Source organism: Reichenbachiella sp. (genome assembly GCF_039944555.1).
GTDB lineage: Bacteria > Bacteroidota > Bacteroidia > Cytophagales > Cyclobacteriaceae > Reichenbachiella.
Genome location: NZ_JBDUYN010000012.1, coordinates 519,045 through 634,387, shown reverse-complemented (window position 1 = coordinate 634,387; position 115,343 = coordinate 519,045). Strand labels below are relative to the sequence as shown.

Annotated in this window: 87 protein-coding genes (2 of these 87 cut by a window edge); 23 read left to right on the top strand and 64 right to left on the bottom strand. The window is 41.8% G+C overall.

The genetic code is table 11. The annotated features are described in order from the left end of the window. From gldM to ABJD64_RS20235, 8 genes are all read right to left on the bottom strand, one after another. Positions 1-971, bottom strand: partial view of a gliding motility protein GldM gene (gene gldM, locus ABJD64_RS20270; protein WP_348180424.1) — the 5' portion only. 622 nt of this gene lie to the left of the window's left edge; 971 of the gene's 1,593 nt are visible here — the first part of the coding sequence; the start codon lies at positions 969-971; its stop codon lies beyond the left edge, outside the window. Between the two features lie 35 nt (positions 972-1,006). Further along, positions 1,007-1,840 (bottom strand): gliding motility protein GldL, encoded by an 834-nt coding sequence (gene gldL / locus ABJD64_RS20265; protein WP_348180425.1) that lies wholly within the window; start codon positions 1,838-1,840, stop codon positions 1,007-1,009. Positions 1,841-1,880: 40 nt separating this feature from the next. Then, positions 1,881-2,936 (bottom strand): SUMF1/EgtB/PvdO family nonheme iron enzyme, encoded by a 1,056-nt coding sequence (locus tag ABJD64_RS20260; RefSeq protein WP_348180426.1) that lies wholly within the window; start codon positions 2,934-2,936, stop codon positions 1,881-1,883. Positions 2,937-3,122: 186 nt separating this feature from the next. Then, positions 3,123-4,088, bottom strand: a complete 966-nt coding sequence (locus ABJD64_RS20255) for a type IX secretion system membrane protein PorP/SprF (protein ID WP_348180427.1) — start codon at positions 4,086-4,088, stop codon at positions 3,123-3,125. Positions 4,089-4,206: 118 nt separating this feature from the next. After that, the gene (locus tag ABJD64_RS20250) at positions 4,207-4,992 is read right to left on the bottom strand and encodes a uroporphyrinogen-III synthase (RefSeq protein ID WP_348180428.1); all 786 of its coding nucleotides are present in this window, start codon (positions 4,990-4,992) and stop codon (positions 4,207-4,209) included. A 32-nt stretch (positions 4,993-5,024) separates the two neighbouring features. After that, positions 5,025-6,158, bottom strand: a complete 1,134-nt coding sequence (locus tag ABJD64_RS20245) for a DUF4271 domain-containing protein (RefSeq protein WP_348180429.1) — start codon at positions 6,156-6,158, stop codon at positions 5,025-5,027. Continuing rightward, on the bottom strand, positions 6,151-7,176 hold the full coding sequence (locus tag ABJD64_RS20240; protein WP_348180430.1) for an MraY family glycosyltransferase: 1,026 nt from the start codon (positions 7,174-7,176) through the stop codon (positions 6,151-6,153). Before ABJD64_RS20240 ends, ABJD64_RS20245 begins: the two co-directional genes overlap by 8 nt. Before the next feature lie 46 nt (positions 7,177-7,222). Further along, positions 7,223-8,836 carry a BamA/TamA family outer membrane protein gene (locus ABJD64_RS20235; protein ID WP_348195342.1) on the bottom strand — a complete coding sequence of 538 codons (1,614 nt, stop codon included), beginning with the start codon at positions 8,834-8,836 and terminating at the stop codon, positions 7,223-7,225. A 104-nt stretch (positions 8,837-8,940) separates the two neighbouring features. Here ABJD64_RS20235 and hemW point away from each other — a divergent pair, with 104 nt between their 5' ends. Continuing rightward, complete coding sequence (gene hemW / locus ABJD64_RS20230; RefSeq protein WP_348180432.1) at positions 8,941-10,065, top strand: radical SAM family heme chaperone HemW; 1,125 nt, start codon at positions 8,941-8,943, stop codon at positions 10,063-10,065. Positions 10,066-10,171: 106 nt separating this feature from the next. After that, positions 10,172-10,540 (top strand): hypothetical protein, encoded by a 369-nt coding sequence (locus ABJD64_RS20225; protein WP_348203487.1) that lies wholly within the window; start codon positions 10,172-10,174, stop codon positions 10,538-10,540. Here the strand turns inward: ABJD64_RS20225 and ABJD64_RS20220 are convergent. From ABJD64_RS20220 to ABJD64_RS20180, 9 genes are all read right to left on the bottom strand, one after another. After that, positions 10,537-11,256 carry a LytTR family transcriptional regulator DNA-binding domain-containing protein gene (locus ABJD64_RS20220; protein WP_348180434.1) on the bottom strand — a complete coding sequence of 240 codons (720 nt, stop codon included), beginning with the start codon at positions 11,254-11,256 and terminating at the stop codon, positions 10,537-10,539. The genes ABJD64_RS20225 and ABJD64_RS20220 overlap by 4 nt on opposite strands. 2 nt (positions 11,257-11,258) lie before the next feature. Then, entirely contained in the window at positions 11,259-12,296 is a 1,038-nt protein-coding gene (locus tag ABJD64_RS20215) for a histidine kinase (protein WP_348180435.1), read from the bottom strand. A gap of 154 nt (positions 12,297-12,450) precedes the next feature. Beyond that, complete coding sequence (locus ABJD64_RS20210; RefSeq protein WP_348180436.1) at positions 12,451-13,287, bottom strand: hypothetical protein; 837 nt, start codon at positions 13,285-13,287, stop codon at positions 12,451-12,453. 301 nt (positions 13,288-13,588) lie between these two features. Beyond that, positions 13,589-14,932, bottom strand: a complete 1,344-nt coding sequence (locus ABJD64_RS20205; RefSeq protein ID WP_348180437.1) for an NAD(P)/FAD-dependent oxidoreductase — start codon at positions 14,930-14,932, stop codon at positions 13,589-13,591. A 95-nt stretch (positions 14,933-15,027) separates the two neighbouring features. Beyond that, positions 15,028-15,774 carry a hypothetical protein gene (locus ABJD64_RS20200; protein WP_348180438.1) on the bottom strand — a complete coding sequence of 249 codons (747 nt, stop codon included), beginning with the start codon at positions 15,772-15,774 and terminating at the stop codon, positions 15,028-15,030. Positions 15,775-15,813: 39 nt separating this feature from the next. Beyond that, positions 15,814-18,669 carry an excinuclease ABC subunit UvrA gene (gene uvrA / locus ABJD64_RS20195; protein WP_348180952.1) on the bottom strand — a complete coding sequence of 952 codons (2,856 nt, stop codon included), beginning with the start codon at positions 18,667-18,669 and terminating at the stop codon, positions 15,814-15,816. Between the two features lie 17 nt (positions 18,670-18,686). Continuing rightward, the gene (locus ABJD64_RS20190) at positions 18,687-19,613 is read right to left on the bottom strand and encodes a lytic transglycosylase domain-containing protein (protein WP_348180439.1); all 927 of its coding nucleotides are present in this window, start codon (positions 19,611-19,613) and stop codon (positions 18,687-18,689) included. Positions 19,614-19,620: 7 nt separating this feature from the next. Continuing rightward, a complete protein-coding gene (locus tag ABJD64_RS20185) occupies positions 19,621-20,346 on the bottom strand; it encodes a TIGR00730 family Rossman fold protein (RefSeq protein WP_348180440.1) in 726 nt (241 codons plus the stop codon). An 84-nt stretch (positions 20,347-20,430) separates the two neighbouring features. Further along, a complete protein-coding gene (locus ABJD64_RS20180; RefSeq protein WP_348180441.1) occupies positions 20,431-21,345 on the bottom strand; it encodes a TIGR01777 family oxidoreductase in 915 nt (304 codons plus the stop codon). A 93-nt stretch (positions 21,346-21,438) separates the two neighbouring features. Here ABJD64_RS20180 and ABJD64_RS20175 point away from each other — a divergent pair, with 93 nt between their 5' ends. Further along, the gene (locus tag ABJD64_RS20175; protein WP_348180442.1) at positions 21,439-23,370 is read left to right on the top strand and encodes a cation:proton antiporter; all 1,932 of its coding nucleotides are present in this window, start codon (positions 21,439-21,441) and stop codon (positions 23,368-23,370) included. A gap of 58 nt (positions 23,371-23,428) precedes the next feature. On the opposite strand, the gene cysS is transcribed toward ABJD64_RS20175, so the two are convergent. Next, complete coding sequence (gene cysS, locus ABJD64_RS20170) at positions 23,429-24,919, bottom strand: cysteine--tRNA ligase (RefSeq protein WP_348180443.1); 1,491 nt, start codon at positions 24,917-24,919, stop codon at positions 23,429-23,431. A 53-nt stretch (positions 24,920-24,972) separates the two neighbouring features. Beyond that, positions 24,973-25,380: an OsmC family protein gene (locus ABJD64_RS20165; protein WP_348180444.1), complete on the bottom strand. Its 408-nt coding sequence runs from the start codon at positions 25,378-25,380 to the stop codon at positions 24,973-24,975. A gap of 130 nt (positions 25,381-25,510) precedes the next feature. Here ABJD64_RS20165 and ABJD64_RS20160 point away from each other — a divergent pair, with 130 nt between their 5' ends. After that, positions 25,511-26,251 carry a hypothetical protein gene (locus tag ABJD64_RS20160; protein WP_348180445.1) on the top strand — a complete coding sequence of 247 codons (741 nt, stop codon included), beginning with the start codon at positions 25,511-25,513 and terminating at the stop codon, positions 26,249-26,251. An 89-nt stretch (positions 26,252-26,340) separates the two neighbouring features. After that, entirely contained in the window at positions 26,341-27,228 is an 888-nt protein-coding gene (gene lipA / locus ABJD64_RS20155; RefSeq protein WP_348180446.1) for a lipoyl synthase, read from the top strand. 79 nt (positions 27,229-27,307) lie between these two features. Here lipA and ABJD64_RS20150 read toward each other — a convergent pair whose 3' ends face one another. From ABJD64_RS20150 to ABJD64_RS20140, 3 genes are all read right to left on the bottom strand, one after another. Beyond that, positions 27,308-28,042, bottom strand: coding sequence for a DUF6503 family protein (locus tag ABJD64_RS20150; RefSeq protein ID WP_348180447.1), 735 nt, complete (start codon positions 28,040-28,042; stop codon positions 27,308-27,310). Positions 28,043-28,122: 80 nt separating this feature from the next. Beyond that, entirely contained in the window at positions 28,123-28,830 is a 708-nt protein-coding gene (locus tag ABJD64_RS20145; protein WP_348180448.1) for a response regulator transcription factor, read from the bottom strand. Position 28,831: 1 nt separating this feature from the next. Next, positions 28,832-29,917, bottom strand: coding sequence for a histidine kinase (locus ABJD64_RS20140; protein WP_348180449.1), 1,086 nt, complete (start codon positions 29,915-29,917; stop codon positions 28,832-28,834). A 241-nt stretch (positions 29,918-30,158) separates the two neighbouring features. On the opposite strand from ABJD64_RS20140, the gene ABJD64_RS20135 reads away from it, so the two are divergent. Further along, a complete protein-coding gene (locus ABJD64_RS20135; protein ID WP_348180450.1) occupies positions 30,159-30,539 on the top strand; it encodes a hypothetical protein in 381 nt (126 codons plus the stop codon). Positions 30,540-30,645: 106 nt separating this feature from the next. Here ABJD64_RS20135 and ABJD64_RS20130 read toward each other — a convergent pair whose 3' ends face one another. Continuing rightward, positions 30,646-32,535, bottom strand: coding sequence for a tetratricopeptide repeat protein (locus ABJD64_RS20130; RefSeq protein WP_348180451.1), 1,890 nt, complete (start codon positions 32,533-32,535; stop codon positions 30,646-30,648). A 165-nt stretch (positions 32,536-32,700) separates the two neighbouring features. Between ABJD64_RS20130 and ABJD64_RS20125 the strand changes: the two genes are divergently transcribed. Further along, positions 32,701-33,060, top strand: a complete 360-nt coding sequence (locus tag ABJD64_RS20125; protein ID WP_348180452.1) for a VOC family protein — start codon at positions 32,701-32,703, stop codon at positions 33,058-33,060. A 6-nt stretch (positions 33,061-33,066) separates the two neighbouring features. On the opposite strand, the gene ABJD64_RS20120 is transcribed toward ABJD64_RS20125, so the two are convergent. Beyond that, positions 33,067-33,492, bottom strand: a complete 426-nt coding sequence (locus ABJD64_RS20120; protein WP_348180453.1) for a lipocalin family protein — start codon at positions 33,490-33,492, stop codon at positions 33,067-33,069. Between the two features lie 67 nt (positions 33,493-33,559). On the opposite strand from ABJD64_RS20120, the gene ABJD64_RS20115 reads away from it, so the two are divergent. Continuing rightward, a complete protein-coding gene (locus ABJD64_RS20115) occupies positions 33,560-34,348 on the top strand; it encodes a class I SAM-dependent methyltransferase (protein ID WP_348180454.1) in 789 nt (262 codons plus the stop codon). A 60-nt stretch (positions 34,349-34,408) separates the two neighbouring features. On the opposite strand, the gene ABJD64_RS20110 is transcribed toward ABJD64_RS20115, so the two are convergent. Genes ABJD64_RS20110 through ABJD64_RS20095 form a run of 4 tightly spaced genes read right to left on the bottom strand, consistent with a single transcriptional unit; the run spans position 34,409 to position 36,364 of the window. Then, positions 34,409-34,813: a DUF1761 domain-containing protein gene (locus ABJD64_RS20110; protein ID WP_348180455.1), complete on the bottom strand. Its 405-nt coding sequence runs from the start codon at positions 34,811-34,813 to the stop codon at positions 34,409-34,411. A 3-nt stretch (positions 34,814-34,816) separates the two neighbouring features. Beyond that, positions 34,817-35,389, bottom strand: coding sequence for a DUF5655 domain-containing protein (locus tag ABJD64_RS20105; protein WP_348180456.1), 573 nt, complete (start codon positions 35,387-35,389; stop codon positions 34,817-34,819). 6 nt (positions 35,390-35,395) lie between these two features. Next, a complete protein-coding gene (locus ABJD64_RS20100; RefSeq protein ID WP_348180457.1) occupies positions 35,396-35,905 on the bottom strand; it encodes a hypothetical protein in 510 nt (169 codons plus the stop codon). Between the two features lie 21 nt (positions 35,906-35,926). Further along, the gene (locus ABJD64_RS20095) at positions 35,927-36,364 is read right to left on the bottom strand and encodes a DUF1761 domain-containing protein (protein ID WP_348180458.1); all 438 of its coding nucleotides are present in this window, start codon (positions 36,362-36,364) and stop codon (positions 35,927-35,929) included. A 167-nt stretch (positions 36,365-36,531) separates the two neighbouring features. On the opposite strand from ABJD64_RS20095, the gene ABJD64_RS20090 reads away from it, so the two are divergent. The 3 genes from ABJD64_RS20090 to ABJD64_RS20080 are packed head-to-tail and all read left to right on the top strand — an operon-like array spanning position 36,532 to position 38,767. Next, positions 36,532-37,569, top strand: a complete 1,038-nt coding sequence (locus ABJD64_RS20090) for a histidine kinase (RefSeq protein WP_348180459.1) — start codon at positions 36,532-36,534, stop codon at positions 37,567-37,569. Positions 37,570-37,572: 3 nt separating this feature from the next. Then, the gene (locus ABJD64_RS20085) at positions 37,573-38,319 is read left to right on the top strand and encodes a LytTR family DNA-binding domain-containing protein (RefSeq protein ID WP_348180460.1); all 747 of its coding nucleotides are present in this window, start codon (positions 37,573-37,575) and stop codon (positions 38,317-38,319) included. Between the two features lie 43 nt (positions 38,320-38,362). Next, positions 38,363-38,767, top strand: a complete 405-nt coding sequence (locus tag ABJD64_RS20080) for a hypothetical protein (protein WP_348180461.1) — start codon at positions 38,363-38,365, stop codon at positions 38,765-38,767. A gap of 26 nt (positions 38,768-38,793) precedes the next feature. Here the strand turns inward: ABJD64_RS20080 and ABJD64_RS20075 are convergent, their stop codons facing one another. Then, a complete protein-coding gene (locus ABJD64_RS20075; protein ID WP_348180462.1) occupies positions 38,794-39,345 on the bottom strand; it encodes a hypothetical protein in 552 nt (183 codons plus the stop codon). Positions 39,346-39,456: 111 nt separating this feature from the next. Here ABJD64_RS20075 and ABJD64_RS20070 point away from each other — a divergent pair, with 111 nt between their 5' ends. Together ABJD64_RS20070 and ABJD64_RS20065 are read left to right on the top strand one after the other, a co-directional pair. Further along, a complete protein-coding gene (locus ABJD64_RS20070) occupies positions 39,457-40,125 on the top strand; it encodes a hypothetical protein (RefSeq protein WP_348180463.1) in 669 nt (222 codons plus the stop codon). Positions 40,126-40,133: 8 nt separating this feature from the next. Beyond that, on the top strand, positions 40,134-40,592 hold the full coding sequence (locus ABJD64_RS20065) for a nuclear transport factor 2 family protein (protein WP_348180464.1): 459 nt from the start codon (positions 40,134-40,136) through the stop codon (positions 40,590-40,592). A gap of 66 nt (positions 40,593-40,658) precedes the next feature. On the opposite strand, the gene ABJD64_RS20060 is transcribed toward ABJD64_RS20065, so the two are convergent. The 19 genes from ABJD64_RS20060 to ABJD64_RS19970 form a co-directional block, all read right to left on the bottom strand. Then, positions 40,659-41,024: a group 1 truncated hemoglobin gene (locus ABJD64_RS20060; RefSeq protein WP_348180465.1), complete on the bottom strand. Its 366-nt coding sequence runs from the start codon at positions 41,022-41,024 to the stop codon at positions 40,659-40,661. A gap of 48 nt (positions 41,025-41,072) precedes the next feature. After that, positions 41,073-44,012: a G8 domain-containing protein gene (locus ABJD64_RS20055; protein ID WP_348180466.1), complete on the bottom strand. Its 2,940-nt coding sequence runs from the start codon at positions 44,010-44,012 to the stop codon at positions 41,073-41,075. Then, positions 44,009-44,371 (bottom strand): T9SS type A sorting domain-containing protein, encoded by a 363-nt coding sequence (locus tag ABJD64_RS20050; protein WP_348180467.1) that lies wholly within the window; start codon positions 44,369-44,371, stop codon positions 44,009-44,011. Before ABJD64_RS20050 ends, ABJD64_RS20055 begins: the two co-directional genes overlap by 4 nt. 126 nt (positions 44,372-44,497) lie before the next feature. Further along, entirely contained in the window at positions 44,498-46,330 is a 1,833-nt protein-coding gene (locus ABJD64_RS20045; RefSeq protein WP_348180468.1) for a tetratricopeptide repeat protein, read from the bottom strand. Between the two features lie 187 nt (positions 46,331-46,517). After that, complete coding sequence (locus ABJD64_RS20040; protein WP_348180469.1) at positions 46,518-48,794, bottom strand: GH92 family glycosyl hydrolase; 2,277 nt, start codon at positions 48,792-48,794, stop codon at positions 46,518-46,520. A gap of 13 nt (positions 48,795-48,807) precedes the next feature. Next, positions 48,808-51,036, bottom strand: coding sequence for a DUF4838 domain-containing protein (locus ABJD64_RS20035; protein ID WP_348180470.1), 2,229 nt, complete (start codon positions 51,034-51,036; stop codon positions 48,808-48,810). Next, a complete protein-coding gene (locus tag ABJD64_RS20030; RefSeq protein WP_348180471.1) occupies positions 51,029-53,482 on the bottom strand; it encodes an ABC transporter permease in 2,454 nt (817 codons plus the stop codon). Before ABJD64_RS20030 ends, ABJD64_RS20035 begins: the two co-directional genes overlap by 8 nt. Positions 53,483-53,641: 159 nt before the next feature. Next, a complete protein-coding gene (locus ABJD64_RS20025) occupies positions 53,642-54,892 on the bottom strand; it encodes a PNGase F N-terminal domain-containing protein (RefSeq protein ID WP_348180472.1) in 1,251 nt (416 codons plus the stop codon). Beyond that, complete coding sequence (locus tag ABJD64_RS20020; RefSeq protein ID WP_348180953.1) at positions 54,889-56,259, bottom strand: glycoside hydrolase family 125 protein; 1,371 nt, start codon at positions 56,257-56,259, stop codon at positions 54,889-54,891. Before ABJD64_RS20020 ends, ABJD64_RS20025 begins: the two co-directional genes overlap by 4 nt. A gap of 60 nt (positions 56,260-56,319) precedes the next feature. Further along, on the bottom strand, positions 56,320-58,629 hold the full coding sequence (locus ABJD64_RS20015; protein ID WP_348180473.1) for a GH92 family glycosyl hydrolase: 2,310 nt from the start codon (positions 58,627-58,629) through the stop codon (positions 56,320-56,322). Positions 58,630-58,686: 57 nt separating this feature from the next. Further along, a complete protein-coding gene (locus ABJD64_RS20010) occupies positions 58,687-61,002 on the bottom strand; it encodes a family 20 glycosylhydrolase (RefSeq protein WP_348180474.1) in 2,316 nt (771 codons plus the stop codon). A gap of 26 nt (positions 61,003-61,028) precedes the next feature. After that, positions 61,029-62,819, bottom strand: a complete 1,791-nt coding sequence (locus tag ABJD64_RS20005) for a sodium:solute symporter family protein (protein WP_348180475.1) — start codon at positions 62,817-62,819, stop codon at positions 61,029-61,031. Then, positions 62,816-65,374: a glycoside hydrolase family 2 protein gene (locus ABJD64_RS20000; protein ID WP_348180476.1), complete on the bottom strand. Its 2,559-nt coding sequence runs from the start codon at positions 65,372-65,374 to the stop codon at positions 62,816-62,818. The genes ABJD64_RS20005 and ABJD64_RS20000 overlap by 4 nt, the downstream gene beginning before the upstream one ends. Before the next feature lie 8 nt (positions 65,375-65,382). Further along, positions 65,383-66,393, bottom strand: a complete 1,011-nt coding sequence (locus tag ABJD64_RS19995) for a N(4)-(beta-N-acetylglucosaminyl)-L-asparaginase (RefSeq protein ID WP_348180477.1) — start codon at positions 66,391-66,393, stop codon at positions 65,383-65,385. A gap of 25 nt (positions 66,394-66,418) precedes the next feature. Then, positions 66,419-68,647 carry a GH92 family glycosyl hydrolase gene (locus ABJD64_RS19990; RefSeq protein WP_348180478.1) on the bottom strand — a complete coding sequence of 743 codons (2,229 nt, stop codon included), beginning with the start codon at positions 68,645-68,647 and terminating at the stop codon, positions 66,419-66,421. After that, on the bottom strand, positions 68,644-70,104 hold the full coding sequence (locus tag ABJD64_RS19985; RefSeq protein WP_348180479.1) for a sugar MFS transporter: 1,461 nt from the start codon (positions 70,102-70,104) through the stop codon (positions 68,644-68,646). The genes ABJD64_RS19990 and ABJD64_RS19985 overlap by 4 nt, the downstream gene beginning before the upstream one ends. A gap of 428 nt (positions 70,105-70,532) precedes the next feature. Next, positions 70,533-73,880, bottom strand: a complete 3,348-nt coding sequence (locus ABJD64_RS19980) for a VCBS repeat-containing protein (RefSeq protein WP_348180480.1) — start codon at positions 73,878-73,880, stop codon at positions 70,533-70,535. Between the two features lie 143 nt (positions 73,881-74,023). Beyond that, positions 74,024-75,637: a SusD/RagB family nutrient-binding outer membrane lipoprotein gene (locus ABJD64_RS19975; protein WP_348180481.1), complete on the bottom strand. Its 1,614-nt coding sequence runs from the start codon at positions 75,635-75,637 to the stop codon at positions 74,024-74,026. A 26-nt stretch (positions 75,638-75,663) separates the two neighbouring features. Continuing rightward, complete coding sequence (locus tag ABJD64_RS19970; RefSeq protein ID WP_348180482.1) at positions 75,664-78,774, bottom strand: SusC/RagA family TonB-linked outer membrane protein; 3,111 nt, start codon at positions 78,772-78,774, stop codon at positions 75,664-75,666. A 297-nt stretch (positions 78,775-79,071) separates the two neighbouring features. Here ABJD64_RS19970 and ABJD64_RS19965 point away from each other — a divergent pair, with 297 nt between their 5' ends. From ABJD64_RS19965 to ABJD64_RS19935, 7 genes are all read left to right on the top strand, one after another. Next, positions 79,072-79,821: a DeoR/GlpR family DNA-binding transcription regulator gene (locus ABJD64_RS19965; RefSeq protein WP_348180483.1), complete on the top strand. Its 750-nt coding sequence runs from the start codon at positions 79,072-79,074 to the stop codon at positions 79,819-79,821. After that, complete coding sequence (locus ABJD64_RS19960; protein ID WP_348180484.1) at positions 79,822-82,086, top strand: GH92 family glycosyl hydrolase; 2,265 nt, start codon at positions 79,822-79,824, stop codon at positions 82,084-82,086. Between the two features lie 10 nt (positions 82,087-82,096). Continuing rightward, positions 82,097-83,158 carry a carbohydrate-binding family 9-like protein gene (locus ABJD64_RS19955; protein ID WP_348180485.1) on the top strand — a complete coding sequence of 354 codons (1,062 nt, stop codon included), beginning with the start codon at positions 82,097-82,099 and terminating at the stop codon, positions 83,156-83,158. Positions 83,159-83,164: 6 nt separating this feature from the next. Further along, positions 83,165-84,592 (top strand): sulfatase, encoded by a 1,428-nt coding sequence (locus ABJD64_RS19950; protein ID WP_348180486.1) that lies wholly within the window; start codon positions 83,165-83,167, stop codon positions 84,590-84,592. Positions 84,593-84,600: 8 nt separating this feature from the next. Further along, a complete protein-coding gene (locus ABJD64_RS19945) occupies positions 84,601-85,497 on the top strand; it encodes an endonuclease/exonuclease/phosphatase family protein (protein ID WP_348180487.1) in 897 nt (298 codons plus the stop codon). A gap of 69 nt (positions 85,498-85,566) precedes the next feature. Next, the gene (locus ABJD64_RS19940) at positions 85,567-87,222 is read left to right on the top strand and encodes a hypothetical protein (RefSeq protein ID WP_348180488.1); all 1,656 of its coding nucleotides are present in this window, start codon (positions 85,567-85,569) and stop codon (positions 87,220-87,222) included. 80 nt (positions 87,223-87,302) lie between these two features. Continuing rightward, positions 87,303-88,328, top strand: coding sequence for a glycosyltransferase family 2 protein (locus ABJD64_RS19935; RefSeq protein ID WP_348180489.1), 1,026 nt, complete (start codon positions 87,303-87,305; stop codon positions 88,326-88,328). Positions 88,329-88,333: 5 nt separating this feature from the next. On the opposite strand, the gene ABJD64_RS19930 is transcribed toward ABJD64_RS19935, so the two are convergent. From ABJD64_RS19930 to ABJD64_RS19870, 13 genes are all read right to left on the bottom strand, one after another. After that, a complete protein-coding gene (locus ABJD64_RS19930) occupies positions 88,334-89,191 on the bottom strand; it encodes a bestrophin family protein (protein ID WP_348180490.1) in 858 nt (285 codons plus the stop codon). Between the two features lie 102 nt (positions 89,192-89,293). Further along, entirely contained in the window at positions 89,294-89,881 is a 588-nt protein-coding gene (locus ABJD64_RS19925) for a hypothetical protein (RefSeq protein ID WP_348180491.1), read from the bottom strand. A gap of 99 nt (positions 89,882-89,980) precedes the next feature. Next, positions 89,981-91,462, bottom strand: a complete 1,482-nt coding sequence (locus ABJD64_RS19920; RefSeq protein WP_348180492.1) for a sulfatase — start codon at positions 91,460-91,462, stop codon at positions 89,981-89,983. A gap of 5 nt (positions 91,463-91,467) precedes the next feature. Then, complete coding sequence (locus ABJD64_RS19915) at positions 91,468-94,074, bottom strand: glycoside hydrolase family 2 TIM barrel-domain containing protein (protein WP_348180493.1); 2,607 nt, start codon at positions 94,072-94,074, stop codon at positions 91,468-91,470. 5 nt (positions 94,075-94,079) lie between these two features. Next, positions 94,080-96,311 (bottom strand): beta-glucosidase BglX, encoded by a 2,232-nt coding sequence (gene bglX / locus ABJD64_RS19910; RefSeq protein ID WP_348180494.1) that lies wholly within the window; start codon positions 96,309-96,311, stop codon positions 94,080-94,082. Between the two features lie 3 nt (positions 96,312-96,314). Further along, complete coding sequence (locus ABJD64_RS19905; protein ID WP_348180495.1) at positions 96,315-97,697, bottom strand: glucoamylase family protein; 1,383 nt, start codon at positions 97,695-97,697, stop codon at positions 96,315-96,317. A 110-nt stretch (positions 97,698-97,807) separates the two neighbouring features. Next, positions 97,808-99,796 (bottom strand): glucoamylase family protein, encoded by a 1,989-nt coding sequence (locus ABJD64_RS19900; RefSeq protein ID WP_348180496.1) that lies wholly within the window; start codon positions 99,794-99,796, stop codon positions 97,808-97,810. Positions 99,797-99,878: 82 nt separating this feature from the next. After that, on the bottom strand, positions 99,879-101,234 hold the full coding sequence (locus ABJD64_RS19895; RefSeq protein WP_348180497.1) for an Ig-like domain-containing protein: 1,356 nt from the start codon (positions 101,232-101,234) through the stop codon (positions 99,879-99,881). 43 nt (positions 101,235-101,277) lie between these two features. Then, the gene (locus ABJD64_RS19890; RefSeq protein WP_348180498.1) at positions 101,278-102,768 is read right to left on the bottom strand and encodes a RagB/SusD family nutrient uptake outer membrane protein; all 1,491 of its coding nucleotides are present in this window, start codon (positions 102,766-102,768) and stop codon (positions 101,278-101,280) included. A gap of 5 nt (positions 102,769-102,773) precedes the next feature. Then, positions 102,774-105,725 (bottom strand): TonB-dependent receptor, encoded by a 2,952-nt coding sequence (locus tag ABJD64_RS19885; RefSeq protein ID WP_348180499.1) that lies wholly within the window; start codon positions 105,723-105,725, stop codon positions 102,774-102,776. A 268-nt stretch (positions 105,726-105,993) separates the two neighbouring features. Continuing rightward, positions 105,994-107,730, bottom strand: coding sequence for a 7TM diverse intracellular signaling domain-containing protein (locus ABJD64_RS19880; protein WP_348180500.1), 1,737 nt, complete (start codon positions 107,728-107,730; stop codon positions 105,994-105,996). A gap of 227 nt (positions 107,731-107,957) precedes the next feature. Then, positions 107,958-110,075 carry a glycoside hydrolase family 97 protein gene (locus ABJD64_RS19875; protein WP_348180501.1) on the bottom strand — a complete coding sequence of 706 codons (2,118 nt, stop codon included), beginning with the start codon at positions 110,073-110,075 and terminating at the stop codon, positions 107,958-107,960. Positions 110,076-110,457: 382 nt separating this feature from the next. Continuing rightward, the gene (locus tag ABJD64_RS19870) at positions 110,458-111,297 is read right to left on the bottom strand and encodes an endonuclease/exonuclease/phosphatase family protein (RefSeq protein WP_348180502.1); all 840 of its coding nucleotides are present in this window, start codon (positions 111,295-111,297) and stop codon (positions 110,458-110,460) included. Between the two features lie 579 nt (positions 111,298-111,876). On the opposite strand from ABJD64_RS19870, the gene ABJD64_RS19865 reads away from it, so the two are divergent. Continuing rightward, the gene (locus ABJD64_RS19865) at positions 111,877-112,764 is read left to right on the top strand and encodes a HEPN domain-containing protein (protein WP_348180503.1); all 888 of its coding nucleotides are present in this window, start codon (positions 111,877-111,879) and stop codon (positions 112,762-112,764) included. A 23-nt stretch (positions 112,765-112,787) separates the two neighbouring features. Here ABJD64_RS19865 and ABJD64_RS19860 read toward each other — a convergent pair whose 3' ends face one another. Then, on the bottom strand, positions 112,788-113,087 hold the full coding sequence (locus ABJD64_RS19860; protein ID WP_348180504.1) for a type II toxin-antitoxin system RelE/ParE family toxin: 300 nt from the start codon (positions 113,085-113,087) through the stop codon (positions 112,788-112,790). Continuing rightward, a complete protein-coding gene (locus tag ABJD64_RS19855) occupies positions 113,084-113,314 on the bottom strand; it encodes an addiction module protein (RefSeq protein WP_348180505.1) in 231 nt (76 codons plus the stop codon). Before ABJD64_RS19855 ends, ABJD64_RS19860 begins: the two co-directional genes overlap by 4 nt. 522 nt (positions 113,315-113,836) lie before the next feature. Between ABJD64_RS19855 and ABJD64_RS19850 the strand changes: the two genes are divergently transcribed. Continuing rightward, positions 113,837-114,289, top strand: a complete 453-nt coding sequence (locus ABJD64_RS19850) for a hypothetical protein (RefSeq protein WP_348180506.1) — start codon at positions 113,837-113,839, stop codon at positions 114,287-114,289. Between the two features lie 44 nt (positions 114,290-114,333). Here the strand turns inward: ABJD64_RS19850 and ABJD64_RS19845 are convergent, their stop codons facing one another. Continuing rightward, positions 114,334-114,618, bottom strand: a complete 285-nt coding sequence (locus tag ABJD64_RS19845) for a hypothetical protein (protein WP_348180507.1) — start codon at positions 114,616-114,618, stop codon at positions 114,334-114,336. Between the two features lie 291 nt (positions 114,619-114,909). Between ABJD64_RS19845 and ABJD64_RS19840 the strand changes: the two genes are divergently transcribed. Continuing rightward, positions 114,910-115,343, top strand: the start of a protein-coding gene (locus ABJD64_RS19840) for a tyrosine-type recombinase/integrase (protein WP_348195344.1). The gene runs 907 nt beyond the window's last position; 434 of the gene's 1,341 nt are visible here — the first part of the coding sequence; it begins with the start codon at positions 114,910-114,912; the stop codon falls past the right edge of the window.

The window sequence follows — 115,343 nt, the reverse complement described above, 5'->3', positions numbered from 1 at the left end:
ATGTATTCAATGGTGTCTACAAATGTGGTATCCCTTCCTCCAGGCATTCTCACGCTAATCGCTCCTATAAAGGATTGCTTTGAATTGCCTGATTTGTCGTAAGTACCTGGTCGTGCTGTAAAGGCTACTTTACCCATACCTCCAACAACCTCTATCTCTTCGCCATTTATTGTCATAGTAGGAGAAACAGAAGATGATGACGCTGCGATAAACATATCAGCTTCATACTTCGTTCCAGCTGCAACCACTTTTGAATGAGGCTTTACCATTGGTACAATTTGGTCGAATTTCAAGTCTTCTGCACCAACCTGACGCGCCAAATCTTCGAGCGCTTTTGTTTCTTCCGTAATTACATCAGATTGAAATTGACTTAAAGAAGCAAGAGCTCCAACCATCGGGGTATTATGACCAAAGTTCAAGTCTGCAAATCCCTTATCTCTTTGGTTCGGGTCTTCCGCAAAAACCTTAATGTCTTTTGCATCTTTAGCAATATCTAATATTGTTTTGTCTCCTGTCGTCTCTCTCAAGAATTGAGAATAGGCATTCAATTTCTCTTTGAGTTCTTCACCCAATCCTTCATTAACGAACATGTTGGGAGCCGTATCAATATCCTTCTGTCCTAAATATACACCAGTTTCAGGGTCTCTACCACCAGATCTGGAAACAAGCTCCTCCTTATACTCATCCACTTTTTTCAAAATTTCAGCAGTAGCAGCTCTAACTTCCTGAGCTTTTGTCATGACAGCAACATCCTTTTCTCGATTACCAGCATCAGCCACTGTTTTCTGAATGCTTTCTAATTTTTTAGAGTTATCATCTACTTTATCATCATTGGTAGCCTCAAATGCTTGATTAATAAAAATAAATTTCTCTAATACGCTATTACTTACTTGCAGAGCCAAAAGGGCGGTCAGTACTAAGTACATCATGCCGATCATCTTATCTCTTGCGGATTGTTTACCTCCAGCCATAATTTTCGCTTTTTAAGGTTAAAAAATTATTTAACTTATTTAGCTGATGAAGTATCTCCCCCACCTCTCATAGCTGCCAACATGCTTCCATAAATCTTGTTCAAAGAAGTGATGTTGGTATTCAAACTTGTCATTCCTGATCTGAATTTCTCAGTATCCTTAGCTGCCTCAGCCATACCTTCCATAGCGGAAGTGACATTAGAATAGAACTTGTTCATTGCTTTCACGTGACTGTTAGCATCCTGAAGTTCCATTTCATAAACTGCATTAAGTGCTCCAAGGTTCTTGGTGACGTTTTTCACTTGAGAGTGATACTCGGAAGCGTCCTTAGAAGCGTTAGCCATATCAGACATAGAAGTAGCTGTTGTGGCATATGATTTGTTCATTTCTATGAGTGACTTTGAAGCAGTTTTAACGTTTGTTGCATACTCATTGGTTGCAACAGCCGCATCGCTCAAATTTGACATTTTCTTTGCGGATTCAGCCATATGCCTCATGCCATCACCTAAGCTTTTAATTAAATCTGGTCCAACCTTGGCCTCCGCCAACATTTTATCCATTTGCTGTGATGCTCCTCCTGCTGCGGCTGGTACCGCCGCACGTGGTTGAGCTTTAGGTCCATCATAGTCATCTGCTAATTCTGGATAAACTTTAGACCAATCAGTTTCAGCATGCTTTGGTTCAAACGCACTCAAGAAGAATATTACTGCCTCAGTACTCAACCCTATGGTAAGCATCTCACTTGCACCTGGCAGGTGAAGAATTTTAAACATAGCACCAACAATTACTACAGCAGCTCCAATGCCATATACCTTTGGCATTATTGTTGAAAACAAAAGCTCTTTAAATCCACCTTTTTTCGCACTCATATTATTTAATATTTTAGGTTATTTAATACAGTTTTAATTATTAAAATTCATTTCCACCGGATCTACCCAAATGTGTCATTGCACATCTGAATCCAATAGATGCTCTGGTTGAGTCTTTAAATTCGTAGGTTTTGGTTCCGGTCTCAAGATAATAGGCAATATCTTTCCAAGAGCCACCTCTTATAACCTTTTTTGGTTCATCATCGTCAAAATAAGTAGGGTTCAAATCCCACACTAGCGGCATTGCAGACGGGTTAAATGCATCTTCGCACCATTCAGCAACATTTCCTGACATTTCATAAAGCCCATAATCATTTGCAAAGAAGGTCCCTACTGGTGAGGTATAAGCAAATCCATCATCGAAGTAATTTCCTCGACCCGGCTTAAAGTTTGCTAAAAGACATCCTTTTTTATTCCTGATATATGGGCTACCCCAAGGGTACTTATTCATATCTCTTCCTCCTCTAGCCGCGTACTCCCACTCCGCTTCGGAAGGAAGTCTAAAATTAGGCATTGGAAAAAGTCCGCGATCCGCACGGAAATTATTCAAATGATCTGTCCTCCATTTACAAAAATACTTAGCAGCCTCCCAATCTACCCCTACTACAGGATAATGATCGAAAGCCGGGTGTGACCAGTAGTACACCATCATTGGATCTCCCATATGATGCGTGAAGTCTCTTACCCAAACGGAAGAATCTGGAACTAAATCTTCAACAACAAACCCTTCTGGAAGATCAGTTTCTGATCCCTCAGTAATATCTTCAACAAATTGACGATATTCATTGTTTGTAATTTCAGTATCGTCCATATAAAATGGGCCGATAGTAACCTGTTTATTATAATTGATTTGGGTAGCAGCTACATCCTCATCAGCTTGTCCCATGTGGAAAGTCCCAGGGGGAATTGCTACCATACCGAATGGCCGAGCCATTTCCCAACCTTCTCGTCCTTGAGCTCCTATCAACTCTCCATTGCTGTCAATCTGGCCGCCCTTACCTCCGAAGATATTTAGTAAGCTACAACTTTGAGTACCAACAAGAATAATGAATAGGAAAAGAAACGAAAAAATTCGGTTTACACTAAATTTATTCATAACACAACATTTATAACATTCATACTTTAACATAACAAGTATACACAAAATATATTGCACGGTTTAAACCATAAATATAATCTTTACATTTCAAGATACATTAAATCTCGAACAAAAATTATTTCACGCCACTAAAATAAGAAAAGCACTTCCTTTCCCGCGATTTTCAATCAACTAATTATGCAATTAATATCGAAACCTTGGCGTACGGATGATTTTTTTCGCACCTGTGGAAATGGATGGCAAGTCATAACGGATAAATATTTCGTGCGAAGTCGGCTCTTTGGCGGATTGTTCCTTTATGACATAGTCGAATGCATACCCCGCCTTCAATTGATTGTTGCCGAAAAAAGAATAACCCATAAGAAGAGTCATGGCTTCGTTATTTCTATAGGACAATCCTCCCCACAATTTTTCATTATATGTGCCAATTACACTCAAATCAAGTGAAAAAGTATTAATATCTGAGGTAATTAGAATCGATGGTGTCAAATCAATATTATAGGTAAGCCGATAATTATATTCTCCATAAAGATTGTATACCATACTCATCTTATTATTGCTATTTCCTGAGCCATCAAGTCCATAGTCCATTGTCGGTCTGAGTAGATGGTTAACTCCGGCCGCTATTAGATAATCTTCTGTGGAATAACCAGCGCCAAAAGCCAAATCCAATGCGGCTTGAGACTCTTTTCTTTGTATGTTTTTTGGATCTGAAGGATCAACAAATCGTAACTTCGAAAAATCTAATGTCCTGTTTATTAACCCAGGCCTAATACCTAAACTTAATGTGCCTCTGTTCAGCCTTTTGTGATATGCAATAGAGACTTGTGCCTCTAAATTATTGAGTACACCTAATTTGTCATAAACAATGTTTACTCCGACGCCTAATGGTATTTCTTTTACTTTAACTGGTGTTGAAAAATTTAAGAACTGCGTTGATGGAGCTCCCCCATCCTGTTCAAACGTTGGCTCATAGCCTAACCATTGGGATCGGCTCAAAATGCTAACACTGCCTTTATCATCCACAGCCGTCAAAGCCGGGCTCCAGTAGGACTTATTAAACATGTATTGGCTGAAATGAGGGTCCTGCTGTGCTGTTAGCTCAAAGTAGGCAAAAAACATCAAAGCTATTATTATAGATTTCCTCATAAGATCTCGCCGTTACAATAATGACATCGGCTAGAATGCCAAGGCATTATGTAATAATAACGAAAAATTGAAAATACCCTTATTTAGTTTGAAACAAATACGAGTAATTTCTCAATTTTTAAATCTTATTCGCCTTTTTTATGTACAACTCCAAGGCACCTGTCATTGATGGTGCGTTCGGTAGGGGTGCTTGAATATCAAGAATTAACTCTGCATCCTTTACAGCTTGTGCCGTAGTAGGACCAAATGCAGCAATTCTTGTATTGTTTTGTTTGAATTCAGGAAAATTGACCATTAGGGAATTAATACCTGATGGACTAAAAAAAGCAATTATATCATAGTTGACGTCTGCTAAATCAGATAGGTCACTGGCTACAGTCTTATAAATGATAGCTTCAGTACAATCAAATCCGTTTTCGTTTAGAAAATCAGGGATATCGTTTTTTCTGATATTTGAACAAGGAAAAATGTATTTTTCATTTTTGTGCTTTTTCAATACTTCAATTAATTCACTGGCCGTCCTTGACCCAGTAAAAATCTTTCTTTTCCGAATGACTATGTACTTCTGTAGATAATTTGCCGTTTGTTCTGAAATACAGAAATACTTCATGTCAGAAGGTATCTCTACTTTATTTTCAGTCGCCAATCTAAAAAAATGATCTACAGCATTTCGGCTTGTAAAAATAACAGCCGAATGCTTTAAAATATCGACCTTTTGCTGTCTAAACTCTTTTATATCGACAGGATCAATCTGAATAAATGGCCTAAAGTCAATTTTTATGTTGTACTTTTCAGCCAAATCAAAGTACGGTGATTTGTCACCTACTGGTTTCGGTTGAGAAACTAATATACTTGATACTTTCTTTAACCTTGCTTTGTCTTCAATCAATAATTCTTCACTCATTCCAATGGACCTTTTTGAAAACTATTATGTAACTATTTTAAGAAAATCTTAAAAAATAGTAGTAGTGGGATCAATTCTGTGCTGCAAAGGTAAGAAAATAAATGAAGTTTTCGAAAGGTATAAATCTTATTTAGAACAAAAAATATGAGAATAAGTCGTCCAGACCATACCGCCACAACCATTGCCTGAATCACAGACCACCCCTTCGTTATGAGCGATCCTTCAAAAATCCCATAGATCACACTTAATATGAACATAGTAATAGCAATTATTAAAGAATGTCGGAAGTAAGTAAAAAAATGCAAATGCCGTGCTTTTTGAATTTTAAACAATTCTGAAGTGATTAAGATCAGTAACCACTTCAAGAGCATCAAAGCAAAACAACACCCGCTGATTTTCAATCCCATAGTGATCCTATTTCCTTTAGATAACCCAAAAGGGAAGTCAATATGTACATCACTCTGAAAAAGCCCAATGTTCATAAATGAATTACCGACAAGAATGGCATAAAAAATGACAAAGCCAATGTTTGGCCATGCAATTGGGGAATGGGCTATAATTAGGTCAAAATTTTGCCGCAACTGAAGCGATCTACTCAAAGAAAAATATTCTTGAAATAGGCGATAGTTAAATGATCTGAATAGAGCAATTAACGATAGTGTTACGATAGAAATTATGATAAATGAATCTATTTGACTCTGATCAATTCGTTTCTTTAAAAGCCAATCTTTCGATATGGAATAAGTTCCTTCTTCCTCATTTACAATCGCTGTACTTATTTTCTTTTCATTAAACTGAGGGCTGAATATTGTCATATTCACTTCGTTCTTTTTGTATATGGCTTGTATGCTATCGAGGCTAAAAAAAACCAACTCTCTGCCCATCGTGCGGTAGACCAATTCATCTTCTATCCAAACAAAACAGTTGTCAGTCAGGAGTAGTTTGACTTCTGAGTTTTTGTATTTGTTGAAATCCAATTTAAATCTTATGGCCTTAGTATTTGGCTGTTTAAAGAAGGGGACATATTGGTTGACTTCTTCATCATAGACCTCCCAATCCCAACGCAAGTTTCGCAGCTCAACACCGGATAACGTTTCTTCATTGGCCGTAGCGCTGGGTAATTGATGCACTACCAATAAAACAAGAATAATTAACTTCTTACACATCCAATTGTGCTCGCCTTTTTTTGATTAGAATTTCCAAAATGATGCTAAAAAGAACCGCTCCGGTTCCCAAAATAATAAGTAAAGCTGAGTTGCCCAGATTGGAAAAGAATATTGCGAATAGTATAACGGACAAATTGACAAAGACCAGAACCAACACTACTTGAAAATGAGATAGCCCCAAATCACATAAATAATGGTGAATGTGATTTCTATCTGGCATAAAGGGAGATACACCTCGATAAACTCTGATTATAAATACTCGAATAGTATCAAATATTGGAATAAACAAAATGCTTATCGACAGAGCCGGAGCAGAAGCGATTTTATCCATTTCAATGAAATGAATGGCCAGAATAGAAATAATAAATCCACTGACCAAAGCACCTGTGTCTCCCATAAAAACACGTGCATTGAACAGATTGTACCTCAAAAAACCGAACATGGATCCAGTAAGAGCAAAACAGACGTAGGCATAGCTTTCTTCCCCCGAGACATAAAAATAAGTTCCAAATGTCGTACATATCACGACCACAATAAAACCTGCCAGGCCATCAACCCCATCAATGAGGTTAATTGCATTGGTAATGCATAATATGACTAAAAAGCTAAACGCGTAACTCATGCCAACTTCCAAATCGTATATTCCAAGAAACCCTTGAAAACTTGAGATTCGAATATCTGCATAAAACAAAACTATTCCTGCAGCCAAAACCTGTACGAAAAATTTCTTGAAAACCGATACTCCATTAATATCGTCCTTCACGCCGACAAAAAAAATGATAAGACTTCCAGCCAACAGCTGTTGAATCCCAAGGGACATCTGCCCAAAAATAGCAACGCCAGTCATAAAGCCGGCGAAAATTGCCAAACCACCTAGGCGAGGCGTATTGATATCATGAAATTTTCTAAAATCAGGCTCGTCCAAGATACGTTTGCTATGAGCCACACTAATAATGGTTGGAATAGAAAACATAGAAATGAGAAGCGCCCAGAAAAATATCAGTATGGATTCGATCATATGCTAGTCGTATTTGGCTCAAAGTAAGTCAAAACTCAATACCTTTTCAAAAAATGGCAGTATATCCAAAATGAATTTTGGAAGTGGCAAAAGAAAACGACTCTCCATTCCGTCTACCCAATCCGTATAGTATCTTAAAATTACCTTGGGCAGTGGCAAATTGCATCCCTATTCCAACACCGGCTGGTCTATCATCAAATGATCCGTTTAGGATTTTATAGGATAAAAAAGATTGATCATAGAAAGCCAATAGATAAGATTGGACATCAAGGTAATAACGCCATTCCAGATTGAGGACAGCATATTTTGACGCAAAAAATTCAAGTTCATTGAACCCTCTTATGGACTTCAAACCTCCAAGTCTAAATAAATCATTCAGATAGAGATAATCATTAAATATAGCTCCGTTTTTTGAGGCTAGGTATAGTACTGATCTTGATGAAATTCGAAAGTATGACTCCAAGGTGGATCGCAAGCGATATTGTGTGGATTCAGGAATGGTACCGCCTGACCCTTGAATAGATTTTCTTCCTATATCGGCGTCCCACTTAATTTTGAAACCCCTCTTCGGGTTAAATAACTGATCAAGTCGATACCATACAACAGTCAGACCGTAGTAATCTATATCGAAGTCACCACTAATTTCTTTCTGATCATCTAATTCATTGCCAAGCAGGTTCTCGTAACTTACTCTCATCTCTACATTTTTGATTGGGCGGTAATCAAAGGCTAGCTGTATCGATCGATTAGAATAAACTGTGTCTTGTCGAATTTGGTCAATAGCAAAATAAAAATCCAATGGTGATCCAAAGAGTATAGGATGTAGGTAATTGGCATGCAATTGCTGTGAGCCAGGATCTAACCTGTTCCATTTGACTTCTATCCTTTTACCTGACTTGAACAAATTCTTGATACTCAAATCCAACTCTCCTGTAACCTCTACGCCTTCACCATCTTGGTCTGGAACCAGACCTAAAATTCCGTCAAAGTGATTCACCTTCTTATGAGCAAGATCCAATGAGATTTTGGCCTTTTTTAATTGAAATGAGGTAGTCATTTTTTCGAGCGTCAAAAAGGGTAAATGTCGAATTTTGTCCTGCACTCCTGTTAGATCTTGTTCGTCATAAATTTTATCATAATCCAGCCCCAGATACCTACTCAGAAATATTGGATTTATCAGGCTTGGAGGATTTAACTCTAAGCTGTCGTAGGTAATCTTTGTGCCAAAATCTAGATGAAGATATGCACGCAAAGTGTCCACTTCCATTTTAGAAGAATCCATAATTATCTCAGCAAATGGATAACCATTAGCTTCCAAATAATGAAGTATCTTTTCAATTTCGGCTTCTATTTCAAAGGGAGACCTGACTCGGTCAAGCTTATTACCTGGGAAGTGTGGAAGCTTATTAAAAAGTTCATATTCATTATAGATTGAAATATCAATGACATCGAACTTTCTTCCTTGGTAACAGTACACTTTTGCCAGATTTGAGGTATGATCCACACTATCAATACTTGCCAACCAATAGCCATCTATTCGAAGTTTTGTTATTATTTCTTGACATACAGGTTCAATCTCTTCTAAATTCTTTACTTCCTGCTTTGGCCTATACCTTTCATCAAGTCCTTCAAAGACTACGACAGTTCTTGCGGAATCCATTTCTTGAGATCTAACAGTTCCATATGCTCCCAAAACCAGATAAAAACAAACAATATATTCTCTAAATACTCTATACATTAGCAGCTCAATATAACACGAACGCTTTGGCCGGAATCTATGTACATATTCCTTACTGTAAACAAGCCTGTCATTATTGTGACTTTCATTTTTCAACCAATCTAACGACCAAATCAGATTTAATTGAGGGAATTCTCAAGGAAATTGACTTGCAAAAAAAATATCTTGCTGAAGAAATTGTAGAAACCATATATTTTGGAGGAGGTACTCCTTCTCTGCTTTCTACATTTGAATTCTCTACAATTCTGGAAAGAATTAGACAAAATTTTTTAATTGGTCAAAGTCCCGAAATTACATTGGAAGCCAATCCGGATGATCTAACCTCCGCTAAATTAGCTGAATTAAAATCTGTCGGAGTTAATCGTTTGAGTATCGGCATCCAATCATTTGATGACGATCTCCTTTCTTACTTTAACCGTGCTCATGACAATGAAATGGCTGTAAAATCCGTTAGAGAAGCCAAGAAATTAGGGTTTACCAATCTATCTATTGATCTCATATTTGGTGCCCCTGATCAGTCTCTTGCCGCTCTGGAGGCCGACCTTGATCAAGCACTCAAACTCAGAACTCCTCATATTTCAATTTATGGTCTGACCATTGAGGAAAATACTGTTTTTGGGAAATGGCAGAAACAAAATAAACTGAATTCATTAGATGATGATATTGCGGCAGCACATTTAGAACTCATCATGGAAACATTGGAAAACGCTGGGTATATCCAATATGAAATTTCCAATTTTTGTCTACCGGGATTCGAATCCAAACACAATTCATCCTATTGGTATGGTACATGGTATCTGGGTATCGGTCCCGCAGCGCATTCATACAACGGTAAATCCAGACAGTACAACCAAGCACACAATATCAAGTACATTCAAGGCTTGAAAAATAATGAGTTGCCATTCACAATCGAGAACTTATCAGAAAAAGACCAAATCAACGAATTCATTATTACACAAATTCGCCTTAAGAAGGGGATTGATTGCCAGTATTTAATTAAACACTATTCATTTGATTTATTGAGCACGAAGTCGGAAGCAATTGAGAATTTTAACAAGGTGGAAATGTTAGAAACGGAGAGTAATTTTCTGAGATTAACTCCAAAAGGAAAATTACTTGCCGATTTCATTACTGAAAAACTCATAATCTGATTATATTCATCATTTATTAATTATTCCTGTAAAATGGTAGGGTGGACAAGTCATCATATTTGAATATCTAATTAGACACAGGACAAGAAATGAGCAGGCCCTCAGTATGACAAGACAAGAAAAACGTGCACTTATGTTACTCAAGTCCTTGATATTTCACTATCATGGATTAGATGAGGATGAAAAAACTATATTAGAAGAAAGTGCCACTCAATATGATGCTCAAAGGGAACTCGACTGGGCCAATGCCTTTATAGCAGAGGACTTTCTATCGGCCTTTGAGAGGGCCAGGGAATTTTTAAATAAAGTCATTGGCTCAATGCCAAAAGAAAAAAAACTTGACTATTTAATTGCTGTTTGGCAAGACAATCACAAGAAAGGGTATATGACCGAGATGGAGGCAACTGCGATGATCAATTTGGCTAAGGATTGGCAAATTCAAACAGAACTTATGGAAAGAGTGAGAGAGGGCTAAAGGCTCATTCTTTCTTTAAATTTCGACGCTTGTCTTCTGCTGACCTCCACCTTTTCCCCACCTTTTAGTTGCACCATCAAACCGCCATTAAACCAAGGTTCAATTGACTCGACCCATCCCAGGTTAATAATATGCTTTCTACTGGCCCGAAAAAATGACTTATCATCTAGCTTCTCATCTAAAGCATTCAGGGATTTATGAATCATTGGCCGAAAGCCATCAAAAAATACTTTGATGTAGTTGCCATCAGATTCAAACAACCTGATGTTTTCGAGTTTTACAAACCAACATTTCTCTCCATCCTTTACGAACACTTGATCGGTCGGTTTGAGTTTTTCTGTAGTCTCCACTGGAGGTGCTGGCCTCTCCGTTTGGCTAACAACTTTCTTGACCACATCGGCCAATCGGTCTGTGTCTATCGGTTTAAGTAAATAATCCAGCGCATTAAATTCAAAGGCCTTTATTGCAAATTGGTCATAAGCTGTTGTAAACACTACCAATGGCGTCTTTTCTAACATTTCCAACAATTCAAATCCTGTCTTATCTGGCATTTGAATATCCAGGAAGATCAAGTCTGGATCATGCTGCTGAATTTTCTCGACGGCATCGTCTGCATTGACGGCCTCGTCCACGATTTCTATTTCGGGGAATTCTGCCAACAGTGTTGTCAATTCTTTTCTTGCCAATCGTTCATCATCAATTATTATTGCCTTCATATCTAATATCCTTTCGGTAAAACCAATTCGGTCAGTACTGTATTTTCAGTTTCATTTTTTATTGCGAATCGTGCTTGATCCCCGTAGATCAATTTAATTCTCTTTCTTGTATTATCTAGGCCATAGCCTCTTAGTTTGGAGGGTTTGTTATTTAAATATACACCTGAATTTCTGATTTGAACTACCAAAAAATCTCCTTCTATTCTCGCCATTACACTGATCGTGCCGCCAGCTTTTAACCTAGAAATCCCATGTTTTATGCCGTTTTCAACTAAGGTCTGAATCATAAGTGGTGGAATCTTGACTTTATGGGTGCGCTTACTAATTTCAAACTCCACATTAAGGCGCTCTTCGTATCTAATCGACTCGAGGCTTAGATAATCCTCCACAGTTGCCATTTCATCCTGAAGTAGAACCAGTCTCTGCTTATCCACTTGAAGTGAATTTCTTAAAATGTTAGATAATTGGGTAATCGCAGACTTTGACTTTCGCGGGTCTTCATCTACCAAAGCTCTTATACTATTGAGTGAATTGAAAATGAAATGTGGATTAAGCTGAGCCCTTAGGTTGTTCAACTCTGTATCACGAATCACAGCTTCATAACGTAAGGACTTGTTGTATTCCTCAAAATAGTGATAGGTGAAATACACAAGTGACCATAAAAAGTACATGGCTGTCGGGCCCAAAATTCCCAGCAAAATATAATTGGGTCTTAATTCTACTGATACTTTCAGAGTACCCATCAAATAAGCCACAAATATCAATGTGAAATAATTGGCCAAACCTAAGAACAGATTTGATCCTAAAATCCTGGGAATAAGTTGAACGGAAGAAAATGTAAACCACTTTTTCTTCTTGATTTGCATACGCAGAAAATGTGAAGACGCCACATAAAATGCCACCTGAAAGGTAGCGCCGAAAACATCTGCAAGGGCAATTCTTTCACTTTGCATCACAAACACTGCAAAGTTGAGAAGACCCCAAAAGGACCACCCTATAATTTGACATAACCAATACGCACGCTGTTTAGTCATCTGCATATAAGTCAAATTTAGTGAAACCTTAAGATTGCCAGGCTAGGATTTTATTAGTGGTGAAATGACGATGCGGTTGGAATAAATGACTAATCATGTTGGTTATCTAGCTTACTAAAAACACCAGAGCGATAAATATTAAGAAACCGACCTAGTCTTATCAATTGACTAACAACTCGAGGCGAATTTCTAAGTCCTCTAACTTACTTACCAATTGTGAATGATCTAACGCATAGACTGAATCTTTGAAAGAAGTCTGAGTCAAGAAGAGTCTCTTTTTAGCTTCCTTCACATTTATCAAAGCATCCTCAAATTCATGGTTTTCATGATATTTGATTAACCCATCATAGTAATAGCTATATAGGTGATCAATATCTAGTAAATCAACTGAACCATCCTCAGGCATTGATCGCGATTCTCTAAAGTAGGATTCTGCCAATTCGTAATTCTTTGATTTATATTCTATAAGACCCAGAAGATCCAAATAGCCCTGATTTCTAAACTGATGTCTTTCTAAGAGTACTAGCTCATCTTTAATCACACCGAGTAAGCTATCCACCTCATTTTTGTGATGAAAATCCAGCCTCAACTGCTTAGCTACAGTTTGGCAAAACCAAATCGTAATTTGACCTAAATCTTCGAAAGTCTCTTTTAGCATAGATTTCATTTTACCATTGTCGAATTTTTTGGCCTCATCCAGATCATCATAAGCTACTACTAACATATCAGGAAATCTACTCATCATAAAAGTATCATTTTTAGATATGGCCTGTTCGTAAATATTAATGATAGATTTTGCACGATAACAATAGGCACGAGGAAGATCCTTACCACTAATCAGATATTTATGCTCCAATGTCTCACCAAACAAAATGAGGGAATTGAGATAATTTTTTTGGTTGTAGGCTTCCATACCCTTCTTGAATAAGTCTTCTTGTGCTAAGAGAGAGTACGAAACAAATAAATAAAGCAATGCGCTAGATACGAAATATTTCATGATGGTAATAGTTTGTCAAATGGTTAAAGAATTACTGTATCTAGCTGAAGAGAAGCCAAATGTAATTACTATTAATTGAGAGAATTGACAAATTCGATAAGTCTCCAAAAAAGGATCACGAGCAACTGTTTCTTCCTGACCAGTGAACCAGTCAGGCTTGTGTTACATGAAAGATTAGATCTTCTCGCCAGTATTCAATTGAAGTGAATGAATGCTTTTGAAGGCTTTGACTGAGTCGAAATAACTAATGTTACTGGCAAATTTCCAGTAAAAATTGCTTAGTTGGTCAAACGTTAATAATTCAGGCCACCAGCACTTCGTGATCTTCCTTAGGTTTTTCTTTCTTCCCCAACTTGGCTTTAACAAAAGGACGTATGATCAATCTGGTACCACGGTCGTAGGTAAAATAATTCCATAGCCAGTTACCGAAGATCACGATCTTGTTCCGAAACTCAACAATCAGAATTAGGTGCACAAACATCCAAGTCAACCAAGCCATGAAACCACCAAATTTGAACTTGCCGAGCAGTTCTGTAACGGCTTTGTTGCGACCTACGGTAGCCATAGTCCCTTTATCAATATAAGAGAAGGCTTTCCAAACTTTATCCTTTTTCAAGCCATTTAGGTTCTTAGCCAACAATTCTCCCTGTTGAATGGCCACAGGTGCTAGCATGGGATGTCCTTTTGGGTGATTTTCCGACATCATACTTGCCACATCTCCAATGGCATAAATATTTTCAAATTCTGCCACTCGATTATATTCGTCTACCTTAAACCTTTTATCAGGTGTAACATCAAGTGTCAATCCAGCGATTGCATTCCCTTTGACCCCCGCGGCCCAAACCAGGGTCTCGCTAGGGATCTGCATTCCGTCATTAAGTGTTACCGTTTCTCCATCAAAAGCCTTTACAATCTTACCTACATAGATATTGACGTCGAATTTTTTTAGATAATCAAATGCCTTTCTTCCTGAATATTCGGACATAGCGCCTAACAAGCGTTCCTGGCCTTCTACCAAATAGATCTGCATTTTATTCAAGTTCAACTCCGGGAAATCTTTGGGCAGCACGTGCTTCTTCAATTCTCCCAAAGCTCCAGCTACCTCCACTCCGGTAGGGCCACCTCCAACGATCACATAATTCATTAATCGCTGCATCTCATTTTCATCTGTTTTAAGAACCGCTTTTTCAAAGTTTTGTAGAATCTGACTCCTCAGGTTCAGAGCATGGGGTACTTGCTTCAACGGAAAACTTTTTTCTTCGAATTCATCGTTACCAAAGAAATTGGTCAGTGAACCGCAGGCCAGCACTAATCGGTCATACTTTAAGGTTCCAATATTTGTTTCGACCTGCTGTTTAATGGCATCGACTCGACTGACAGTTGCCATTCTGAAATAAAAGTTCTTCTTATTTTGAAAGCTTTTTCTAAGTGGACCTGCTATGGAATCGGGCTCTAGGCCAGCAGTAGCTACTTGATAAAGAAGTGGCTGAAAAGTGTGATAATTGTATCTGTCGAGTAGGACAACCTGGAACTGTCTGGTGTCCAATTTTTTAAGAAATCTGAGGCCTCCAAAACCTCCGCCTACCACGACTATTCTGGGTAGTTCTGTTTGAGGAATCTTAATTTCCTCACTTTCACTGACCATATTTTTACGGTTTGATTACTTTAGGAATTAACGTTCATAGGTTGTACGAAGTTGAGAATATCAAGACTTATTTATGAACTTCTGTCTACTCATTTTCATGATAATGCTGGCGTAATCACTCCCCTGCTTTTCAATGCCCAACTCATTGTGAATCCACTTATAAAAGATATCACGTGAATAAATGAAATATGAATGTCGATACCAATCACTGTCAGGTTAATAACCTCAAAACAGATCACTAATAGCGCTAAAAACCACTTCTTACGGCTACAAAACCCTAATGCACCAATGATTGCATAAAAACCAACAGAGCCACCCATCCAATTTCTTTCAAAACCAAACTGAAAAAATTCACTGTCTGGCCAATATGCGAGTCCAACATTAAAAAATGTTCCGAAGAATATCCCAATGAAAACATAGGAAACAAAAAATATTATAAAGGTTGCTTTGCTTCCATGTTGCACCTCAAATGATTGCACGGGCATCAAAAAACCAAAAATTGAAACGAAAAGTATATGGTCTAGCCCGTTGTGGAAAAATGGAGCTGTAAACCAGCTAAAGAAGTACGCAACAGGCTCGGTCACCATCTTGATCATCCAAATCGCTCTATCACATGCAAATGCCAACTGCCAAGTCTCATCGCAATTTCGAGTAGATGCAAAACCCAAAGCGCCAATAATAGACCATACAATGATCAAATAAGAAACTGTAAAGGGCCTTGATTTTAACCATTCGACAAAACCCATACGCTCCCCAAAAGGATTTGTCCAAAACCATTGGTAGGGTATGAGTTGTTCCGAAGTGTGTTTTTTGGTATGCGGTGTGCCTTTGTTTTCTTTCATTTCTACTACTGATCAAAGTCGCCAAAATAGGCAAATATTTTAAGAAGATAATTCCTCTGCCAAAAACCTCGCCGTATAGCCAGCATTTTTTTTCACTATCTGCTCGGGTGTACCTTCGGCTATAATCTGCCCACCTCCGTTACCACCTTCTGGACCGAGATCAATGATGTGATCTGAGATTTTGATGACATCCAGGTTGTGCTCGATGATCATTACAGTATTACCCTTTTCTACCAGGATATTAAGGACATTTAGCAAATGCTGTATGTCTTGAAAATGTAGGCCAGTAGTTGGCTCATCTAAAACATAGAAGGTCTTACCGGTATCCTTTTTGGAAAGTTCTGTTGCCAACTTAACGCGTTGTGCCTCGCCCCCGGAAAGCGTGGTCGCGTGCTGCCCGAGGGTGACATACCCAAGCCCAACATCATTTAAGGTCTTAATTTTACGAACAATTTTCGGCTGGTGTTCAAAGAACCCTACTGCCTGCTCCACAGTCATATCCAAAACATCAGAAATGGATTTACCCTTGAATCGCACTTCAAGTGTCTCGCGATTGTACCTCTTATCCTTACAGGTTTCACAGGGCACATAGACGTCAGGTAAGAAGTCCATCTCAACCAGCTTCATTCCGGCTCCTTCACAAGTTTCGCAACGTCCTCCTTTTACATTAAAAGAAAAACGACCAGGCTTATATCCTCTTATCTTAGCTTCTGGTAATTGCGAAAACAGCGCTCTAATGTCGGTGAAGACACCTGTATACGTCGCAGGATTTGACCTCGGTGTACGTCCAATCGGCGACTGGTCAACTTCAATAATTTTATCGACATGATCTACTCCGTCGATGCTTTTATACGAAAGAGGATCTTTTCTCGATCGGTAAAACTTTTTGTTCAGGATTGGAACAAAAGTCTCATGAATCAAAGATGATTTGCCACTTCCGGAGACGCCGGTAACACAGATCATTTTTCCAAGCGGTAAGGTTAGGTTCACGTTTTTCAGATTATGACCTGTAGCTCCCTTGAGAACAATTTTCTCCCCGTTTCCAGCCCTCCTTTTCTTCGGCACTTCTATTTTCAACTTACCGCTCAAATAACCAGCAGTAGTGGTGGGGTTTTTCATAAATTCAGAAGGAGATCCTTCGGCCACTATTTGACCTCCATGACGTCCAGCCCCTGGGCCTATGTCGATGACGTAATCTGAATCGAGCATCATGTCTTTGTCATGCTCTACTACTATTACGGTATTCCCCAAATCACGAAGGTCTTTCAGGGCCTTGATTAGCTTTACGTTATCACGCTGGTGCAAGCCTATGCTAGGCTCGTCCAAAATATACAGCACACCCACGAGTTGAGTGCCTATTTGCGTGGCTAGTCGTATTCTTTGCGCTTCTCCTCCTGATAAGGTTCTAAGCGGTCGATTGAGCTCTAAATAATTCAATCCTACGTCTAGTAAAAAGCCAAGTCTCTTTCTAATTTCCTTGAGTATCTCAGCGGCAATGACATTTTGTCTTTCGGTCAAACGGCTTTCTACATCTACAAACCATTCCGTTAGATCATGAATATTTAATTGAGCAAGCTCGGAAATATTCTTTTCTGCAATTTTGAAATGCAAGGACTCTTTTCTAAGTCTTGCCCCTTCACATTCCGGACATACGGAGGTAGTAGTAAAATCTTTGATCCATTTTTGGATTTTTTCCGTGCCACTCTCTTTTTGCTTTTCCAAGAAATTGGCAATTCCCTGAAACTGAGTATTCCACTCAGTACCTGGGTATTTCTTTGAACTTACAGCCACAGGCTCCTCATCACCATATAATAATATATCAAGAACATCGGATTTAATATCTTTCACAGGGGTGGTGAGACTATACTTATGTTTTTTAAGGATGGCTTCGACTTTCTTAAAAATCCAGATGTCACGAAATTCGCCCAAAGGTAAAATCGCACCTCGGCTAATACTTAATGAAGCATCAGGGATGATGTTGTCTTTTTCTATCTTTTCTATCACACCAAGCCCATTGCAGGTCTGGCAAGCGCCGTAAGGCGAGTTGAAGGAGAAATTGTTGGGAGCCGGATCATCATAGGCCAGACCTGATTTGGCATCCATCAGGTGCTTTGAGAAATGGTGTATTTCACCTTGCTCATCTTGAATCATCATCACGCCCTTGCCTTGTTGTATGGCCGTTTTTAAGGACGCATTAATTCTGATCTTATCCTTTTCTCGGACTTGCACACGATCAATTACGACTTCAATGTCGTGCGTTTTGTATCGATCTACCTGCATCTTTGGTATAAGGTCTCGCATCTCTCCATCGATTCGAACCTTGGTGTAGCCCATTTTTGCCACTTGTACAAAAAGCTCTCTATAGTGTCCTTTTCTCCCTTTTACGACTGGAGCCAATATGGATATTTTCTGATTGTCGAAGAAGGATAGCACATGGAAGAAAATCTGTTCTTCAGTTTGCTTTTCCATCTTCTCGCCGGTCACATATGAATAGGCAATACCGGCCCTAGCGAAAAGTAGACGCATAAAGTCATAGACTTCCGTTACCGTACCTACTGTTGATCTTGGATTTCGGCTTGTAGTTTTTTGCTCTATTGAAATTACAGGAGATAGACCGTTGATCTTGTCAACATCCGGTCTCTCCATGTCGCCCATAAAACTTCTGGCATAGGCAGAAAAGCTTTCCATATATCGTCTCTGCCCTTCGGCATATATCGTATCGAAAGCCAGGGAAGATTTACCACTTCCACTGATGCCGGTAATTACCACCAACTGATTCCGCTTGAACTTGACATCGATGTCTTTGAGGTTGTGCTCACGTGCTCCATACACTTCTATGTAATCCGTGTGTTCTCCTTCCAAAGTGTCTAAAACCGTGGGTTCTAATTCCTCCATGTGTTCTGCTTTCTCCATTATTCTTTTGTAGGAATTTTTACTTCAAATTTTTGCCCTTGCTTCACGTTCATTTTGTAAGTTCTTATCCAAGGGTTCAGCCTCTTCAATTGGTAATAGCTTGTTCCGTGCTGTTCTGCAAAGTCATTCCAATTGTCGATTGAAGAATCCACGATCACCTTTTTAAGTGATTCGGACTCGTACATTTCATCTACATCAAACCCAAAAGTCTCTGGGTTTTCCAGCATATTTTTTAACGCCAATATTCTGAACACGTATCTTGAGGGTTCTTCTGACATGATCATGTCATAGTAAGAAGACGCTCTCTGATTTTCTAAGACTTTGGCTGCCCCGCTCATGCCCATGTTGTAGGCAGCAGCTACTATAGTCCAACTACCAAATTTCTCATAAGCTTTATTGAGGTATTTGATCGCGGCTTCTGTAGATCGAATAGGATCGTAACGTTGATCTACTTGTTTATTTACGATCAACCCAAAATCACCCGCCGTTCCTCTCATGATTTGCCAAAACCCAACAGCCTTGGCCGGAGATACTACCTGGTCCAGGCCGCTCTCGGCTACGGCTAGGTATTTGAAGTCCGTTGGGATATCATTAGCCGCCAGAATAGAATCGATCAACGGTAGCCATCTTTGCCCTCGCTTGAGCAAAATAATGGAATTGGAGTGCCAGAAGGCATTGACTTGAATTTCCCGATCAAGTCGCTCTCTCACGTCTCTTCTATGTAATGGCACTATTTCACCTGCAAAGGTCATTGAATCCGGCACCGGATATCCAGATATTAAATGATTATTTTGTTTGATTCCAATACTGGCTTCAGGAATCCGGGGAGGCTCGGTTGAACGGTCCGAAAATATCCGTTCTGCAGCATATATTAATGCTCCACCTATGAGCAACCCAACTAAAAAATACTGATGTTTTTTTAACATTCTAAAATTAGAAATTCGGGGAAAGTTTGAATTGATGGTAGAATTCGTCTATCACTGCTACGGCCTCCTCTTCTGTTTCGACCAGATGAAATAAATCTAAGTCCTGAGGGCTAATATTTTTCTCCTTGAGAAGTACATCTTTAAGCCAATCAACAAGGCCACTCCAATAATCCCTGCCTACCATCACGATTGGGAATCTTTCTATTTTTTGAGTTTGAATCAATGTCAGTGCTTCAAACATTTCATCTAGAGTACCAAAACCGCCTGGCATAACGATAAAGCCTTGAGAGTAGCGGACAAACATTACCTTCCTCACGAAGAAGTAATCGAAATTGATCAACTTATCCTGATCGATATATATGTTGTTGTTTTGTTCAAAAGGAAGGTCAATATTCAGTCCAACAGATTTACCTTCTTCATTATGTGCCCCCTTATTTCCTGCTTCCATGATACCGGGGCCTCCTCCGGTAATTACCCCATAGCCATGACGAACCAATTTGGCCGAAATTTCCGTCGCCATTTTATAGTACTTATGGTTCGGATGTGTTCTGGCGGATCCAAAAATTGAAACACAAGGTCCAATTTTAGCTAACTTTTCAAACCCTTCTACGAATTCAGACATCACCTTAAAAATCACCCAGGAGTCTGCACTCTTGATCTCATTCCAGTTTTTGTCTTTGAAGGCTTTTTTTATCTTTTCTACATGCGCCTTTTTCTTGCTTCCGTCTCCCATGTTATTTGTTGTTCGTTGGTTGTAAAATTCTAAATGGTTCAAAAAAATGCCAAGCCGGCAAAGTTAGAGATTATTAGCCAAAGCTCAAGGCCGGATTAATAAATCACTAATGGCCTTCTCGGCCGCTGGAAAATTAAATTGATAGCCCGCATCTTCAAGTTTTTTGGACGACATTTTATGACCTTCCAATACCACCGTGGACATCTCTCCAAGAAGAAACTTCAACATGAAACCCGGCACATTCGGCAGCCAAAGCGGGCGCTTAATTATCCTGGCTATCAAACGGGTCAGCTTTGCATTAGTTACAGGTTCTGGTGCGACCAAATTATATGATCCTGAGAGGCCTTTATGGGTCATGAAATGATGAATGGCACGACACCAGTCTTCCCAATGAATCCAGCAGACCGATTGCTTTCCTGAGCCCAGAGGAGAACCCATAAGATAGCGAATGGGTTGTGTCATTTTGTGTAATGCTCCACCTTTTTCATCAAAAACAACTCCTGTTCTGATCTTTATCACTCTCATACCCAAAGTTGCAAAACGATCTGCCTCTTTCTCCCATTGTAGACATACTTGTGCCAAGAAACCCTCTCCTGCTTGATCATCTTCCCTTGACTCATGTTCAAAATCATGAATACCATAATAGCCCGTTGCTGAAGCACAAATGAAGGTCTTGGGTCTCTCATTTGAGTTGATCTTCTTTACGCTCTCAAAAAGCAATCGAGTAGATCGAATTCGACTGCTTAAAATTTCTTCTTTTCTTTTAGTATTCCACCTTCCTTCAGCAATATTGGCTCCGGCCAGGTGTATCACTGTATCCACTTCAGTAAAAGCATCAGGGTCGATTCTTCCTTCATCAACATTCCATTCATATTGAGAGATGTCAGCAGAATCGTTTGTGCTGCGACTTACAATTCTAGGGTGCATGGCGTGCTCCAGTAGATACGATGTTAATCTTTTTCCCAACAAGCCTGTTCCACCGGTGATTAGTATGTGCATGTTAAATTTTAAGTTTTTAAAAAGAGTTCAGAAGCTGATCCCTTTTAAAGATATTGACTATTTTAGAATTTAATCCAACTTGAACTCTAGTTAATGGATCTCAATTTCGAAAGTATAAAACTAACTATCATTCTAATTTGCGGTTTTGGCGTAGTATCCATTGCTGCTAATAAGATTGCAACTGTTTTTCAGAAAATAAACCTGCCTATCATTACAGGCTTTTTAATGACGGGTATCTTGTGTGGACCTTTTGTTCTTAATTTGATTCCAAAGGAGTCTATTTCTGAACTAAACTTCATCAATGAGGTAGCTCTGGCTTTTATTGCCTTTGCGGCTGGGGCGGAATTGTACTTTCGTGAGCTAATGTCCAAAATCAATAGTATCAAATGGAATACGCTAGGTCAGCTTTTCTTTTCATTTGGCATTGGCAGTATTACTGTTTTTTTCCTGGCTGATTATATTTCCTTCATGCAAGGCATGGATTTTAGTGTCAGGTTGGCTGTATCCCTATTAGCCGGAACAGTATTCGTCGCACGTTCTCCAGCTTCCGCCATAGCGGTCATCAATGAACTTAAGGCTAAAGGGCCATTTACCCAAACGGTAATGGGCGTGACGGTGCTCAAGGATTTCATTGTGATCATTCTTTTTGCCATGTGCTTTAACCTGAGCATTTCTCTAGTTTCTGGTAATGAGTTCAAATATATCAACGTATTACTACCTGTTCTAGAAATGTTGATTTCAGCTGGAATAGGTTATTTATTAGGCAAACTGCTCGACTTCGTTTTGTCATGGAGAATCAAATCTGAGTCTAAGGCTCTCGTGATCGTAATTTTGGGCTATTCGGTTTACTTTGTCAACCATTATTTGGCGGACGTAAGTCTCATTCCAGATCACTTTATCCGACTAGAGCCATTGATTACTTGCATAATCGCTAGCCTTTACATCACCAACTACTCCAAATACAAGCCTGAGTTTTTATCCATATTGCATCAAACAGGGCCCATGATTTATGCGGCGTTTTTCACGCTCACCGGAGCATCACTTAATATTTATATCTTATTTGGCATATGGCCTATAGCCTTATTCTTTTTTGGTATACGCTTACTAACAATTATGGGGGGTTCTTATGCAGGTGGATTAATCGCCCAAGACCCCATGAGATTTGTGAACGTAGGCTGGATGCCTTATATCACTCAAGCTGGTGTGGCCTTAGGCCTAACCTCTCTGGTATCTAGTCAATTTCCTGATTGGGGGCCTGAGTTCGCTACAATTATGATTGGAATTATTGTGTTAAATCAAATTGTCGGCCCACCATTATTCAAGTATGCTTTGAGGAAATTGGGCGAAGATAAAACCAAGGCCAAATTTGAGACAGATGGGATTCGGGATGCGATCATTTTCGGATTCGAAAGCCAATCTGTTGCTTTAGCCAAACAGCTAATGAGTAACAATTGGAAAGTTCAAATAGTTACACTAATGGATAAAGGAAGCATTGTCGAACCAGAAGATGTTCCAATCCGCTATATGAGGGAGGTCAATCTGGAGGATTTCAGTGCTATGGGTGCGGCTAAAACGGAAGCCATAGTTTGTATGCTTTCCGACAAGGACAATCTGACAGTTTGTGAATTGGCCTACCAGCATTTCGGTACGCCAGATATCATAGTGAGATTAAACGAAAGGACCTATTATGACAAGTTCTTAAACCTTGGTGTGCGGGTGGTAGACCCATCAATGGCCATGATCAGTCTAATGGATCACTATGTGCGCTCTCCACAAGCTACTTCCCTTCTTTTGGGGATGGAACCAGGTCAGGATTCGAGGGATCTGGAAGTTTTGAATCCAGATTTGCATGGTGTAACCCTTAGAGATCTTCGATTGCCTGCTGACGTAATTATCTTATCAATAAAGAGAAGCGGCCAGATGATAATATCACACGGCTATACGAGACTTCGATTGAAGGATTTAGTAACCTTTGTTGGTTCCAAAAAGAGTCTTGATGATTTGACCAGGAGGTTTGACTATTGAACGGCATAGTGACCATCTTTTCCAAAGTTTTAGAACTTTGGAAAAGAATAAAGGATGGCTACTCCTCGTAAGCCCAATCAATGCCGGTTTTCATGTCTTTCAGGACGATCCCTTGTGATTTAAGGCTATTTCGGATCTCGTCTACCTTGTGGTAGTCTTTTGCCTCTTTGGCTTCTTTATAAATATTGAGCAAAACACTAATCAATCCATCAAATTCGACATGGTTTTCTTCCTTCAAGGCAAGTACATTCAATACAAAAGTTTCAAAAGTAGCCTTCATTCTATTGAAAGTATCAGCTCCAATTTCAGCGATGGATAGTGCTCCTGTATGAATTGAATTGATTTTCTTAAGCAGGTTAAACAGATGCCCAATAGTTAAAGCAGTATTGAAATCATCATTCATAGCCCGATAGCAATTATCGCAAAGACTATTGATTTGCTGGATTGCCTTTTCATTTTGCTCTGCACCTGCAAGCCCGTCTATGGTCAATCCCCTCAAAGTTTTCAAGCCATTCATCAACTTGCGATAACCCTTTTGCGCTGCACTTAATGCTTCATTAGAAAAATCAAGTGTACTCGCATAATGAGATTGAAGCATGAAGAATTTAGTAGTCATAGGACTGTAGGGCTTATCAAGCAATGGGTGGTCACCAGTAAACAATTCTCTTGGCAGAAAAGAATTGCCTAATGACTTACTCATTTTCTGACCATTTACTGTCAACATGTTGGTATGTATCCAATATTTAACCGGATCCGTTCCATGTGCACCTACAGATTGGGCCAATTCACATTCATGATGTGGAAACTTGAGATCCATTCCTCCGCCATGAATATCAAAAGTTTGACCTAGGTATTTTTTGCCCATAACCGTGCATTCAAGATGCCAGCCCGGAAATCCTGCTCCCCAAGGTGAATTCCAGCGCATGATATGCTCTGGTGAGGCATTTTTCCATAAGGCAAAGTCTACCGCATTCCTTTTTTCGTCTTGCCCATCCAGGTCACGTGTATTAGACAGCAATTCTTCTATTTTTCTTCCGGAGAGTTTTCCATAGTCATGGTCTTTTTGATAGGCATTGACATCAAAATAAACCGAACCATCGACTTCATATGCTAACCCTTTTTCAATAAGCAACTCAATCATTTCTATTTGCTCAAGAATATGGCCCGTGGCCGAAGGTTCAATACTTGGTGGAAGTGTATTGAACATTGTCATGACCTGATGGAAATCCTGCGTATATCGCTGTACCACTTCCATAGGTTCCAAATTTTCCAACTTAGCCTTTTTCGCAATTTTATCTTCCCCGGCATCCTCGTCATTAACCAAATGACCGACATCCGTTATATTCCGAACATATCTGACTTTGTAGCCCAAATTCATCAAATACCTAAAGATCACATCAAAACTCAAAAATGTGCGGACATTTCCAAGATGGACATCACTGTAAACTGTAGGACCGCAGACATACATGCCGACATGGGGTGCATGAATAGGTTCAAATAATTCCTTCTTTCCGGTCAGTGAATTGTTGATGCGTAGGTCCTTGAGCATTAATTGATTGATTTATGAAAAGGTGTTATACGGTGCTAGTTACAAAAAGTGGGTCAATTCAGATTAAAAGTTACTTCTAATTTGATATCCGGATGAATACTTAGAGCAACGGGACAAGTCTTGGCTGCATTGATAAGCATAGTCTTTTGGCGATCTGTCAATTCTAGCTTTGGCCAATTAAAATTGACATGAATTTCCGAAACTTTTCTTGGACTTGCAGACATTATTTTGGTAATATCGGTGGTTAGGCCATTCATCGTGATTTTTTCACGATCTGCGACCTGACCCATAATAGTCATCATGCAGGCACTTAATGAAAATGACATAAGATCAGTAGGTGAGAATGCTTCACCCTTGCCCATGTTATCTACAGGTGCGTCAGTAATGATTTTATTTCCTGATGGAATATGTAGGCCTTCGGTCCGCAGATTGCCAAGATATTCATTTTTTAAGGTGCCCATTAAACTTTAGATTTTGAAAAAACGTTATTTTGCAAAGCTTAAGCACCTACACTTGAAATCAAAAGTTATCAGAATTTTATTTCGTTTGGATAATGTAATAAGTAAGTGAAGTTGTTAGATTTAATGAAATATGCTGAAGAAGTTAACACTCATATCATTATTTGCCTTTTTTGCAACCGAAGGATTTGGTCAATCCTCTGGCCAATATGATTACACCAAAGAGTTTATTTGGGGTATTAACAAGAATACAAACGGTGGTTTGATAGGTGGATTTGTAATGAAATTTTCCAGTGCGATCAGTGAGACCCAGTTCAGAACTATCGGATTCGAACTGATGAATGTAAAACATCCCAAGGAACACAGGCGAAACTCAGCAGCAGGAAATCCATTTATATATGGAAAATCAAATTACCTTTATGCGATTCGTGGTCAGTACGGACGAGATTTCATTCTTTTCAAAAAAGCACCTCAGCAAGGCGTACAAATCAATGCATCTCTTGCTGCCGGCCCTACGATTGGTGTAGTGGCCCCCTATTATGTAAAAGTGGGAGATGGAGGTGCAGCAGTGCCATTTGGCTACGACCCTAAGACAGTCGGAGCAGGAAAAACACCAACATTATATTCCTATCAGTCCATTTCCGGTACTGGTCACCTATTTCAGGGCTTAGGCCAATCATCCCTAAAAGTTGGCGTCAACATGAAGGCTTCACTTACTTTCGAAATGGGTGCATTCAAAAGCAATGTTACTGGCTTTGAAATTGGTACCATGTATGAGGCCTACGCTGGAAAAATAGAACTTATGCCTGTAGAAGACGATCGATCTATGTTCTTGTCGGCATTTATTACTTTGTTTTACGGACACCGAAAATAAAAGCCTAGCCCCTCACCTTTTTAAAAAACCATTCGTAAACTATTCAAGTTAGTCTACTTGTTTGTTTCTTTGCACAAATTTCAATTTTCATGATAGAGTTACCAGTAATCGACGGAAAGCAGGCCAGAAAACGCACCAAGCCAGATTGGCTCCGCGTGAAGTTGCCTGTGGGGCAGAGCTATGCCAATGTGCGTAAGATCGTAGATGAAAACAAATTGCATACGATTTGTGAAAGCGGCAATTGCCCTAACATGGGTGAATGCTGGGGAGCCGGTACTGCCACCTTCATGATTTTGGGTAATGTATGTACCAGAAGTTGTACTTTTTGTGCCGTAGCCACTGGTCGTCCCCCAGAATATGATACTGATGAGCCCAAACGTGTGGCCGATGCGATCAAAACCATGGGTGTAAAGCATGCAGTTATTACGTCCGTGAATCGAGATGAGCTCAAAGACCGTGGAGCTGAGATCTGGTACCAAACCGTGGTTGAAACCAAAAAGGCCTCTCCTGATACTACCATTGAGATATTGATCCCTGATGTAAAGGGAAAATGGGAGGCACTTTATCGAATGATAGATGGGGGCCAAGAAGTAGTGTCTCACAATATGGAAACGGTGGAGAGTCTATATCGAAGAGTTCGCCCACAAGCCAGATATGCAAGAAGTCTTGAGCAAATCAAACTGACTAAAGCCTATGGTCAAAGAACTAAGTCAGGGATTATGCTTGGACTTGGAGAAACCGTAGATGAAGTCCATAAAGCCATCGATGATTTAGTGGAGAATGGTCTTGATATTTTAACTCTTGGCCAATATCTTCAACCAACCAAAATGCATATCGAAGTGGCGGAATTCATTCACCCTGATCAATTTGAGAAATACAAAGAGGAAGGATTGAAACGGGGACTGAAGTATGTTGAATCGGGGCCTTTAGTAAGATCTTCCTACCATGCAGAACGTCATGTGAATGTACCTATATAAGCAATGACTCAATGATATAATTAAATAATGAGCTAATAACTCATTAGATCATTGAGTCATTTATTACTTAAACCCCTGCTTAATTTATCTCAATGTTTTCATTCATTATCTGAGAGAGCTCGATGAGTGAGGCATCGATAAAGGCCTGATCCAATGACTCAACGGCAACGCTTTCATCTTGTGGTTTGAAGTTGATGTAATCCTGAAAAGTCATCCCCTTGATGTTGCGTCTGTTGACGGCCTGGCGAAAACGAATACCACCGCCATCAGTAAGATAGGAATACGCCAGATAGTCGAGTGTGCTGGTCTTGGCATTTATCCAGTAAACGAAGACGTCTTCAAAGTCTTTACCGCCATTTTCTTGACCAAATGTGACTTGTATCTTTTCGTAAAGCCGATCGTTGATCACTTTTTGGCCCAGATATTTTTTTCGTACGGCGGCATCATTCAAACCGTAGGGTAATTGAAAGAAGTACAAAACTGAATTCACTGAGTTGGCATACTTGAATTTCCATTCATCATCGATGTTCAACAGCGTATCATTGACATATCGCTCCAGATCGGTGCTATTGATCAAAACATCCTTTACCTGACCGAGGCTATCGTCTTCAAAAGACCGAATGTAAGTGTATCCTTCTTGCTTACGTTGAACGAGATAATGTTTGTCTCTGAAATCAAAGGTCACTGTACGTCCTTCGAAAAGCTGACCGCCATGCTTGGCAATGGCCAGGTTTATTATCTTTTGTGGGTCTTTATTTGGTGTGCACCCAAAGAGCAGCACGATAGCAAGGAGGAAACTAAGGAAGTTTTTCATAAAATAATTCGCGTTTAGACAGGGATACGAGAATATAGGTTTATAGTTTGCTCTCATAACCGAACCCACAACCGTTTTCCCTAGTCAAAAATTCCCGTTAGTACCTGTTCTTTATAAGCGGCACCTACCGGTACGTTTTTGTCGCCAATCTTTAATCGATTTCCATCCATTACCTCTACCCATCTTTTATTGACAATAAAAGATTTGTGCACTCGAATAAATCCGATACTTTTTAGATTGAGTTCTATGTCCTTTAGCGCTTGAAGAGAAATTATTTTTCTATCGACCAGGTGATAGGTCACGTATTCTCTTAGCCCTTCTATATATTTGATATCGATAGTTGCCACCTTGTATAGTTTATGTTCTGCCTTGATAATTAGAGTGTCTGATTTCTTGGTATTCGGCCTTTCAATTTCCTTACCTTCCCTCATTTCAAGCAATTCGCAGGCCTTGTTTACTGCCTGAACAAAGCGATTAAATGGAAATGGCTTCAAAAGATAATCAACCACATCTAGTTGATAGCCTTCCAGTGCAAATTCCTGGTAAGCCGTGGTAAAAATGGTGATGGGTTGGCTGCGTATGCTCTTGAGCATCTCAATACCCGTAAGGTCTGGCATTTGAATGTCCAAGAAGATCAGATCTATTGATTGGCTGTTAATAAGTTCAATACCTTCAAGCGCGCTTTTACAGGCTTTGACCAGATTCAAGTGTGGCACCTTCTCTACATATCTTTTCAGCAACTCTCTTGCCGGTTGTTCGTCGTCGATGATCAAGCAGGTATAACTCATACTACGCTTTCAATACTAAACTTATCAGGAAGGTATCCGAACCTTTCTGGATATCCAAATCAAAATTGTCTCCATAAAACAGTTCAAGTCGCCTTCTGACATTCTTTAATCCAATGCCACCCGTTTTATCTTTTGCCTGTGAGATTTCTGCGATGGTATTTTTGCATGTGAAATGCAGGTTTTCATCTTTCGTTTTAATTTCAATCGAAAGATATGCTTCATCGGACGTGGCTAAGTTGCCATGTTTAAATGCGTTTTCGATAAATGGGAGTAAAACCATTGGCGGTATCTGTAATTGCTCACTAACCTTTTCAGACTTTAATGAAATCTTGGAGTCAAAATCTTCGTCTTTCAATGATTGTAGTTGAATGTAATGACCAATGTATTCCAACTCCTTTTGGAGAGTAACCAGCTTACTTTCGGAGTCATAAATGGAATACCTCAGGATTTCTGACAGTCGCTGGATCGCATCAGCGGTCTTGTCCGATTTTACTGTGGCCAAGGAGTATAAGTTGTTGAGCGTATTGAATAAAAAATGCGGATTGATTTGAGATTTTAGGAACTTCTTTTCTGCCTCCAATGATTGATTTTTCATCTGAAGCAGCTCCTCATCTTTACTTTTTTTAGTTTTGATATTAAAATAAACTGAACTCACAAACAGAACTGCTGCAGAGGATATCAACATACCTACAGCTCTTGGATCCATAATCCTTTTTCTTCCCTTGCGGCGGTCGCGTGTTTTTGCTTCTTTAGGAAAGTTATTTTTTCTCATTTCATCCATTCGCTGAGTAAGTCTAGAGTCCCGTTCTGGCATGACTGACTTGAGAGGGCCCACTAAAAGTGCCAATACCAGGCCTAACGAAGCAATCAACAACACGGCATAGGAAACCACCTTTCTTCTATCGAGGAATTTGGGCATTAGAAAATTGGCATTGAGGTAAAACAGAAAAGAATGGATGGATACCACAACAAGCGCTCGCACCATTGATTCTTGCCAGTCTTCAAATGAGGAAAATGACCAGGCTATCAAATTAAAATAGCCTACCCAAACCAAAAAATGAATAAGTGCAGGTTTAAAATTTTTCATCGAAGGTTTAAAGTAGTTTAATGCAATATTAGGCTAGTGGTTGTCTGCATTTCAATTTTTTCAACAACCAATGCTTTAATCTCAATCAATGGAGCATCAACTTAAACAAATAGATAAAAACCGGGCTTATGGTATTAAAACCATTGTTCGTAGATAATAGTAAGCTGCCTGTTGAAAACATTTGAGTTCGTCTTCCCGCTTTGTGAAATTTGAAAAATGAAAACAAATACAACAGTGTAATATGAAAATAATAATTAGAATTTTGGGTCTGTCGCTCTTGCTCATGGGTAGTGCTACAGCCATCGTGAAAGCTCAGCCAGATTCCTCTTCTAAACCTAGCGAAGAGCGTCTGATGGAATTGATAAAAAATGATCAGATCAAGCTTGAGTTATCAGAAGAGCAAAAAGAGCCATACGCTGAAATCGTACTGAAGTATGCTGATAAATTGAAAGCATTAAAAAATTCTTCCGGAAGTCGGGAAAGTAAGCGAAAAGAAGCAGGAGAATTGAAAAATGCCAAAGATGAAGAAATGCGAGGGCTGCTATCCAAGAAACAGTTTGAATCCTATGTTTTAATACAAAAAGAGCGCTGGGAAAAAATGAAACAACGTCGAAAAAGATAGGTTTTTGATTAGTTCGGTAGTAACACTTTCCGTGATTTGAGCAAACCGTTGAATATGCAGATGCAGAAAGTGTCAGGCCTGATGTATTACTTCATCAGGCTTTTTTTTATTCAACACCAACTCTTGCCAACAAATCTTTAAATTCACCATGACGATGAAGTGGTTCCCAAATTGGGCTCAATCCCATCATAATGCACTGGCCATTTTTTTCATCTACACATTTAGCTAAGTATTTAATTGCCGCTTCGTATTCACCTAGTCCTGTATATAATGTAGCGAAGTCATAATTCAGTGATTTTTTAACTCCTTTATGAGATTTAAGGTTTTCCAGATGAATACGGGCTTGATCGAGGTTACCTTTCAAGGCATAGGCATATCCCAACTGCGTATCGGTAATCATAGCGAATGTGGTCTCGCTTTGATTTTCAAAGATGGCTATCGCTTCATCATATGCTCCTAACTGCAAATGTGCCCAGCCTTTGAACTCCACTGCAGCTTGAAACTGCGGATTAATTTTGAGTGCCTGATCATAAATGTGAATAGCTTCCTGATATTCTCTAGCCATATAAAATACATCTGCTTTGGTACGCATGGTATGAACTGATAATGGATCGCTGATTAGCGCTCTTTCTATTGCAGCCTTAGCCTGATCAAAGTCCTTCCGGATTAAATGGTACAATGAAAGTAATACATGAGCCACTGGAGCATTGGAATTAATCTTCAAGGCTCTCAATAGCAGTTGATACCCTTCTTCAAATTCCCATTGATGAAAAAACTTCAGCGAAACCAAAGTCAAATAGGAATCAATGCTTTCATTATTTAACTCCAGGCCCTTTTGAGCCATTTCCTCAGCTTTTTTGTACGCAATATCAGTATCCATGTGACCTGTATTGCCCAACATAGTATAGCAAAACCCTAGGCCTTCATATGGTAATGAAAACTCAGGTTCGAGTTCAATGACTTGTCTATATAAGTCAACGGCCTTCTCAAAATTGGCAGGCGTCCATTTGTTTTGATAAAACAGTCCCAGGAGATATGTGTTATATGCTTCAACATTTTCGGTAGGCGAAACAAGCTTTTTTTGCTGCTCTCCCATACTCAGTTTTTCACGAAGGCTGTTGGCTATTTTTAAGGAGATTTCATCTTGCACCCGAAAGATATCATCCATGGTACCATCAAAATTCTCAGCCCATATATGGTAGCCATCACTGATACTGATCAACTGTGCCGTAATTCTAATCCTGTCTCCGGCTTTTCTAACACTGCCTTCCAAAATGGAGTTGACACCGAGTTGTTTTCCAATAATTCTCAGATCTTCATGTTTGTTTTTGAAGGCAAACGAAGAGGTTCTTGAAGTCACTCTGAGACCATCTACTTTCACCAGCGCGTTGATAATCTCTTCGGTTATGCCGTCACTGAAATAGTCATTATCAAATTCATTACTCATATTGACAAACGGCAGTACAGCAATGCTTTTGATTCGTTCCTTGAGCTTGCCTTTCATTTCCGACCGGGAGGGAATCTTAATTCCTTTATTGGTAATAGCGAATACTTCCATCGGTCTGATTACATTTTTCAGATCAAACTCACCCAGAGATTGCACTTGAATGAAGGGTTGATTTTTAATATCATCAAATAGCTTTTCTGATACCAATATGCTACCCGGAACACCCAAAGACTCTATCCTTGAGGCTACATTCACCCCGTCGCCGAATATGCCACCATCTTCAAAAACAACGTCGCCAGAGTGAATTCCTATGCGGATTGGAACATTCGGGTCTCTTTGCATTTCTTCCTGAAGTTGCATGGCGCATTGAACTGCAGAAACCGAACTTTTGAAGGTTGTCAGTGTGCCATCACCATAGTGTTGCAAGATGCGGCCATCATAATTTGTGGTGAGCTTCTTGATAGCTTCTCTGTATTTGTCGCGTGTCATCATGGTATTGATCTCATCATCCTGCATCATTGCAGTATAATCCACGATGTCGGAGAACATGATTACCGAAAGTTGGCGAGTTATATCTTGAGTGAGCACTATCTAGAAGTCTTTAAATATTTAATTGGCTATTGACTCAACTGATTGAAATCGAAAAAGTTACTGTTTTTCATTTTCAATTTGACATCTATTACTATTTTTAATGTATTACCATCAAAATCTGCTATGCTCGGATTACGAACTACAATTTATAAAGTTGGGGATATTAACACTGCCAAGAAGTGGTATTCAGACGCGTTTCAATCAAAACCCTATTTTGATAAAGCTTTTTATGTGGGGTTCAATATCGCAGGGTATGAACTTGGCCTCCAGCCTGAAGAAGAGCCTACAACCAACAAGGCAGAAAGTGTAATCAACTACTGGGGTGTGGAGGATATCGAAGGAGAATTCAACAGGTTTTTGGAACTGGGTGCGACTATGCACGAAAAGCCCACTAACGTAGGAGGGGCGCTTGTCGTAGCTTCCATCAAAGACCCCTGGGGAAATATAATTGGGTTGATTTATAATCCAGATTTCAAACTTTAAGACATATTATCTTTTATAGATGTAGGTTATTTTAGACTCATCGTTAGTTTCGCTGTCAATGGTAGTGGATATATACACTAGTGTATTGGCGGATAGTTCTGTTACCTCCCAAACCTCTTCCAGGGTCTCTCCGGGATTTAAGGTAATCGTGGACTCACCATATTCCCATGTCCCTTCGCTCTCAAATCCAAGCTGAACACTGCTATAGGTATTGTCAGTACTAAAGGTATACTCCGTTCCAGCCAAAAATGCGTCAACAATAGCAGAGGCAATTTGGTCGCCCGCATCGGCATGATCATATATCCAGGTGCTCCCGGTGAGGTTGGCCTTGTCGATGACCGGATCCTCGTCATCACTACATGAAGTAAATGTAAGCGCAACAACGACTAATGCCCAGGTAAAAGATTTAAGGGTTGATTCGATCGAATTCATAGCTTTGGATTTTTGATTTGAAAGAGTAAACTTGACGCAAGTTAATGAGACGAAACAATTTTTGGCTATGAGAGAAACGAAATATGACAAAATTGGTCTGGGTTACAATGCAACACGTCAGGCCGACACTTATCTAGCATCAAGAATGCTTCATTATCTTGCCCCGCAACCTGGTCAGCGGTTTTTAGACATAGGCTGTGGAACGGGTAACTATACGTCCATCTTCATGAATAAGGGTCTTGACTTTATAGGCATAGATCCCTCCGATCAAATGCTTTCCGCTGCCAGAGACAAAAATCCCAAGGGTAAATGGATGCAGGCTAGAGCTGAGCATACTGGACTGAGCTCAGAAAGCATGGACGGTATTATCGGTAGTCTAACCATTCACCACTGGCAAAACCTGGAATTGGCTTTCAACGAACTGAATCGTATTCTTAAACCCACAGGCCAATTGATACTTTTCACCTCCACGCCTGATCAAATGAAAGGATACTGGCTCAATACCTATTTTCCGAAAATGCTTCAAGATTCCATGGATCAGATGCCAAGCCTGGAACTCGTCACTTCAGCACTCCATCAATCTGGCTTCCAAATCACAGAGACAGAAAAATATTTTGTCACAGCTGAGCTGACGGACTTATTTCTCTACAGTGGAAAACATCGACCTCATCTGTATCTTGATGCCCAGGTAAGGCAGGGCATCTCTTCCTTTTCTGACTTATCTAATGCTGAAGAAATCAATGCAGGTTTAGCTCAGTTGGCACTTGATATTGAATCTGATAAAATCAAAGAAGTAATGGACAGCGATGAATATGAATCAGGCGATTATCTCTTTGTCATTGCGCAAAAAAAATAAATCTCCCTTCCACTCTAAATGTTCATTTAGTCGCTTACCCAACAAAGAAATACACCATTTTTACTTCCAAACTCCCAGAATAGCTCCCATAACTACAAATGAAACCACATGATATCCGGCATTGATCAGAAAGAATCGCATGGACCGGCGCTCGAAGAGATAAGTGACTCCCATAGCGGCTGCAATCCACCCGGCCCCTGCTAATAGTCCGGCAACGATACCCCACATCAAATCCGGCTCACTTCCCAAAAAGGCCGCCAGATTAAAAGACATGATCAGTCCAAGGACGAAGGCTCCGCCAAATATCTTTGCCGGATTACCTTTTTTGAGTTCTTCATCAGACAGGCCTACATCTTGTTGCCAAATCTTACCGAACAAAACCGGCGAATACCAAAGACCACCGATTAGAAATGTAGATAATGCGGCTACCAGTACCGCCAGATAGTTTATTGATGGTAATTCCATGTTTTATTTTTTTTGGTTAACAATTTGATTTGCTTCAATCATTTTGGCCTTTAGTTTATCATTCACTTCACTTTCTTCATAAACTTCTACCATATGCGAAATGCGTGGCATAGTACCCAGATTTTTTGCTTTTTGCACGTAATTATCAAAAGGCCTATCTGCCAAATCAAGCCCGACACGCAATTGCTTTTTATTGACTTTGACTACCGCAAACTCTTTATCGTTGCGGAAGGAAATATATCCCTTGGTTGGTACAATTTGCATGTTATGGAATTCAGCCAGTGCCAGGGATTCGATTTTATGATAGATCGGCCGTTTGTCTTCATTGTCTTGAAAATGTGACTCAAACAATACCTTAGAATCATAAACCGGAAGCCCATTATTCAAGTAGATAGCGGCTATAAAAGTGGCGTGCATATGCCCAATTTCCTTTTCTGACTTAAGCCAGTCCAGGGCTTGTTTCATTTTCGAAGGATTCTCAGATTTTAGAATAGCCATCCACTCTTCTACAGTATGACCTGTTTTTTCTTTGGCCGTATCTATAAACTCCTTTTCATATTCTTCATTGGTCTTCATGAGATCTTATTGTCTTTTTATTTCATTACTAGAAAAAACCTTCCATTCATCTCCTGATTTCAGATTGACAGAAAAGAGATAAGTGTCCTTATCCACAAATTTCCACGTGTCCCGCATCAGCTGTTGCCTGCCCTCTATCTCATATAGGTATTCATAATGAAATCGATCCTTTTCAAACACACAATCTCCGATAGTTGCACCTCCCAAAACATCGAATTCATAAAATTTCACAGTTTCGGTCTTGGTATCCCAGGCACGGATGCCTTCATTGCGCAAACCATATTCTCCAGTTTCCTGATTTACAGTACCATAAGTTTTCACCTTCATAATCTGTCTATTCAGACCCCATTCAAAGATGTGCTCTTGTTTGAATTTTTGTCCATTTCCCCACTGGCCTTCATAGAGCCATGTACCACCAACAAGGTTTTCCAGTGCCTTATAGGCAGTTTCTTTTGAAGTCTGCCCATAACTCAAAGTGGAGCTTAGAAGCAGTACAAGTAGCAAATATTTTATCATAGGACTTTTCCGTTTTATATGTTAATTCCATTTCGCTTCTACACTCTCATACTTTCTGAGCAGCGCGAGTACCACACCGACCATTTCATATTCTATCAAGACCAGCAACTCATCTATCAGGGTAAGTTCAAATGGTCTGAGAGTGAAAAAATTTTGGGTGGTCACCTGCATAAAGACCAAACAAAACCATAATAGGAAGGCAATCTTTAACCCTTCAATGGCCGTTTCTACCTTAAGCCTAATAAACAACCAAGCCATAAAGTAGCAAAATGCTGCGGCGTTCAATATGGCAATCACATAGCCGAACGTTCCGAAATCATCAAAATCATCAATGGTGAAATTGTTCAACTCCATCCATCGGATACCAAAAAACAATTGATCGTACCATAGCATTGGAATGACCTGTATAATGGCCACTAAAACCCAAACAGCTACATGATTGATTTTTTGTGTTTTCATAAGCAGGTTACAAGTTTTGATTTTCAATTGCTACGAACCATGGTCAACTTATCAGATAGGATCTTGATTCGCTTGATTAAATATATCCCTAAATTTGACACGGTGGAGGTTAGAAAAACCGAAACGGAAAAAAAGCCGACTGAAGCGGAATAAGTCATAACTGACATATGAAGATTACTAGTGCAGATATTGAAGACAGGGTCATCAGGATCATCGGCCCTCAATTTTTTGGGATTGTCATCCCAAATGCAACGGGGCTAATCAGCAACCAGGACCGCTCTGTTATATTCTTAATGTTGTCCTATCTGTACTTCATCGGTCTTGCTTCTATGATCTGGGAGGGCAATAGGTTTTTGCTTTTCAAACTCCAGGACAAATTCAGCTGGTTTATACACCCTGCGCAAAAGGCACTGACCCTGCTGGCCGCCAACATTTTGTACACGACCCCACTAGTCATGTCAGTTTTGATCCTGTGGTATACCATGGTCCGCTTACCTATCGATTGGAAAGTGGTTCAGATCACTGCTGCAGTGTGTGTGGTTTGTGTCATTTTCATTACCCACGTTTACGAAACGGTTTTTCTGATCAAACAACGGGAGGGTGACATGGTAGAGAATGAACGATTGGAAAGAGCCAAAGTACAAGCCGAACTCGAAGCGCTTAAAAATCAAATCGATCCCCATTTCATGTTCAATTCGCTCAATAACTTATCACAACTGATTGATTTGGATTCGAAGAAGGCCAAAGTTTTTACCGAAAATCTGGCTGAGGTCTATCGCTATATTTTGGGCTATAAGGACCAGGAATTAGTCCTGCTCAACGATGAAATTGATTTTATGAATCAGTACACTTCTTTGCTTCAGCTTCGCTTTGGAAAGGCGCTTCTGGTAAAAAATACTTTCGAATCTAATCAGCCCAATAGCTATCTGATTCCACCTTTGTCGGTATTTATGGCCATCGAAAATGTGGTGAAACACAATGAAATAACCAGAAAAAAACCATTAACTGTGAAGCTGAGTATTGAAGAAGATTACCTCCAAATAGCTAACCATTTGATCCCTAAATCTGAGAAAACACATTCTTCAAAAATAGGCCTTAAGAATCTAGAAGAACGGTTTCTTCTCATCGCGGATAAGAAGATTGAGGTGACTCAGTCCGACAACCAGTTTCGACTCGCACTTCCATTGCTCAAACTTAACGCCTGACCTATGCGCATACTCATTATCGAAGACGAACCATTAGCCACACAAAAACTCGAGGCTTTGCTGATGTCCATTGACCCTAAAAATGAGATTGTCGGGAGGTTAGAAAGTGTGAAGGAAACCATAGCATGGTTGGATGCCAACAACAGTCCTGATTTGGCTTTTGTGGACGTGCAGCTGACGGATCAAAATTCATTTGAAATATTTAGAAAAAGACAAACGCAATTTCCGATCATATTTACCACAGCCTACGATAAATACATACTGGAATCATTCGAATACAATACCCTGGATTACCTCCTGAAACCGATCCAGGAACCCAGGCTTAGAAAGGCGCTTGAGAAAATAGAAACACTCGAGTCGCACTTTTTTCAAAACAAACTAGGTCAATTTCTGAAACCATCTTCTGGAAAGACTGCCAAAGAACGCTTCATTGTAAAAAGGGGGATTGACTACCTATCCATCCAGGCTAAAGAGGTGGCCTACTTTTTTTCCGAACACAAAATCGTTTTCCTTAAGGACAAAAAAGGCAACAATTTTATCATGGATCGCACTTTAAGGGAATTAGAATCTGATTTGGACCAGAAATATTTTTTCAGAGCCAATAGAAAATATATTGTGAATATCTCTGCCATCCATAAGTTCAAGTCAGATCATGGCAAGGTGCAACTTGAGCTTATTCCGGAGGCACAGGAAGATATCCTGGTAAGTAAGGAAAATGCTCCGGCCTTCAGGAAGTGGATTGCGGGATAAATCCAAATCTGGTATATTGAACCTGACTTTAACCTGATTTCAAATGAGAACTAACAACTTGATATGGGCCGTTTATTTTGTTTTGGTAGTAGTTGCCATCATTTTCAACGGTGGTGAACATCCAATTATTAGCTCGGGACCTTATGCTTATGGGAAATACATTGCATGGCTGGCATTCATTGCCTTCACCGGGTATAGCTACTATTGCAGCACAAAAGAAAGCCTTTTCCGAACCACCAAGACCATGCTGAAGCTGCATTGGGGCCGTCAAATTGGCACTGACCTTTATATCGGCCTTTCACTTTTTATGATAATGGTCTTTTTTCACCAGGAGTCAATCGTGGCTCCGCTCTTATGGGTGCTTCCGGCAATCGCTTTTGTGAATTTAGCTACACTACTCTATGTAGCTTTGCACTATGATTCAATAGTGCAGATGTTAATGAGTTGAACTCTTGTTTTTTGAAATAGATACGTTTAGTCCCAGGTAATCGAGGTCTCAAACCTATCCCGGCCTTGTGCCATCGATTTGGTGATATCGATATTGAGGTTTTTGCATCCGCAAATTTCCAATGCCATCTCCATCCAACCTGCGATTCGGTATTCAATCAACTCATTTTTGATCGGTAGTTTGGTAAACTGAATTACCATTGAGTTGTCTGTGCTATCGACCACAGTAAGGTCAGTAGGCTCATAAAATGTGGCGATAACACGTGAAGCCCTTTTCAGTAAAAAGGCTGGCGAGCTGATCAAAACGAAGACTTTGTATATACCAGTCAATCCCATTTTTGCACTATATCTACCCGATTCCCATGCTCCTTTTTTCTTATCCTGATAAAACATATCACAAAGCACCTGAGTGGGGGCAATTACTCCCGGTTCTACAGGATACCAGTTGGAAGTCGATACAGATGATAAGAGTAAATTCGATGCTTCAGACAGGCCTTTCTTCCAATCCTCATACTTACTACTATGTACATCTGCAACAAAGCTATCGATGCTCTTAATTACGGATCCGCGAACTTGCATACTCAAACGATTATAGATTGATTAATTTCAAATATAAGGATAATGAAGAAATCTGCTAAGATTAGCGAACGAAACTAACTTCAACGAATTCAGTTTTATACTTAACTCACCATGCAATTTGAAAAACTGACCATAGCAACGAAAAATGCACTCAGGCAAGGCCGATTCTATATCGAACTTTTGGGATTTCCAAGCTTGAAGAGTAATTCAGAGGAATTGATCATTCAAGCCGGAGCCACTCAACTTAGATTTAGCTCAGCAGAAACCCATCCGGTTTATCATTTTGCCTTTCTTATACCTACAGGAAGTCTTGAGGCGTCTATTGATTTTGTAGAATCCAAAGGCATAGAATTACTACCTCTTCATGGTGATAAAATCATTCATTTTGACTCTGGTAGGTCGATTTACTTTTATGACCCTGATGGGAATATCGCCGAGTTTATAGAGCGTCCTAAACTGAACTACCCTGGAAAAGAGACTTTCAATATCTCTGATGTAATCCGTATCAATGAGATTGGACATCCGGTGTCGCATGCGCTGAATGTCAGCGACGAATTGATAAGCAACCACGGCATAAGGCCAATAAATCCTAAGGCATTCAGAGAAAATTTTTGTTGGGTGGGCGATCATGAAGGAGCCATCATTGTGGTAGAAAAAGGACGTCATTGGCTACCAACTGAGATCCCCTCAGAATACAATGATTTTGAACTTGAGTACGCAGAAAACAACACCCATTATAAATTTAAGTGTGTATCTGGAGATATTATCTCCAACCAATAGCCATAATCATGAAAACAACAATTTATCATTTAGCTCTCCTTTTAGTTGGCGTTGCCTGCACCGTCGAAGTATCAACTGAGTCTGATTCCAGCCAACTCAATCAAACTATTGATGAATTTAATAAGGCCTTTGAGATGTGCGATATCCAAACCCTGGACCGTCTGACTACCGAGCCATATGTGCATTCTAATGGCAACAATCCTGCTATTACTAAAAAAGAATGGATGGCCTATTTGAAAAAACGAAAAGCTCAATTGGACGGCGGTCAGTTAAAGGTCACCAAGTATGCTTTATCTGAAAAGAAAGTCACGCTACATGACCAGTCAGCCATTGTTACAGGCCTGATAGAAATGGCTGGCATGCTTGATAGCCTTTCTTTTTCAAGAAAAATCAGAGTTTCCAATTTTTGGATTAAGGAGAACAATCAATGGAAAAGAGCCGGATTTCACGATACAAGAATGGAATAATACCAATATACCCATATAAGAGCGCATAACATCGGAGAAACCACGGCCCTATAGATGTCATGTCATTTACCTCCCCAGGATATCGTCTTTGGTAGTCAATGCTACAGACACTACTTCATCTATTAAATTTTGGGCAACACTTAGCTCTTGCAAGGTATCTACCAGGTGTCCTGCCACTGCATTGAAATGTTCCTCCGTAAGATTCATGTGCGCATGAGCATCTCTCATGTTTTTTCCTGTATAGGCCATGGGAGCTCCGAAGGCATACGCCAAAAAGGCCTTCTGCTTGCCAGACTGTGCTTCAATATTGATGTTCTTGAAAAAGTGGCTGATTCGTGAATCTTCGAGTACTTTGTCATAAAAAATATCTACCGCAGCATTCACAGCGTTCATTCCGCCAATTTTCTCAAAAAGGGTTTTATTTTCTTCCATTTTAGATTTTTGTTTATTTATTGAAGTGGTTGAAAGTTTCTTGTGCGATTAATCTTCCGCTCTAATCTTTAAGAGCAATGTTTCGTTGAGTACGTCTTCGAAGTCGTCATCTGCTTCATTGCCGGAAGGCGACTGCCAAATACCTCCCCTAAGCTTCACCCAAATGCGGTCTCCATTTTCATCTTGCCACCAGGTCTCACCATCGGATTGAACGACATCGTTCAAAGAAGTCAGTTCGGCATATTCCACGTAGTTATTCAAATTGCTTTCCTGCTGAATGAAGACCACTGGCGAGATGTCTGAGTCAAACTGAATGCCTATAACCTGTGTATCTGTAGTTTCAAGCATGTTTTCGACATCCATTTGAAAATCAGTAGGTGAAATGAGTTCGTCTGGAAAGGTAAGTTCATAGATTCCTTCGCTTGTCGTTGCAAAATCGCGCATATGGTTGAGCGCCCACTCGGGCTGGGCACTGGTGACATTCCATGTGGCCACTTCATTGTAATTATCATCGAGTCTACTCACATGGATAGCCATATAATCCTGGAAAGGTTTGTTTTGAGGCGGTACGTAGCCATCACCGTGCAATACGAAAGATAGAAACCCGTAGAATGGACCCGGTACACTGACACCACCAACGACCTCGGTTCCTAAATTGTCAGTGGTTATTGTTTTTCCATAAGTAAGAAAGGGATCGTCATACACAAAATAATTTCCGGCAGGGCCCCAGTGTCCTTCGGGATCCCAAAGTGCACTGGCCAATGTGAAGTAATCGTTTGCTGCCTTTAATTTTACACCGGGATGCGATTCTATCAGCAAGTTATTTGTATTCCGAACCTGGCCTTTATCTACCGGTCTAATGTAATAATCGTCGGTCGCAAAAACTCCGGCTCTGTCATGTTCGACTACATTGAAGTTTACCACCACGTTATTTCTCATGCTAAAAGCACTATGATAAGTTGCAAATGCCGTAGGAGCGGATGAGGGGTGAAATTGGAAGTCAGCTGTTTCTGGCCTTCCGGTTCCGTTCATGAGGTAGTTTAAGGAAGTGCCTACTACCAGACTCCTCTCAATGACGCCATCGGCACCTGATCCGGCAAAAAAGCGTCCACAGTTGTCTGCGGATACTACTTCAATGATGTCGGTCCACACCCCTCTGTCCCATGCGCCATTATCCTGATTTTTCCAGGTCTTGTATCTTGAAAGCGTAAACCGTCTCAGTGCGTCGAAAGGAAATCCATCTGTTCGTCCATCTGTAGTAGACCAATATTGTACAGGTTGTGTGGTTCCATCATTGTTGACTTCAACATCATCCAGGTGAATCCCATCATTTTTGTTGGAATGTGCGGTGTTGTTGTCGAATGTTCCAAACAAAAGTCGGTTCGGGCGTAGAACGAGTCCATCCGTATGCAACACGCTTTGACTGAGGCCCCAGGGCTGTTCCGGAAATGTCAGCCAAAAGCCAAAGGTTTGACTATCTGCCGCAGTGTTATTGGTAACTGTATTGTCAGGATTGCTGATCCAAAAGGCGGAGGAGCCAAGCTCTCCCGTTTCGTGCTCTTTCAATTGCGCTCCCCATTCCGGGTTTCTGATGTGCAAAACCAGGTTGCCATCAATAACATTGCGACGTTCCACGGCGTCTTCGGTAAAAATACCGTGACCTCTTACATCATAAACGATATTATCCTCGACGGATACGCCATTGGTTCCATGTATAACTATTCCCCGATTGGTTGAAGAATTAATTGTATTGCCTCTGAAATATTGGCCTGTGGCATCGTCAAGCGTCTCAGTACCTGCATAGCTCAGCATGTGCCAATGAAATGGATACCTTCTAAGTCGGCCTCTTTGACCTCCTCTTTTGAATTCGACTCCCTCGATATGTGCCGTGCCATTGGGCATAATCATCGTATGCACACCAAACCCCTGTATGTTCCACAGATCGTCTTCCGGGGCCTGGATCACAATATTTCGAGTCATATGCCCAATCTCTGCACGTTCATCTAAAATAAGCGGAGTTGTTGTGGTCTCCGTGTCTGCTACCGGTGGTTCCACCATTTGGGCTGAGGTCAGACTCATGCCGCTTTCCGTCGCATATTGCAATAGCCCCCAACGGAAGGCATTTAGCCCTTCGGAAATATCAATATGGCTCCCATCCACACTACTCAGTGTTACAAGCTGAGTAGTGGAAATTCCATTTCCGGCTTCATAATAATCCGTTGGTGCTATTACAATTTCATCCCCTTCTTCCCAATCGGCTGCTGGTTCAATCAGATCTAGTGATTTGCTTCCTAATTCTCCGTGACCATCAATTTTAGTCCAGACGACTTCTGGTATTGCACCATGCAATTCCAAAGCACCCTTCATCACCATAATGCCACGAGTTCCCATGTTCATGACACTGGCTTCGGTGCCTGTATCATTTATAGTAAGAATTGCCTTTTGTTCGAAAGGTTCCTCTTCAGTGCCAATACGAAGTATGCCTCCATTGACCACAATCCATTTAGATGCCAGTGTCAAATCTTTTCTGTCAAAGACTAAAACTCCTTCGACAACCAACCCTCCCAGTTCCGGTGGTGTTTCGTCCAGAATCACTCGCGTGCCACTGGGAATAAGTACTTCTTGTCCACTAAGCGGTTTTCCTGAAGCACCCCAGGTTTGTGGGTCGGACCAAAGCAATCCGTCGGTTTCATCCGAGCTAATGACTTTGATGGTTTCAGAATAATGATTGTCACAGCTTTCATTCAGCACTCTAGCTCTGAAAGAAGTTGGGAGATTAGAAATTTCAGCTTCATATACTCCAGTATTAGCTCCTACTATATCCGTAAATTCCATCCCATCGTTTGACAATTGCCATTGAACATCACCATCAAAGGAATCTGCTTCTAGCTGGACGATGTCGCTGAGGTCGGCTTCAATGGTCTGCTGAGCGAGCAAGCCACCTGGCAAAATGGTCGCAATAAGAATAAAAATAAGTCTGTACATCATCGTTTGAGTAAGATTTTGACTTGAGCAATTCCCTTCTGGTGTTTGATTTGAAGTACATAAAAACCACTTGGGAGTCCTGCTATATTTATTTTGGACAAGGGCTTATCGATGGCAGACCTTAGGACCTGCTTTCCTGAAGTGTCAATCAATAGTGCCTCTGCCTGTTGGAAGAAATGCTCAACAGTCAGGTATTGATTCGTGGGATTAGGATAAACTGTGACCTGACTTAATGTAGGGTGCTCTGTAGACAAAACTTCGCAATCAGCTAAGGCAATGGCGACCTTGACTTTGTGGGTTTGCTGGGCAAGTGCTGCATTCGCCAGCAAAAGAAAAGTTATAAGGGAGACATACTTGTTCATGCTCCAAATGTCAATCCAGAGGCCGCAAATGGCAAGAATAGATGGTCTACAAATGAACTACAAGTAGCGGAAAGTAGTGAAAAGGAGTCCTATTTGATCAAAAAAAGCCAGGTTGGAGGCGATTAATTAAGCCTTTGTGTTAAGCGTGGAGACAAAGTCAACAAGTTCCACGTCTTTGGGAAGACCAAGCTTCTTTTTAAGTCTGTATTTTGACATGACCACACTTTTTGGTTCAACATTGAGTATGGATGCAATTTCTGCATTGTTCAGGTTGAGCTTGAGCAGCGAACAAAGTCTTAGATCGTTGAGTGAAATTTCAGGGTATTTTATTCTCAACTGCTCCACAAATCCATCGTGAGTGCTGTTAAAAAATTGGTTGAAATTTTCCCATTCTCTTTCAAGGCTCTTGTTGATCTTGATGGTATTGATGAGTTGCTGAACTTCTCTTGACTGACCATTCATTTTAGGCACCAGGGCATTGAGTCCATCCTCTACTTCCTGAATGTTGTTGTTCATCCTGATCATGTGGAGTGTCTGCAGATGAAGGTCCTTTTTCTTTTGCTCGACTTCTTTTGAGAGCTCCAAAGATCTTAGTCTCTGAATCTTTTGGCTGTTTCTGTGCCAGACAATGATAAAAACAATTAAAAGTATAAGTATGAGCACGATGGCGATGCTTTGCCGGACAACCGAGTCGTGCTTCAACTGATCTATTTGCGCTTGAGATTCGAGGGTTTCGATCTCCTTTACTTTTTCGAGGGTTTCTATTTTAACCCGGAGGTCTGCAAATTGCTTTTGGCTGTCTTCATTATAAATCGAATCCTTGTATTGCAAGGCCATTTCGAAAAATGGTATTGCCCTTTTTGGCTGGTTTAATTTGGCATAAGTCCTGGAAAGAATCTCCGAAGAACGAAGAATCGACCACTTAATGTCATAGTCCTTGGCGTAAAGATTAGCCTCGTGCGCATATTTCAGTGTGCTATCGGGTTGATTTAATTGCTCGTACACCTGGGCTATTTGCAATTTGATCTGATCCATACTACTGCCTTCCGGGTTTTCTTTCAGTAATAAGACGGCTTCCTTATAAGCGCTTAAAGCTGCCCCGTAGTCTTTCTTTAGCACGTACAAATCCCCGGCCTCAAAAAGCTGTGAGGGTATACTAAAATAATGACCGGCGCGCTTGGCAAGTACTAATGCCTGCTCGCTATAAAAAATAGCACTGTCGACGTGATCCAATTTTTGATGTGCATAGCTCAGTGCTGTCAGGGCTATTTTCTTATCGGTAACATTGGAGGTATCACAAATGTTATTAGCTTCCTGTGCCACCTCAAGGGCCTTGTCATATTCTTTCAACATGGTGTAAACACCCACAATATTGCTCATGAGCCTAACCAATCGATTTTCCAAATTGCCATTAAGTGCACGAACTTTGGCCTCTCCGTAGTATTCCAATGCTTTTGAATAATCCCCTTGCAGATAGACCAGGCGACCCAGATCATTCAACGTGTAAAATTGGTTGACGGTAGCTCCAACATTTTCAAAGATGGCTAGCGCCTCCAGAAAAAATTCTTCGGCTCCTTTAAAATTATTTCGTTTCAGAAGTATCCTACCCTTGGTGTTGACCGAAAGTCCCTTTTCTACAGATTCATCTAAAACCCGGGCGGTAAAATCGAGTAGCTGATAGGCTGTATCATATTGATGTTTTTTATAAAAGTAGTAGCCGGCAAGGAATTGCGCATAGTGATTTTCGAAGGAATCAGTATTTGACCCCTGATAAATGAGCTGAGCATAAACATAAGAACTATCAGGGTTTGATACTCTGAGATCATTACCTCGATTACACCAGGATTGAAGCTGATCTTTGGACATTCCCTCACTTTGAGAAGGGTTACCGAAAGATTTACCTACGCTGGCCATAAAACAGGTGGACAAGACCAAAGCGAAAAATACAGTTGCTCTCATAAGATTTTTTTCCTGCCAGAACTAATTACCAGCGCCAGTCTAGTTCTGTATGCTTAAAATATTCATACTATTTCTCAAATTTACGCTATTTCCATTGATGATAGAATGATATAATGCCTATTTATACTTGCAAGCACCAGAAACAATTGGTCAGGAATAGGCTATTAAGAAATGTTGATTGAAGTAGTTAGTTATTATCAGGTTGATTCGTCATCTCAAAGACCAGCTCACCGCCCCTTACTACGTCTTCATGAGTAATGAAATTCCTTGAAACCTGTTGTCCGTTCAGTGATACAGATTTTACAAAGACATTTTGTTTGGATTGGTTAATCGCATTAATGGTAAAAGACTTGTTATCCGGTAGGATGATGGTTGCCTCCTCCACTGAAGGAGAGCCAAGTATGTACTTCCCATCAGCAGGATTAACCGGGTAGAAGCCCAATGCGCTGAAAATATACCATGCCGACATTTGACCACAGTCTTCGTTGCCGCAGAGCCCATCCGGTTGTGTGGTATATAACTCGTCCAGTATTTGTCTTATTCTTTGCTCACCTTTGTTAGGTACGCCGGCACTTCTGTATAGGTAAGGCACATGATGAGAGGGTTCATTACCGTGAATGTATTGTCCTATATTTCCTGAGATCCAGACGGGGGTCTCTTCTGCAGACTGAGATGTTTCAAAAAGTGCGTCTAACTTCTTTTCGAAAGCCTGATTACCACCGGTCAATGCGATCAGACCGTCGATGTCCTGTGGGGCAAACCAATAATATTGCCAGGCATTTGCCTCAGCATAGTCTTCCGGATGATAGGCCAAAGGATCAAAGGGTGATCTGAAATTGCCTGATAGGCTTTTCGCTCGAAAAAACCGAGAGGCAGAATCGAAATGATTCTGATAGTTTTTAGATCGGTTCATAAAGTACTCATAGTCCTCTTCCTTCCCCAAATCTTTGGCTACCTGCGCCAGGCACCAGTCATCAAAGGCATACTCCATGGTCAGGGATACATTCCAACCAAGAGAGTCGTACGGTACGTAACCAAGCTCTTTGTAAGCCTTAATGCCGAACTCATCTTGCATAGCTGACTTTTTCATGGCCTCATACGTTTGCACAGGGTCTTCTCCCAGTTGCCCTTTAAAATAGGCATCTGCTAGCACAGGTAAGGAGTGATAGCCTAACATCATATCCGTTTCGTTGCCGTGCATGTTCCATACGGGAAGTTTTCCGTACTCTTCGTAATGACCCATGAGGGATTGCATCATATCTGGCACACGATCGCTATACAACAAGGTTGCTAATGGGTGCCAGGCTCGAAAAGTGTCCCATAATGAAAAGATGGAATACCTTATGTAATCGGCCTGATGGATACTTCCATCTGGTCCTTTGTATTCTCCGTTTACATCCGAAAATGTAATAGGTGCCAACATGCTATGATACATGGCGGTATAGAATTGAATTTTGTCATCTTCGGTAGTTTCTACCTGAATTTTACTCAATTCATTCTCCCAACGTGCTAGCGCCTGTTTGCGTACCAAGCCAAAATCAAACCCACTTTGTTCGTCTTCCAAATTGGCTTTGGCATTGGCCATACTTACTGAACTGATGGCAGTCTTCACCATAATTTCACCTCCTTGACTTTCGTCAAAAAAGAACTTACCAAGCACATTCTTTCCACTGATCTCTGATACGTCTGACACCAAAGTATCATTTTCACTAATTGCGAAAGCGCTAAATGGCTTAGAAAATACGGTGTAAAAATAAACTCGCTGATCTCTGGCCCATCCTGACGATTTTCGATACCCGGTAATGGTCGAGTCATTGACTACTTTCAACTGGCTGTCTGTTACCCAATCCCAGTTGCGAGCATAGCCCAGATGAAGACGTACCGCCATGGAGTCGGTCCGATCAAAATTGTATCGTTGAAGTCCTGACCTCGTGGTGGCAGTCAGTTCTACATCAACTTGATAATCATCCAAATAGACCTGGTAATAGCCCGGTTCGGCTGACTCCCTGCTATGACTAAACCCAGAGTGAACAGTCTCTCTTTTGCTCACCGAGTCGAGTCGTGTCTGCTTTTCTTTTCCCGAAACGGGTAAGAATGAGATGTCACACAAATCGCCCGCCCCTGTACCACTTAAATGTAAATGGCTAAATCCTGAGATCACCGAGTCAGGGTAAAAGTATCCTGAGATCCAGTCCCAACCATTGCGGCCGTTGTCCGGACTGAGCTGCACCATTCCAAAAGGAACAGTAGCTCCAGGATAGGTCTTGCCTTTGCCTGCTGTACCTATAAATGGGTCTACATAGTTAGTTAACTCAGATTGTTTCTCTTCCCCTGAATCACTGCAACCATATATCAGGCCAGCTACCAAGCAAATGCCTGAAACATATTTTTTAAGGCTCATATTCTTTTTTCCAGTGGCTTGATATGACTCTTTTTTTTCTAAAAAATTCAGTGCTTTGCTCATGCTTAAAATTCAATTACTCAATGATAATTTCATCTGCAAAAATCCATGTTGGCAAACCTGCGGCATGGTGCCAATAGGGTGCCTTATTCATGTTTCGAGCCTCTATCCGGATGTATCGTGCAGACATTGTATTCCATTTCAAATTGAAATACTTGATGTCATTGACCTTACTCTCTTTGTTCAAAGGCTCATCGTTGATGACAGTCCCCAGTTTCACAAAGTCTACTCCGTTTTGAGAAGCAGAATAGGTGACCTGTTCGGGGAAAAATACCACGTGATTGGTGACCTGCAAAAAGGCCAAACTGATCTGATTGAGCTCTTGCTCTTTTCCCATATCAATTACAGCTTCCATATTTGTGCCCTCAAAACCTAACCAGTTGGCATAAAACCCATTCCCTCCTAAGGCTCCATCGGTCAGCACCTGTGGGTCTTCATTCGCATATTTTTTGGGTTGCGTGCCTAAAACCACTTTTTTGCCCAGGGCTTTATTCGGAATGACGGCTATTTGAATGGCTGCCTGATAGTTGCGAACATATTCGTCTACGGCAAACCCCATTTCATTCATCATTTTTATCCCGGCATCAGCGCATGTTTTTTCAAAGCGGCTCAAGCGCTTTAGAATGGCGGCATTGGCCACATTCGTACCATCACTGTTTTCCTGCACCAGGCTGTACGCTTTGGTAAGGTTTTTTCTGCTGGCCTCCAATATGGCGTAGTCTATACTTAATCGCGCCGTTCTAATTCGCTGCAGAAGTTCTACGCTATCTAACACTGCCTTTTCTGCCTGGTTGAAATAGTTATCAAATTCAGACAATAGCTCAGGTCTTAGATAGGAATCAAAAGCTTGTGACGGATCTCCGTACAAAAACAAAAAGAAGTCGGGGTCTTTGCTCAATTCCTCATGTATCCGGTCTACATACTTTTTTACATAGACGCCTCCCTCCTGATAATAACCATCAGTAAAATCCACGACCAGATTTTCCAGGTTCGAGTCCGGATTCCAAAGCAACTTGGCCATCACGTATGAGCGCAACTCGAATAATTCGCTGGGATTATTTGAATGCTGTTCGAAAACCCATTTTGCCTTATTGTCTCTGAAAAATTGAATATTCGGCTGCAGGGTTTCGATATTGGGAAATGGCGCCAGGAAGTTGGTGAACTGAGTGGTATAATCCCATATCCTGATGTTGTCGCTGATCTTCTTCCATCCTATTAAATCCTGAGCGAAATCCTTGCATTTATCCTCGATGGGACCACTTCTGTCACATTCTATGGAGCAGAGGGTTACCAGTACGTTTTTTTCAGGGCTAATCTGTGGTGGTTTCCTTGTATATTGATAGGCTAAGGTAGAAATGGTTTTATCAGGAAAGGCACGCGCTACCTTATTCACAAAATGTATCAATGAACCTGCATGAGAGCCTTCTTTTTCATCGATGGCCGAGCAGTTCTCACATTTGCAGTATTGCTGATTGTCATCCTGACTCACCGAAATCACACTAGCCTCAGGGTATTGTTTGAAGTAGGAGGCGACAGAGTCCTTGACCAGATCCAACACACGATCATTGGTCAGACACAGTTGGGTCGGCAACCGCCTGGTCCCTCGCAAAGCAAAATATTCCGGATGGTCTTTATAAAACTTCTCCTCAGGCATAAACCTGTGAAAAGTGTGGACTCTTGCTTCCGGCACATAATATGGAAAAGCCTCGTAGCTTACTTTCAACTTATCAGCAAAAGCATGGTTTTCATAAAACAATTTTGAGTGAACGGTTCTTGTCAGAATATCAGGTGTGTAGGAATAGTCAATCTCATCGGGTAAAATAATGGTTCGCTGTATGGGCACTTTTTCCACCGTCGGACTGTACCATCTACATCCGAGATGATGTTCTAAAAATTCGAATATGGCATGTTTCAGTGCTTCATTTGACCCTCCCGAAAGGATCAAATTTTTCCCCTCTGTTTTAATCGAAAGCTGAGCTTTTTTCTGCTTTGAACTGACCCGAAGATAGATTTTGTGCAGCGCATCATTTTGATCCTTTTCATTGACAATCGGTAATTCAGCGCCACTGATCTGAGCCAGGTATCGCTGAAGTTCCAATGCAGGCTGGTATTGTTTGACATCTGCCACGTCACTGAGTACAATTTCATAAATGGAATTACCATCTTTCACCAGCTCACGTTCGGCCGAGCAAGCTGATAATAACAAGCCAATTACCACACTGAACACGATTGAAAATTTATTCATATCTGATAGCATCTACAGGATTGATAAATGCTGAGCGCGATGTTTGCCATACTACTGTGACTGCAGCCACTAACATGACAGCCAACAAGGAGGCGATAAACAGCCAGGCGCTTAGCGGTGTACGATAGGCGTAATTGTCAAGCCACAAATTTCCTCCCCACCAGGAAAGTGGAATAGCTATAGCAGCTCCTATAAGTACTAACCAAAAAAACTGCTTACCTAATAGTACAAATATGAGCTCAGGAGAAGCTCCCAGTACTTTTCGAATGCCAACTTCTTTGGTACGACGTGCTGCCATATAGGAAGCCAGACCTAATAACCCCAGACAAGTGACAATAATTGATAATCCCGAAAAGACACTAAAAACGTGGCTAAACTGCTCGTCTGCTTTGTATTGCTCAGCAAAATGGTTGTCTAAAAAGAAGTACTCGATCGGGTTGCCTGGGAAAATGCGAGCGTAGACCTCCTCAATCTGAGCAATGCTGTTGGACATATCCTGCGCACCGACCTTAAAACTATAATAGTCAATAGGTGCGTTTTCAAAATTGAAAAAGGCCATTGGTGATTGCTCGAAGACTAAAGAGCGATAGTTGATGTTTTCTACAACTCCAATCACGGTCACCTCACTCCATCGATTCTGTTTGATCGATATCACCTGGCCAAGAACTTCTTCCGGAGCGCTGAATCCCATTTGCTTTACCGCCTTCCTGTTCAGCATAACCGCGTCCCTGTCGCTCGCTATATTCTCCGAGAAATTTCGGCCTGCAATAACGTCAATCTCATAGGTTTGTAAAAAACCTTCATCTGTAAATATGTACAGGGCAAATGTGGCTTCTTCGGTGCTTTGGCCTTTCTTCTTGATGGAATTAATCATGCCATTGGTGGCTCCTCCAGGAATACTTGAAGAGGCTGTAAATTGCTGAATTCCTGCATACTTCAATATTTCATTTTTGAAGTAGGCCTCTTTTGTATTGTATGTCGAATCGGTCATTGACGGTGCTTTTACAACCAATACCTGATCCATATTAAACCCCAGTTGTTTTTTTTGCATAAATGAGAGCTGGTCAAACACAATCAATGTCCCTGCGATCATGAGTATGCTCACGGCAAATTGAAAAACTACCATCACTTGTCTGAAACTGAGTTTTTGACCACCTGAATAGAATTTGCTTTTTATAGTCTTGATCGGCTTGAAGGATGACAAGACAAACGCAGGATACGATCCGGCTAGAATTGTTCCTCCGAAAAGAAACATCAACAATATGATCCATGTAGTGCTCTGACTCCAAAGTCCGGACAGCCAGACGTCCTGAAAAATAGTTTTTCCCACAAGAGTATTGAATGGCGAAGCGAACAGGTAAACAAGAACTATCGAAACCAAAATGGCCAGTATATTGATCAAGGCTGATTCTACAAGAAACTGCTGAAACAAGTCTTGCTTCCGTGCTCCAATGACTTTGCGAATCCCAACTTCCGGTGCACGCTCAAGTGAACGAGCGGTAGAGAGATTGACGTAGTTGATCCATGCAATCAATAAAATAATCGCCGCGATAATCACTAGAAAAGAAACCATTTGCGCGCTTCCTTTATCTTCTGATCTGCTGTCGAACTCACTATACAGATGGATGTCGGTAATTTGTTGAAGTTCCATTTTTTCCTTTATTCCAAATTCCTCCATCACGTCGCCCAAATATTTAAGGACAAAGACATCGAGTTGCGACTCCAGACCTTGTACCTCAGTATTAGGTTTTAGCTTGACATAGGTATGAAACTCAGGCCAAATCCAAGTGTTGTCTATATTGCCTTCAAATACGGAGAGGGAAAGTAGTCCATCAATATTCAAATGTGAATTTTCCGGAATATCTTTCATCACTCCTGTGATAGTGACTTCAAAATCTCCCTGCAAAGCCACCGTTTCACCCATTGGGTCCTGTTCGCCAAAGTAGCGCCTGGCGGTATGCTCTGAAATCACAAAATTCCGAGGGCCAGACAGGGCAGACGAGGGATCACCTGATATCAGAGGCAAAGAAAATACATCAAAAAACGTAGAGTCTGCTATGTAAATATTGCTTTCATAGAAGGTGCTTATCTCTCCATTTTTTCCTTTATAACTGAGGACAGAGGACCCTGCAAATATTTTGACATCCACCACACGGGTAACTTCTTCTATCTGAGGAAAATCAGCTTTTAGGGCTGGGCCTGCGGCAGGGTGATTCGTAGACATCATACCTACTCCTACTTTGTCAGGGTCAGACATCCCTAAATTCAGTCGATATATTCTAGAGGCGTCTTTATAGAACTTGTCATAGTTCATCTCATACTTGACGTACTGCAGTATGAGCAAGCATGCAGCCATCCCAATGGATAGTCCCAAAAGGTTCAGCATTGAAAATTCTTTACGCTTCATTAAGTTGCGCCCGGCTACTTTGAGGTGGTTAGTAAACATATCCTTATCTTTTAATGAAAAATGATTTCAACTTATTTGATAAAATATTTCTCTTATATATGACTGCCGAGGAGTTACACCATTTCAGGAATTTCTCCATCCGCTTTTCTTATTCGCCTCGCTTTACTCCTCTAGTTATTCTTTTAAAGACAACCATAGTTATTCAATGTCACTTTCATAAACCAAATAGGCTGATACCAGCCAATGGTTAAACTTATTTTCTTCCATCGGCTGAGCGGGGATTGATATTTTCAACTGATGACCTCCCGCAGACAAATCGCCCAACGAGATGGTATAAGGCTCTACATAGGAACCCGGGCACCAATTCGACCTGGACAGATCAGAGGAAGCCTGTCGCTCCTCGATGTACTTCACTTTGTATTTCTGAGCTTCCCAATCGATATAACTGGCCGAATCTTCTATCAGCCATACCCCCGATGATGGATTGAACCTCCTGAAAGAAGCACAGTCGTCACGCCAGGGAATGGTGTCTAAGATTTGCTTACCATCCAGGTAAAGGGAGTTTTTTGTTTTCACGAATTCATCTCCTCCAGAGTGGCCGCCATGACCAGTGGTTATATATTTGAGTTCAACATTTTTAAGTGGTTGCTCCACGTTGAAATCAATTTCAAAATCACCGTCTGCAAAAAATTCAGGAATGCTCTGACCCTTGCCGTAGTAGACTGTATTGGCCAATGGAACGATCTTTTTCCTTGACAAATAGCGCTCTCTTACATCAATATCAACACTGGCTTCATACCCCTCCTTGGTCCAGGAATCAATCCATATTCCGATATACCCACCGTCAGCAAGGGCCTGATAAAAATCACTAATGTCTGCCTCCCATACTACCTCCTTTTCCCATCTGGGTACATACACTGGTTTGCGATGATCATCTTCTCTTTCTTCGCTATAAAACCCCACACCGAAGGGCGTCATGAATCGCATGAGTTCTACAGCAGGAGCAAAATTGTCAGCCACCTTTACCCCACCAAATTTTTCTCCAACACTGGAGCCTGCGGGGTATTTAAAGTTTTCGTCGCCAGACTGCAAAAGACTCAGCTGTGTAGTATCCTGAATAAAAAAACAAGACCCCGATTTGTCCCAGCGGTCACCGGCAGAGCGAACCGTAACCCTGATAAAAACTTCAGCACCAGCCTCAAAGTTTGGAAGCTGCAACTTCTTCAGCGCCAGTCGTCCGCTTTCGAGTCGGATAACCTGTGTATCGTCTGATTCTTTCCCGTTGAAGTTGATTGGTACACTTTCGAATACTCTCGTAGAATAGTCGCCGGAAGGGATGTAAGTCCTATCACAAGCTGATAATCCAAAAAGAATAACTAGTACCAAACCATAATACATGCTCCTCAGTATATTCAAATGATTGTGTGTATGGTCGGTCCGTCTTATCATACTTTCTTTAACAATTCTGGTCTTTCACGATAGATTTTATAAACCAGTTCTCCGAAGAGTGTATTTGCCCACGCAAACCAATCTCTTGTGTATTGTGCCGGGTCATCTTTGTGAAAGGACTCATGCATAAAGCCTGTTCCGGCGTGAGTGGCTATCAACATTTTCAGGCAGGTCATAATCTCCTCGTTATCAGCTGAAGTCAGGGCGCGCATAATGATACTCATGGGCCAGACCATATCCGCTCCAACATGCGGCCCACCGATTCCTTCGGCATGTTTTCCTTTAAAGAACCAGGGATTGCTCTGGCTCAATAGAAATTTTCGGGTGTTTTGATAGATGGGATCATCAGCTGCCATGGCACCCAAATAGGGTAGCGCCAGCAAGCTGGGGATGTTGGCATCATCCATGAATAGCACATTGCCAAACCCATCGGCTTCATAGGCCAATATTTTACCAAAATCAGGGTGGTTCCCATATCCAAATTGCATCAAAGCCTCTTCTACCTCATCGGCCAAAGATTCTGCGTTAAGAGCCAATTGATCATCACCGATTGCCTCAGTCGCTATTTCAGATAGTTGTCGAAGCGATACCAAAGCAAAATGGTTTGAGGGAATCAAAAATGGTAGGATGGTAGCGTCGTCCGATGGTCTGAAAGATGAAACTATAAGTCCAACTGGTTTTACCGGATGGCCAAAACCATTTTCTATCAAAGTCTCAGATGCCTTAGACGCCTGGCGTGTAAACGAATAAGGACCGCGATTTTCTTTTCTCTGCTGCTCTTTGAAAGTTCTGAGAATAGATTGCATAGCCAACACCCAATCCTGATCAAAACAAGATTTATCATTGGTCGTTTTCCAATAGTGATACGCCAATCGAATGGGATAGCACAAAGAATCTATTTCCCATTTTCGTTCGTGCAATTCTGGTTTCATCTCCGTGTTGTCGGATTCCCATTTGCTTCCTAAGGGGCCATCATTGAAGGCATTGGCATAGGGGTCGGTCTGGATGAGTTTACTCTGACGAAAAATCAAACCACGCACCAGTTCTTTCAACTCATTGTCTTCGTTGACGAGCCTTAAGTAGGGCCAAACCTGAGCCGTGCTGTCACGTAGCCACATGGCGTCAATATCTCCTGTGATAATGAAAGCATCCGGCTTCTCATTTTCAACTTTAAATTTAACTGTAGTGTCCAGGGTATTCGGAAAACAATTCTCGAACATCCATGCGAGCTCCTCATTCCCGATAGCCTTCTTCACTTCTTGAATGACTTTTTCCACAGCCTTACTGGTAAACTTTCGATCGGCTTTTGCGGGTCTTTTCGACACATATTCGTCAGGTCTTGAAAAGGACATATGCGGGCCTATCATCGTAGCTCCTCCTGAGAGTATTGAAGATTTTATAATGAAGTTTCTCCTGTCCATTTTGATTTATTTTAGACTCATAGAAAATGGAACCGACTCTTCCGACGTGCCCCAAACCTTATTAGGATTTGGCCCCATTTGGAAAATAAGTTCGCCTCCGGATTGAATGTCTTTGTGATCCAACCAAGTCCTGTCGTACGTCTTGCCGTTGAAGTTTACCGATTGGACGTAGACGTTTTCTTTGACATTTCCCTTAGCTTCTACTATAAATTTATTTCCGTTTTCCAGGGTCATCGTCACCTTGTCAAACAATGGACTACCTACAACGTACTGCGTGGTTCCGGGAGTAACCGGATAAAACCCCAAAGCACTGAAGACATACCAGGCTGAGGTCTGTCCGTTGTCCTCGTCGCCACAATAACCATCAGGAGTTGGGGCATACAACTTCCTAAGTACCTCTCTTACTCTTTTTTGTGTTTTCCAGGGTTGTTTTGCGTGATTGTACAAATAGATCATATGCTGAATGGGTTGATTCCCGTGTGCATAATTTCCCATATTCACGATTTGCATCTCTCTGATTTCATGGATGGTAAACCCATAATAGGAGTTATCGAATTTGGGTGGCATGGTAAAGACTTCATCCAATTTCTGAACAAATGCCAGATCTCCGCCCATCAAATTGATCAGGCCATTGATATCCTGAAACACCGACCAGGTATAGTGCAGGCTATTGCCTTCTGTAAAGGCATCGCCCCACTTGAGTGGATTAAAGGGGGATTGAAAGGTGCCATCCTGATTTTTTCCACGCATCCATTTGGTTTCGGGATCGAAGAGATGTTTATAGTTGTAGGCTCTTTTAGTGAATTTTTCCACGTCCGCAGTTTTTTCCATAATTTTTGCCATTTCCGAAATATTGAAATCGGCAAAGGCGTATTCCAGGCTACGGGCAGCATTTTCATGAATCCCGACATCATAGGGTACATAGCCGAGCTTGTTGTAATAATCGACCCCTTCGCGCCCTACAGAGCTTACTGGTCGGCCTTCCTCTACTTCGGCATTCTTAAGGACCGCTTCATAAAGTGTTTCGGAATCAAAATCACGTATGCCTTTGACATAAGCATCAGCAATGTTGACTGCGGAGTTCGAACCGATCATGACACCACGATGCCCGGGACTGGCCCATTCAGGAAGCCAACCTGACTCTTTGTAAGTATTGGCCAAGCCGTCCATAATCTGCGCATCCAGGGTCGGATACATGAGCGTAAAAAATGGAAAAACTGCCCGAAAAGTGTCCCAAAACCCATTATCCGTAAACATGTATCCAGGCAGTACTTCTCCATTATAAGGACTGTAATGCACAATCTGATCATTGGCATCGATTTCATAAAATTTTCTAGGGAAGAGCAATAACCTATAGAGACAGGAATAAAAAGTTTGCATATCCAGCTCGTCGGTATCTTCTATTTCTATTCTATCAAATTCCTTTTTCCAGGCCTGATGTGCTTTAGACTTTGTGGTTTCAAACTGATCCTGCCCGATTTCCCGATCCAGATTGATCTGAGCTTGCTCTGGGCTAATAAAGGACGAGGCCACTTTTACATGTACCCGTTCTCCTGTTTTTGTCTTGAATCCTACTACCGCCCCTACATGATCGGCTTCACTTGTTTTTGAGTTTTCCAACAGCTTCCAACCATCGGTCCACGTATGGTTGATCTCAAAATCCTTGTCGAACTGAGCTACGAAATAATTGTGAAAATTTTCAGGTACACCACCATGATTGTTTCGAACATAGCCTATAATCTTTCGCTCCTCAGGAATGATTTCAACCATCGATCCCTTAGCGAAGCCATCCAGGAGGATATAAGCATTTTCTTCTTCCGGAAAGGTAAACCTAAAATGAGACGCACGTTCTGTAGGCACAACTTCCATGGTGGCATCATAGTCTGCCAAATAAACACTGTAGTGATAAGGAAGGGCCGTTTCAGCTTTATGCGAAAACCAGGAGGCACGTTCGTCTTCCTGAATTTTGAGCTCGCCCGTAACCGCCATCAACGAAAAAGCCGCATAGTCATTCAGCCACGGACTCGGTTGGTGCGTTTGTTTGATACCACGAATTTTGTTTTCATCATATTTATAGGTCCATCCGTCTCCCATCTTGCTCGTCATCGGAGTCCAGAAGTTCATACCCCAGGGCACTGCTGTAGCTGGATAAGTATTTCCATTGGATAGGCTAAAATCAGAATCGGTACCCATCAGTGTATTGGCCATAGCCACATAGTCAACTTCTTCATTGATTTGTTCATTGTCTGTTTTTTGACAGCCAGAGAAACAAAGGATCAATAGCAAAAAGGCACAACTGGTAAAATATTTAAGCATAGTTTTAGTCATTTAATTCTGGTCTATTCGATGGTATTATATCAACTCATTGCATTTTCATTCAATCACGATTTCATCTACAAACAGCCAAGGGCGAGTACCTGCGCCTGAATGCCATGATGGTATTGGCGTGCCATGAAAGGCCTTCACCCTGACATATCTCGCTTTTACGTTCAACTCTTCGGCTCTTGGCCTTGCTATCATTTGAACGACTTGCTGATCACGCGCTTCATCATAAACCTTTTGAAATATGGTCTCAAAGTCCTTTCCATTACTGGAAATTTCAAAGGTTACCTCGTCGGGCTGAAAAATCCACTGACTCTGATCGATCAAAAACCCTGCACTGATGGTTTTGACGTTAATTTCTTCTCCAAGATCGATACTGACCTGAAAATCAGTTGCATCAAATCCTTGCCAGCCAAAGGAGATACTTTCTTCCGATCCAAAGCGACCGTCGATCAAGCCAAAATCCCCGCCTCCATTATATTTTGGGTTGTAGACATTCTGATATTCGAGATTTTTGCCTGTAGCCAAATGACTTAGATAGTTCATTTCACTTACTTCACTAAGTCTTATATCTCCGTCAAAGGCTGCAGCTTTAACTAGCATAGTTTTTACACACGGAAACGGTGTCTGATATTCTTGTGAAGACGAGTTGGGAGTTGAGCCATCTTCGGTATACCTGATTTTCATGCCGGGCAATTCTGTGGCCATACTCACCATTTGTTTCCGGTTTTCCATTTGCATGGAAATGGCCACCTGATACGGGTCCTTGCCATAATTGACACCCATTCGGTCGAGGTTGCTCAATTGATATGGAATCCTATTTCTGAAGTCTTCAAAGTCTTTGCGTTCAGCAGAGGTCCATGCGATCTCAGCTAAAGACAAAAGGCGTGGAAAAAGTAAAGACTCCACATGCTCCCACTCCGGTATATATTCAGTCCAAAGGTTGGCCTGTACCCCAATGACGTACTGGCTCTCCACCGCGGACAATTCGGCTGGTACAGGTTCGTAGTTATAAACCGTTGTGATCGTATTGTTTGAACTCTTATGTCCCGGCGAGTTTTTTAGGTCGATAGGTCGGTGATTGAAATAGAGCGGAAAGCCTGGTGTCATGACTGCGTCATGATGAGATTTGGCGGCGGCAATTCCCCCGGCGATCCCGCGCCAGGACATGACTGTAGCATTAGGTGCCAGACCACCTTCCAGTATCTCATCCCAACCAATCAGTTTACGATCTTTGGCGTTTAGAAATTTTTCCATTCTGGTGATGAAATAACTTTGAAGTTCGTGTTCATCGGCCAGCTGCTCGGTCCTGATTCTTTTTTGACAAAGTCCGCATTTTTCCCAATGATCTTTTGGTGCTTCGTCTCCACCAATATGGATATAATTAGACGGAAATAGCTCCAAAACTTCATTCAATACATTTTCCAAAAATTCGAAGGTTTCTTCTTTGCCTGCGCAAAACACATTCTTGGAGATACCACCTTCTCCCCATATCTCTGCCCTGCCTATTCCCTCGCAGGCCAAAGTTGGGTAGGCTTTTAGCACAGCTGAAGTATGGCCCGGCATTTCTATTTCCGGAACTATGGTGACTGCCCGGTCTTGCGCATATCTAACAATTTCCTTCACCTCTTCCTGGGTATAAAATCCGCCATAGGGTTTACCATCATCTTTGTTTAGTCCTTTGGCCTGATTGCTGGCAAATCCAACCGACTTGCGCCAGGCGCCCTGCTCTGTCAATAAAGGATATTGCTTTATTTCAATGCGCCAGCCCTGGTCATCGGTCAAATGCCAATGAAAAATATTGAGCTTGTACATGGCCAAATAATCGATGTATCTTTTAATCTTTTCTACTCCGAAAAAATGGCGACTCACATCGAGGTGCATCCCTCTCCACGAAAAACGCGGTCCGTCTTCAATTTCTACACCAGCAAAAAAATGTACTTCATTTACAGATTGCAGTGTTTGCAGCAGAGATTGGATACCATAAAAAACACCTTGGGGAGCTGAAGCCGAGAGGATTGCTTTCTGATCTGCAATACTTAGTATATAGCTTTCCTGGTCGGTATTTTTTGCACCCAGTGATAGATATATTGCACCGGGTCGATTTGAAAAATCCTCAATAACCTCGAAGGTGAGATTTGTAATGGCTGTAAGCTGGTCTCTCAAAAAATATGCAGAAAACGACAAGGAAGAATCTGAATAGATGATTTTGGTACTGCTACTCAGTCTCATGATCTGACCAGACTCCACCATTTTCACTGGGCGTGGTATAATTGAAATTTTATTGGGAACGGGCTCCTCTGTACATCCGGATAAAATGATCAGAAGCCCTAAAATCACGAATGAATTTCTTATGTTCTCGTACATGCTGATTGTCTTTCTTTTAAGGTCAATTAATCCCTGAGCTTGTCCAGCCAGTTTTTCTTAAGCGCGAATGATGTAATTGCAAAAACACCTATACCGATAGTCATTGGAATAAATTCTTTGATGACCAGGTAAATTGGAATGACTACCAGTGTGAGCTGCCAAACAATGCCTATTGCCACATTAGTCATATCTCTGACAAAATCCTTATTGCCTTCGAAGGACGGGTCTTCTTGTTGTATTTTTTCTTTGATGGGATTCCAAAATCCCCAAGGCCTGACATTTTTGTAAAAGTTGATGAGTACCTCGTCTGGTTCTGCCGGCGTGAGCCAGGTACCAAGCAAGCAACCTATGAGGGATATGGCCAGTAGATATGGAAAACCATATAACGGCTGAAGGTCAGGTAGTGCGAGAGGCAGAATCAATGCGGCAACAAGACCGGCTATCATTCCCCAGAAAAAACCATGGCCGTTGAAACGCCACCAGTGCCATTTGAGTAAGTTGGCCGCTGAGTAACCGCCAAATAAAGCGCCAAATATCCATTGGGTAACATCATTGATAGAATCTACCAAAAACCCAAACCCTACACCTATTGCTACCAGAACAATTGAGGCCACATAGCTCATTTTTACATACTGGGATTTATCCCCATCCGGATTGATATATTTTTTGTAAATATCATTTACAAAATAAGCGGGCGCGGCATTCACGGTAGCGGCATATGTAGACATAAACGCGGCCAGTAGCCCTGCAATCAGCAGGCCGGTCAGGCCTACCGGAATGAAATTCTGAATGGCGTAGGGGAGAATCAACTCGAAGTCGAAAATATCCTTGCTGGATTGAATTTCCGGCCCTAAGAATACCAAGGCCAATATCGTCAAGCCTGCCACCATCATGTATCTGGGGATGAACATAACGAGTGATACGATCCCACTCATTTTGGCTGCTTCCGTGGGAGACTTGGCGGCAAGGATGCGCTGCATATCGTAGTTGGGGACGGGGCCTGCCATGCTGGACATTACTCCTTTGAACACCATCATTACAAAGAAGAAACCAAAAAGGGAAAACCCGTCTTCCTGGATTTTTAGATTGACGGAATCTATGACACCAGTCCAATCCAAATCAAGTGTCCAGCCAAAAAATAATTCCTTCCATCCCTCTGGTATAACCGCATTGAGCTGCTCAGGTGCTACATAAGTCATCGCAATGATACCTACGGCTACGGAGGCTATCGTCATGATTATAAATTGTATGAGCTCGGTGAATACCACGCTATACATACCTCCTTTGATCACATATAGGGTGGTGAAACCCAAAATAATCAAGGCGTAAGTATCAGGTGACAGGTCCCAGGGTAAAAATGTTGAAGAAAATTTTCCAATGCCTTTAAACGAGTATGCAATAAAGCCTACCGCGCTAATAATGGCGAAAATGACGACTATCAGGTGCGACAATCGAGCACCGGTGCTATCCCCAAATCTTGTTTTGAGCCACTCTGCACCAGTCATTACATTGGAGCGGCGAAGCCAAACGGACAGATATATCATCAAAAATATCTGATTGAACGTGGGCCATATCCAGGGTAGCCAGGCGCTTTTAAGTCCATAGACAAAGCACATGGAAACCAGCCACATCGTGCCAGTAATATCAAACATCCCTGAAGCATTGGATACGCCTAAGATCCACCATGGGATGGTTTTTCCTCCCAGAAAATAAGAGTCAAGGTCGGCGGAAGCCTTCTTTGAAATATATATGCCAATAAGAAGGGTGAAACCCAAATAGAGTCCGATGATTGCTATGTCGATTAAGGCTAAGTTCATGGGTACAAAGAAGCATCATTTACTGAGAGAATTTTCAATTTCGGTGCAGCGGCATCAAACTCACCAGGTAGCTTTATGGACACTGTCTTTGGCTCCAAGGGTAGAAGGTCAAAAAAATTGTCAGTAAAGTTTCCTTCAAGTCCCTCTACAGTGATGCATGTATTTTTTACCAGGAAGTCTGAACTTAGGGTGACGTGCAGATGATCGTCTTTCACCACAAATTGATGATTGATTTCCGACTTCCTCAATTTTAGATTCTTTGGTGAATCGAAATAGTAAAGTGTTTGTATTGGGTTTTCATCTCCCTGACAGAAGCTTGCGATCAATACGGCACTGGTTTTATTTCCCGCCCCAATTAGAGTACTTATTTCTTCTTCAAAATAAATTGCACTTTTGTTTGCTTCAACACTCACATTCTGCGCTTTCTTATAAAGTTCATTCCCATAGAAGTCTCTGACTTCGATGCTCAAAACACCTTTGGTTTCCTCAAGTAAATCTGAGATCAAATAACCCTTCAACGTCGACCCCTCTTCTTCAAACGAAATGAGTAAATTGTCAAAGGCATGTCGCGCAGCATAGTGAAGAGCCTTCCATCTGCCATAGTAATCTATACCAGACCAGGAAGCCACAGGCCAGCAATCATTGAATTGCCAATAAAGTGACCCCATACAAAATGGCATATTTCGTCGATGTGCTTCAAAAGCCGTAGTCATGCCCTGTGCTTGCAGTATCTGACTCAGATACAAAAAATTCTCAAAGTCCTTTGGTTCGATGAAATCGCGAAGCATATATTCTTTGATCAATTGGTTGCCACGTGGGTGTTTTTGATGAACCTTCATTGGCTCAGATTCAATATTCTGATCTTTTGTGTCAATATATTGCGTCACGGATTCAAGTAGCGGAAACGCCTGAAACCCAAACTCACTCATAAAGCGAGGGACAAATTTTTTGAAGTTTTCAAATGGTTCTTCTCCGTGCCATACCCCCCAATAGTGCTGATCGCCGTAGTTGAATTTTTTGAGTGAGTCCCAGTTGCTTATAGGTGATGAAGGAAGATAGAACCTTCCTGGGTCGTACTCCTCGACTAAACCTGGCAAGAGGGTGTGAAACAACTTTTTGTAGCCTTCATACATTCTTTCCTGATCCTTATCGGAATAATCGAAAGACTTTTGCCAGCCCCAATTGTCCCAGCCCATTTGCACTTCATTGTTTCCGCACCATAAACCAATGCACGGGTGGTTGCGTAGGCGTCGAATATTGGTGACGGCTTCTTTTTCAACGTTTTCGAGAAATTTTTGGTCCCATGGATACATGGTGCAGGCAAACATAAAGTCTTGCCATATCACAATGCCGTACTCATCTGCGAGATCATAGAACAAATCGTCTTCATAAATCCCTCCACCCCAAACACGTAAGGTATTCATGTTCGCTGCCACAGCATCTTCAAATACCTGCTTGTATCGTGCGGGTGTCATTCGATCCGGAAAACTATCCGATGGAATGTAATTAGCTCCTTTCGCAAAAAAAGGAATTCCATTTACTTTGAAATAAAAGGATTCGCCTTTTTCATCCGGCTGATTAACTACTTCAAATTCTCTTACTCCTACTCGACGGGTTTGCGAATCGGACACCTCCAAACCTTTAACCTCAAAGACCACATCATAAAGTATTTGGTCCCCCATTCCAGCAGGCCACCATCGCTTTGCATCAGAAATGGCAAATGGCAGTACACAGTCATTTATTCCCTTGGTCAAATTTAGTCTGACACTTCCCACTTCTTCTTCCCCTATTGTTGCCGTAATCGTGCAATCTTGCACGATGCAAGATTCTATCGTCAAAGTTGTGCTAAAACTGGCCAAATCATCAATAATGCTTGCTTGATGAATCTGGAGATTCCGAATGATCAAGTCATTAATCAACCTTAGCGATACAGGCCTCCAGATACCGGAGGTTATAAATTTTGGTCCCCAATCCCATCCATAGTGATAGGGGGCCTTCCTCGTAAAAACACTGAGGTGATTTTCTGTTTTATCATTTTCAGCCGGAAAATCAAGTCCATATTTGCTAAGTTCCGGCCGTGCTATTTTCAGAGGCGAATGGAAATAAATGCGCACGTCATTTAAGCCAATGTTTAAATATTTTTTGCACGCCAGGTGCCATTTGAGAAACATATTATCTGCTTGAAGCACAAGGTTTTCATTGATGTAGACATCTGCATATGTATCAAGACCCTCAAAGACGAGCTCTAGTTTTTCATGCAGAAGGTCAGCTTCTGAGATGTTGAATGTAGTCTGGTATTCCCAGTCTTCTTTCTCTATCCATTGTAGTTTGCCCTCATTGTTGCCGTAGAAAGGATCTTGTATTTTCTTGGCCTCGTAGAGCGATGTAAAATTGGTCCCGGGGACTCTGCTTGTTAGCCATTCTTCAGTACCAACCTGCCTCATTTTCCAGTCAGTATTCAGAACTTTGGATTGCACAGCATGCTTCCAAGAAACAGTAGTTTCTGACCACTCCTTATAACCCTCCTCATGATGTCCCCTTTCTATTTTAGACATACTTTCTCCTATTTCTTAGTCAAAATACTTTTGGCGTCCTCCATCCTGTTTCCACCGGAATCATTACAAATGGCGTAGTTGAACCCCGGGTGAAGGCTATAGCCTCCGTAGTTTCCTGCTTTATCAAGCGCTATGAAACCTACCTGGAGATCTTTCACATCTCTATGTTTATCATAAATTCGTTGAACCACTTGCTTGCAAGCCTCCGAAGGGCTCATGCCCATCCGCATCATTTCTACCACCATGGCACTGCCCGCCACTCTAACCACCGCTTCGCCCAATCCTGTAGCACACGCAGCGCCAACCTCATTGTCGAGAAATAAACCCGCTCCTATGATTGGTGAATCGCCAACTCTGCCATGTAGCTTCCAGGCCGCACCACTGGTAGTACACCCACCAGACAAATTGCCTTCTGCATCAATTGCCAACAGGCCTATCGTATCATGGTTTTCAATATTAATCTTAGGTTTGTACTCAGAGGTCCTGAGCCAATCCTGCCAATCTTTTTTGGCTTCTTCAGTAAGCAAATTTGTCTTTTCAAATCCTTGTTCCAGTGCAAACTGTAGAGCACCTTCGCCAACCATCATCACATGCGGAGTCTCTTCCATGACCTTTCTGGCCACTGAGATCGGATTTTCTATTTCCTGAAGAAAGGCGACAGAGCCACAGCCACTATCTGGCGCCATAATACATGCATCCAAAGTCACTTTTCCCTCGCGGTCCGGATAACCACCCTTGCCCACTGTTCGGACTTTCGGGTCTGACTCGACCACTCTTGCGCCTGCTTCTATTGCGTCTAAAGATCCTTTGCCTGCTTTGAGTAGGTTCCAAGCGGCTTCATTGGCAGGAATACCATGGTTCCATGTTGACAACACCACTGGCTTGCCCTTTGCTCTTTTTTTATCTTCAACGCGCGTATCAGTAGAGGTCTCGTTCAGGCAAGACGTCAAAACAGTTCCACCAACGGCGCCCATTCCTAAGGCGGACAACTTCAAAAAATCCCTTCTGTCTTTACTCATTTATATCCTAGTTGTATAATCTATTTTACCTGCTCTCGGCTTGATTGTTAGTCATTTCGAAGACTAGCAGTCCTCCATCCATTAGCTGTTGATGTGTGATTTGATTTTCATTTAACACCTTACCATTCAAACTCACACTTTTCACATATTTATTTTCTTCAGATACATTGTTCGCTTCTATTACAAATGAGACCTTTCCCATGTTAATAGTTGCACGGTCAAAAAGTGGGCTTCCCAATTGGTAAATACCATTCGCCGGGTTCACGGGATAAAAGCCCAGGGCTGAAAACACATACCAGGCCGACATTTGGCCACAGTCTTCATTGCCGCTGAGTCCATCAGGCTGATCATTGTACATGGTCTTCATGATCTTTCGGGTCATCTCTTGTGTTTTCCATGGCTTGCCAGCATAATTGTAGAGATAGGCTATGTGATGACTAGGCTCATTGCCATGGGCATATTGTCCGATCAAACCTGAAATATCAGCCGAAACATTGTCTCCTGTAATATTCGAATCCTGATTGAACAACGAATCCAAATGAGTGGCAAATGCATCGTTTCCTCCCATCAACTCGATAAGTCCGGGTACATCGTGTGGAACAAACCAACTGTGCTGCCAGGCATTTCCTTCAGTATATTCTGCCCCAACCCGATGCGCAGAATACTTTGGGTCGAATGGCGTCTTCCAGCTACCATCTGACAACTTTCCCCTCATAAATTTGGTCTCAGGATCGTACAATTTTTTATAGCTCATGGCTCGTTCCGAAAAGTATTTGTAATCCTCCTGCTTGCCCAATTTTTTCGCTGTTTGGGCAATACACCAGTCATCAAATGCATATTCCAGGTTTTTAGTGACCGATTCATTCTCCAAGTCTGCCGGGATATATCCATATTCCTTAAGGAAATTTACGCCTCGAATGTCTTGCATGCCGCTGGTTTTGATGGCCTGATAGGCTTTCTCCACATCAAATCCCTCAATCCCTTTGAAAATGGCGTCAACTATGACAGGTACCGCGTGATATCCAGTCATGGTATTAGTTTCATTTCCGGCTAGTTCCCACACAGGAAGCAAACCAGATTCATCATAATGAGCCAACATAGAATTGACAAAGTCACCAACCTGAGGCTCATTGATAATAGTGTACAATGGATGTGCCGCCCTGAAGGTATCCCAAAGTGAGAAAATAGTATGCTTTGTATATCCATCGCTTTGGTGGATGGCTCCATCTACTCCTTTGTAGTTTCCATTGGCATCAGAATAGGTCATAGGTGCGAGCTGTGTGTGGTATAGAGCGGTATAGAATATCCGCTTGAGTTTTTCATCCGAGGATTCAACAACAATTTTTGAGAGTTGATCTTCCCACGCGCTACTTGCCCGCTTTTTCACCGCGTCAAAATTCCACGTTTGGATTTCTTCCAAAGCTGAAAGCGCCCCTTGCCGGTTCGCTGAAGATAATGCTACCTTCAGTTTCAAAGTATTACCTGAACTTCCACTAAATTCAAATAATGCTTTCGAAGTCGAACCAACAACTGAGGAACTATTCACTAAACTATCTTTATCAACCAACTGAAATGTCGATAAGGGCTCCGAAAATCGAATCGCAAAATGCAATCGCTGATCTGTCGCCCATCCTTTGGAGTATCTTAAGCCTGTAATCGTACTGTCATCTAAAACCTGTATCTCGGTCTGCATCGGTTTGTCCCAGTTGATCGCATGGGCAAGGTCGAGTACCACTCTTTGCTTTCCATCATTGTCAAATTCGTACTTGTGCATAGCGCACCTTAGGCCCGCAGTCAATGAAACTTTTACTTCATTGTCTGGTAAATAGACTGAGTAAAATCCAGGTACTGCTTTCTCTATATCGTGATTGTATGCTGACCGGTAGGTAATGTCCTCTCTATTCTGCATAGGTTTGGCTAGATCTACTTCACGTGCTAATGGCATGATCAAAATATCGGCTAAGTCACCGATACCCGTTCCACTCAAGTGGGTTTGTGAGAAGCCTACAATGATACTGTCTGAGTAGTGATATCCTGAACACCAATCCCACCCGTTGGTTCCGTTGTTTGGGCTTGGCTGTACCATACCGAAAGGCAATGAGGCGCCTGGAAAGGTATGACCGTGTCCTCCTGTACCTATGAAAGGATCTACAAATTGTGTAAGGTTCGCTTTCTCAGCTGGCGGCACCGTATTGGTGCAAGAAGCTATAAATGCGATGCAAAGCGTAAAGTATATTTTCGAGATATTTTTCATGAGTTGGCTAAATCAGACTTGACAGAAGTTTTGTATCCTTTCCATCCAAAAAAGAATAGGTATATGTAGCAAATGACCGGTAAAAGAAAAGAATTCTGAATACCTACGATATCTGCTAATGCTCCTTGTATTGGAGGAAAAATAGCCCCTCCTACAATCATCATGACCAGAAGTGAAGAGCCTTGGGAGGTGTGTTCTTTGAGACCCTTAATGGCCAGGGTAAAAATATTAGACCACATGATTGAATTGAAAAGCCCGATTGAAATAGCGGCCCAAAATGCCAGTGCTCCATCGAAGAGTACCATAATGAGCAAAAGGCCAATGACCGCCAACGAGAATATTTTCAGTATGCTTGACGGGTTAGATTTGCCAATTACAAAACATCCATAATTGAGAATCAAGAACAAGATAAATAGAGCTACATCTTGAAAAGACAAGAATTTCATTAAAAACAAGCCATCTTCGTTTCGAATGGCGGTCATCAAATAGACGAAACCAAATACGGCTATGGAAGACAACGCCATCCACAAATACTTAGTAGTAGTTTTCTGAATATCGCTCATGGAAATAGCACCCAGGAACCGGCCAATCATGGCTCCTCCCCAATAGTAAGAAAGGTATATTCCGCCCTGACTCTCATCCATTCCCATGATGGAGTCGAGCGCAAAAAAATTGATAAGAAAACTACCAATAGAGACCTCTGCGCCAACATAAGCGAATATGGCTCCCATGCCAAAAAGCAGATGGTTGTACTTGAGTGCTCCCGCTCCCTTAAGTATTTTGTCTTTGTTTACAAAAGTGGGAAGGTGGGATACCTTGATCAGAAGAGCCAAAAGAACGAATACACCACCATATATCAGGTAAGGCACTTTGATGGATTCGACTGACACGACTCCATCGCTAAATACTTTATAAATTAATAGGGCTCCAATGAAGGGCGCTAAAGTGGTCCCAAGTGAGTTGAATCCCTGAGCCAAATTGAGTCTACTGGAGGCGGTTTCCGGTTTACCTAAAATTGCTGCATAAGGATTGGCCGCTATTTGAAGAATCGTCACTCCTGAGGCAAGTACAAAAAGTGCGGAGAGAAAGAATCCGTATTTTTCATATTGAGCTGCTGGATAGAATAAGACACATCCTAACCCGCAAAGTATGAGACCAATAATAATTCCGTTTTTATATCCCAGTTTGGAAATGATATCACCCTTGGATACGGATATTAAAAAATACAGTAGCGAAACAATAAAAAAGGCTCCGAAAAAGGCAAACTGAACGAGGGCTGCCTGGAAGTAGCTGAGATCAAAGACAGCCTTTAGATGTGGGATCAATACGTCGTTCATGACTGTAATGAATCCCCACATAAAAAAGAGGAAAATAATAGTGATAAATGGTTTAGTGTAATTCTGATCTGTTTGATCGGATGATAATGTGTTTTGCTCCGAAGCAGGCATTTGTTCCATATGTGGCTAATTAGATAAAATAAAGAGGGCCAATTTGCTAAAATCTTTGCCCTCTCTATTAATAATACTAAATCTAAACATTAAGTCTAGCTCTTTACTTCGCTCACCATGGTTAGTATCCAGAATTTCCAAAAATCATTACCCTGTGGAAGCGTAGATATTTTTATGATTCACATAATCAAATCATACATATTTTTTTGGGTTATCCCCGTTTCAAGGGATATATACAAATAAACAAAATACATCAACAATATGCAATAAAACGCAGCATTTTATGCGTCTTATTGCGCATATCAGAAGGGATAGTTGAAAATTTCTCGAATTGCCGGCTTATTAACTTGCACAAACCGGCAAATCCTAGTTGACAATGAGTTGCACAATATCATCGTGGGTAATACGTCAAAAAATCAGCGCTTTATCATTTGGCTTCAATCGACAATTTGGAACAACTCTAACGCGTAGTTGTTGTTTGCCACTACCAGATTCAAAGCGTTATTTATTCGTATGAAGGCCATTTTTTTAGCATCATTGGGGACATAGAATCCCGATTCTAGCGGAGTCGAAACTTTTAGGTTTCCGTCATTATTCAACAATACCACTCCTTTTCCAGCATCATTCCTTGGTGTTTCGATTTCAACTGGAAAATTGTTTCCAATGGCTAAAATATCAGAAGCTTGATCTCCATCGATATCGCTTATAATTACATCATTCAATGAGGAGAGCTGCGTGTATTCTGGCAATTCTCTAATTTCAAATTTACCTTGACCAAGGCTCTTAAGTTGGATATGCGCAAAGGACTGAACGCTGTAATTCAAGGCCAAAGAGAGCTCGCCATCACCATATACATCGTACAAATTGGCGGAAGCGAACAGATCATACGAATCAAACTTTTGCTTGAGTTCAGGAACCTGCTCAGCGGAGCAACTTCTGCCTCTCAAAGGATATTTCTCTCCAAAATTATAATAGCTCAGCACAATATCATTCTTGCCGTTTTTGTCAAAATCTCGATAGTAAACTTCGAAGGGTTCATTTTCGGAAGCTTTGTATTTATAGTTAAGTCCAAGATTTCCTAGCACATAGTCTAGATGGCCGTCTCCATCCAAATCACCCTGGCCTATGCTATTCCACCATCCTGTAGTATGGCTCAATCCAAAATCAGCTGTTGCATTGTAGAAACCTTTGTCTGTATTTCTAATAAATGTTATGGGCATCCACTCTCCGACCATGATCAGATCGAGTCTTCCATCCTGATCAAAATCTGTCCAAACTGCATCAGTTACCATTCCTATGTCTATCAATGCACTGGCATTATCTTGAGTTATGTCCTTGAACACTCCATTTTCGTTGATCATAATTCGGCTTGAAGTTGGCTTAGGGTAGTCCCATGGCATATGTCTCCCACCAACAAATAAGTCCTGATCTCCATCCTGGTCGAAATCTGCAAATCGAACACAAGATCCACTTTCGTAAAAGGCAGGTATAGCTGTGTTGAACTTTTCATATCTACCGTTGCCCATATTTCTGTATAGTCTGTCTTGATATGCCCGGGATTCAGGTGCCTGGGCATTTCCGCCACTCACTACATACAAATCCAAATCTCCATCTTGATCAAAATCGACGAATGCCGCATCGATATCTTCATATCGTGCTTCGGCTACCCACAGATTAGATGGATCTTTTCGAAACCTCCCGTCTTGATTCTGAAAGTATAATATAGCAGCCTGACCAGTTGCTCCTCCTATATACATATCATCCAAGCCGTCTCCGTTGACATCAGCAACTGCCAATGCCGGCCCGAATTGTGACATTTTATGAGGCAGCAAAACCTGCTTTGCATAATCATCAAAATCATTCTCCTGGTGACTAAAGTTCAGATCGAAACCTTCCGCATCTACTTTTTTGAAATATTTGGAAGTAGCAAGAGCCTTTGAACCTAAGGACTTATTCGTGGCTTTACTAATAGTAATCTGCTGATTCGCCGCCACATTTTTCCGTTCGGTCTTTGTTTCATCATTCCAATAAACGATTAGTTTGTCGACCTTTTCCGACTTGCCGAGACCAAAATGTGCTAGCTGCTCCGAACACGAATACATGCCTCTGACGCTGGTAAATTCGTACCATTGCGAATCATTTCCGCTAATCACATTCACCTTGCACCCGAAAATAGGAGCATTATTGTCATCAAGCCGAATGTTGATGTAATTATTATTAGTAACCTCATTGGCCTGGTTGCGAAATACAAATGCCTCATCATTTATATTGCTTACCACCAGATCCAAGGCTCCATCATTATTTAAATCCACGAATGATGATCCGTTAGAAAACGATTGATGGTCTAAACCCCATTCCGCAGTCGCATTAGTAAAACTAAGTCCTGAGTTGTTTTTGTACGCATAGTTAGATAATCGAGACGACGGCAAAAGGCTCAAGGCCTTATCCAAATCTAATATGTCCCAAACACCCACATCTTCTACATTGGGATTTGCCAGAATAAATTCATAGATCACTTTTGCTATGTAATCTGAGACTTTTTTATCTCCATCTGTGTTTCTGATATCCTTCAGCAAACCGTTAGTGATATAAAGATCTTTCTTCCCATCATTATCAAAATCGGCTATAAGATTGGACCAACTCCAATCTGTACTTGACGTACCCGAAAGCTGTGCAACGTCACTAAATGATAATTGAGTGGTCTGCTCTGCTTTAGATTCAAAAGAGCCGTTGTTCAATTGCAGTGAGTTGTACATATACTGGTAGTGTCCTCCCTGATCATACAATTTCCAAAATGTTTCAGGATTCATACCGCTCATATTGGCCTTGACTCGAAAGTTATCTTCGGCAGCCATATCCAAAACGCTAATATCCATGAGTCCATCATTGTTGATATCAGCAGCATCGACACCCATACTGAAATAGGTAATATGCCCCATACTACCGTCTATCTTATTTTCGAACGTTCCATCCTGCTGGTTGATGTATAGTTTATCTGGAGCCTGAAAGTCATTGGACAGATAGAGATCAACCCATCCATCGTTGTTGAAATCCGTAGCAGAAACACTGTTTGGAAACCCCGGAACGTCGAGCCCTGATTCTTTTGATGCATCCTCAAAGTAGCCCTTACCCGTGTTTTTCAATAGGACCGGTGCATATTCATATCTGCTCAAGTCCGATCCTCGCATGGTAGAATAGCTACCCGGATTGGGCGGTTGAGTAAGCAGGAAAAGGTCTAACCATCCGTCTTTATTATAATCTAAAAAAACAGCATGCCTGGTCCTTCCGCTGTGGTCTGCGCCGTATGTGGCTCCGCTTTCTGAAAAGGTAAGGTCACCGTTATTGATATAAAGTTTATTTCTTCTTAGGTCCGGCTTATCATCGTAGAGTTCACGCGTTACATAAATATCCTGCCAACCGTCGTTGTTGACATCACCGACAACAACACCAGAAGACCAGCCGCCATTATCTTTGATTCCGGCTTTTTTCGTAATGTTTCGGAATTCAAAATTCCCTTCATTCAAATAGAGTTCGTCTTTGACCAGGTTTCCTGCAAAAAACAGGTCCTGCAGACCGTCGTTGTTGAAATCGCCCACACCCACACCTGCTCCACCATAGAAATTGGAGTATATCAGAATATTACTCTCTTTGGTATCTGCAATCTTGTTGTTGAAGGTAATGTTGGACTTAGAAAAGGGGACTAATTCAAATATTTTTTTTTGAGCGTTGCAAAAATTAGAAATGAATAAAAGACTGAGTAAAAACGTGCATGTTTTGGTGCTCATATTGGGTGACGTTTTGGTATTACAAAATGTACGATGTTTTCTGTAGAGAACAATAAAGCAAAAAAGTGGAAACATATCCACTTTAATTTAATATTCAAAAAGGAAATTCGGAGCAATAAATTGCTCCGAATTCATAGTATTTATTAGTTCACGTCCCACCATAATCTAGTAGTAAACAAATCCTCACCTTGTGCAGCAACTGCCGTCGCATAGTTTTCAGGATTTCCACCAATTTCAGCTTCAGGATATCTCAACCTTCTAGGGATCGTGCCTCCTGTTACGTTACCTGCATAATTCGTAGGTGTAAGTGCAGGAAAACCTGTTCTTCTCCAATTTGAGTATGACTCGATATGGTTGAAGTAAGTAGCCGCCCAGTACTGCTCACCGATCATTCTTAGCTGATCTGCAGCTGACGCAGCAGCAAACCCTAGTCCTGCAATATAAGTATCTACATCTCCGCTAGCAGTAGTCAATGAGGCATCGTAGCTCTCCCAATTAGAAATCGCTGACCGAATACCTGCTTCGAAATGTGCCTGAGCTGTGGCTCCGCCAACGCTCCAGCCATTCAAAGTAGCTTCTGCCAGTGCCAGTTCTACTTCTGCATGTGTGATGAAGAATGTAGGATCATCAAGGTCATACAACAAAGGATTCAAGAATGAATACAGATTTCTCGAAAAATTGGATTCATCACCTGCGGCAATTACTCCATCTGCTACTGCTTTTGGAAGAATCGTATCATTGTCATAACCATTTGGCAGACCTCTCTGGTTCGCTGGATTTGTATCCCATGCTGGTACTGCAGGGCTTGCCGTTGCATCACCTGCAGGCAGCTGCGAATCACCTACGCCTCCGGAAATAATCATCAATCTCGGGTCATTACCTGCCATCATCCAATTGACGAAGGTCTCTGATGGTCTTGCATTGTTGTTTTCTCCACCATTACCAGCAGTATACACTTCTGAAACTCCGTTTCTGTTCAAACCATCTGCCCCAGAATAAGTTACCATTGGATTATCTGCATTGGAGGTAATTACACCTGCACTATGTCCAACAGCTTCTTCAACCACGCTTTGAGCAGTACTTACAGATACACCAGACATTCTCATGCCAATTCTTACTAACAAAGAATTAGCAAACTTCTGCCACTGGGCCACATCTCCTGCATACAGAACATCCTGTGCACCAACAGCATCACCACTTGCCGACATAGCGTCACGAGCGGCTCTGATATCGGCAACCAAATTCGTATACACAGCTTCCTGAGTTTCATAGGCAGGAAACCAGAACTCCTGACCTTCCAGACCTCTACCAGCTGCAGTATACGGAATCGCTCCATATAGATCAGTCAGTCTATGTAATGCAAAGCATCTTGTGATGGTAGCCATGGCATTCAAGTTAGTCATGGATGCATCACCTGCAGTCTCCGTTATGGCATGTGTCAAAGTCTCGAGTGCATCCGGATAATATCGCTCCCACTGAGATGCACTATATCCAGGATTGTATGTGTATTTATCTCCTGCCCAATAACCTGCTAAAGAGGCATTATGCTGGATCATCGTAGAGCTATAAATCAAATTTGCTCTCCAGTTTTCGTATCTACTTCCAGCTGTCTCCATGATGCCAGTGGCAAGAAGAAAGCTCATATTTATTTCATTCGATGCGTTTGGATCAATATTAATATCCAACAAGTCATCATTGCTACAAGCAGACCCAACTAACATTAAAGCTGTAAATGCTGCTAAAAATCTATTTTTCATCTTATTTATTTTTTAGTCAACAACTATTAAAAGGATATTGCCAAATTGAACCCAAGATTCCTCGTGGCTGGCATAGCAAAATACTCCAGTCCTTGCGTTCCGAATGTGTTAGAATATCCTGACTCAGGATCTATGTTATCCACGCTAGACCAAAGTATCAAGAGATTTCTTCCCACAATAGATAAAGAGGCAGACTGAAACGGTGTTTTGTCCAACATTGCTCTCGGCAGCGAGTAGCCAAAAGAAAGCTCTCTCAACTTACCAAATGAAGCATCATATACAAAATTGTCCGTAATGTCATTGTATCTGCCATAGTAGTCATCTACATCTTCCGGAGCGATGTTTACAGTCAATGCAGCTCCATCGGTATCAACCCCAGTAACCGTAAGTCCTGACTCACGTCCAACTAAGGTCTCCTTGTGCAATCCAGCTCCATAGGCTATGACATTGGTCCCTGACATGATCGAACCTCCGCTTCTCATGTCAATGAGAAAGCTCAACTTGAAGTCTTTATATCTAAATGAGTTGGTCAAACCTGCACTGAATGGGTGTCTACCTTCTCCTAATATCTCAAACTCCTCACTTCTCACCGGGAATCCACTGGCATCATATACCGGCTGTCCATTGATTGTTTGGTGTCTGTATCCGGAGATAACCCCAGCAGGTTGTCCTACATAGTGACGAATTCTTTCCTGTCTTGTTCGGGCTTCGTCCAAATTGACAAATTCAACTGCATTACCTTCCGCATCGGCACCTAGATCTTTTACTTCACTGATGTTGTTAGCCATATTAAAGGTAACATTCCAGGTGAAATTAGTAGTTCTAATAGGCGTTGCGGTGATCATCAACTCAATTCCTTTATTGCCTACTTCACCAATATTTACAAAAGTATTATTGAATCCGGAAGCCTGAGATATTGAAGTACGTAAGATGTCGTCAACAGTATTTCTGTTATAATAAGTTAAATCCACACCAATTCTGTTGTCCAACAATCTCAAATCCATGCCTATCTCAAATTCTGACGATAGGAAGGGTTTAATTGCTGCGTTCGGAACTGTTTCTCTATTGCTAATATTTCCAAGCGCCGCTCCACTTACATGCGGATTGCCGTTCAAACTATATGCAGCAGTTAGATTGTAGGGTATAACCGAAGCGTCTCCACTTGCTTGCGCCCAGCCCGCTCTGAACTTAAGGAAAGTAAACACTGAAGGAAGGTCAACCAATTCGGAAATAACCAAACTTGTATTAACCGAAGGATAGAACTGACTGTTATCATCTCTTGACAGAGCAGAGAAATTATCCCTTCTACCAGTTGCAGTCAAGAATAAGAAATTTTGATAGGAGAAGGTAGCTGATCCAAAAATGGAATTAGTACCACGCTCTGTAAATTCAAGCTCATACGTCTGATTAGCCACATTTTTAATCGAATGGAAAAACGGGATACTCAAATCGTTACCACCGGTTTTTATTCTCTCAAAGCTGCTCCTCATACGATTTCCACCAAAAAGTGCATCAACGTTAAAATCTCCAAAGTCTTTGTTGATCCCGATGAATACATCCAAATTATCTTCTCGTACCTGACGAGTGGTCTCATTCACGCTACCCAAGCCTTTAAAGGCCGTTCCATATGCTTCTATCTCCTGATCTTTTCTTGTAGCGAAATCAGTACCTATTCGCCCACGAACATAGAGCCAATCGAAAATATCATATTGTAGAGAAGCAGATCCCAAAATTCGATTCTTAACATCACCTCTATGCCATTGATGTGCTGCCCAGTAAGGATTTTGAGAAAAAACATTACCTTGATGTTGCAATTCAGTACCATCTGCGGCAGCACCTAATTTGTCCGTTGTACCTTTCAGGGTTTCGAATGAAATCGCTGGCGAAAGTAGCATTACGGTGGCATTAGCGTTACCAGGTGTATCAGACAAGCGAGGTCTGTTGACCGCAATCTCCTTTGAATACTGCACATTGACCTGCGAACTTAACTTGCCATATTTACCTCCAATATTGGCTGTAAATGTTTGTCTATCATATCCGGAATTAGGCATAATATCCTCACTGGTAAGGTTAGCCGCCGAAAAGCGATAGGTATGATTCTCGTTCCCACCGGACAATGCAATGGTATTGGTCCAGGTATAACCGTTTTGATAGAAATCTTTTAAGCCCTGACCCTGATCAGAGTAAGGTCTTTCCACTCCATCAAACTGAACCACATTGGTACCATCTAACCTGGCACCCCAAGAACTTTGACCATTTTCCAGGGCACTGGCCTGGTTGGAAGGCTTCTGACCATTACTACCATGACCATATTCGTTTTGGAAATCAGTCTGGTCATTTACCATATTCATGGTGAGGTTAGAATTAAATGAAACACCAACACCTTGTCTGGCCTTTCCAGATTTGGTGGTGATTAGGATCACACCATTAGCACCACGGAAACCATAGAGCGCCGTAGCTGAATTACCCTTCAATACAGAAATATTCTCGATATCATCAGGGTTAATGGCTGAAAGGCCATCTCCACCGTCATTTCCACCCCATAGTCCTGCACTACCTGAAGTTGTATTGTCTATAGGCACTCCGTTGATCACATATAATGGTTGGTCATCACCAGTCAAACTTGAACCTCCTCTGATCAATACTCTGGTAGATCCAGCCACACCACTTGAAGGAGGCGTAACATTCACGCCAGCCACTTTTCCTGTGAGCGCCGAACCCAGGTTCACGGCTCTAGACTCTGTAAACTGATCACCTTCTACCTGAGTTACTGAATATCCAAGTGCTTTCTTGCTCTTTTCAATACCGAATGCAGTGACAACCACTTCATCCAATTGCTCAGTGTCAATTTGCAAAGCAAGATCAATTACCGACCTGCTTCCAACAGCCATCTCCTGCGTTTCATAACCGATATAAGAAAATACCAGGACATCATCGTCTGATACATCTAGCTTGTAATTGCCATCCAAGTCTGTAATAGTACCCGTACTGGTACCTCTAATGGCCACGTTCACACCAGGCAAGGAAGCACCATCGTCTGCTCCAGTGACTTTTCCGCTTAAACTCCGGGTTTGCGCCTGAACTATCAGCGTAGAGCCCATCACCATTAAGCATAATAACAGTAATATTTTTTTCATAGTTAATTTTTAGTTAAACATCTATTCCGTTCATAACAATTCAAGTACAAACAAACACAATCATTCAATAACCAGCAAATGTTTGCAGTTTTAATTGCCGTTTAGTGCATATTTATAGACAAATGGAGTATTATTGTGCCATTAAGCGCAGACAATTCTTCATGATTGTTTGTGTTTACCAAGAAAACAGGAATAAACCGCAGATATTTGCATGAGTCTAGAGAAAACCTTAATAAGGTGCAGGTGAGTACCTTTCCTCATTTATCTTTGACAATGATCAAACCGATGAACTAACAAATGTTAAAAGAAGAGCGTCAAAATATCATTCTGGAGGAGATAGTCAACAACAATAAAGTTCACTCCAACACGCTAAGTAAAAAGCTTAACGTTTCTGAAGATACCATCAGAAGGGACCTTAAGGAGCTTTCAGAAATCGGGCATATAAAAAAGGTGCATGGAGGCGCCATGGCCAACCCTACTGTACCGGCGGCCATTATTAGTCAAAAAATTTCAGATCAGAAAGAACATCTAATCATTGCACAGAAAGCACTCTCCTCTTTGGTTGACCACAAAGTAATCATCATGGAGGGCGACGAGAGCAACTTGATACTGGCAAGTATTCTACCGCCGGATTTTTCTGCAACCATATTTACAAACTCACTCAAGGTAGCCACTCGCTTATTTGAATTTCCAAATATTGAAACTTTTATGCTAGGTGGTAAAATCTCACATCGTTCTCCGATAACCTCTGGTTTGGAAGTCATGGATGCCCTTGCAGATATTCATGCAGATATTTGCCTGCTTGAAGCTACCAGCCTGCATGTTGATATAGGCCTGACCGATGGTGATCGTGAGCGAGCTCAGATCAAAAAGAAAATCATTAACCACTCTTCTAATGTGATCGCGATGTGTCTATCCAGACGTACGGGGAGTATTAAGCCTTTCAAAGTGGAAGGCCTGGAAAAAATAACCTCCTTAATCACAGAACTCAATGAAGACGATGCCCAACTCAGTTCATTCATCAATAAAGGAATAAGAATAGTATAAATGTCAAAAATTGCATACTCCATAATAGCACTCTTGTTATCCCTGGGGTTATCTTCATCAAACGCGCAGGTACAGGATTACACTCAATATGTCAATCCTTTCATTGGCACCTCTAACTACGGGGCCACGCACCCGGGAGCTATACGCCCTATGGGCCTGGCCTCGGTAAGCCCCTTCAACGTTGCATTCAAAAAAGATCAGGGTAATGTCTTCGAAAAGGACAGTGAATGGCATTCGCGTCCCTATGTCAATGAAAACAGATTTCTTACCGGCTTTTCCCATATCAATTTGAGTGGCGTTGGATGTCCTGATCTGGGCAGCATTCTCCTGATGCCAACTACCGGCAAATTGCAGCTAGATGCAGAAAAGTATGGGACTACTTATTCTGACGAAAAAGCATCTCCCGGCTATTATCATTTAAACCTTGATGAATATGGCGTAAAGGTAGAAGTGAGTGCAAGTCCTCGTGCAGGTTTTAGCCGATATTCCTTTCCGGGTGGTGAAAGCAACATTATATTGAATTTAGGCCTCGGATTGACAAACGAATCTGGTGCGGCTCTCAAAATTGTGTCGGATACAGAGATCGAAGGTTATAAACTCATCGGTACTTTCTGTTATCATCCTGAAGATGTTCGGCCGGTGTATTTTGTTGCACGATTCAGCAAGCCTGCTCAAAAATTCGGAACCTTCAAAAAGATGCCAGAGATGGGCGAAGCCGAGGCCTCATGGTCCAAATACAGCAATAGCTATAAGCCCTATCTAAATTATCAGCAAGAAATGGCTGGAGACAACGTGGGAGCGTTCATGCAGTATCAGACAGAAGAAGGTGAGGTCATTGAAGTACAGATTGGAATATCATACGTGAGTGTTGCCAATGCTCGCGAAAATCTAAATCAGGAGCATCCTACTTTTGACTTTGATAAAACAGTAGCCGACTCAAAAAATGAATGGAATCAACTCCTTGGTCGGATTGATGTAAAATCTTCTAGTCTTGCCGATAAGACTATATTCTATACGGGCTTATACCATGTGCTCATGCACCCTAACCTATTACAGGACGTCAATGGAGAGTATCCATTGATGGGCAGGCCGGGAATTGGAAAAACTGACGGAAATAGATTCACGGTATTTTCCTTATGGGATACCTATCGCAACGTTCATCCTTTTCTATCTCTTGTTTACCCTGAATTGCAAGAAGATATGGTCAACACCATGTTGGACATGTATGACGAAAGTGGGTGGTTACCCAAATGGGAACTGCTTGGCATGGAAACACAGGTGATGGTCGGAGACCCGGCTACACCGGTCTTAGTGGACACCTACTTGAGGGGAATAAAGAACTTTGATACTTCAAAGGCTTTTGAGGCCATGAAAAAATCGGCTACCTCCATGAATAATGCCATTCGTCCGGAGATAAAGTTCTATGACTCTTTAGGTTATATTCCGGAAGATCCTGCTGGCAGCATTTGGGGAGGCACTGTGTCTTCGAGCCTGGAATACTATATCGCTGACTGGAATATTGCCCAATTTGCTAAAATTCTCGGTTATCCAAAGGACTACGAATATTTTACCGAGCGAGCCAAGGGCTATCGAAATTATTTCGACACAACTACAGGCATGCTTCGCCCGAGGATGATGGATGGCTCCTGGCTCAAGCCCTTCGATCCAAAAGCTGGTGCCAATTTTGAGCCGGTGATTGGCTACGTAGAAGGCAATGCCTGGCAATACAGATTCTATGTGCCACACGACATACCCGGCATCATCGAATTGTTAGGAGGTATACAAAATTTTATTGACGCACTACAAACGTGCTTTGATGACAACAATTTTGATATGGCCAACGAGCCTGATATCACCTATCCCTTCCTTTTCAATTTTGTGGAAGGAGAAGAATGGCGCTCACAGAAAACGGTTCAGGAATTGGTGAGAAAACATTATTTCAATGCGCCTGGCGGTATTCCCGGAAACGATGATACTGGCACACTGTCTACATGGCTACTGTTTAGTATGATGGGTATATATCCACATTGCCCGGGCGATATGACTTATGCTATTACCAGCCCCATGTTTGATGAAGTAACGATCAATCTAAACCCCAAATACTACACAGGAAAACAGCTAAAGATTAAAGCTAATGGAAGAAAGAATTCTGGTATTAAATATATCAAATCCATAGCGGTGAATGGGAAAGATCATGACGGCTATTTCATTGACCATCAGACACTAACAGAAGGAACCACGCTGAACATCAATTTCAAAAAATAGTAACGGTACAATGACAAATATCTCGCACTTTCTTAGTTTACTAATTTTAGCACTTGCCATTTCACATACTGGAATTGCACAGACACCTGCACCAGAACAATATAGTTGTCGGTCAACCGCAAGTCCGTTAGTGATTGATGGCATTCTTGATGAAGCAGGTTGGGCAAAAGCAGAATGGACGAACGAATTTGTAGACATAGAAGGAGATAAAAAGCCGAAACCTACCTACCGTACCCGAGTGAAAATGCTATGGGATGAGCAGTACTTTTATATAGCAGCAGAAATGGAAGAGCCTCACTTATGGGCCACCTACGATCAGCGCGACATGGTCATATTTCATGAAAATGATTTTGAGGTTTTCATCGACCCTGACGGAGACACTCATCAATATTATGAACTGGAAATCAACGCACTGGGCACTGTTTGGGACCTGATGCTTATCAAACCCTATCGTGACGGAGGCCCTGCAATAGATGCCTGGGATATTGCGGGATTGAAAAAAGGAGTTAAACTCAATGGAACCTTAAACAATCCCAATGATACGGATAAGGGCTGGACTATTGAATTGGCCATGCCTTGGGAAATATTAAGAGAAGCGGCCCGAGAATCCAGGAAGCCTGTAGCAGGAGATGTTTGGCGTGTAAACTTTTCGAGAGTGAACTGGAAAACTGAAAAAATTGATGGCACTTACGCAAAGCGCATAAACCCGGAAACAGGCAAGCCCTTTCCTGAATCCAATTGGGTATGGTCGCCTCAGGGTGTCATTGCCATGCATCAACCCGAAACGTGGGGCTATGTTACCTTCATGAACGAGGGGCAGGTTATCCGCAATGATGACTTGCAGCAAAACGAAAATTGCAAATGGAAGCTCAGAGAAGTCTACTTTGCCCAAAGGGAATTCTTTGAAAAAAATGGTACTTATTCAAACCAGGCTGATCAGTTGGGAGTTGATAAAAATGTGGCTCTATCCATTACGCCTTCAATGTTTGAAGCTACTATAGACCTCGGACAATATACCTGGCACATCGATCACCAAGGAAGGACCTGGAAGACCGCAATATCTAAAAAATAGTCTTCTATGGACAAGTCCCTGTACATCTATTTATTGTTGGTTCTGCCCATTATCAAGTCATGCGATTCTATTCAAACTTCGCAGAACAGCCCTCCTAATGTGATCGTTGTTTTCACAGATGATCAGGGCTATCAAGACCTAGGCTGCTTTGACTCTCCGGATATTGAAACCCCTCACTTGGATGAATTGGCTAAAAACGGCATCAGGCTTACCAACTTCTATGCTGCTCAGGCTGTTTGCTCGGCTTCAAGAGCCGCATTATTGACAGGCTGCTACCCCAACCGCCTGGGCATTCATGGAGCATTCATGCCTAACAGCAATCAAGGACTCAATTTGTCAGAAACAACTATAGCCGAAATGCTCTTAAAAAACGGCTATAGAACAGCCATATTCGGCAAATGGCATCTAGGCGATCATGATAGCTTTATGCCAGGCAACCAGGGATTTGAAGAGTACTTTGGCATACCTTATTCAAACGATATGTGGCCTTTTCACCCTCAGCAGGGTCCTGTTTTTGATTTTGGACCATTACCGTTATATGAAAATGAGACTGTTGTGGATACACTGACCGACCAGTCTTTACTCACCACCCAAATCACAGAGAAAAGTGTAGATTTTATCGGGAGGAATAAGGACAATCCATTTTTCCTCTACGTAGCACATCCCCAACCTCATGTGCCCCTTTTCGTCTCGGACAAATTTAAGGGAAAATCAAAAAGAGGCCTTTATGGAGATGTGATCATGGAGATAGATTGGTCAGTAGGTCAAATTCTGAAGGCATTAAAAAAATACAACATCGAAGAAAACACGCTCGTCATCTTTACCTCTGACAATGGCCCATGGCTCAGCTACGGAGATCACGCTGGTAGTGCGCTTCCGCTAAGGGAGGGAAAAGGCACTGCACTAGAGGGTGGCCAAAGAGAACCTTGTATCATTTCCTTTCCGGGTAGCATAGATGCTGGCAGAACCATTAATACACCCATGATGGCCATAGACCTACTACCTACCATAGCAGAAATAACAGGATCAAAACTGCCGGAAAAACCGATTGATGGTAAAAGTGTATGGGATGTATGGACCGGAGCCTCCTCCATTAGCCCGCAAGAAGCTTACTACTTTTATTACCACAAGAATGAACTGCACGGCATCAGATATCAGGATTGGAAAATGTACTTTCCACATCGGTATAGAACACTCAATGGACGGCCAGGCGGCCAAAATGGTCTACCCGCTACCTATGAGTATAAAACGATGGATCAGATTGAGCTGTACAATCTTGTGGATGACATCAGTGAGACTAAAAACGTCGCTAACGAGAACCCAAAAATTGTAAAGAAAATCAAATCTCTTGCTGAAAATATAAGAGTACGGCTGGGTGATGATTTATATAATATAGCCGGTAAGGAAAACAGACCTATAGGTCAAATAGAATAATGCGAGCGATGATTACCTTAGAAATAACGATGTGCGTAGCAAAAAGAATTGGATTGACCGGTCATCGAGTTACTTGGTTTATCCTTTTGCTCATTATGGCTTCTCACGCTTCCGCTCAAAACATGGGAATCATGTCCTTCAACATCAGGTACAACAATCCACAAGATGGAATCAACAGTTGGGACAATCGAAAAGGTGAATTGGTAAATCTGGTAAATTACTATCATCCGGACATACTTGGCCTTCAGGAGGGCCTTCAGGACCAAATAAAATATATGGACGAGTCTATGTCAGATTATGCCATGATTGGGGTCGGCAGAGAAGACGGTAAGCTGAAGGGCGAATACGCGGCCATCTTTTATGACTCGACAAAGTATAAACTGATATCACAAAACACCTTTTGGCTTTCTGACTCTCCTGAAGAAGTCTCGGTCGGTTGGGATGCGGCTTTAGAAAGAATTTGCACTTATGGGCTATTCGCCGATAATAAGTCCAAACAGGAATTCTACATATTCAATACACACTTTGATCATGTAGGCCTTAATGCACAAAAAAAATCTGCAGAACTTATTACAAAGAAGATAGACGAACTAACCACAGATGATTCAGTAATTATACTGATGGGAGATTTGAACTGTGAGCCAGCCAGCCAGCCTATCCTAACATTGGAAGAGAAACTCGAGGATGGGATGAAAATATCTAATAAAGGTCTTTACGGACCTTCCGGAACCTTCAACGGATTCGATACCACACTGTCAATATCCCAAAGGATCGATTATATCTTTACCCGGAATCTAGAAGTCATTAGTTATCGTCATATTGATGACTTAAGAAAAAATAAAGAATTTGTTTCTGACCACCTGCCGGTATTTATTCAATCAAATTTGGCTGTAAAATTACAGTGACAACAATGAGCTAACTTAGACCTAAGATCAACAAGGAAAGAAAAGACCTATAATCAAAAAGTTACCGCCATGATTAACAAAAAACCCTATATAGAAGTAAAGGATGCAGCCGACAGCTGCCGGGAAGGATGGGATACCATTGTTCCTGAACTCAATAGGAAGATAGAATCACTAGGGCAAAAAAAAGTTGTAATCTGTGTAGAATGTTATTTGGGAACCTATGCCGATTTTAATCTTAAAAAATTAAAAAATGGCCTTTCCCCTAATGTGACTTGCAGGGCCAGGGACATCTATAAGGATGAGTTAGAGATTCGGCAACTGACTGCCCCAATCATGGATGCGAATGCTTCTAAGAAATTGCCTAATCTGTCTATTGCGGACTATTTCGATTCGGCTAAACTGGATGCGCTCAAAAACAACATCGATTTCATAGAAGAGGGGGTCGTGTTGATCCACGGAGTCGGGTCGCATTTGATCTGGCCCGCTGACATCATTATTTACTCAGATATGTCACGCTATGAAATTTTACAACGTTTCAGACGAAATGATGTAGCCAACCTTGGACTCTCAAATGAGCAGGAGGACTACGACACACAACACCAGTTGAGCTATTTTGTAGATTGGAGAGTCTGCGATAAACTAAAAAAGCAGCTCTTGCCCATGTGCCATTATTTTCTGGAAACCAACAATTGGCATAAGCCTAAACTGGCGGATGGAGCGATCGTCAGGAATGGGTTAAAACAAGCTACAAAGCAGCCTTTTTTTATGGCTAAATTCTTCGACCCGGAGCTATGGGACATGCCTAAACATCATAGTAATGAGGAGGACTTTCTGTGGGGGTTTGATTGCGATATAGAGCAGAATAACATTCTACTCAAACTTGATAATTATCTCTTTGAAACACCTGCTATCAATATTTTATACTTTCAACCCATTGATTTGCTTGGAGAGCATATTTACAGAAGCTTTGGTACTGAGATGCCGGTTCGGTTTGATTTTCTGGATAGTATGGATGACAACAATCCTAAACTCTCTGTTTATCCTGGCGCTGATTTCCTGAGAGACTATTTTGGGTTTCATTTATATCAAAATGACAACTACTACATCATGCAGGGCGGCAGCAAAGCAAATGTTCTCCTGGGACTGAGTGAGGATACCAATGAAGAAAAATTCAAGGCGGATTTGGCCAACTCTAAAAATAAGAAGGGTGTTGTTTCCCAACTGAACAAAATAAAAGTAAAGAAGCACGATCATCTTTTTATTCCGCCCAACACCATTCACAGTCAAGGCCAGGATGCTATTATTCTACACATTCATGTAGCCCCTGACATCTTCAAACTGAAGGTATATGACGATAACAATGTTCGGGTGAGTCAACCCCTGGAATTGGCAGCCTTAGAAATGAACAAGGTTGATAAGCATGTGTTGAATCAAACAACCAAATCTAAAGGTGTAGAAATACTCGCGGCTGAACATAATCAAATGATGGAGATTCAACGAATCAATTTCAGCTCCCCTCTTCAAATGAAAACCAATGGGGTAATCCAAGTATTCTGTCTGACAGAGGGCAAAGAAGTGAAAATAGAATCTAAAGACGACAGCTTCGGTACTTTTATTGTCCATTACGGAGAAGCCTTTGTCATTCCTGCCGGAGTCGATGAGTTCCAGATAAATCCAATTGCGGGTGATCAATTTGTGATACTAAAAACGCAAATAAAAAGATAAGTTTTTGCCTCGACCCGGCTGCTCCTCAATTCCTGTAATATTCCATAGCATTGCTGGTTAGATTTACAGAGGTTTGCGACATGGAAAAAAGTTCTGCGACTGCCCCTCTTGTATCTATTGTAATGGCTACTAAGGACACAGAGCCGTATTTACCGGCATGTCTGGATTCGATTCTTGCACAGACTTATCAAAACTGGGAATTGATCGCAGTGAACGACCATTCGTCAGATCGAACACCAGAGATACTTGACGAGTACGCTGACCGAGACTCACGAATCCGGGTTTTCCATAGCAACCGCCCAAAACTTATACCGACGCTGCAGGAAGGTTACAAACATGTACGAGGCGAATTGATCAACCGCATGGATTCTGATGACAAAATGCCTGCTGATAAGCTGGAAGCGTTGGTGAAAGAATGGCAGAAACATGGAAAAGGTATAGTAATCGCCGGTGGGACCAAACACTTCGTTGATGAAGGAGAGGTCGGGGGAGGTTTTCTTCGCTACGAGCAATGGCTCAACGACGTAGCCAGACAAAGTGCTCACTACGAAGAGATTTATAAAGAATGTGTCATCCCTTCTCATAGTTGGCTTGCCCATAAGGAAGACTTCGATGCTGTAGGCGCATTTGATTCTGAAATCTACCCTGAAGATTACGACCTTACCTTTCGGTTCTACAAACACGGACTGAAGATTGTCGGTATCGACAAGGTATTGCATCACTGGCGTGACCGGTCCAACCGTATTTCCCGAACCTGGGAAGAATACAAAGACAATAGATACTTTGATCTAAAAGTCAGAAATTTCTACGAACTGGATCGTGATATGACAAGACCTCTCGTACTGTGGGGTGCAGGAAGAAATGGCAAAGATATGGCCAAGCTGCTTCTTACCTATGAAAACGAGTTTCACTGGGTGTGCGACAATGCAAACAAAATTGGTAAGGATGTATATGGGATACAATTATCCCATTTCGAGAATATACAGCAATTGAATGATCCTCAGATCATGATTGTAGTGGCCTCACCAGATGGTCAAAAAGAAATTCGTGATGATCTCAAAAAATGGAGCAAAAAACCGGTAAAAGATTTTTGGTTCTTCGCCTAACCTGTCTACCCCATAATTTCGGAAACATTCTTGCCGATTTTAACGGCCAGCATATCAGTAGGCAAATCATTGATATCGGAACCAAATGGATCCTCTATCTCCTCAGCCAATAACTCAATGCTCATTAGGATATATAATATCAAAACCACAATCAAAATAGTCCAGTAGTGGTACACAGTGACGAAGGCAAATGGTAATGTAGCTATGAAGGTGAAGATAAACTTCTTCATAAACATACTGTATGAATAGGGTATTGGAGTGTTTCTTATTCGCTCACACTTACCGGTGATATTTGTCAATGCCGTGAGTTGCTCATCCAGTACGCGATACTGCTCGGGGTCAATTGTATTCTCCTTTTTAAATTGGTTGGTAATTGTAAACAGCTTCTTTGCGATGGCATTGGGGATATGGTAAAGGTCATCCATTTTTAATTTTTCTACCATTTCTTTTGCCATATCAGTCGGCACACCTTCTCGTAAATGCTCTTTCAAAGCTGTAGGGTATGCAGAAATGCACTCTGTGATATACACTCTCATAGGGTGGTCCAAAGGCACCATGACGGAAAACTTCAGCGCCATATTTCTGGTCTCGTTTACCAGTTCTCCCCAAACCTTCCTTCCTTCCCACCATCTATCATAGGCACCGTTAGTCCTGAAGACCAGAAAAAAACCTAAAACGATACCCAAAATACTATGAACTGAGGTAGTACTTACAAAGTCAATGTTCAACTCGTAAAAGACATAAGTGATCAGTGAGGTGTAAACAGTTACGTATATCAAGGCGGGTAAAAGCCTTCTAAATACATATCTGCTGTAGCTATGAAAAAGTAAGTTAAGCCAGCTCTTGGGGTTATATTCTACCATGCACCAAAACTATCAAAAATTGCCTAATAACAAGGACAAGCTTCTGATCTCCACACCATTAAGTGGCAAAATCCGTATTTTTACGGAGGCACAATTATTTCGTCAATCTCTCAATCTTCCCCTCAACACACTCACGTTAGAATTGAATGGATTACCTGAAGCTCTTCTAAAGGAAACGATCTGTCCTACATGCCACACAGCATCTGAAATTGGCCCATTCAACAGATTCCAAAAAGGATACTCTGAGGTACCGCGATCACTTATAAAAATCATTTTGTAAGCTTCTAAATCTGCCGCTGTACTGCTTCTTAAAATAATGCTTGCTTCCTGGATAAATAAGAGTGTCTGAGTTCTCTTTTCTTCCCATGTCAAATTCTCCTCCTCCTCTTTTGTGAAGTCATTGGGCAATTTTTTTGTGGCATTTGCTAGTATTCTCGTCAGCCCGTAAATATGATCAAGCGTCTCTTCTGAGGTCCTGGCTTCTTCCGATGGTTTATAAGAAAGGTCTTCTGTTCTCAATCCGACCGTACCCCAATAGTATCTGAACCCCAGGCCGTCTACGACACGGGCAGCCACAGTTCCCTCATTGTAACTGTTGGGATATTCAGGGATTTTATAATAATAGTCTGTTGAGTCTTGGGCCATGGCGGTTGCACTTATGGTAAGGAAGATGAGTATCAGGTTTTTCATAATTGTATTCATGATCGATAAGAACAAAGAAACGAAAAGACTGATAGATTGTTAGTTAATTTATATGAGCGGATTATTACTTAGTGACTATTCAAACAACTAGTAAGTGTTTATGTACCGATGATCAAATCTTCTTCCTCTGTCCGGCACGATTGGCATATCCATTCCATCCGTTTCTTTGAGCCAATTGAATAGAGATTTTCTCAAATCAATACTGATCTCCTTATATGAAGGGTCTCTGATCAGATTGTTCATTTCCAATGGGTCCTTTTCTATGTCATAGAGTTCGTTGATGTCCCAAATTCCATGATACCTGATATACTTGAATTTGCTGGTTCGGACGGCATGCACAGTAGGCGTTTGGGGAAAAGGTCTTTCCCAATAATATTCATAAAATATCGTATCCTTCCAGTTTACCTGCTCATCCAATAATAATTGATTAAACGACGACCCATCCATATTATCAGGAGTAGGCAGTCCAGCCATTTCCAAGATGCTCGGAGCAATGTCTATGTTCTGCACCACCTCGTCTACCTTCATTCCTTCTTCTATTTCCCCTTTGGCCAGAATCAATAGAGGTACTCTCATAGATTCCTCATAGGCTTGCCGTTTATCTATAAGGCCGTGCTCACCAAACGAGAATCCATTATCACCCATATAGAATACTATCGTATTTTCCATCAACCCCTCCTTTTCCAGGTAGTCTAATACCTGACCAATACTCTCGTCCAGTGCCAGCAAGGTTTCGCAATAATTCTTATAAAAGTCATCGAAATCAATTGCTCCATGATACATCTGATCCACACCATGCCAACTGTCTCTTTGGGCTTTTACCCAGTCGGGTAAATCCTCATAGTTGTAGACCTCTTCTCCCAATGTGCTTTTCTCATGCCCTGGAGGATACATCGTTTTAGGATAAGCGGGAGATTCCTTTGCGTACTGATTTCTATGACGTGGTGCCGGTAAAAACTCAGAATGCACGGATTTGTGCGACAGATAGAGGAAGAAGGGTTTGTTCTCCTCACGGTTTTCGAGGAAGTCGAAGGCATATTTGGTGAGCACATCGGTGATATAGCTGCTATCCGAGTATTCCTCACGAGTACCATTCACGTTCATACTGGGATTGTAATAAGCCCCCTGCCCTTTAAAACTTGCCCAATAATCGAATCCTTTTCTTGGGTTGTCGTGATGCTCACCCATGTGCCATTTGCCAACATAACCGGTCTGATAACCAGCTTTCTGCAGGTATTGTGGAAAAAAAGTTACAGAATCCGGTACCATGGATTGGTTGTCGATCACACGGTGGTGATGTGCATACTGACCAGTAAGAATCGAAGCTCTACTGGGTGAGCATAGTGAAGTACTTACAAATGCATTTTGCAAGTGCGCGCCATCCGCAGCCATTCTGTCCATATTAGGGGTTTGTAAGAATGGCACCTTTCCCATAAAGCCCATGAAGTCATAGCGATGATCATCGCTCAAGATGAAGATGACATTCTTCCCTGATACATAGGGCTGCTCAGTCTTTTCAATTTGGCACCCCATCGTAGCCAGCAACAGTATTATAGACAGGTTTCTCATCTACATTATAGTTTTTCTATACGAATTCCATTGATAACGGGCTCACCTGCTATGGCCTCGAAATTTATACTCAGCCCATCACCCTGGATATCTACATCAAACACTTTTTCAACAGCAAGGTAAGCGCCATGATGCTTCATCAAATCCAGTTCTTCTATCAACTGTTGACCGTTGACCCATATACTGAATATGCGTTGATCAGGTGCTATGTTTTCCAATTCAGAAAACAGCATTCTCACTTTATAATGTCCGTCTTTGAGATCAAATCTGAGCGTGTCTATTCCGACGCGTTGTGTTTGGTATACCGGATCCTGAAGGGTATTAACTATATTTCTATCACTCCCAATACCTCTGTCTCTGGGTGAAAAAGAGTAACCCCCAATGAAGCCCCAACCTGAGTCATAAGGTTTTTCAGGTATCCAGATCTGTTGTTCATCTTTCTCCAAAAAATAAAAGTTTGTACCAAGATTCACGTTGACCTCAGCGAATTCCTCACTCAAATTGTTGCAAATCAGCTTAAAATCTACCTCTTGCTTTCGCTCAATTATCTGATCTCCAAATTGCGCAGAAATTTCAAGCTGATTGATCCCCCGAACAAATGGCACCTCCCAATTGGCAACCCCATTTTCAAATTTCTTCCATGGCAATGTTTTCAAATTGAAAATTAAGCGTACGCTATCTGCGTTACCATAGGCCTGAACCTGCTGCGTAGAATAATTCACTTCCTGATTGTCCTGACTTCCGGATCGAATACTCCAGTCAGACTGTCCCAACTCAAGTACGGGCTCAGGAGACAGCCAGGCCTTGTAGAGATAATAAACATCTTTTGGTTTTCGGTCGAAGGTGCATAAGCCCTTGCTGTTGATATTGGGGACGGCATCATTTCGGCTCTCCGAGCCGAAGTCAAACATGTTCCATACGGCGGCTCCGGCTACAAATTTCCTCTGCTGTATTTGCCTCAAATGACTCTTATGAAATTGGGTTTCCCACTCTATGGAGAAATCAAATCTTTTGGGCTCCATGGACCTGATTCTGGGATCAGCACCTGCTCCATACTCGGTGATGATGAGCGGTTTATCAGTCAACACCTGGTGTGCACGATCTATGAATTTTCCAAATCCGTTCAAGTCCTCCTCATACCATCCATAGTAGAGGTTCCAACCTACAATCATTGGGATTTGAGTGAGACCGGATTGATGATAAACATCAAAGTCGCCATGGTTCGGAATCATTGTGTATCTACTGGGGTCTTCTTCTCTTGTCAGCTTCTCAAGCTGCCTGGCAAACCTGACCACCTGATAAATATTCGCACTATCCCTGTCCAGTCTCTTGCCCAAAAACATTTCATTCATATAGGCCCAAATAATGATGCTTGGATGGTTGTAGTTCTGTCTTATCATTTCCCGTTGCATGACCAACGTATTGTCATAAAATTCCTGTGAGTCTGTGATCTCATGATCCAATGGGATTTCCATTGATACCAGCAGCCCCAATCTATCACATGCTTCCAAAACCGCCGGGTCTTGTGGGTAATGTGCTGTTCTTAAAAAATTCGCTCCCAGAGATTTTATCATCTCAATGTCCCGGACATGGTAGTCATCTGGCAATGCGTTGGCCATGCCGGCGAAGTCCTGATGTCGGTTGACGCCTACCAACTTCAGAGGTTCGCCGTTGAGGAAGAATCCGTCGTCCGGATCGAAATCAAACCATCTAAGACCAATGGATTGTGTGATCTCATCAGTCAACACACCAGATTGAATGAGTTGGGCAGTTACCGTATATAAAGTTGGATGATCGGGAGACCAGAGGCTTGGGTTAGATACTTCGAGAGTTTGCGTCACTTCTTTCGCCACTTTTGAGGTAACAGCTACAGTGGATTCGGTTATCGTATTATTCTTGCTGTCACGGATGACGGTCCTTATTTTCAAACCCTTGGGCAATTTCCTGTTCAATTTGAGTTTCGACCTGACCCTAATCTCAGCTTTTTGTTTTGAGACAGTTGGCGTCTCAATAAAGATTCCGGGAGAGGCATGGTCTGATAGATCAAAATGAACCGGATCGACTGATATAAGATAAGCGTCACGATAGATGCCACCGTAAAAATTAAAATCGCCCTTCAAAGGCACAATACTTTCGTCGTGCTCATTGTTGAGCTTGATGGCGAGCACATCCTCTTTAAAATTAAGATATGGAGTCAGGTTAACACAGAAGGCGGTATAGCCCCCTTTATGGGTTTGGATTAATTGGCCATTTACAAAGACCTGCGCCGTTTGATTTGCTCCTTCAAGATAAAGGTAAGTGTTCTTGTCCTCGTCGAGTAGTTCGCTGCTCAGATTTTTGTAATACCAGGCTACGCCGCGATAGTATCCCTTTTCTTCGTCAAAGGGATCGCTAACATTCCAGGAATGAGGTAGGTCTACGGATGTCAGGTTTTCAGAAAAATCTCTAAAATCTGAAGTAATCAATGTGTCTCCTTTGTAAAACTTCCAATCCAGATTGATTTTTACTTTAGATCTTGGGCTAGAGCCATTGACCCAATCATCTGATGAGGCCGCCAATGCCAACGGAATCAGGATTATTCCTGCAAGTAGTTTCAAGCTCTTTCCAATCATCCGTCTTAATTTATCAATTCAAATTTGCCAGAAAGATCAGCATCAGAACTCCCACCTACATATAGTAGAAAATCTCCTGGTTCTGCCTTGAAGCTCATGTCCTGATTATAAAATTTGAGGTCTTCAGCAGAAATGGTGAACTCAACTAGCTGTGTTTGTCCAGGCTCCAGACTGATTTTCTTGAATCCTTTCAGTTCTTTTACTGGTCGGGTGACATTGCCGACTAAATCCCGAATATAAAGCTGGACAACCTCTTCTCCTGCCCGGCTACCAGTGTTCGTCACCCCTACAGATATATTCAGATCCTCATCAAGTCTCATGGTCGATTGGCTGAGCGATAAATCTGAATACTCAAAAGCTGTATAGCTCAATCCATATCCAAAAGGGTATAGCGGATCATTGGCTACGTCCAAATACTTAGAGGTGTATTTATCTTTAGCCTTAAATGGCCTACCGGTATTCTTCATGTTGTAGTAAATGGGGATCTGACCTACATTTCTAGGGAAGGTCATTACCAATTTTCCGGATGGGTTGTAGTCTCCGAATAAAACATCGGCTATCGCAGACCCTCCTTTTGTTCCCAAGTGCCATGTGTTCAAAATCGCTGGTACTTTTTGACTGAGATTTTCAATGGTCAGAGGTCTTCCTGACATTAAGATCAGTACCACTGGCTTACCTAAGTCCAGAATGGCTTCCATCAATTCTTCTTGCATGCCGGGTAGGTTAAGGTTCGTCCTACTGGCCGCTTCGCCATTTTGTCTGTAATTCTCCCCAACTGCCATCAACACAATGTCAGACCTTTTGGCCACACTGATCGCTTCAGCAAAACCAGATCTATCCTCGCCATAAGTCTTACATCCTTCAGCATAGACCACATCAATATCGGGAGCCACTTCTTTGATCCCATCCAAAACAGTGGTCGATTTAGAGGCATCTCCTGAGGCATGCCAGGTGCCTAAGATATCCATTTGATTGTGAGCAAGAGGACCAATCAATGCCAGTTGCTTTGGCTTTTTGTTCAATGGAAGCAAAGTCTTACCATCGATGGCATCATTTTTTAGCAAAACAATTGATTTGCGACCCGCTTCTCTGGAATGATCCATCATTTCCTTTGATAGTACCACCTGATTTTCTCTATCCACATCAGAGTATCGGTAGGGATCATCAAAAAGCCCAAGATCGAATTTTGCTTTAAGAATTCTTCTTACTGCCTGATCAATAGCCGCCTCCTGTACTTTACCCTGATCGATCAAATCTTGTAGGTGAAGCAGATAGGTACCTCCCTGCATATCCATGTCTACTCCTGCTTTCATAGCCAGAAGTGCTGCATCAGCTGTGTCTTTTGCGAAGCCATGAGGTATCATTTCGTTGATGGCAGTATAGTCGGTCACCACAAAGCCTCTGAATTTCCACTCCTCACGAAGTACATCAGTCATCAAATACTTGCTTCCCGAGGCTGGCACACCGTCCAGCTCGTTAAATGATGTCATGACCGTAGCGCTACCTGCATCAATAGCCGCCCGATAAGGCGGGAGATATGTTTCTCTCAATACTCTTTCGGACATATCTACGGTATGGTAGTCGCGACCTGCCTGGGCCGCTCCATAAGCGGCAAAATGTTTTACACAGGCCAATAGCGTACTTTCATCTTTTAGATCATCTCCCTGGATACCTCGTACTTTTGCCGAGGCAATCAGACTACCCAGATAGGTATCCTCTCCTGAACCTTCGGCCACTCTTCCCCATCGGGGATCTCTCGAGATATCTACCATAGGGTTGAAATTCCAATGCAGACCAGCCGCAGCGGCTTCTTTGGCAGATAGTCTGGCAGATTTTTCGATTAAGTCCAGGTCCCAGCTGCACGCCTCAGCCAGAGGGATCGGAAAAATGGTCTTGTACCCATGGATGACATCGTAACCGAATAGCAACGGAATCCCTAATCTGGTTTCTTCGACTGCTATCCTCTGCAATTCACTAGTGTATTCTGCAGTATGCGCATTAAAGATATTTCCGCATTTACCTTGTTTTACATCGTTGAGATAACCTTCCCTCATGGTCGGTCCGGTTTGGGTCCAACTGCTCGTGAAGAGTGTCAGTTGTCCTATCTTTTCTTCCAATGTCATTTCAGACAAAAGGTCGTCGATCTTGATCTCTACTTCATCTTTGGATCTGCTTGCGCAGGAAGAGAAGGTAAGAGTAATAATGATAAATGCCGATATAATAATATTACGTTTCATATTCTAGTAGGTAAATCCCAGTTTGTCGAGTCCCTGTTGGACTTCCGGGCATGACATAAATAATTTCCACAATAGTCCCGTTCTATGATTTTCTATCATCACAGGTATTGGGCCCTGATCAATGGCGAGGTATCGAGGTAGGTGCCAGCTATGCTCAAAACTATACGCGTCGTAAGGGCCGTATTTACCAATCAGGGAGTCCTGATCAGGTGCGTATAAAAATTTCAGCATATCCATGCTTTCCTTAGGGGAATAGGGAAACGAAGACAAGGCCGCCGTGGGTGAAATAACACCCACGTCCTGATCCGGTCTGTGACTTTTATAGCCCTTTACCGAATAGCTGGAGGTAAGCCCCCAGTTGTCCTTCGAATATCCTTTATATCCATTCGGGTTGTTTACACAATGGTCATAATGGACGCCTACCTGGCTTTGATTGAGGATCCAATACTCGCCATACTGATCTTTTAACGTCGTCGGGTTGAGTCCCAAATAGGAATAGTGCGCCCAAAACAAAGGGCCTACCTTACTGCCGTCATGCTCGTAATGATCAAGAACCAGATCATATCCCTGATAAGTCTCATCGGTTTCAATCGCTCCCTTTCTTGCCCATCCCTCATGATAAACCTCAGGTTCGATTCCGTAAGTTGGAGATGAAGCCGCCAACACATACATGATCAAGGCTTCGTTATAACCACCTACGGGGAAATTCATATCCCATCCAAAATTTGGAGACCAGTGCCAGTAAAGAACATTTTCACCGTTTTTAGTGTGCCAATTCCATTCGATCTCTTTCCAAATCTTGTCAATGCGTTTTACCAATTCTTTTTCTTTGGCATCTCCAAACTGAAAATACTGGCGAACGGTAAGGAGGCCTTGCGCAAGAAATGCTGTTTCGACCAGGTCTCCGCCGTCATCCTTTTTGCTAAATGCGATGGCTTTGCCAGTCTCTCCCTGCCACCAATGAGGGAAAACACCATGAAATCGATCAGCATTTTCTAGAAAATCAACAATTTTTTTGAACCTCTCGAAAGCTTGCTCTCTGGTGATAAACCCTCTTTCAACACCGACTAGAATAGCCATTAACCCAAACCCTGTGCCCCCTGAGGTGACAATATTCTTGTCGTGCGCAGGATAGATATTGTCCATGTGAACTCTCTCTCGAGCTAACCCAAAAGTGGGTTCGGCACCATCCCAGAAGTATTGAAATGTCTGATATTGAACTAAGGTCAATAGCGAGTCATCACTTATGTTTAGGCTTTTGGATTCAGTTGATTCTATACTTTCTGATCCACTACTCCTTCCGGTACAATCCGTAAGCAAAATGGACAGGAGTGCTATCATAAGACCTGACAACAAAATCATAAATTTCAAAAAGACTATTTTCATGTGTTATAATTTGATTTTTATTGGTCACATGGAACCTCCATGACATAATCACTCTCAGGTGACAGCCCGCCGATGCGGCCAATTATTTTACATGTCGGTTTCATTCGTAATTATGGTTTATTAAAAGAGGTAAAATCGAGTTTGGTCAAACCCGCCTGGACTTCCGGCGCAGACATAAAAAGATCCCAGAGCAATCCTGTCCTGTGGTTCTCAATCATAATAATAATGGGTCCCTGATCGATCGCCAGATAGGAGCTAGCCGTCCAATTTTCTGTAATGTTAAATGCATCAACAAAACCATAATCGCCCCAGAGCCTGTCACCCAAAATGTAATAGAAATGTCTAATGGCTTTCATGGATTCTTCAGGTGTATAAGGCAGGGATGAGATGGCAGCTGTTGGTGTAATCACACCCAAATCATTGTTGGGGGAATGGGCAGAATATCCCTGATCATTGTCACTGGCGGTGAGTCCCCAACTGTACGCTGCATAACCAATATAATTCTTAGGATTGACCTGGCAATAAGCCTGATTGATGAGCGAATGGCTTACATTTTGTTGCCAATAATCTGCGTACTGATCTTCCAAATTTCGAGGATCCAGACCTAAGAAGGAATAATGGGAAAAAAACAATGGCCCTCCCATATCTGATCGTAGTTGAAGCTGTTGTTCAAAAAATTGACTTCCTGATGTATTGACCATGTCACCGTCTCTCGACCACCCTGAGGTGTATACTTCTTTTGAAACAGGATGTGTGGTAGAAGAGGCGGCCAATACATACGTAATGAGTGCTTCATTCCAGCCCGTAATTTTATGGTTCTTCTCCCATCCAAAGTTTTCTGACCAATGCCAATACAAAATATCCTGTCCTCCTTGTGTATACCAATCCCACTCCACTTCATCGCAGAGTTGGTTTATTTTAGTTTGAATGGGCAGTTCGGTGGCATCTGAGGCGTTTAGATATTGTCTTACAGTCAGCAATCCTTGCACCATAAAGGAGGTTTCTACCAGATCGCCACCGTCATCGTTGGTGCTGAAGGGAATAGTCTTTCCCGTACTTCCACTCAGCCAGTGTGGCCATACGCCATGAAATCTTTCGGCTTTGGTTTGGAGAAAGTCAACAATAGTTTCTAATCTCTCTACACCTTCCGTCCTTGTGATAAACCCTCGCTCTATACCAACGAGGATAGTCATAAGACCAAATCCGGAGCCACCTATCGTAACCAAATCAGCTGAGGTATTTCGCTCACGGATCAGCCCGCTTGATGGATGTGCGAAGTCCCAAAAGTATTTGAAAGTTTGTTCCTGTATTTTAGTTAGCAGTAGGTCATCTGTGATTTCGGTGAACTTGAGTGTGCTGTCTAATTTTGTAAAGAATTCTAATGAATAACCCTCGAATGGTTTGTTTTCGCTATTGGTCAACTCGTCAGAAATAGCTAAAGTGTACTCCCGATAACCCAGCAGCTCTTCTGTCACTTTGAGCTTGAGCGTATTCCCACTCACTTGAGACAATTCGTAAGTGGGTTTGAGGCTTCCAAGTTTTACCTCTATTTGATTGGTTAGGTCTGCAACTGTCACTGGTTCTGAAAAAATCATTTGAATTTCAGGTGACCGGCTCACATCTTTGATTCGCTCATCTTTGTCAACCGATATACCGTCAATGGTAATCTCATTGACCTGCAAGGGAACAATCAAAGTCGAAAAGGTTATTTTTATTTCATTGATAACCTCTCCATTAGCCCCCATCAATTCACTAGTGACGTCTACGGTATAGGAAACACCTTCTGACAAGGGGTCTGTAGATATAGATACAGATTTGTTGTCATCCAGGTAAGAAAACTCAAGTGCTACAATTGATCCATCATCTGCCGTTAAGGTAATCGCGGATTCTACCGATGATGTTAGAATAGCCTGTGCGAAACGAAAAACGATCGATTGATCTAATGGCAGACCTTCATTAGGTCCATCTATTGAAAGCTCTTCTCCTCCCACATGAACTGAAATCAGTTGTAAATTTTGCTGTGAGGGTGTGTCACCGCCTTCTTCACTGGTACATGAGATAAAAGAAAAAAATAGAAAGAGTAAGAACAATTGCCTCATTGAAATAATTGGTTCCAAGAATAAAAAAGCTGCCTCAAAAACTATTCACTTTTAATTTTTGAGACAGCCATAAATTGACTACTTATTTTTCGTTTTCATATAGAGACAAGATATCTGCATCGTTCATTACCGTGCTGAATATCCTTACCTGATCAATAGCTCCTTTAAAGAACTTCTTTTGTTCAGCGTCATTAGTCAAATTGGTTGCATGGTTAGCCCAACCTGTAGCGGTGTTGGTTGAAGATCCGGCAAATCCAAGCGCCAAAGAGCCTTCAATCCCATCGACAGCAGACCCATCGTTATTTAGTGTTTTGAGGCTGAGGTCTCCAAACAACCAATCTGCTCCAGAACCAATCCATTGAAAAGACGCCCACTTCACACCATTTACATAAAAGGTTTTCGACCTGGTGGTGGCATCAACGGTCATGACCAAATGAGTCCACTTGCCCATGATCTGATCTCCTACATAAGCTCTGTTTGGAGGATCTTCTTGCAGCTGATCCAGGGCAAAACTCCACCCACTTGTAACGCCGTCTTCGAAGTTGACAGTAATCTGCGAGTTGATCTCAGTCCAGGCAGTTGCCTCAGGCACATCCGCTGCATTGTTTCCAACATTGACCTGATTGGTAGCATATTTGAGGAAGAATTCATTGAAACCATCAGCCGATGGATCATTAGATCTTCTGCCAATTTCCAGAAAATATCCTTTTTCAACACCTAGTCCCATCAGGAAGCGGGTTTGAGGTGATCCGGTACCAGTACCTCCGTCGTAATCTGCAGATTCTGTTTTGAACCAGTAGCTAATTGTAAGCGAACCTTCAACAAGATCTGTCGCAGCTGCTACTTCTACAATGTTGCCTGATCCATCAAAGTAGGCGGCACCATTTGCGGTAGCTCTTCTGTCTTCAGCAAACTGCATAGTACCAACTGTAGTCACAGTGTGTTTTTCAGTATCATCAGCCGTAGTGGAATTATCGAAATTGATATAAAGTACCTGATTCTCTTTGTTTGGCACAAATATTCCCGATGTCCTAAAAGATAGAGAGTTGCCTTCAAATTTGGCTCCGTTTTCTCCTGCAATGGTTGCTGCCAGCGCAATGGTAAATTGTGTACCCTGATCCCATTCCGTGGTCGGGGATAAGGTAACGGTCGCACCACTTACTGTCACTGTATATGACACACTATTGCCATCCCCATCCGTGATGGTCAGTGTGGCATCTGTGGCCGTAGTAGCATCAACAGTAGATGAAAAAACTGCAACGATATCTGCGTCCTCAGGTACTTCAGTTGCCGAGGTCACTGCTGCCAGGTCAATATCTCCGGCCGTGAGACTGACTAGCGTAAAGGTAGCTGCGGGATCATCATCGCTACAGCCAGTAAAGTATGTGGCTGTTCCGAGGGCGATCACCAGGGTAAAAAGTAAATTTTTAATTTTCATAACAAAATAGCTTTAATGTAAAACATAATTTTTTTCGGACCTTTTAAAGTCCATAGTTTTGGTTTTGTTCTAGAATCCCTCCTGATAAATCAATCTCCTGCTGAGGTATCGGAAGTAATTCATTCTTGCCTGAGGTAAAACCGAGCGGGCCTAATACTTCGGCCATTCTGTTTTGTCTTTTCAGATCATAATATCTTAGGTTTTCGAAGGCGAGTTCTACTCTTCTTTCTTGCCAGATAGCACTTCTCAGCAAGGCCTTGTCAGTAGTGGTGACATCGGGTAAAATGGCCGCATTACCTCCTCTGGCTCGCTCGCGAACCATATTCAAGTAGATGAGTGCCTGCACCGGATTGTCGTTTTCGTTTAGGGCTTCTGCCGCCATGAGAAGAACATCTGCATATCTTAATATTCTTCTATTGTGACCGAAATTATCTGCGGTGGCCGTCGAGCCCTCTACATATACTTTTTGACTATAACATTCGATCTCAACTATGGCTCCATCTACACGCGTGGTATCGGTGGTGAGCGTATTACCCAGGATCACCTGTCCACTGAGTACTTCACCGAGGAAAATAACTGAGGCGTCCAACCTTGGGTCGTTTGGTTCGAATGTATTGATATAATCCCAGCTGGGGCGTCCGAAACCCCAACCCCAATTAGGTGTGCCTCTTACGCCTTGCGTATTCCCAAATTGGTTTCCACCCTGGCCATAACCTTCCGGCAAAGAAGCAAGCTCAAAAATGGATCCTGAACCAAACTGGCCTTCCACAGAAAATACACGCGAGTAGTCGGCGTCCAAACTGTACTGAGCAGAATTGATCACTTCCAAGGCGTACTTTTCGGTATTATCGAAATCTCCCCTGTGTAGGTATACCCTGGCCAACAACGCCTTGGCTGCACCTTTCGTCACTCGACCTCTATCAACAGCGGTTTGACCACTTTTTTCTGGCAATATGTCAATGCTTTGAAGCAGGTCAGGAATTATGATTTGATCATATATGTCACTGACAGTTGACCTTGGTTCAATTCTTTCCGGAATTAATGTCTGTATCATTGGAACATCTCCAAAAACACGAACCAGCGTGAAGTAGGTATAAGCTCTAATGAAGCTGGCTTCAGCTATATACTGATTCCTCACCGCATCATCCATTGCAATATCCTGAATCCCGTAAATAACAATGTTGGCCCTTCTAACAGCCTGAAATAGAGTTTGATACCAGGCCAATATATAGCCGTGGCTTGCGCCAAATGTGAAACTTTCAAAGGCTTGAAGATCAGGGTTAGACCCATCTTCGCTTCCCTTGGTCTGATCATCTGACATGATTCCGGCTAACGGATACCCTCCCATATACCACCAATTTCGCATGGTGTTGTAGGCAGCATTAGTGACCAGATAGGCATCATTTGAAGATGCTGGAAAGGTCTCGTCCGTAATGGTGGTCAATGGTGGGTTTTCCAGAAAATCTTCCTTGCATCCCACTGTAATAAAGATCGCCGCTACGGTAACTAAAATTTTTATGTTTTTCGTAATCATGATTTTTATAAAGTCAAATTGAGCCCAACGGTATAGACACTGGTTACCGGATATAGGCCGGTATCAATGCCATTCATATTGATATCACCTCCAATTTCTGGTGTGTATCCAGTATAATCGGTAAGTGTGAATAGGTTTGTCCCTCTCAGGTACAACTGGAAATTCTGTCGCTTGAATTTGGGCAGAAACTGACTGGGCACTGAGTACCCAATAGTCGCACTCCTCAGCCTGAGAAACGAGCCATCCTGAATAAACCAATCGGATTGACTGTAGTTTACCCCACCTGAAGAAACCCGGGGCTCACTGTTGCTGGTATTTTCACCATTCCATGCATTCAGAACGCTGGCTTCGTAGTTGTACTGACCGGCCCTCACGGCATTTTTGCCGTTGTAAATTTCTCGTCCTGTTTCTCCCTGAAAATCCAGAGACAAACTGAAGTCTTTGTACGACCCATTCAGGCTAAACCCGTAGATAAAATCTGGTATTGGAGAGCCGATAAATGTTCGATCGTCGGGTGTAATTGCACCGTCATTGTCAATGTCCTCATAAATAAAATCACCTACACCTTGTGAAGCAATTCTGGGAAATTGGCCCAGGTCATCTTCGTTTTGAAAAATTCCGGCCACCTTATAACCATAGAAATATCCAATGGGGTTTCCCAGGGCTACTCTTTTCACATTTTGACCGTTACCCAGGTTACCCATAGGCTGCGGATTGTCGTCGAAGGTATCTCCCATTTTGATGACCTCGTTGTACACAGTAGAACCAACCGCCCGAATTTCGTATCTGAAGTCTCCTATCTGGTCCTTCCAGCTTGTACTAAATTCAAAACCACGATTCAGTACATCTGCTGCGTTGAATCTGGTCGTGGCAAATGACCCATTTCCAAAATGGCCGGGCAACGCCAAGGTGATCAAAATATCTTCAGTTACTTTTCTATAGTAATCGAATTCGAGAGACAGCTTATCTTGCCAGAGTCCAATCTCTACTCCCACATCTGTCTGACGTGCTTCTTCCCATTTGATCTTTGGGTTGCCGGTGGTGCCGTATGTAGATCCCGGATAGAGGGTTTCGTCCTCTCCGAAAACAGCTCCAACTTCGTTCTGAATGAGTGTGAATCGATCATTCGCCTCCACTTTGTCGTTACCCACTATTCCCCAGCTTCCTCTTACTTTCAGATTTGATATCAATCCCAATCCATCGAAAAATGATTCATCGGAGACTCTCCAACCAGCGGCAAAAGAAGGGAAATTACCCCAGCGCCTGTCCGAGGCGAAAATGGAGGAACCATCACGACGGAATGTCGCGGTGAAGAGGTATTTATCAAAAGCTACATAGTTCACACGAAACAGGTATGAAACTAGAGATTTGATCTTAGCCGTATTAGTGATCAGCAAATCGGTCTGATCATTGGACAAATAAAGAATGTCATCACGAAGCAGATTGGCACTGCTGCCTCCCAGGGTTTCTTCATTATCCTCTTGCGAGGTATATCCTGCTAGCACATCTATGGAATGATCCGATAGGTTTAAATGATAATTAATGGTATTCTCCCAAAGCCAATTTTCTTTTGTAAATCGACTTTTATTTAGACGCGTCTCATCATTGTTTTGCTGAGGAGAAACAAAAAATACTGGTGTGAAATTCTGACTGTTGGCATTTTCATAGTCAACGCCAAAACTACTTCTGATCGTAAAGTTTTTAAGAAATTTCACTTCCCCGTAGAAATTGCCGACTACTCTTCGTCCTTTTCTAAAGTCATTGGTAAATGCGATGGCAGCCAATGGGTTGCCATTTCCACGTACCTCGGCAAATCCATCCGGACCGCCAAGTGGTATATCAGTAGGGTAGGCGCGCAAAGTAGATGCCACCACATTGGAGGTATTTTGCTGGTCAAACATGGTGATGCCAATGTTGTGACCCAGCTTGACATAATCACTTAGGAAATAGTCATTATTTATTTTTAAGGTGATCTTTTCGTAGTTCGACTTAGGAATAATTCCCTCTTGTTTGAAATAACCGGCGCCCACATAATAATTTGTTTTTTCCCCGGAGCCACTTGCCGATAGCTGGGCATTGTAAATGGGCGCTTGTGATCGGTAAACTTCATTTTGCCAGTCAACATCAGGAAGCAAGGACAAATTATTGAAGGTGCCTGGCTGAATTTGATTGATTACGGTAGCAAACTCTCTTGCATTTAGCAAATCCACTTGCTTTTGTACCTGCTGCACATTGTATTCAGTAATAAGATTAACTGTAGGAGCTCCGGTTTTTGATCCACGTTTTGTGGTTACCATGATTACACCGTTTGCTCCTCGCGACCCATACATAGCGGTGGACGAAGCGTCTTTCAGCACTTCCATCGATTCTATATCGGCAGAGTTGAGAAAGGTGATGTCGTCCAGGATGACACCATCTACCACGTAGATAGGGTCTGGATTACCAAATGTGCCTACTCCTCGAATCCGAACAGTAGGTGCGGCACCGGGTGCTCCGGAGTTACTGGTCACTCGTACACCGGCCATCTTGCCTTGCAGGGCTTGCTCAGGTGAAGAAGAAGGGATTTTCATCAGGTCGTCTGATTTCACCGAAGAAACTGAGCCGGTCAAATCGCTCTTTCTTACAGAACCGTATCCAATGACTACAATTTCTTCCAACTGCTGAACGTCAAGCTCCATGACTATATCAATGACCGATCTTCCAGCTATAGCAGTAGTCTGAGGCAGAAATCCTACGGATGAAAAAACCAGATGAGTGGACCCATCAGGTATAGTCAGGATAAACTTCCCATCTACATCTGTGGTCGTTCCTTGTGTAGTTCCTTGTATAAGAACCGATGCTCCCGGAAGACCAGTCTGATCTTCAACAGAAACCACCGTGCCAGTGACACTCACTTCCTGCGCAAGGACTATAAAAGGAAAAGAAAAACTTATAAAAAATAGTAGGCTTCTAATCATAAGCAGAATTGTTTATTTCAAATCGTTTAACACTTTGAAGTTAGATGAAAGTAAAGAGCACAAACAAATAATTGATAGTAATATGCCTACTAAGAAGGCCAAAACAGACTATTCTTCATGTAGGCTTATCCCACAAAAAAAACATCGATTAATGCATCAAAGTGGCATTTTTTGTGTTTGTCAGGGTGGTTTGATTTTTATAAAAACAAGATTGAAATTTGACTGATTTCTTCACTCGTTTTTACCCTATTTTAGTATAAAAATCCATTTACACTGTATGATGATCTGATTCGAGTATTCGGAAAAAGTTCTTTAGCTCCGTGGGATTTTCAATCAGACGGTTCGTAATTTTCTTTTTAAAGTTCCATACCGTGTTTCTACGCACATTAAGTTTTTCGGATAATTTGTCAAGGGAAGATCCGTCATCATTGATCGTGTTGTAAAGCAGATAGAAAGCCTTCTCTATGGGGAACTTAGTGGCATGAAAAATAGTGTTGGTCGTGGAGGTTTCGTTGTAGCCACATTTTGTACATCTTCTGGCAAACAGGCCTTGGCCGGGGAAGTACTTTTCGTTGTCGCATTTCGAGCAATAATATCCGTCTGACCATTTGTACTCAGCCAGAAACTTCATGCATGCTGCGCCATCTTTGAAGACCTCCTGAAACTCTTCATAGGTAAGCCGCTTGTTCATTAGCCGCTCTTTCTGAATGTCCCTGATGTTGTTGCGAAGTTTCCAGTTGTCCAGGTCCAATAGGGAATTGATTTGCCCGATTTCTTCACTTTGTTTAGTGATCTGCTGATTGGTTTGTTCCAGCAGTTCATTCTTTTCAGCTATCTCCTTTGTCCTCTCCTTTACCTTCGACTCCAGTTCACGATTGACTTTGTCTTTCAGTTTCATGTTCTCCTCATGCTGAAGAATTGTTCTCTTCAGCGCTTTATCTCTGTTCGACTTTAGGATCCGCACCCTATCGCTCAAGGCGAAAGTCAGAAAGATCATTTCAAAAACAAATGAGGAGTGCAAAGTGTAATAACTGTGAGGCAAAGAAAAGGGCACACTGGATATCATCAATAGTGCTTTTATCAAAAAACCCAGGAATAAAAACCCATAGGCCACAACGAAAAAACGGGCAGGTTTGTATCCTCCCCTCAATACCAATATGCTGGCGTAAAAGGTCACTGTAAGTGGTACAATCTCAATGTTTCGATACTGAAAAAAGCTGTTGTTCCAAATGAGCGCATACAAAAACAAAAGTACCCTGAGTACCAGGATTACATTGAGCAATTTGTTGATCCTTGGTACCCTCGTCTTGGTTTTCAGGAAGGCCTTAGAAAATATGATGGACCAAAAAATAACCAGAAAGAGGGCCACGCCATAGGCAATCTGATTCCACTCCGGCCAAAAGGGCCAAAGGTACTGAAAAGCTATGCCATCTATGCACATCGCGTAGAGCCCTACACTAAGAATATAAAATGTATAATAGAGGTACTTGGGCTCTCTGATGGCAATATAAATCAGCAGATTATACACGGAGATAATCATAATCATACCGTAAAAAATCCCATAGATAAAGTACTCGGTAAGCGCATAGTACACAAAATGATTGATGCTCCTGATCGCAATTCTGACGTCAGCATAGTGATAGCTGGCGATCCGAAAGTAGCAGGTATGCACACCAGAGTCATTGAGCAAGACTTCGAAGTTCTTATGGCGGATGGGCTTATCCGAAAAGGATCTGGCATCCCCTAAAAAAATCGAACGCAGGCTTCCATCAGGCGCACGGATATACAGGTCCAGACTATCAATAGTCTGATCGTAAAACTCAATAAGGTACTTTTTTTCACCCTCAGGTATGTCCAGGGACAGTTTTACCCAGTAGGCAGAATTTACCTCATAGTTGTTCGGCTGAAAATCCGCATTCAATTCAAATTTCTTGAAAGAGCTGTCTGAAACTTGCTGAAAGGTATAGGTGCGCTCCTTGTCTTCGAAATGGTACAGATTGTTCATAGTCAAGACCACCTCATCTCCATTATCAGGAATAGGGACAATCTGTAATAGAAAGACTAAACAATGGTTCAACAAGATCATTCTTCTAACCTATAGTTATGAGATCGCGCAGTTATACTTATGGTCGGTCTTAGCATCTATACGAACCTAAATATATAGGATTTAGTTCGATGTTAGAATCACCAAAACAACTTAATGACTAATAAGCTACTGTAGTCATTCACAAATCATAGCCAGCGCCTTAAGTTGGCCATGTCCTCTGCCGTAGCAGGCTCCAGATGTATAGCACAACCTCCTCCACGCGCCAGGGTTAGCGTCAACCCGGATGTAGCATTTACGATATAGCTATCTATCAGGTAATCCGTGGGATTCACATCAAAGTCTGCCGCTTCTCCATCAGTATAAATAGTCATCTTATATTGTACTTCCGGATCCAGAAAATCGAGGTCAATGGCTAAGGTTCTGGCGTTTTCGTCCGTCACGCTGCCAATAAACCATCTGTCCGAACTTCTCTCCTTTCGAGCGATGGTCACATAGTCCCCAACCTCGCCGTTCAATACTTTTGTTTCTTCCCAATCCACGGCTACATCTCTTACAAACTGAAAGGCCGGATGTCCTTCATAATAATTAATCAAATCTGGAGCCATTTGTACCGGGCTGTACAATACCACGTAAAGGGCTAGTTGATGTGCCAGAGTGGTCTGTACCCGATTTGAACTTCTATGCGGTTTCAATGTTAAGTTGAAAATCCCGGGTGTGTAATCAATAGGTCCGCCAAGCATGCGCGTAAAAACCACACTGGGAATATGCTCAGGTGGATTACCCCCCTCTACTGACCACGCATTAAATTCCTGTCCTCTTAGCCCTTCCCGGGAAAGCATATTCGGATAGGTACGCCGGATGCCTGTGTCCTTTATAGGTTCGTGTACATTCATAGCCACCTGATATTTAGCTGCGGTTTCCACCACCTTTCTATAGTGATTGACCATCCATTGGCCGTGATGGTGTTCGCCTTTCGGCAAAATTTTACCCACGTATCCGGATTTTACGGTATGAAGACCCAGGCTTTGCATAAGAGAAAAAGCGGTATCCAGTTGCTGCTCGTAGAACCTTGGGGCTGAATTAGTCTCATGATGCATGATGAGCTGCACACCTTTTTCTTTTCCATATTCGGCCACTTGCCTAAGGTCAAAATCAAAAGATGGCGTCACAAAATCAAAAACACCTTCTTTATCTTCGTAGGCTACACGCTCCCCCCAGCCCGTATTCCAGCCCTCGGCCAACACCCCTCCGAAACCATTGTCGGCTGCAAAATCAATTAGCTTTTTGGTATGATCAGTGGTTGCTCCATGGTCGCTTCCCTTGTTGTGCCAGGAGTAAATACCAATATGCATCTGCCACCAGATGCCTAAATATTTCATTGGCTTTATCCATGAGACATCTTCCAGGCTATTGGGTTCGTTCAGATTCAGAATCAAATCGGACTCGAGCAGCCCGGTGGCTTGCTCAGCAATCTGTATCGTCCGCCAGGGTGTTTCAAAAGGTAAATCTCGCACCACTTTATAAGCGTTGTCTGAGCCAACCAAACTACTCTGAAAGAATAAGCCGACTGTATCGACTTTCAAAGTCATCCCTGCGTAATCTGTCAGGTTTGCCTCATGTATAGCTACATGAATACCCTTGTCAGTTCGCATGGTTACCGGCGTATTCACTGCATTCTCGGGAATATAAGTTTGTCCCAGATTACCATGGTTTCGCTTACTGATTGCATTGATCTCCGACAACCTGGTTTTATTGTATAAGTGTTCATAGCTATCCCAATCACCTGGGATCCACCATGTGGTTGGGTCTGAGGTCAATTTGAACTGCGTTATTTCATTGGAGATGCTGGCTGTTTGCATGTTCGCCTGCTCAGGAAAAGAATATCTGAACCCAATACCATCATCATATACTCTGAATATAATATTCATCATTCTTCCTGGTGCTTTGAGTTCTTTTATCCAAACATTCATTTGCCGATAGCGATCTACTACCTGCTTTTTCTCGCCCCAGGGCAGTTCCCACACGCCGTCATAATTTTGATAGGAGGTATCCACAATAATCATTTCATCGCGCAGGTCAGGCATATCGGTAAATTCAAACCCCAATTGTGATTCGTCTATCAGTAGCTGGTTGTTGTGAAATACTTTATAAATTAAATTTCCTTCGGGATTGGAAAACAACTCCACTCGGATGTTGGTCGAAGGAGAGTTCACAAGTACGTGTCTAATGGGCATATTTTCTATGCAGCCAAACAACAAGGATAGTAATAGAGGTGCAAGGGCGATGAAGCGAGCTATGTTCATGATTCGTTTATTGATCCGCCGGGGTCTGACTCTGATAGTTTTGTCAGGTTAGGTCCTGGTTTTAACGAATAAAGCCACACCGAGAAACGACCTTTGCCATCTGCTCCAATGTGGCTATTCCCAAAACTATTTAGAAATCAAGCTGGACAAGTCGCAGACCTGTCTCCCCTTAATTTAACTAATTGAAATTAGGTAAAATCCACTAGGCGAAGCCAATCTTTAGCATTGAACATGTTCTTAAGAAGCCAATTAAAGGCCAATTTGAAGTTTGCTTTTTGCGCTATAAAAACATTGAATAAATGCAAGAATCAAAGAATAGGCGTATTTTCACTTATTCAAAACTTTATGAAAACATTTTTCGGAAACCGGAGAAGAAGACCAGTCAAAAGGGTGCCAATTCAATAAGTACAGGAAAATGGTCGGAAGGATATTTGCGATCTTGCGACTCCTGAATTACTTCATATCGCTCGACTGCCAATGATTCCCCACTAAGGAAGATATAATCAATGCGCCTTGAATAGAACTCTGACCATTCGAATCCATTGAAGGTACCCACAGGGCCTTTGGGAACCGTCCGGCTGATGGCTCTTGAATCCTTCATTTCAACCTCAATAAGTGACATCAAACCCGATGAAGGTTCAAAATTAAAGTCACCCATGAGAATCACAGGGTTGCCGTTCTTATTGACTTTTGCCATTTTATCCAAAATCAGTTTCAATGCCTCTCTTCTGGCCTCCTCACCTCGGTTATCCAGATGTGTATTAAATATCCAAAAGGATTTTCCGGTCAGTTTATTATTCAAAAGGATATAAGTGCAGATTCTGGTATAGGCCGCATCCCAGCCTTTGGATGGTCGATCAGGAGTTTCGGACAACCAAAAAGTGCTGCCCTCTCTTTTCCTGAATCTAGTACTGTCATAAAAGATGGCGCAATGCTCTCCCTTCTCAACACCGTCATCTCGGGGCACACCCTCATAGGTATAACCGGACAATGCTTCATTGAGGAAAGCGATTTGGTTGGGTAGTCCTTCCTGCATACCGATAACTCCGGGATGATATTCTTTTATTTGTCCGAGGACGAGGTCTTTTCTCTGCTCCCATACATTCTCTTCATCACTCTCAAGCGTGAGTCGGATGTTGTAGGTCATGAGTGTCAGGTTTTGTGCTTGGCCCTCAGCCAAAGCAAGCAAAAACAAGAACAGAACAAGCAGGATTTTTTTCATGGTTTGAAAGTTACGAAAAATCAATTATTGGCACATAGGCCTCGTTGCCTCGATAATTTTTGGTAGTCGTGACCTCTTTCCGGTAGCAAGTAGATTCGGTATGCACCAAATACACAATAGGAAGCCAAAGCAGAAACATAATGTCTAAAGGGGGGTACTTCAGAAGTGGGGAGGGGTACCTCGGAGGTACCCTCCCCCACCTATATAAGTACCCCTCCCCACCTCTGAGCTCCCTGCAGGCACCTCCGAGCTCCCTGTTCGAGTCTTTTTACTCCGAGTTCGCACCTTTTTGCTTGCTGCTCGCATCTATTTGCTCCCCGCAGGTACCTTTTTACTGCCTGCAGGGAGTATTTTTCTTCGAGCTCGAGTCTTTTTACCCCCTGTTCGAAGCTCGGAACACCCCGTTCGAAGCTTTTTGCTTCGAGCTCGCATATTTTTGCTCGCCGTTTGACACATCGTGAGGCGTCCTGAAAAAAGTTGACAGGTTTTGATTCTAGCTCTTAGTAGTGCCCTATTTTTCTTTATTACATACTGGGGCGCTTAGAGAAGTAAATCCAAATTATTTTTTACTTTGTGGTCGTGAATAAACTACCGGAAAACCTACCCCAACAAAAACAAAGAGAGCTGGACAAAATCACCCATCTGCTCATGGCACAAAAGGCCGTGGAAATGGTGATCCTCTTTGGCAGCTATGCCAAAGGCACCTTCGTCGAAGATCGGTATGTGGAAAAAGGAATCACTTACGAATACCTAAGCGACTACGACCTGCTGGTGGTCACCACTCACGACGACCTTAAGCAGAACTACAAGATAGAAACCGAGCTCAAGCAAAAGCTGGTAGAAAGAAGCCTCGTAAAAACCCCCATCAGCCTGATCTTTCACTCGATCAAGCACCTCAACCAGTCTTTGTCCGAAGGCAGTTACTTTTTTCAAGACATCAAGAAAGAAGGCATCTTCCTTTATGACTCCGGTCAGTTTCAACTGCAAAACCCAAAGAAACTCTCCCCTGCCGAAGCCCGGCAAAAAGGGCAAGACTACTTCGATCAGTGGTTTAAAAGTGCGAATACATTTTACGAAGATTACGAACACAATTATTCTAAGATTGATCAGGACACGGTTTATTTAGGTAAGGCCGCCTTTATGCTTCACCAGGCCACCGAGCGCTACTACACCACCATCCTACTGATGTACACCGACTACCGTCCCAAGGAGCACGACCTGGAGCGACTGGATCTGCGTGTCCGAAACTGCGATGCGCGATTCGATGTGTTCCCCCGTAGCACGAAGGAGGAAACCCGCTTATTCGAAAAACTGCGTAGCGCCTATGTCGACGCCCGCTACAAAATGGATGAATACCAGATCACTGAAGCAGAACTTCTCACGCTAGCCAATCATGTGCAATCTCTTCGGGAACTGACTGAAAAGCTTTGTTTGGAGAAGGTCGAGCGGATTGGTGGGGAGGGGTAAGGTTGGTGTCATAAGGATTAAATTCAAGGGTTTCTTTCTTTCCAGACAATCGAATCTTTGTACGTACTTAGAACGGCATGCACATACACCTTCTGGCTTTCTATGGTATAATGGATCGCATATGGAAAACGCTTCACCAAAGCAAATCTGACTTCTTTATACCTTTTCTGATAGAGTTCGGGGTTTGATTCAATAAACAAGACCTTTACCTCTATCGCTTCTAAAAAACGCTTACCTAGTCCAGCGCTTTGCGATTCATACCATTGGGCTATCTCAATCAAATCCTGCTCTGCGGCCGGTTTGATGATTAACTCATAGTTCATAGTTGATTGGATATTCTTTCTTTCGCTTCTTTCCAGTTAGAGCCTGTTTGGGGATTCGATTTATGAGCAGTTAGTCTTTCATCTAAGACCTGCTTATGAGCCTCACTAAGTTCATAATCTTCTTCTGATAGATCAGCTTGCATCATGCCATAAATTAACTGCAGGATACGATCATCTGCCTTGTCTATATATTGATGGATTTCGTCTCTAAGATCAACTCTGCTCATAATAAACACTTTATCAAATATAACGATTCGCAATAGATAACGCTTCCGATATTGTTAGGTTTTTTATCACCTCCACCACAGCCGGAAGGTTTTATCTTCACCGATACGGACGTCAATGCGGCGACCTCGGTCGCTCGTATAGCTTTTTCAGTGCAATGTGTATGATGTTTGGAAAAGGAAAGCTCCTGTCTCCCTCTAGTCTATGGCTGAAAACCTGACAGGTTTAAGCCGGAAGCGAAACTAAAGGCCTGAACTTCAGCCAATTCTGGAAAGCAAAACCTGTCAGGTTTGTGGGACGGAGAAATGAAAAAGCCCCTCGCCAATAGGCGAAGGGCTTTAGATGGTCGGAATGACAGGATTTGAATCGGAACGCCGAACCGTCGATGTGTCGAACCGTACGACCTCCACGTCCCTAATGCTTTTGAACTATTTCTTATTCATGCCGTAAACCGCATTTCACCATAACCTTTTGCCCAACAGAATCATTATATTGGTGTTAGTTTCCAACCCTTTCCTCAAAATATGAATATAGAAAATAAACACAAAAAGGAAAAATACATCAGACACCTAGAAAGTGAAGCAAAGAGTCTAAATGTTGATTCTGCTAGATTGGATGTAATACAACTTTCACTTTCAACTGCTGCACTGTACTATATATTTGAAAACGAATATATGGACGACTTTAAGATTCGAATTAGTGTTATTTGTTTCTTGTTTGTAATTGTTCTTAACATAGTCTGGCTGCTATATACCTGTGAAAGAAAATGGAGAGCGATTAATAATTATAATAAATTAATCCTTTTCCTTGAAGACAATCTAGAAAAACAGCATGACGACCTATTTAATAAAATTTCTATACCAACAGTAAAGAAACCGTCAATGCTAGAAAGATCAGGATTAAAAGGGAATTGGTTGCAACTCGCCTTCCTTTTAATTGGATTAGTTACTCTGGTTTTTACTAAACTTGGTTATTAATGTTACCAATGAAGCAATACATGATTTTTAACAGTTCGATCAGACTATTCTGGCTTATTTACCCTGCTAAAAAAAATGTCTATTAGAATGCGATCTGAATCAGATGATTTATTCCATTCGGTCCTTTCACTAAAATCATGCATTAAATTGGCGTACTTTAATTTTTCAACTGCCTTACCTACCAATTCATAGATTAAAGGGTGAGCTTGATTGATATTAAAGTCCTCGATTATACCTTTTTCCGAATCAATTTCAGCCTTTATTTCAAGTCGCCAAATGTTATAGTCATCATGTGAATTGATGGTGTCTTTGGTTAGAGTCTTTTTCATGAGATATAGGTTAGGTGATTTTACCTTCATAAAGGTAAAAGGAAAACTCGGAAACTGATAATTCACTTTAAGGATGGGGTGACTGGTGATTTGTCTTCCAAAAATAACACCACAGCATAACACCAAAAGAAAAAGACCGCTAAAAAGCGGCCTTTTCTTGTCGGAATGACAGGATTTGAATAATCAATCTTACACCATTTAAATGCGGTTTTTGTGGTACTAAATCTTAAATAATTGAATATATTGGTACTATAAAGTGCAATAAACAAGTCTAAAATATTACAATAGACAATGATCAAATTGATGATACTGCCTAAACAGACTGATTCAAACGGGGAATGTATAGTCTATGTAGAAATATCAACCTATGAGAAAGGTAAAAGGAAGAGAACACGTAAAAACAGTGGCATAAAAGTACTACCAAAAAATTGGTCTTTTTCGAAATCTAAAATTCTTTCTGGTGATAAGCTATCTGAAGAAAAGAATAGGGATATAAGGGCAAAATTTGATTATTATAATAAAACTCCACTGGCAAGTACAGCTAACCAAGCAAGCCCCAAAAGCTTGGAAGAATTTATTGAAGATTATATCCAATACAGAAAATCAATAGGTACTAAAAGAAGTAGTTATAAGGAATTTATTACTATCAAAAACAGATTGATTAGGTTTCAAAAATCAAAAGGAGTCATTCTCACTTTTGAAGATGTTGATATACTTTTTTCGGA

What these genes read in the sequence shown, in the direction of transcription:
- ABJD64_RS20050 (WP_348180467.1), bottom strand. Translation starts at nt 44,371, where the DNA reads ATGAACAAGTATGTCTCCCTTATAACTTTTCTTTTGCTGGCGAATGCA.
- ABJD64_RS20120 (WP_348180453.1), bottom strand. Translation starts at nt 33,492, where the DNA reads ATGAATTCGATCGAATCAACCCTTAAATCTTTTACCTGGGCATTAGTC.
- ABJD64_RS19900 (WP_348180496.1), bottom strand. Translation starts at nt 99,796, where the DNA reads ATGAGGCAATTGTTCTTACTCTTTCTATTTTTTTCTTTTATCTCATGT.
- ABJD64_RS19895 (WP_348180497.1), bottom strand. Translation starts at nt 101,234, where the DNA reads ATGAAAATTAAAAATTTACTTTTTACCCTGGTGATCGCCCTCGGAACA.
- ABJD64_RS20085 (WP_348180460.1), top strand. Translation starts at nt 37,573, where the DNA reads ATGCGCATACTCATTATCGAAGACGAACCATTAGCCACACAAAAACTC.
- ABJD64_RS20185 (WP_348180440.1), bottom strand. Translation starts at nt 20,346, where the DNA reads ATGGGAGACGGAAGCAAGAAAAAGGCGCATGTAGAAAAGATAAAAAAA.
- ABJD64_RS19890 (WP_348180498.1), bottom strand. Translation starts at nt 102,768, where the DNA reads ATGATTACGAAAAACATAAAAATTTTAGTTACCGTAGCGGCGATCTTT.
- ABJD64_RS20215 (WP_348180435.1), bottom strand. Translation starts at nt 12,296, where the DNA reads ATGCAGATGACTAAACAGCGTGCGTATTGGTTATGTCAAATTATAGGG.
- ABJD64_RS20010 (WP_348180474.1), bottom strand. Translation starts at nt 61,002, where the DNA reads ATGTACGAGAACATAAGAAATTCATTCGTGATTTTAGGGCTTCTGATC.
- ABJD64_RS19860 (WP_348180504.1), bottom strand. Translation starts at nt 113,087, where the DNA reads ATGAACTATGAGTTAATCATCAAACCGGCCGCAGAGCAGGATTTGATT.
- ABJD64_RS20250 (WP_348180428.1), bottom strand. Translation starts at nt 4,992, where the DNA reads ATGAGTGAAGAATTATTGATTGAAGACAAAGCAAGGTTAAAGAAAGTA.
- ABJD64_RS19960 (WP_348180484.1), top strand. Translation starts at nt 79,822, where the DNA reads ATGTCAAAAATTGCATACTCCATAATAGCACTCTTGTTATCCCTGGGG.
- ABJD64_RS20145 (WP_348180448.1), bottom strand. Translation starts at nt 28,830, where the DNA reads ATGAGTTATACCTGCTTGATCATCGACGACGAACAACCGGCAAGAGAG.
- ABJD64_RS20260 (WP_348180426.1), bottom strand. Translation starts at nt 2,936, where the DNA reads ATGAATAAATTTAGTGTAAACCGAATTTTTTCGTTTCTTTTCCTATTC.
- ABJD64_RS20150 (WP_348180447.1), bottom strand. Translation starts at nt 28,042, where the DNA reads ATGAAAAACTTCCTTAGTTTCCTCCTTGCTATCGTGCTGCTCTTTGGG.
- ABJD64_RS19915 (WP_348180493.1), bottom strand. Translation starts at nt 94,074, where the DNA reads ATGATTGGAAAGAGCTTGAAACTACTTGCAGGAATAATCCTGATTCCG.
- ABJD64_RS19945 (WP_348180487.1), top strand. Translation starts at nt 84,601, where the DNA reads ATGATTACCTTAGAAATAACGATGTGCGTAGCAAAAAGAATTGGATTG.
- ABJD64_RS20240 (WP_348180430.1), bottom strand. Translation starts at nt 7,176, where the DNA reads ATGATCGAATCCATACTGATATTTTTCTGGGCGCTTCTCATTTCTATG.
- ABJD64_RS19925 (WP_348180491.1), bottom strand. Translation starts at nt 89,881, where the DNA reads ATGAAAAACCTGATACTCATCTTCCTTACCATAAGTGCAACCGCCATG.
- ABJD64_RS20105 (WP_348180456.1), bottom strand. Translation starts at nt 35,389, where the DNA reads ATGAAGACCAATGAAGAATATGAAAAGGAGTTTATAGATACGGCCAAA.
- ABJD64_RS20030 (WP_348180471.1), bottom strand. Translation starts at nt 53,482, where the DNA reads ATGTTTACTAACCACCTCAAAGTAGCCGGGCGCAACTTAATGAAGCGT.
- ABJD64_RS20245 (WP_348180429.1), bottom strand. Translation starts at nt 6,158, where the DNA reads ATGTGTAAGAAGTTAATTATTCTTGTTTTATTGGTAGTGCATCAATTA.
- ABJD64_RS20025 (WP_348180472.1), bottom strand. Translation starts at nt 54,892, where the DNA reads ATGATAAGACGGACCGACCATACACACAATCATTTGAATATACTGAGG.
- ABJD64_RS19850 (WP_348180506.1), top strand. Translation starts at nt 113,837, where the DNA reads ATGAATATAGAAAATAAACACAAAAAGGAAAAATACATCAGACACCTA.
- ABJD64_RS19980 (WP_348180480.1), bottom strand. Translation starts at nt 73,880, where the DNA reads ATGAGCACCAAAACATGCACGTTTTTACTCAGTCTTTTATTCATTTCT.
- ABJD64_RS19905 (WP_348180495.1), bottom strand. Translation starts at nt 97,697, where the DNA reads ATGAAAATAGTCTTTTTGAAATTTATGATTTTGTTGTCAGGTCTTATG.
- ABJD64_RS20045 (WP_348180468.1), bottom strand. Translation starts at nt 46,330, where the DNA reads ATGAGAGCAACTGTATTTTTCGCTTTGGTCTTGTCCACCTGTTTTATG.
- ABJD64_RS19875 (WP_348180501.1), bottom strand. Translation starts at nt 110,075, where the DNA reads ATGAACATAGCTCGCTTCATCGCCCTTGCACCTCTATTACTATCCTTG.
- ABJD64_RS19930 (WP_348180490.1), bottom strand. Translation starts at nt 89,191, where the DNA reads ATGGTAGAATATAACCCCAAGAGCTGGCTTAACTTACTTTTTCATAGC.
- ABJD64_RS20210 (WP_348180436.1), bottom strand. Translation starts at nt 13,287, where the DNA reads ATGAAATATTTCGTATCTAGCGCATTGCTTTATTTATTTGTTTCGTAC.
- ABJD64_RS20115 (WP_348180454.1), top strand. Translation starts at nt 33,560, where the DNA reads ATGAGAGAAACGAAATATGACAAAATTGGTCTGGGTTACAATGCAACA.
- ABJD64_RS19970 (WP_348180482.1), bottom strand. Translation starts at nt 78,774, where the DNA reads ATGAAAAAAATATTACTGTTATTATGCTTAATGGTGATGGGCTCTACG.
- ABJD64_RS20060 (WP_348180465.1), bottom strand. Translation starts at nt 41,024, where the DNA reads ATGGAAGAAAATAAAACCCTTTTTGAGAAAATTGGCGGAATGAACGCT.
- lipA (WP_348180446.1), top strand. Translation starts at nt 26,341, where the DNA reads ATGATAGAGTTACCAGTAATCGACGGAAAGCAGGCCAGAAAACGCACC.
- ABJD64_RS20190 (WP_348180439.1), bottom strand. Translation starts at nt 19,613, where the DNA reads ATGTTAAAAAAACATCAGTATTTTTTAGTTGGGTTGCTCATAGGTGGA.
- ABJD64_RS20205 (WP_348180437.1), bottom strand. Translation starts at nt 14,932, where the DNA reads ATGGTCAGTGAAAGTGAGGAAATTAAGATTCCTCAAACAGAACTACCC.
- ABJD64_RS20100 (WP_348180457.1), bottom strand. Translation starts at nt 35,905, where the DNA reads ATGATAAAATATTTGCTACTTGTACTGCTTCTAAGCTCCACTTTGAGT.
- bglX (WP_348180494.1), bottom strand. Translation starts at nt 96,311, where the DNA reads ATGAAACGTAATATTATTATATCGGCATTTATCATTATTACTCTTACC.
- ABJD64_RS20200 (WP_348180438.1), bottom strand. Translation starts at nt 15,774, where the DNA reads ATGAAAGAAAACAAAGGCACACCGCATACCAAAAAACACACTTCGGAA.
- ABJD64_RS19845 (WP_348180507.1), bottom strand. Translation starts at nt 114,618, where the DNA reads ATGAAAAAGACTCTAACCAAAGACACCATCAATTCACATGATGACTAT.
- ABJD64_RS20095 (WP_348180458.1), bottom strand. Translation starts at nt 36,364, where the DNA reads ATGAAAACACAAAAAATCAATCATGTAGCTGTTTGGGTTTTAGTGGCC.
- ABJD64_RS19995 (WP_348180477.1), bottom strand. Translation starts at nt 66,393, where the DNA reads ATGAGTAAAGACAGAAGGGATTTTTTGAAGTTGTCCGCCTTAGGAATG.
- ABJD64_RS20180 (WP_348180441.1), bottom strand. Translation starts at nt 21,345, where the DNA reads ATGCACATACTAATCACCGGTGGAACAGGCTTGTTGGGAAAAAGATTA.
- ABJD64_RS19985 (WP_348180479.1), bottom strand. Translation starts at nt 70,104, where the DNA reads ATGGAACAAATGCCTGCTTCGGAGCAAAACACATTATCATCCGATCAA.
- ABJD64_RS19870 (WP_348180502.1), bottom strand. Translation starts at nt 111,297, where the DNA reads ATGAAAAAAATCCTGCTTGTTCTGTTCTTGTTTTTGCTTGCTTTGGCT.
- ABJD64_RS20070 (WP_348180463.1), top strand. Translation starts at nt 39,457, where the DNA reads ATGCAATTTGAAAAACTGACCATAGCAACGAAAAATGCACTCAGGCAA.
- ABJD64_RS19965 (WP_348180483.1), top strand. Translation starts at nt 79,072, where the DNA reads ATGTTAAAAGAAGAGCGTCAAAATATCATTCTGGAGGAGATAGTCAAC.
- ABJD64_RS20015 (WP_348180473.1), bottom strand. Translation starts at nt 58,629, where the DNA reads ATGCTTAAATATTTTACCAGTTGTGCCTTTTTGCTATTGATCCTTTGT.
- gldL (WP_348180425.1), bottom strand. Translation starts at nt 1,840, where the DNA reads ATGAGTGCGAAAAAAGGTGGATTTAAAGAGCTTTTGTTTTCAACAATA.
- ABJD64_RS20080 (WP_348180461.1), top strand. Translation starts at nt 38,363, where the DNA reads ATGAGAACTAACAACTTGATATGGGCCGTTTATTTTGTTTTGGTAGTA.
- ABJD64_RS19940 (WP_348180488.1), top strand. Translation starts at nt 85,567, where the DNA reads ATGATTAACAAAAAACCCTATATAGAAGTAAAGGATGCAGCCGACAGC.
- ABJD64_RS20130 (WP_348180451.1), bottom strand. Translation starts at nt 32,535, where the DNA reads ATGTTCTCCGACATCGTGGATTATACTGCAATGATGCAGGATGATGAG.
- ABJD64_RS20235 (WP_348195342.1), bottom strand. Translation starts at nt 8,836, where the DNA reads ATGGATTCCGCAAGAACTGTCGTAGTCTTTGAAGGACTTGATGAAAGG.
- ABJD64_RS20075 (WP_348180462.1), bottom strand. Translation starts at nt 39,345, where the DNA reads ATGCAAGTTCGCGGATCCGTAATTAAGAGCATCGATAGCTTTGTTGCA.
- ABJD64_RS20160 (WP_348180445.1), top strand. Translation starts at nt 25,511, where the DNA reads ATGCTGAAGAAGTTAACACTCATATCATTATTTGCCTTTTTTGCAACC.
- ABJD64_RS20040 (WP_348180469.1), bottom strand. Translation starts at nt 48,794, where the DNA reads ATGAGCAAAGCACTGAATTTTTTAGAAAAAAAAGAGTCATATCAAGCC.
- ABJD64_RS20000 (WP_348180476.1), bottom strand. Translation starts at nt 65,374, where the DNA reads ATGTCTAAAATAGAAAGGGGACATCATGAGGAGGGTTATAAGGAGTGG.
- ABJD64_RS20005 (WP_348180475.1), bottom strand. Translation starts at nt 62,819, where the DNA reads ATGAACTTAGCCTTAATCGACATAGCAATCATCGGACTCTATTTGGGT.
- ABJD64_RS20220 (WP_348180434.1), bottom strand. Translation starts at nt 11,256, where the DNA reads ATGAAGGCAATAATAATTGATGATGAACGATTGGCAAGAAAAGAATTG.
- ABJD64_RS19855 (WP_348180505.1), bottom strand. Translation starts at nt 113,314, where the DNA reads ATGAGCAGAGTTGATCTTAGAGACGAAATCCATCAATATATAGACAAG.
- ABJD64_RS19975 (WP_348180481.1), bottom strand. Translation starts at nt 75,637, where the DNA reads ATGAAAAATAGATTTTTAGCAGCATTTACAGCTTTAATGTTAGTTGGG.
- uvrA (WP_348180952.1), bottom strand. Translation starts at nt 18,669, where the DNA reads ATGGAGGAATTAGAACCCACGGTTTTAGACACTTTGGAAGGAGAACAC.
- ABJD64_RS20055 (WP_348180466.1), bottom strand. Translation starts at nt 44,012, where the DNA reads ATGATGTACAGACTTATTTTTATTCTTATTGCGACCATTTTGCCAGGT.
- ABJD64_RS19885 (WP_348180499.1), bottom strand. Translation starts at nt 105,725, where the DNA reads ATGATTAGAAGCCTACTATTTTTTATAAGTTTTTCTTTTCCTTTTATA.
- ABJD64_RS20165 (WP_348180444.1), bottom strand. Translation starts at nt 25,380, where the DNA reads ATGGGCACCTTAAAAAATGAATATCTTGGCAATCTGCGGACCGAAGGC.
- ABJD64_RS19990 (WP_348180478.1), bottom strand. Translation starts at nt 68,647, where the DNA reads ATGAAAAATATCTCGAAAATATACTTTACGCTTTGCATCGCATTTATA.
- ABJD64_RS20135 (WP_348180450.1), top strand. Translation starts at nt 30,159, where the DNA reads ATGAAAATAATAATTAGAATTTTGGGTCTGTCGCTCTTGCTCATGGGT.
- ABJD64_RS19880 (WP_348180500.1), bottom strand. Translation starts at nt 107,730, where the DNA reads ATGAACAATCTGTACCATTTCGAAGACAAGGAGCGCACCTATACCTTT.
- ABJD64_RS20140 (WP_348180449.1), bottom strand. Translation starts at nt 29,917, where the DNA reads ATGAAAAATTTTAAACCTGCACTTATTCATTTTTTGGTTTGGGTAGGC.
- ABJD64_RS20175 (WP_348180442.1), top strand. Translation starts at nt 21,439, where the DNA reads ATGGATCTCAATTTCGAAAGTATAAAACTAACTATCATTCTAATTTGC.
- ABJD64_RS20020 (WP_348180953.1), bottom strand. Translation starts at nt 56,259, where the DNA reads ATGATAGGCCCGCATATGTCCTTTTCAAGACCTGACGAATATGTGTCG.
- ABJD64_RS19920 (WP_348180492.1), bottom strand. Translation starts at nt 91,462, where the DNA reads ATGAGAAACCTGTCTATAATACTGTTGCTGGCTACGATGGGGTGCCAA.
- ABJD64_RS20110 (WP_348180455.1), bottom strand. Translation starts at nt 34,813, where the DNA reads ATGGAATTACCATCAATAAACTATCTGGCGGTACTGGTAGCCGCATTA.
- ABJD64_RS19935 (WP_348180489.1), top strand. Translation starts at nt 87,303, where the DNA reads ATGGAAAAAAGTTCTGCGACTGCCCCTCTTGTATCTATTGTAATGGCT.
- ABJD64_RS19950 (WP_348180486.1), top strand. Translation starts at nt 83,165, where the DNA reads ATGGACAAGTCCCTGTACATCTATTTATTGTTGGTTCTGCCCATTATC.
- ABJD64_RS20225 (WP_348203487.1), top strand. Translation starts at nt 10,172, where the DNA reads ATGACAAGACAAGAAAAACGTGCACTTATGTTACTCAAGTCCTTGATA.
- ABJD64_RS19955 (WP_348180485.1), top strand. Translation starts at nt 82,097, where the DNA reads ATGACAAATATCTCGCACTTTCTTAGTTTACTAATTTTAGCACTTGCC.
- ABJD64_RS20065 (WP_348180464.1), top strand. Translation starts at nt 40,134, where the DNA reads ATGAAAACAACAATTTATCATTTAGCTCTCCTTTTAGTTGGCGTTGCC.
- ABJD64_RS20125 (WP_348180452.1), top strand. Translation starts at nt 32,701, where the DNA reads ATGCTCGGATTACGAACTACAATTTATAAAGTTGGGGATATTAACACT.
- ABJD64_RS20090 (WP_348180459.1), top strand. Translation starts at nt 36,532, where the DNA reads ATGAAGATTACTAGTGCAGATATTGAAGACAGGGTCATCAGGATCATC.
- ABJD64_RS20255 (WP_348180427.1), bottom strand. Translation starts at nt 4,088, where the DNA reads ATGAGGAAATCTATAATAATAGCTTTGATGTTTTTTGCCTACTTTGAG.
- cysS (WP_348180443.1), bottom strand. Translation starts at nt 24,919, where the DNA reads ATGCTCAAGGACCTACGCATCAACAATTCACTGACCGGAAAGAAGGAA.
- ABJD64_RS20035 (WP_348180470.1), bottom strand. Translation starts at nt 51,036, where the DNA reads ATGAATAAATTTTCAATCGTGTTCAGTGTGGTAATTGGCTTGTTATTA.